This is a genomic window from Lacticaseibacillus sp. YLM2-1, assembly GCF_056583465.1.
In genome coordinates, this window is record NZ_CM152617.1 from 576067 (window position 1) to 691409 (window position 115343).

General features: G+C 45.9%; 99 protein-coding genes, 3 pseudogenes and 1 other annotated feature (2 of these 103 only partly in view). Of the genes and pseudogenes, 55 read left to right on the forward strand and 47 right to left on the reverse strand.

What is annotated here, in order from left to right; all coding sequences use genetic code 11:
* The 13 genes from AC07KQ_RS02775 to AC07KQ_RS02835 all read left to right on the forward strand — a co-directional run.
* Positions 1–86, forward strand: partial view of an ATP-binding protein gene (locus tag AC07KQ_RS02775; RefSeq protein ID WP_480156600.1) — the final stretch only. 1843 nt of this gene lie to the left of the window's left edge; the window shows 86 of its 1929 coding nt (coding positions 1844–1929); the start codon falls outside the window, past its left edge; its stop codon occupies positions 84–86.
* Position 87: 1 nt separating this feature from the next.
* Positions 88–1098 carry a C40 family peptidase gene (locus AC07KQ_RS02780; RefSeq protein ID WP_480156601.1) on the forward strand — a complete coding sequence of 337 codons (1011 nt, stop codon included), beginning with the start codon at positions 88–90 and terminating at the stop codon, positions 1096–1098.
* A 15-nt stretch (positions 1099–1113) separates the two neighbouring features.
* Positions 1114–1758 carry a hypothetical protein gene (locus AC07KQ_RS02785; RefSeq protein ID WP_480156602.1) on the forward strand — a complete coding sequence of 215 codons (645 nt, stop codon included), beginning with the start codon at positions 1114–1116 and terminating at the stop codon, positions 1756–1758.
* Complete coding sequence (locus AC07KQ_RS02790; protein ID WP_003597590.1) at positions 1755–2162, forward strand: thioredoxin family protein; 408 nt, start codon at positions 1755–1757, stop codon at positions 2160–2162. Before AC07KQ_RS02785 ends, AC07KQ_RS02790 begins: the two co-directional genes overlap by 4 nt.
* Positions 2152–2973, forward strand: a complete 822-nt coding sequence (locus AC07KQ_RS02795) for a hypothetical protein (protein ID WP_480156603.1) — start codon at positions 2152–2154, stop codon at positions 2971–2973. Before AC07KQ_RS02790 ends, AC07KQ_RS02795 begins: the two co-directional genes overlap by 11 nt.
* A 603-nt stretch (positions 2974–3576) precedes the next feature.
* Positions 3577–3777: a plasmid replication protein gene (locus AC07KQ_RS02800; RefSeq protein ID WP_480156604.1), complete on the forward strand. Its 201-nt coding sequence runs from the start codon at positions 3577–3579 to the stop codon at positions 3775–3777.
* Positions 3774–4046, forward strand: coding sequence for a hypothetical protein (locus tag AC07KQ_RS02805; protein WP_016379708.1), 273 nt, complete (start codon positions 3774–3776; stop codon positions 4044–4046). The genes AC07KQ_RS02800 and AC07KQ_RS02805 overlap by 4 nt, the downstream gene beginning before the upstream one ends.
* The gene (locus tag AC07KQ_RS02810; protein ID WP_480156605.1) at positions 4036–4473 is read left to right on the forward strand and encodes a hypothetical protein; all 438 of its coding nucleotides are present in this window, start codon (positions 4036–4038) and stop codon (positions 4471–4473) included. Before AC07KQ_RS02805 ends, AC07KQ_RS02810 begins: the two co-directional genes overlap by 11 nt.
* On the forward strand, positions 4466–5710 hold the full coding sequence (mobP2, locus tag AC07KQ_RS02815) for a MobP2 family relaxase (RefSeq protein ID WP_480156606.1): 1245 nt from the start codon (positions 4466–4468) through the stop codon (positions 5708–5710). Before AC07KQ_RS02810 ends, mobP2 begins: the two co-directional genes overlap by 8 nt.
* 41 nt (positions 5711–5751) lie before the next feature.
* Positions 5752–5997, forward strand: a complete 246-nt coding sequence (locus AC07KQ_RS02820; protein WP_003593124.1) for a hypothetical protein — start codon at positions 5752–5754, stop codon at positions 5995–5997.
* Complete coding sequence (locus tag AC07KQ_RS02825; RefSeq protein ID WP_480156607.1) at positions 5984–8524, forward strand: ArdC-like ssDNA-binding domain-containing protein; 2541 nt, start codon at positions 5984–5986, stop codon at positions 8522–8524. The genes AC07KQ_RS02820 and AC07KQ_RS02825 overlap by 14 nt, the downstream gene beginning before the upstream one ends.
* Positions 8524–8712: a hypothetical protein gene (locus AC07KQ_RS02830; protein ID WP_480156608.1), complete on the forward strand. Its 189-nt coding sequence runs from the start codon at positions 8524–8526 to the stop codon at positions 8710–8712. The genes AC07KQ_RS02825 and AC07KQ_RS02830 overlap by 1 nt, the downstream gene beginning before the upstream one ends.
* A gap of 194 nt (positions 8713–8906) precedes the next feature.
* Positions 8907–8969 carry a putative holin-like toxin gene (locus tag AC07KQ_RS02835; protein ID WP_260197480.1) on the forward strand — a complete coding sequence of 21 codons (63 nt, stop codon included), beginning with the start codon at positions 8907–8909 and terminating at the stop codon, positions 8967–8969.
* Between the two features lie 155 nt (positions 8970–9124).
* Here AC07KQ_RS02835 and AC07KQ_RS02840 read toward each other — a convergent pair.
* A pseudogene (locus AC07KQ_RS02840) lies at positions 9125–9388 on the reverse strand (hypothetical protein); the annotation flags it as partial.
* Between the two features lie 162 nt (positions 9389–9550).
* On the opposite strand from AC07KQ_RS02840, the gene AC07KQ_RS02845 reads away from it, so the two are divergent.
* The 4 genes from AC07KQ_RS02845 to dld all read left to right on the forward strand — a co-directional run bounded on the left by AC07KQ_RS02845 (position 9551) and on the right by dld (position 15527).
* Positions 9551–11905 carry a DUF262 domain-containing protein gene (locus AC07KQ_RS02845; RefSeq protein ID WP_126353748.1) on the forward strand — a complete coding sequence of 785 codons (2355 nt, stop codon included), beginning with the start codon at positions 9551–9553 and terminating at the stop codon, positions 11903–11905.
* 590 nt (positions 11906–12495) lie between these two features.
* On the forward strand, positions 12496–12747 hold the full coding sequence (locus AC07KQ_RS02850) for a transposase (protein ID WP_480156609.1): 252 nt from the start codon (positions 12496–12498) through the stop codon (positions 12745–12747).
* Between the two features lie 17 nt (positions 12748–12764).
* Positions 12765–13643 carry an IS3 family transposase gene (locus AC07KQ_RS02855; protein WP_270768833.1) on the forward strand — a complete coding sequence of 293 codons (879 nt, stop codon included), beginning with the start codon at positions 12765–12767 and terminating at the stop codon, positions 13641–13643.
* A gap of 204 nt (positions 13644–13847) precedes the next feature.
* Positions 13848–15527 (forward strand): D-lactate dehydrogenase, encoded by a 1680-nt coding sequence (gene dld, locus AC07KQ_RS02860; protein WP_003603298.1) that lies wholly within the window; start codon positions 13848–13850, stop codon positions 15525–15527.
* 69 nt (positions 15528–15596) lie between these two features.
* Here dld and AC07KQ_RS02865 read toward each other — a convergent pair whose 3' ends face one another.
* Positions 15597–16280 (reverse strand): IS6 family transposase, encoded by a 684-nt coding sequence (locus AC07KQ_RS02865; RefSeq protein ID WP_002816607.1) that lies wholly within the window; start codon positions 16278–16280, stop codon positions 15597–15599.
* 93 nt (positions 16281–16373) lie between these two features.
* On the opposite strand from AC07KQ_RS02865, the gene AC07KQ_RS02870 reads away from it, so the two are divergent.
* The 4 genes from AC07KQ_RS02870 (at position 16374) to AC07KQ_RS02885 (ending at position 19801) form a co-directional block, all read left to right on the forward strand.
* A complete protein-coding gene (locus AC07KQ_RS02870; protein WP_270777719.1) occupies positions 16374–16709 on the forward strand; it encodes a helix-turn-helix domain-containing protein in 336 nt (111 codons plus the stop codon).
* Positions 16710–16787: 78 nt separating this feature from the next.
* The gene (locus AC07KQ_RS02875; protein ID WP_270777721.1) at positions 16788–17459 is read left to right on the forward strand and encodes a class A sortase; all 672 of its coding nucleotides are present in this window, start codon (positions 16788–16790) and stop codon (positions 17457–17459) included.
* Positions 17460–17593: 134 nt separating this feature from the next.
* Positions 17594–17824: a hypothetical protein gene (locus tag AC07KQ_RS02880; protein WP_012491081.1), complete on the forward strand. Its 231-nt coding sequence runs from the start codon at positions 17594–17596 to the stop codon at positions 17822–17824.
* Positions 17825–18244: 420 nt separating this feature from the next.
* Positions 18245–19801, forward strand: a complete 1557-nt coding sequence (locus tag AC07KQ_RS02885) for a ClC family H(+)/Cl(-) exchange transporter (RefSeq protein ID WP_041168760.1) — start codon at positions 18245–18247, stop codon at positions 19799–19801.
* Between the two features lie 864 nt (positions 19802–20665).
* Here the strand turns inward: AC07KQ_RS02885 and AC07KQ_RS02890 are convergent.
* The 4 genes from AC07KQ_RS02890 to AC07KQ_RS02905 all read right to left on the reverse strand — a co-directional run bounded on the left by AC07KQ_RS02890 (position 20666) and on the right by AC07KQ_RS02905 (position 24957).
* Positions 20666–21453 (reverse strand): IS5 family transposase gene (locus AC07KQ_RS02890; RefSeq protein ID WP_095691935.1). Its coding sequence is split into 2 segments (ribosomal slippage): positions 20666–21186 and positions 21186–21453, totalling 789 coding nucleotides; the frame shifts between segments, so codons are not numbered across the junction.
* Positions 21408–21785 carry a hypothetical protein gene (locus tag AC07KQ_RS02895; protein WP_003586210.1) on the reverse strand — a complete coding sequence of 126 codons (378 nt, stop codon included), beginning with the start codon at positions 21783–21785 and terminating at the stop codon, positions 21408–21410. Before AC07KQ_RS02895 ends, AC07KQ_RS02890 begins: the two co-directional genes overlap by 46 nt.
* Before the next feature lie 35 nt (positions 21786–21820).
* A complete protein-coding gene (locus AC07KQ_RS02900) occupies positions 21821–22093 on the reverse strand; it encodes a hypothetical protein (protein ID WP_480156610.1) in 273 nt (90 codons plus the stop codon).
* 59 nt (positions 22094–22152) lie between these two features.
* Positions 22153–24957: a cation-translocating P-type ATPase gene (locus AC07KQ_RS02905; RefSeq protein WP_003582044.1), complete on the reverse strand. Its 2805-nt coding sequence runs from the start codon at positions 24955–24957 to the stop codon at positions 22153–22155.
* A 382-nt stretch (positions 24958–25339) separates the two neighbouring features.
* Here AC07KQ_RS02905 and AC07KQ_RS02910 point away from each other — a divergent pair.
* From AC07KQ_RS02910 to AC07KQ_RS02920, 3 genes and pseudogenes are all read left to right on the forward strand, one after another.
* Positions 25340–25726: pseudogene (locus AC07KQ_RS02910) on the forward strand (IS5/IS1182 family transposase); the annotation flags it as partial.
* Between the two features lie 214 nt (positions 25727–25940).
* A complete protein-coding gene (locus AC07KQ_RS02915; RefSeq protein WP_242755730.1) occupies positions 25941–26501 on the forward strand; it encodes a TetR/AcrR family transcriptional regulator in 561 nt (186 codons plus the stop codon).
* 124 nt (positions 26502–26625) lie between these two features.
* The gene (locus tag AC07KQ_RS02920; RefSeq protein ID WP_003568823.1) at positions 26626–27702 is read left to right on the forward strand and encodes a dihydrodipicolinate reductase; all 1077 of its coding nucleotides are present in this window, start codon (positions 26626–26628) and stop codon (positions 27700–27702) included.
* A gap of 286 nt (positions 27703–27988) precedes the next feature.
* Here AC07KQ_RS02920 and AC07KQ_RS02925 read toward each other — a convergent pair whose 3' ends face one another.
* Positions 27989–28909, reverse strand: a complete 921-nt coding sequence (locus AC07KQ_RS02925) for an IS30 family transposase (protein ID WP_003574021.1) — start codon at positions 28907–28909, stop codon at positions 27989–27991.
* 228 nt (positions 28910–29137) lie between these two features.
* On the opposite strand from AC07KQ_RS02925, the gene AC07KQ_RS02930 reads away from it, so the two are divergent.
* From AC07KQ_RS02930 to AC07KQ_RS02945, 4 genes are all read left to right on the forward strand, one after another.
* Complete coding sequence (locus AC07KQ_RS02930) at positions 29138–30664, forward strand: type I restriction-modification system subunit M (RefSeq protein ID WP_242755732.1); 1527 nt, start codon at positions 29138–29140, stop codon at positions 30662–30664.
* Positions 30654–31856, forward strand: a complete 1203-nt coding sequence (locus AC07KQ_RS02935; protein WP_480156611.1) for a restriction endonuclease subunit S — start codon at positions 30654–30656, stop codon at positions 31854–31856. The genes AC07KQ_RS02930 and AC07KQ_RS02935 overlap by 11 nt, the downstream gene beginning before the upstream one ends.
* Positions 31849–34992, forward strand: coding sequence for a type I restriction endonuclease subunit R (locus AC07KQ_RS02940; RefSeq protein ID WP_242755736.1), 3144 nt, complete (start codon positions 31849–31851; stop codon positions 34990–34992). The genes AC07KQ_RS02935 and AC07KQ_RS02940 overlap by 8 nt, the downstream gene beginning before the upstream one ends.
* A gap of 93 nt (positions 34993–35085) precedes the next feature.
* Entirely contained in the window at positions 35086–35781 is a 696-nt protein-coding gene (locus AC07KQ_RS02945; RefSeq protein WP_242755738.1) for a hypothetical protein, read from the forward strand.
* Here the strand turns inward: AC07KQ_RS02945 and AC07KQ_RS02950 are convergent.
* The 3 genes from AC07KQ_RS02950 to AC07KQ_RS02960 form a co-directional block, all read right to left on the reverse strand.
* Positions 35778–36548: a hypothetical protein gene (locus AC07KQ_RS02950; protein WP_242755740.1), complete on the reverse strand. Its 771-nt coding sequence runs from the start codon at positions 36546–36548 to the stop codon at positions 35778–35780. The genes AC07KQ_RS02945 and AC07KQ_RS02950 overlap by 4 nt on opposite strands.
* Before the next feature lie 898 nt (positions 36549–37446).
* Positions 37447–37815, reverse strand: a complete 369-nt coding sequence (locus tag AC07KQ_RS02955) for a YxeA family protein (protein WP_016373475.1) — start codon at positions 37813–37815, stop codon at positions 37447–37449.
* A gap of 173 nt (positions 37816–37988) precedes the next feature.
* A complete protein-coding gene (locus AC07KQ_RS02960) occupies positions 37989–38357 on the reverse strand; it encodes a YxeA family protein (protein ID WP_003590071.1) in 369 nt (122 codons plus the stop codon).
* A gap of 380 nt (positions 38358–38737) precedes the next feature.
* Between AC07KQ_RS02960 and AC07KQ_RS02965 the strand changes: the two are divergent.
* Positions 38738–39682 (forward strand): annotated as a pseudogene (locus AC07KQ_RS02965) (GH25 family lysozyme); the annotation flags it as partial.
* Positions 39683–40389: 707 nt separating this feature from the next.
* Here AC07KQ_RS02965 and AC07KQ_RS02970 read toward each other — a convergent pair.
* The 3 genes from AC07KQ_RS02970 to AC07KQ_RS02980 all read right to left on the reverse strand — a co-directional run bounded on the left by AC07KQ_RS02970 (position 40390) and on the right by AC07KQ_RS02980 (position 43185).
* A complete protein-coding gene (locus AC07KQ_RS02970; RefSeq protein WP_013245461.1) occupies positions 40390–41526 on the reverse strand; it encodes a trans-sulfuration enzyme family protein in 1137 nt (378 codons plus the stop codon).
* A gap of 101 nt (positions 41527–41627) precedes the next feature.
* The gene (locus AC07KQ_RS02975) at positions 41628–42440 is read right to left on the reverse strand and encodes a transporter substrate-binding domain-containing protein (RefSeq protein ID WP_013245462.1); all 813 of its coding nucleotides are present in this window, start codon (positions 42438–42440) and stop codon (positions 41628–41630) included.
* A 31-nt stretch (positions 42441–42471) separates the two neighbouring features.
* On the reverse strand, positions 42472–43185 hold the full coding sequence (locus tag AC07KQ_RS02980; protein WP_013245463.1) for an amino acid ABC transporter permease: 714 nt from the start codon (positions 43183–43185) through the stop codon (positions 42472–42474).
* 167 nt (positions 43186–43352) lie between these two features.
* Positions 43353–43597, reverse strand: a binding site (T-box leader).
* 293 nt (positions 43598–43890) lie between these two features.
* Here AC07KQ_RS02980 and AC07KQ_RS02985 point away from each other — a divergent pair.
* The gene (locus AC07KQ_RS02985; protein ID WP_013245464.1) at positions 43891–44802 is read left to right on the forward strand and encodes a hypothetical protein; all 912 of its coding nucleotides are present in this window, start codon (positions 43891–43893) and stop codon (positions 44800–44802) included.
* Positions 44803–45074: 272 nt separating this feature from the next.
* On the opposite strand, the gene brnQ is transcribed toward AC07KQ_RS02985, so the two are convergent.
* Complete coding sequence (brnQ, locus tag AC07KQ_RS02990; protein ID WP_003597680.1) at positions 45075–46463, reverse strand: branched-chain amino acid transport system II carrier protein; 1389 nt, start codon at positions 46461–46463, stop codon at positions 45075–45077.
* Between the two features lie 1212 nt (positions 46464–47675).
* On the opposite strand from brnQ, the gene AC07KQ_RS02995 reads away from it, so the two are divergent.
* The 8 genes from AC07KQ_RS02995 to AC07KQ_RS03030 all read left to right on the forward strand — a co-directional run bounded on the left by AC07KQ_RS02995 (position 47676) and on the right by AC07KQ_RS03030 (position 56706).
* Complete coding sequence (locus AC07KQ_RS02995) at positions 47676–48344, forward strand: WxL domain-containing protein (RefSeq protein ID WP_013245467.1); 669 nt, start codon at positions 47676–47678, stop codon at positions 48342–48344.
* A gap of 67 nt (positions 48345–48411) precedes the next feature.
* Complete coding sequence (locus AC07KQ_RS03000; RefSeq protein WP_003563532.1) at positions 48412–49431, forward strand: WxLIP family cell surface protein; 1020 nt, start codon at positions 48412–48414, stop codon at positions 49429–49431.
* Positions 49412–49789, forward strand: coding sequence for an LPXTG cell wall anchor domain-containing protein (locus AC07KQ_RS03005; RefSeq protein ID WP_003604475.1), 378 nt, complete (start codon positions 49412–49414; stop codon positions 49787–49789). The genes AC07KQ_RS03000 and AC07KQ_RS03005 overlap by 20 nt, the downstream gene beginning before the upstream one ends.
* A complete protein-coding gene (locus AC07KQ_RS03010) occupies positions 49786–51783 on the forward strand; it encodes a WxL domain-containing protein (protein WP_013245468.1) in 1998 nt (665 codons plus the stop codon). Before AC07KQ_RS03005 ends, AC07KQ_RS03010 begins: the two co-directional genes overlap by 4 nt.
* An 839-nt stretch (positions 51784–52622) precedes the next feature.
* Positions 52623–53324, forward strand: a complete 702-nt coding sequence (locus tag AC07KQ_RS03015; RefSeq protein ID WP_003583596.1) for a WxL domain-containing protein — start codon at positions 52623–52625, stop codon at positions 53322–53324.
* 151 nt (positions 53325–53475) lie between these two features.
* Entirely contained in the window at positions 53476–53835 is a 360-nt protein-coding gene (locus AC07KQ_RS03020) for an LPXTG cell wall anchor domain-containing protein (RefSeq protein WP_013245470.1), read from the forward strand.
* A complete protein-coding gene (locus AC07KQ_RS03025; protein WP_013245471.1) occupies positions 53819–54520 on the forward strand; it encodes a WxL domain-containing protein in 702 nt (233 codons plus the stop codon). Before AC07KQ_RS03020 ends, AC07KQ_RS03025 begins: the two co-directional genes overlap by 17 nt.
* Positions 54521–54684: 164 nt before the next feature.
* Complete coding sequence (locus AC07KQ_RS03030) at positions 54685–56706, forward strand: WxL domain-containing protein (protein ID WP_013245472.1); 2022 nt, start codon at positions 54685–54687, stop codon at positions 56704–56706.
* A 75-nt stretch (positions 56707–56781) separates the two neighbouring features.
* On the opposite strand, the gene AC07KQ_RS03035 is transcribed toward AC07KQ_RS03030, so the two are convergent.
* From AC07KQ_RS03035 to metE, 7 genes are all read right to left on the reverse strand, one after another.
* The gene (locus AC07KQ_RS03035) at positions 56782–57756 is read right to left on the reverse strand and encodes a DMT family transporter (RefSeq protein ID WP_003563571.1); all 975 of its coding nucleotides are present in this window, start codon (positions 57754–57756) and stop codon (positions 56782–56784) included.
* Positions 57757–57923: 167 nt separating this feature from the next.
* Positions 57924–59651, reverse strand: coding sequence for an ABC transporter permease (locus AC07KQ_RS03040; protein ID WP_274990979.1), 1728 nt, complete (start codon positions 59649–59651; stop codon positions 57924–57926).
* On the reverse strand, positions 59638–60432 hold the full coding sequence (locus AC07KQ_RS03045; protein WP_013245474.1) for an ABC transporter ATP-binding protein: 795 nt from the start codon (positions 60430–60432) through the stop codon (positions 59638–59640). The genes AC07KQ_RS03040 and AC07KQ_RS03045 overlap by 14 nt, the downstream gene beginning before the upstream one ends.
* Positions 60433–60683: 251 nt before the next feature.
* Positions 60684–61232 (reverse strand): ECF transporter S component, encoded by a 549-nt coding sequence (locus AC07KQ_RS03050; RefSeq protein WP_003563576.1) that lies wholly within the window; start codon positions 61230–61232, stop codon positions 60684–60686.
* 47 nt (positions 61233–61279) lie between these two features.
* Entirely contained in the window at positions 61280–62104 is an 825-nt protein-coding gene (locus AC07KQ_RS03055) for a PfkB family carbohydrate kinase (RefSeq protein ID WP_003563577.1), read from the reverse strand.
* 381 nt (positions 62105–62485) lie between these two features.
* On the reverse strand, positions 62486–63358 hold the full coding sequence (gene metF, locus AC07KQ_RS03060; RefSeq protein ID WP_003563579.1) for a methylenetetrahydrofolate reductase [NAD(P)H]: 873 nt from the start codon (positions 63356–63358) through the stop codon (positions 62486–62488).
* Positions 63336–65621: a 5-methyltetrahydropteroyltriglutamate--homocysteine S-methyltransferase gene (gene metE, locus AC07KQ_RS03065; protein WP_013245476.1), complete on the reverse strand. Its 2286-nt coding sequence runs from the start codon at positions 65619–65621 to the stop codon at positions 63336–63338. The genes metF and metE overlap by 23 nt, the downstream gene beginning before the upstream one ends.
* Before the next feature lie 928 nt (positions 65622–66549).
* On the opposite strand from metE, the gene AC07KQ_RS03070 reads away from it, so the two are divergent.
* The 12 genes from AC07KQ_RS03070 (at position 66550) to AC07KQ_RS03125 (ending at position 83803) form a co-directional block, all read left to right on the forward strand.
* Positions 66550–67206 (forward strand): hypothetical protein, encoded by a 657-nt coding sequence (locus AC07KQ_RS03070; protein ID WP_013245477.1) that lies wholly within the window; start codon positions 66550–66552, stop codon positions 67204–67206.
* A complete protein-coding gene (locus AC07KQ_RS03075; protein WP_225360515.1) occupies positions 67190–68356 on the forward strand; it encodes a C47 family peptidase in 1167 nt (388 codons plus the stop codon). The genes AC07KQ_RS03070 and AC07KQ_RS03075 overlap by 17 nt, the downstream gene beginning before the upstream one ends.
* A gap of 40 nt (positions 68357–68396) precedes the next feature.
* Positions 68397–69434 (forward strand): hypothetical protein, encoded by a 1038-nt coding sequence (locus AC07KQ_RS03080; RefSeq protein ID WP_013245479.1) that lies wholly within the window; start codon positions 68397–68399, stop codon positions 69432–69434.
* 27 nt (positions 69435–69461) lie between these two features.
* Positions 69462–70145: a YiiX/YebB-like N1pC/P60 family cysteine hydrolase gene (locus AC07KQ_RS03085; protein ID WP_013245480.1), complete on the forward strand. Its 684-nt coding sequence runs from the start codon at positions 69462–69464 to the stop codon at positions 70143–70145.
* 437 nt (positions 70146–70582) lie between these two features.
* Entirely contained in the window at positions 70583–72301 is a 1719-nt protein-coding gene (locus tag AC07KQ_RS03090; protein WP_003573839.1) for an ABC transporter ATP-binding protein, read from the forward strand.
* Positions 72302–72305: 4 nt separating this feature from the next.
* The gene (locus tag AC07KQ_RS03095; RefSeq protein ID WP_003662794.1) at positions 72306–74087 is read left to right on the forward strand and encodes an ABC transporter ATP-binding protein; all 1782 of its coding nucleotides are present in this window, start codon (positions 72306–72308) and stop codon (positions 74085–74087) included.
* Positions 74088–74248: 161 nt separating this feature from the next.
* Positions 74249–75493: an L-lactate MFS transporter gene (locus AC07KQ_RS03100; protein WP_003573843.1), complete on the forward strand. Its 1245-nt coding sequence runs from the start codon at positions 74249–74251 to the stop codon at positions 75491–75493.
* 286 nt (positions 75494–75779) lie between these two features.
* Complete coding sequence (gene treR / locus AC07KQ_RS03105; RefSeq protein ID WP_003587307.1) at positions 75780–76496, forward strand: trehalose operon repressor; 717 nt, start codon at positions 75780–75782, stop codon at positions 76494–76496.
* 225 nt (positions 76497–76721) lie between these two features.
* The gene (gene treC / locus AC07KQ_RS03110) at positions 76722–78368 is read left to right on the forward strand and encodes an alpha,alpha-phosphotrehalase (RefSeq protein WP_003573845.1); all 1647 of its coding nucleotides are present in this window, start codon (positions 76722–76724) and stop codon (positions 78366–78368) included.
* A gap of 90 nt (positions 78369–78458) precedes the next feature.
* Positions 78459–80462 carry a PTS sugar transporter subunit IIABC gene (locus AC07KQ_RS03115; RefSeq protein WP_013245484.1) on the forward strand — a complete coding sequence of 668 codons (2004 nt, stop codon included), beginning with the start codon at positions 78459–78461 and terminating at the stop codon, positions 80460–80462.
* A 340-nt stretch (positions 80463–80802) separates the two neighbouring features.
* Entirely contained in the window at positions 80803–82107 is a 1305-nt protein-coding gene (gene sstT / locus AC07KQ_RS03120; RefSeq protein WP_003563595.1) for a serine/threonine transporter SstT, read from the forward strand.
* A gap of 220 nt (positions 82108–82327) precedes the next feature.
* On the forward strand, positions 82328–83803 hold the full coding sequence (locus tag AC07KQ_RS03125; RefSeq protein ID WP_013245485.1) for an APC family permease: 1476 nt from the start codon (positions 82328–82330) through the stop codon (positions 83801–83803).
* A gap of 125 nt (positions 83804–83928) precedes the next feature.
* Here the strand turns inward: AC07KQ_RS03125 and AC07KQ_RS03130 are convergent, their stop codons facing one another.
* Positions 83929–84867, reverse strand: a complete 939-nt coding sequence (locus AC07KQ_RS03130; protein WP_003563599.1) for an L-lactate dehydrogenase — start codon at positions 84865–84867, stop codon at positions 83929–83931.
* A gap of 281 nt (positions 84868–85148) precedes the next feature.
* Between AC07KQ_RS03130 and gdhA the strand changes: the two genes are divergently transcribed.
* A complete protein-coding gene (gdhA, locus tag AC07KQ_RS03135; protein WP_480156612.1) occupies positions 85149–86489 on the forward strand; it encodes an NADP-specific glutamate dehydrogenase in 1341 nt (446 codons plus the stop codon).
* Positions 86490–86661: 172 nt separating this feature from the next.
* Positions 86662–86862 carry a cold-shock protein gene (locus tag AC07KQ_RS03140; RefSeq protein ID WP_003563620.1) on the forward strand — a complete coding sequence of 67 codons (201 nt, stop codon included), beginning with the start codon at positions 86662–86664 and terminating at the stop codon, positions 86860–86862.
* Positions 86863–87025: 163 nt separating this feature from the next.
* On the opposite strand, the gene AC07KQ_RS03145 is transcribed toward AC07KQ_RS03140, so the two are convergent.
* The 6 genes from AC07KQ_RS03145 to AC07KQ_RS03170 all read right to left on the reverse strand — a co-directional run bounded on the left by AC07KQ_RS03145 (position 87026) and on the right by AC07KQ_RS03170 (position 93691).
* Positions 87026–87463 carry a hypothetical protein gene (locus AC07KQ_RS03145; protein WP_013245488.1) on the reverse strand — a complete coding sequence of 146 codons (438 nt, stop codon included), beginning with the start codon at positions 87461–87463 and terminating at the stop codon, positions 87026–87028.
* 151 nt (positions 87464–87614) lie between these two features.
* Positions 87615–88055: an OsmC family protein gene (locus AC07KQ_RS03150; RefSeq protein WP_003563625.1), complete on the reverse strand. Its 441-nt coding sequence runs from the start codon at positions 88053–88055 to the stop codon at positions 87615–87617.
* A 199-nt stretch (positions 88056–88254) separates the two neighbouring features.
* Positions 88255–89736 carry a ribosomal protection-like ABC-F family protein gene (gene abc-f, locus AC07KQ_RS03155; protein WP_016386808.1) on the reverse strand — a complete coding sequence of 494 codons (1482 nt, stop codon included), beginning with the start codon at positions 89734–89736 and terminating at the stop codon, positions 88255–88257.
* A 350-nt stretch (positions 89737–90086) separates the two neighbouring features.
* Positions 90087–90710 carry an SDR family oxidoreductase gene (locus AC07KQ_RS03160; protein ID WP_003573864.1) on the reverse strand — a complete coding sequence of 208 codons (624 nt, stop codon included), beginning with the start codon at positions 90708–90710 and terminating at the stop codon, positions 90087–90089.
* Between the two features lie 574 nt (positions 90711–91284).
* Positions 91285–92130 (reverse strand): aldo/keto reductase, encoded by an 846-nt coding sequence (locus AC07KQ_RS03165; protein ID WP_013245492.1) that lies wholly within the window; start codon positions 92128–92130, stop codon positions 91285–91287.
* A gap of 178 nt (positions 92131–92308) precedes the next feature.
* Complete coding sequence (locus tag AC07KQ_RS03170) at positions 92309–93691, reverse strand: amino acid permease (protein WP_003573866.1); 1383 nt, start codon at positions 93689–93691, stop codon at positions 92309–92311.
* A gap of 210 nt (positions 93692–93901) precedes the next feature.
* On the opposite strand from AC07KQ_RS03170, the gene AC07KQ_RS03175 reads away from it, so the two are divergent.
* Entirely contained in the window at positions 93902–96133 is a 2232-nt protein-coding gene (locus tag AC07KQ_RS03175; protein WP_013245493.1) for a DUF3800 domain-containing protein, read from the forward strand.
* Positions 96134–96224: 91 nt separating this feature from the next.
* Here AC07KQ_RS03175 and AC07KQ_RS03180 read toward each other — a convergent pair whose 3' ends face one another.
* The 11 genes from AC07KQ_RS03180 to AC07KQ_RS03230 form a co-directional block, all read right to left on the reverse strand.
* Positions 96225–98207: a cation:proton antiporter gene (locus AC07KQ_RS03180; protein ID WP_013245494.1), complete on the reverse strand. Its 1983-nt coding sequence runs from the start codon at positions 98205–98207 to the stop codon at positions 96225–96227.
* 421 nt (positions 98208–98628) lie between these two features.
* Entirely contained in the window at positions 98629–99036 is a 408-nt protein-coding gene (locus AC07KQ_RS03185) for a DUF3021 domain-containing protein (RefSeq protein ID WP_003577939.1), read from the reverse strand.
* Between the two features lie 10 nt (positions 99037–99046).
* Positions 99047–99499 (reverse strand): LytTR family DNA-binding domain-containing protein, encoded by a 453-nt coding sequence (locus tag AC07KQ_RS03190; RefSeq protein ID WP_013245495.1) that lies wholly within the window; start codon positions 99497–99499, stop codon positions 99047–99049.
* A 51-nt stretch (positions 99500–99550) separates the two neighbouring features.
* On the reverse strand, positions 99551–100417 hold the full coding sequence (locus AC07KQ_RS03195; protein ID WP_003583631.1) for an ABC transporter permease: 867 nt from the start codon (positions 100415–100417) through the stop codon (positions 99551–99553).
* Positions 100417–101310 carry an ABC transporter ATP-binding protein gene (locus AC07KQ_RS03200; protein ID WP_003583633.1) on the reverse strand — a complete coding sequence of 298 codons (894 nt, stop codon included), beginning with the start codon at positions 101308–101310 and terminating at the stop codon, positions 100417–100419. The genes AC07KQ_RS03195 and AC07KQ_RS03200 overlap by 1 nt, the downstream gene beginning before the upstream one ends.
* Before the next feature lie 230 nt (positions 101311–101540).
* Positions 101541–102320, reverse strand: a complete 780-nt coding sequence (locus tag AC07KQ_RS03205; RefSeq protein ID WP_013245496.1) for an alpha/beta hydrolase — start codon at positions 102318–102320, stop codon at positions 101541–101543.
* Entirely contained in the window at positions 102313–102981 is a 669-nt protein-coding gene (locus AC07KQ_RS03210) for a carbonic anhydrase family protein (protein WP_013245497.1), read from the reverse strand. The genes AC07KQ_RS03205 and AC07KQ_RS03210 overlap by 8 nt, the downstream gene beginning before the upstream one ends.
* A gap of 210 nt (positions 102982–103191) precedes the next feature.
* A complete protein-coding gene (locus AC07KQ_RS03215) occupies positions 103192–103518 on the reverse strand; it encodes a heavy metal-binding domain-containing protein (protein ID WP_003563651.1) in 327 nt (108 codons plus the stop codon).
* Positions 103519–103667: 149 nt separating this feature from the next.
* Positions 103668–104576 (reverse strand): quinone oxidoreductase family protein, encoded by a 909-nt coding sequence (locus AC07KQ_RS03220; protein ID WP_013245498.1) that lies wholly within the window; start codon positions 104574–104576, stop codon positions 103668–103670.
* A gap of 237 nt (positions 104577–104813) precedes the next feature.
* Positions 104814–106130 (reverse strand): ammonium transporter, encoded by a 1317-nt coding sequence (locus AC07KQ_RS03225; RefSeq protein ID WP_003563654.1) that lies wholly within the window; start codon positions 106128–106130, stop codon positions 104814–104816.
* A gap of 403 nt (positions 106131–106533) precedes the next feature.
* A complete protein-coding gene (locus AC07KQ_RS03230) occupies positions 106534–107475 on the reverse strand; it encodes a Dyp-type peroxidase (protein WP_003563657.1) in 942 nt (313 codons plus the stop codon).
* Positions 107476–107604: 129 nt separating this feature from the next.
* Here AC07KQ_RS03230 and AC07KQ_RS03235 point away from each other — a divergent pair, with 129 nt between their 5' ends.
* Positions 107605–108276, forward strand: a complete 672-nt coding sequence (locus AC07KQ_RS03235; protein WP_013245499.1) for an MgtC/SapB family protein — start codon at positions 107605–107607, stop codon at positions 108274–108276.
* A 7-nt stretch (positions 108277–108283) separates the two neighbouring features.
* On the opposite strand, the gene AC07KQ_RS03240 is transcribed toward AC07KQ_RS03235, so the two are convergent.
* The 8 genes from AC07KQ_RS03240 to AC07KQ_RS03275 form a co-directional block, all read right to left on the reverse strand.
* Positions 108284–109102 carry a DNA/RNA non-specific endonuclease gene (locus tag AC07KQ_RS03240; RefSeq protein ID WP_013245500.1) on the reverse strand — a complete coding sequence of 273 codons (819 nt, stop codon included), beginning with the start codon at positions 109100–109102 and terminating at the stop codon, positions 108284–108286.
* A gap of 706 nt (positions 109103–109808) precedes the next feature.
* Positions 109809–109997, reverse strand: a complete 189-nt coding sequence (locus AC07KQ_RS03245; RefSeq protein WP_013245501.1) for a hypothetical protein — start codon at positions 109995–109997, stop codon at positions 109809–109811.
* Between the two features lie 448 nt (positions 109998–110445).
* Positions 110446–110646, reverse strand: coding sequence for a hypothetical protein (locus tag AC07KQ_RS03250; RefSeq protein ID WP_013245503.1), 201 nt, complete (start codon positions 110644–110646; stop codon positions 110446–110448).
* Between the two features lie 507 nt (positions 110647–111153).
* Positions 111154–111270, reverse strand: coding sequence for a hypothetical protein (locus AC07KQ_RS03255; protein ID WP_472367091.1), 117 nt, complete (start codon positions 111268–111270; stop codon positions 111154–111156).
* The gene (locus AC07KQ_RS03260; protein ID WP_020751485.1) at positions 111231–111431 is read right to left on the reverse strand and encodes a hypothetical protein; all 201 of its coding nucleotides are present in this window, start codon (positions 111429–111431) and stop codon (positions 111231–111233) included. Before AC07KQ_RS03260 ends, AC07KQ_RS03255 begins: the two co-directional genes overlap by 40 nt.
* A gap of 24 nt (positions 111432–111455) precedes the next feature.
* Positions 111456–111710 (reverse strand): plasmid mobilization protein, encoded by a 255-nt coding sequence (locus AC07KQ_RS03265; protein WP_396350210.1) that lies wholly within the window; start codon positions 111708–111710, stop codon positions 111456–111458.
* Positions 111711–112412: 702 nt separating this feature from the next.
* A complete protein-coding gene (locus tag AC07KQ_RS03270; RefSeq protein ID WP_274990986.1) occupies positions 112413–113117 on the reverse strand; it encodes a rhomboid family intramembrane serine protease in 705 nt (234 codons plus the stop codon).
* 525 nt (positions 113118–113642) lie between these two features.
* Complete coding sequence (locus AC07KQ_RS03275) at positions 113643–114332, reverse strand: rhomboid family intramembrane serine protease (RefSeq protein WP_012491140.1); 690 nt, start codon at positions 114330–114332, stop codon at positions 113643–113645.
* 987 nt (positions 114333–115319) lie between these two features.
* Here AC07KQ_RS03275 and AC07KQ_RS03280 point away from each other — a divergent pair.
* Positions 115320–115343: the 5' portion of an ABC-F family ATP-binding cassette domain-containing protein gene (locus AC07KQ_RS03280; protein ID WP_041168847.1), read on the forward strand. The gene runs 1626 nt beyond the window's last position; the window shows 24 of its 1650 coding nt (coding positions 1–24); the start codon lies at positions 115320–115322; the stop codon falls past the right edge of the window.

Here is a 115343-nt window from a genome sequence, read left to right on the forward strand (position 1 = left end):
CCATGTTCCTGCTAGGATCTGAAAAACTGCATATGCACTTCCAGGTGACGAAGCAAGAACTTGCCATCTTCAAAGGTGGTGCCTGATGTGAAAACACTTAGCAAACGTTGGTTGTTGCGTTTGATCTTTGGAAGCTTAAGCAGTTTCGTACTGTTTTTTGTTTTGTTCATGGTCCTCATCGCAGCCATGTTTGCTGGGTTAAACGATAAGAAAGGTGGCGGTAGTGACTGCGATATTACCGGCAGCATTTCGGCCACGGGTAATTTCAACAAAGACACCTATCAGCAAGCGTGGTCCAAATATTTTACGAGTGGCGTGCTCAAAGATGAAGCTGACTACACTATCAAAGCAGCAAACAAGGCAGGCGTTTCGCCTGCTCTTTTTGCGTCCATCATGGGACACGAAAGTGGGTGGGGAAAAAGTTCGGCCGTGCGTAATCAAAACAATCCGTCAGGCCAGATGTCAGGTAGCACCATCATTTCATATCCGACTATTGAAGCAGGCATCGACGCAACGGCGGCCACCTTGCATAACCTGGTTGTCGAGCGACAGTTATCAACGGTTGAGAAGCTTGGTTCGGTCTACTGTCCTGTGGGTGCGGCTAACGATCCCACGGGACTGAATGCCAGCTGGGTACCATCCGTCAAAAAAACAATGCTTGAATTTGGAGCAGATGCCAGTGCCACATTGGCAACGACGTGCAACTCTGGCGCTGGAAGTGTGGGTAACGGTAGTGCCATCATTACCGAAGCGAAGAAATATCTTGGCGTTCCTTATGTCTGGGGTGGCAAATCTCCAGCGACTGGCATGGACTGTTCCGGCTTTGTTGGTTACGTCTTAATGCAGGTCACGCATAAATCTTACCCACAATACACGGTGTCACTGGAAAGCAAAGGTACGATGCTATTCAACGGCGGCAAACCTGTCATGAGTGAATTACAGCCAGGCGATATGATCTTTTATGGTGACCACGGCGCGTCACATCATATTGCTTTTTACGCTGGTGATGGTCAAGTGATCGAGGAACCTGAACCCAATGACGTCTGTCACATTCGTCCCTATAAAGACTATGAACCAGACTTTGCAGTCAGACCATAGAACAAGGAGGTAAACATGAATCGTAAAACAATGCTGGTCAGTGTCATGATGATCCTCGCACTTGGTGCCGGTGCCTATGGCTGGGCGTCAGCCAATACAGCCAACAAAAACATCAGTCAGCAGAAACAAGAACTCCGTATCATGGCGTCTAAAAATGAATCATTAGAGACGCAATTAGAGGCGCTTAAAATTTCTAATCAAGTCAATCATGCGTCAAGCAACTCTGACAGCGCGAGTAAAAAAGCAAACACGACATCATCTCAATCAGACAATCTAACAGACACAACACAGAAGATCACAGCAATGATGAATGGTCTGTTGCAAGGCATGTACTCGCCTAAAACGGCCACCACAATGGGTCAGTATGAAGCCATGAAACCTTACCTAACGGGTGAGGCGATCCAAAGTTTCATGCCTGATCGTGATACACCCATTAGCGCAAATGGGTTTCAAGAATCAACGATTAACGATCTGCGCGTTTATGTCACCCCACAGGGTGACGACTACTTGTTAATGGCACGTTATGAACTTGGTAACAACAAGACCAACACAAATAAGAAAACCACGATGGTTTTTCAAGGCACGGTCAGGAAGGTTGGCAATGACTACAAATTAGCTGCCTTTGATTCTAACCGCGCACTATCGGGGGTGACACCGTGAAGCATCCGTTTAGACATTTCCTCATCAATACGGTGATAGGTATTGTCATCGCTACGGCTTCTCTATCAGCGCTCTATGTATACGCACCAAAGGCAATGATCAATGTGGCAACACCGATCACTATCAATGCACAAAAGAAGGATCAATATATTCTCTACTACAGTCCTACGTGTCCAGTGTGCCAACAAGTTTATCGCACTTACTTCTGGCGGTCAGTGACCGGACAACTCAAGTTTGCCAGCGTTGCTAATGAGCAAAACAGAGAAGCGGCAGCAGCGTTAGGCATCACGAAAGTACCGACCCTAGTTCATTATAAAAAGGGCAAAGTGGTGACGCAGTACACCGGTCATCGCGAGCAGCAAATCGACAAAGTGCTGGCTGGTGGTAAGGCAGGTGAACATTAAAATGATGAATCAAGGTATTCACTTTCAAGACAAAAACAAGTACAGTCTTCGCTACGTCAAACTGCTTGGCATTCTCCTAGCAGCTTTTTCTTTGCTCATTTTTGCGATCGTTTTATGGCCTCGTCAAACCGACAACAAACAAATCAGCCTTGGTCAGACCTTCGATCAAGGCAACAACCAATTTCAATTTGCTGGGGTCGATACGGACAAGCAAAACGCCGCCATGTACTTCTATGTTACCAAGAACACCATCGACCCACTGGCACCTTTAACGACTGTCGTCGTGACTAAAAGGACACATAGCGGCAGTGACTTCCATACCCAATTGAAACAGATTGCCGATGATTATTACGTGGTCAAGCTTAAGAAAAGTGCGATCAACAATGGCCGCTTGTTTGTCAAACTAGGTTCGAAAAAAGACCTGTCAGGGGTCACGAGTGCCATTGATTTTGTTCTCCTAGACCTTCGCCATCCAGCCAGGGTGAAGTCCCTAACCGAAAGCGTTTATCTTAAAAAGTACCTCAAGATTTTGCGCAGCAACACGACCAACCGAGTCGCTTCCTTAGAAAAGAAGCTGGTCCAATACAATCATGATCTGCAAATTTTGAAGACTAGTTTAGCCCGTCAAAAAGACACCGCCAACTTGCAAGTCGGCAAACAAAAGCGAGCAACTGAACAACGCATGACGCAAACCGAGACGAATATACAAGACAAGAAACAGGACATCAGCGACACGCAAAGTGCCATTAAGGTGGCCCAAAACAATCTTCAAAGTTACGAGAAACGCTATCAACATTACGCTCATCATTGACTGCACATGTAAACTTGCCGATAGTGCAACTTGTCGTGTGCACTTCATGTTGTCGTCAAGCTACTAGTTAGTTGTGAACGTTGCAACACCAAAACCGCGCTCGTTCGCGTGGACAGGTGCCATTTTTGGCAAATGTTGCATTTTGGAGAAATATTAAACACTGTCCTCTGTATTCCAACTCGCACAAGGGATTAGGTGCGATTGATAAATGTTGGATTTTCTCCTAAAATTCAACATCACTCTTTTTGCTCATGTTGGATTATTACCAAATATTCAACTCTGTGGCATCTAACTGCTAGCACTATAAAGCAAACCGCACTGCGGTTTCTATCAATTTTGATAGCAGTTTTACCTTATGCTCTTTCTTTATTTAGGGGCGTGTCAGATCACCTTCAAAATACGCTTGTTTCGATCGAGCCGTTTTTGAGGTCGGTTGGTTCGCAACTCAAATTTTTCTGATCGTTTGGCTGGTGAAAAACGTTGACGTTTTGACCAGAGTAGTCGCAACTGTTTACCAAAAATCGTCCGGTAACGTGACGCGATTTTAACGCCGTGTGGGTTTGCCAGGCGACAGTTTGTCATCACTATGAAGGAGGCTTTGAGATGGATAAACAAAACGAAACACGTCGAGTCATGATGACCTTGAGCGATCAGGCAATCGCAAAGTTGGATCACCTTGTAGCTGAAAAGCAACGGGAACTAAATCAAAATCCGGAGCTTGCTAAGTACAACCTAAGGCTCAACAAATCAAATATTTTGGAAGCCATGCTGTCTAAAAATAGAACAATAAAAAGAAAGGACTGATTTTTTTGGCTCATACAACCATCATTAGAAATCTTTCTGAACAAGATTTAGCTGCCTTGGATGATGCAGCAAAGCGTAGTCGTTTGTCACGTGAGGAATATCTTCGCACGCTCATTCATCATGACGCAACCGATCACTTACTCAGCGGTGATGTGTCAGATTTGCGCGAACTAACAAGACAAATGGCAATCATCATTGAGCAAAATACGAAAGCCTATCTTGATTTTGTTGATGCGGTTAGGAGGTTGAGGTTGCCTAATGAGGATTAGAAAAACAGTGACTTTGGATTCCAACCTTGAAGGCTTCGCTAATCCAGAGGACGTTCAAAAATATATGGATGAGAATGATCTTAAAACTTTAAGTGCTGCCCTCAAGTCTTTAATGGATGAGCACCATCAACTGATCCAACAAGTTACTCAGCAACAACAACTAGTTCATGAAATTGTCCAGGGAATTATGGAACAACTCAAACCCACTGCAAAGAAAGTCACGATGACTGACCGTAACTTGTTGGTCTTGCTAAAACTGTTTGATGGTGTTGTCGTCCAAAATGGCTGGGATAACTTACCCATTCCCGATGACACAATGAAGCCAACAACAGTTGCTCGTCAGATTGTCAGTGACCAGATTAAGACCGAGTACATTCGCCGCCAAACGAACCAAGTACACCATCGAGGTGGTGGTGCTGATGCCTAGTCGAGTATCACCGGGCATTGTCAATGTGACTGATTTTGTCGCAGCCCATGCCAAGAAGTTTGGCAGCTACATCAACTACATTGATCGAGACGAGGCAATTCGAATTGATCACTTTGACCAACAAAACATTCTGTCAGTTGACGGCTACAACCACTACATGGAGAATCCGAAAAAGTCTTCCGGCATCTTCACTGATCAATACGATCATCTAACATCAACACAACGCGTTCAGTTAAAAAAACAATTCACCGTGGCACAAAAACATCAGTCAGTCATGTGGCAGTCCGTCTTCAGTTTCCGAAATGACTTCCTAGCTGAAAACAATGTCTACAATCCGAAGACCAAACAGTTAGATGAAGCCAAGTTGCGGGACGCTACCCGGGTCGCCATGAACGACTTCACCGGTAAAATGGGTATGACACATTCCGCTATTTGGTCTGCTGCGATTCACCGCAACACGGACAACATTCATATCCACGTTGCTATTGTGGAGCCACAACCTACCCGTGAATGGAAACGAGTTACGGTCGAAGGTAAGCACGGTGAGACCTATCAAGAATGGCAGCGCAAAGGTTATGTACCTAAGAAGATCTTGAACCATTTCAAGGCGGCCTTTGCCAACGAAATGGTTGATCGCGATCGTTCACTTGCACGGATCAGTGACCTCATTCGTCAACGACTACAACCCGATCAGCGTTCTGTTTGGCGTCATCAGAGCAGCCTAGACTTTGCCGTTAGGTATCAAGAGCTGGTCAAAAGCTTGCCCCGTGATCGCCGTCTTTGGAAGTACAACAACAATGCCATGAAGCCCTATCGCGACCAGTTAGATGCCATGTCGAGAAACTATTTGATGCGTTGTAAGCCTGAGGAGTTGGGTGAATTTAAACAACTACTCGCACAAGAAACACGTTTTCGTGAAGCCTTGTATGGCAGTGGCACAAAAGAAGCCAACCGTGCGCAAGACTACACCGATAACAAATTACATGAACTGTATGCCCGGATGGGTAACAGTATTTTAAAAGATATATCAGCTTACCGTACCGAACAAGAAGCTGTTTCTCAAACACATCATCAACCATCAGTAACCAATCACTTGAACGGCCTACAGAAGATTTTCAACGCCGATATCAAGGCACAGCGGTTAGCCAAACGCGAATATCAAAGACGCCAGTCTGATCAGGATCGAGAACGTGAACAAGACAAGAAGAAACAGGAACAGCAAACGCGCTTTTACTAGGGCGTTTTTTGTTTGTCTTCTATATAGAAAGGAAAGTAATGATGCCAGCTATTTATGCAGATGAAATGCAAGTGCTCGGTAGTGAGCTGCCTGTGATTGACAACCTCGCCGATTATCCAACCGTCAGCTTGCAACCAACGTCCACCAAAATGAGACGAGTTGCTTGGCAGCAGGTTGCCGACAATCAGTATCGAGCGTTATACGCTTTGGAGCCGATCATCAAACCGGTTCCTGGTGCGGAAGAGAACGTCACATGGGAGGAGGATGGTGAAGATGGCGAGGACTAAAGCTGAGATCAAAGCCTGGGAACATGAGATGGCGCAGCGAGCCACAGAACAATTAAGCGCACTTGCTGACACTCAAAAGTTTAAGCAATACCTTCGGCAAAATGCTGCCTTCCATGGCTACTCTGTTCGTAATGTGCTCCTGATTAATATGCAGCACCCTAATGCAACGCGGGTAGCCGGATTTAAGCAGTGGGACAAATTAGGTCGCCACATTCGTAAGGGTGAACACGCCATCAAGATCACCATGCCAATCGTTAAGAAGCTCACGCCAGAGGAACAGGTCAAATACAAAACGACCGCTGAACGAGCAATTGTTGGTTATCGCTACGGCTCAGTATTCGATGTCAGTCAAACCAACGGCAAAGCTTTACTATCCGCAACAGATTTTATTAAGGAGCGGTTGGGTGATCACCAAAACGTGGATCGTTTATATCACGCTGTCGTTGATGCCATCAATACCGAAGGTCACGTTAAGGTCAGTGAAGCCCCTATTGATGAACCGGGTGTTCGTGGTTTCTTTCGGCCGTCCACACAAGAAATTGTGATTAGTCCACAAGAAACAGACGCGGCTATGAAACTCAAAACTTTGTTCCATGAGTACGGCCACAGTCAGTTACATGGCATTGGTCAGGCATTTGCTGATCGACCACGCGCTTGGAAAGAAGCGCAAGCCGAATCTGTTGCTTACATTGCCATGCAAAACATTGGCATCGACACTGGTGACTATTCATTAGGATATGTGGCCACTTGGGCGAAAGATCCTAAAGTGATGGCACAAGCCCTCAAAGAAATCAATGAGGCCAGTGTGCATACGATCGAGCTATCTGATCAAGCGGCGCAAGCATTAGGTTTTGATCAAGCACAGACCGCAGAAGCAACGCTTAACGATGCTCCGGAACAAACAACAAACCTCAATAGCGGTAAGCGTGAGCGTTTGACGCAAGCTGAAATCAATCGTGCGCGTAAATTGTCCTTAGTTGATATTGCGCGTAGTGCTGGCATTGATCTCAAGGAGGATTCCCGCGATTACTACCGCGGTGTCGATCACGACTCCTTAGTTATTGATGCAAAAAAGAATCTATGGAAATGGAACTCCCAGAATTTAGGTGGTGGTGCGATTGAATTCGCCACCACCTTTTTAGATCAGAAAGGCTTCTATCAGGCTGTCAAGTTTCTCAACGCTGGTCACTACGATGAAACAAAGATTCAAACCGCGCCGAAGGCAGCCTATCATAACTACTTGAAACGTGCTGATAGCTTTGATCGAGCGCGGGATTACCTCACCATCGCCAGAGGGATTAATCCTCATCTGGTTGACCGCCTGTACCAAAAAGGACTCATTTTTCAGGACTCACAAAACAGTCTGATCTTTCAATGGGCACGCAACGGTAAGGCAGTTGGCGCTAGTATTCAAGGCACGGAAATTGATTTTAAACAATACGGTAAACGTGGCACGCAAAAAAAGATTGCCGCAAACTCGCAATCTGATTTTGGCTTCAATTTTAGTTTGGGGAAACCCCAAGACTTGTATGTCTTTGAATCACCGATTGATGCGTTGAGTTATTGGACACAACACCCAGAGCTAACGAATTGCATGATTGCCTCAGTTGATGGCACTAAAGTTGAAAGTGTCGTGAATATGGCCGTCAATATGTATAAAACAAAAGGGCAATTGCCAGCCACTATTTATGTTGGCTCCGACAATGACCCTGCCGGTCATCAGCTTTATGACAAGCTGCAAGACTCCATCTTAGCTAATACCGAGGCTGAGGTAACTACCTTTAAGCCGCTCTTTCCACAGGATAATGCGATCACTCAGACAACTTACCAAGGCTTGAAACAAGCTGCAGATCAAGCGGGCATTGACTGGCGTGAATTGGCAGCAGCAGCTAAAGCAACAACCAACCTTTCAACGAACTTCCAGCAGGCTTTTCCGCTGCCACAAGCCATTGCCAAAAGCAGCGTGCTCATCAACACCGGAAAAACTAACTTTAACTCAGATGAGGCTTTACTAACCGCAGCAAAATTCATCAAAGCTAATCGCACCGATGATAACAAGCCTAATTGGGACGCCGTTACGAAAAAATTAAATCCTGGTATTGAGGATCATGACCGCGAACATTTAGCAGCAAAATCTTCTTACTACAACACACGTTACCAGGCTGACAATGGTATTCTGCCGGTGTCTAAAATTGCTAAAGACTGGAATGAGTTAGCCAAGTTGGCCCAACATCCAGCAACAATAGATCAGCAGTTAGAACAAACCTATCGTCGTCAGGATGGAAAAACGGCCCAACTAGTTGATAAGGGTCAGGATGAATTTGCGCTAGTGGATACTAAACAGCCTGATAAAGTTGTGGGCTACTTTGAAGCCAACGATCCTCAACAGTGCGCCTATCTCATTAAGCAGTATGGGTACAACGCTGTAGACAAAGAAGATGAGCAGAAGTATCAACAAACTCAGCCGGTTAAGCCCCAACATCAGCAGAAAAAACAACGTGCATCAGGACTAGAGCAAAGTATTTAATGCCCTACCTGCTGGGTTTCAGTCGAGCTGGCGACGAGAACGGCTGGGTTTTGCCGTTCCGTTGCATCATGTTGCCGAGATCGGGTCTAATCCTCGCGGCAGGCAGATGCCCGAAGCGCGTGGGCGGGGCAGGCGCCCCACGCTTCTCGGCCTTGGCCGAAGAGGCTTTTTTTTGCGGTAGCAAATAGCTGTATGCCTTGCGCCTCAAGGAACGAAGCCAATTATATGCTATACTAGACGTGGCAGAAAAGTTAAAGACGGTGGCGACTTCCGTAGATTGGAGGTGGTGCTTATGGTGTAAAAACCAACGTACCACGATACCAACGAAAGGCGAAGCCTTGTGTCCATTTCGGACGCTTTACAGCTTATGCTAGGGTTCGGCATGTTTGTCGTAGCCCTGTTAGCATTAGTTGTTGAGCTGATTAAAAATCAGCAAAAAAAATAACCGTCTTCGCTTTGGCTAGCTGACGGTTATTTAACCCAATGGTTGCCGCCGTCTTAAACGGCTCTGCTAGGGGAGCACTCTTATGGGGGTGCTCCCTGTTTGTATTCTCATTATAACAGAAAAAGCACAATCTGACTAGATTGCGCTTGCACTCTTTAAGCCTTGATAGCACCTTCAAAGGCATTCTTGATGTTTGGATTGAGTAGCGGTGCTTGGTTACCAGTAATGTTGCTAGCAATCATCTGCAGGGCGCTTAATTCCTGCGCACTGGCTTTGTCAGGCTTAACTCCTAATTCAATGCACAAGATAGCAAGTACGAACCACTCTCGATTACCTTTGTTGAATTCAGCAAGTGTTTTGTAGTAGGCATTGACCATATTCACAGCCACGCTGTCAGCCACGACCTCTTCAAGTTGCTTTGGATGTAAGCTGATTCCTGAGACAACTTTTAAGAGAGGGTATAATGAATAAATCGTCTCTCAAAAGGAAGGAATTTTTACATGCCAACTCGTTACGACAAAGAATTCAAACAAAACATTATCAACCTATATAAGCAAGGCGAATCAGGAGGGCAGGCATAAATGCAGAAAATTGACAAAACAGACACGCTCAAAACAATTCTGAGTGGTCGCAAATACACCGTCGATTATTTCCAGCGGGAATACCGGTGGGGGCAGAAGCAGATCGAGCAGATTCTCGCCGACTTCCAGAGCACATTTGAGGAATTTTATGATCCGGATGATCATGATACGCCGGAAGAAGTCATGAACTATGGCTTTTATTACATGGGATGTATCATCTGTACTGGCGGCTCGGTAAAGAAAATCATCGATGGCCAGCAGCGTCTGACCTCGCTAACACTTCTCATCATCTATCTGAACAACCTGCAAAAAGAAACTGTCAAGGATGAGGATCTTCTTGTCCCGCTGGATGACATGATCTATTCAAAGGCTTTCAGTAAGAAGAGCTTCAATATCGATGTGGCTGACCGCGAGAATTGCCTGCAGGCTATATTGCAAAAAGATGAGACCTATGTGCCAGTGAATGAGAGCTCACAGAATATGCTTGACCGGTATCAGGACATAGAGGACATCTTCCCTGACGAGCTGAAGGGAGAAGCGCTTCCTTACTTTATTAACTGGCTGATAGAGAAGGTCCTCCTTCTGGAGATCGACACACCGTCTGACGACGAAGCACATACGATTTTCCTGACAATGAATGACCGAGGACTGAGTCTGAACAGCGCCGAGATGACGAAGGCTTACATCATCCAGCAGGTTGCAGAAGCTGACCGCATTGAGGTAAATCGAAAGTGGCAGGACAACATCAACCGTATCAAGAACGCCTCTTCTTACGATACGAGCGGCATGGTGAATACGCAGGACATTGAATTCATCTCTATCTGGCTTCGCGCAAAATATGCCAATTCCATGCGAGATACCAAGCGCGGCGCTAAAGATGAGGATTACGAACTTCTCGGCGACAAGTTCCATACCTGGGTACGCAACAACGCCCGGACGGCGATGGGCCTTGTAAAGCCGAAGGACTACAAGGAATTTGTTCTCACTGAAATGACACGTGTCACTGATATCTATCTTCTGATGAAAGGCTATGGCAGCAAGCTGACCCCCGGATATGAAGAGGTCTTCTACAATGCAAACCGTGACCTGACCTACCAGACCATGCTTGCCATCGCTGCCATTAAAAATGACGACACAGACGACATCGTAAAGAAAAAAATACAGATGACCGCAAAGTTCGTGGACGACTTTGCCACCATCCGAATCCTGAATTTCAAGAAGGTTAACTGGAACACGAATAAGTATTTGCTGTTTCATTTGATGCAGGATATCCGCAATGAGGACTGTAAGACAATCGGCATGGTCTATGTCCGTACACTCCGCCGTATGGACGTGACCGTCGAGGGAATCACCAGGTTCAGTCTGAACCGGTTCTCCGGACGTTACATGCTTCACATCCTCGCGCGCTTCACTTCCTACGTGAATGTGCTGATGGGCAATCCGTCGCATTTCGAGGAGTACGTTGACCGCAAGCGTAAGGGAAACACTTACGATATTGAGCATATCCTTCCGGACAAGTACGAGGACTACGAGGGCAGCTTCACCGACTACGAGGATTTCGAATCCACCAGGAATCAGATCGGAAACCTGATCCTGCTCACCCGAGACAAAAACAGAAGCTATCAGGCAATGAAATACTCCGAGAAGGTCCAGAAGTACATGGGAGACAACATCCTTGCTCAGGCGTTGAACGTCACAGCTTACACGAACAATCCGAAATTCCTCACGGTCGTTAACGAGTACGGCTTTCGTGCGATTCCTGACTTCAGTGAGCAAAGCATCGCAGACCGGGCTGAGATCTATCTGAGAATGGCAAGTGACATCTGGAATCCGGACGCTATTAAGGAAATCGTTGGTGGATGGGCCGATGACGATGAGAAGGGCTTCTTCAAGAACGAGAAGGGCCGTGAATTTACAGTCGGCTATGCAGAAAGAAGCTGGCCTGACGCGCTGAAATACGGATTCCTGTCCGCGAACCTTGGCGGCAGCGGGAAATCTATTTATAACGTTCAGGTCGGAGATACGGTTTATTGCCATATCGCTGGATATGGCTTTGTAGGTATTGGCGAATGCACATCAACCGCTGTGCCTATGAAGAACTTCAAAGTGATGGTCGACGGCACTTCAACTCCTGTAGCAGACGCGCCGGGGGAATCCGAGGAATCCAAGGAGAAACTTGATTCCAACAAGGAAGTATTTATCGGAGTTGCATGGAAGAAATATGTGACGGATATTAATGACGGCTACTGGGAGAAGGGAATGACGACAGTCCCGCTTGTAGCCTACATGCTTAATGATAAGACGACGCATCAGAAGGTCAGAGACCATTTCGGATACACTGACAGCGCCGATTAAACTTTTCAGCGATGGCCATACTTTTTACGATTGCAGATTGAGGGGTCGCGGAGCTAGTAGCAGAATGCCAGCCGAGAATCTGCGACGGTAGAAAACCGGACATTGAAAAGCAAAACCGGACATTCAAATAGAAAACCGGACATTGGAGTCATGTCGGAACCGGTTCAAGAAGAAACGACTTGATCGCTGACCGACCAAGATAAGCGACCAAGATACCGACCAGGTTAACGGCATACCGGGTTGAGACCTTGATCATAAACTGATCGAGCAGAGGAGAGCAGGTCGAGACGATGGCCTCCCTCATGCCCGCCGTATGATAGGTAGAAATAGCATGTGGACATATTTCCGCAAACGGAGAGCACCTGTAAAAATGCCGTTTTTGGCCTTGAGCAGTTCCCGCGAACGGACGGAAATGTGTCCAGGAACCAGACTGGAGATCTCCTCGTGTGGGAGATCTTTTTTGTTGTTTTATTAGTTGCGGCGTTTAATCTGGTGTGTTGTCTGAATATTGGATGTAAGCTGATTCCTGAGACAACTTTTAAGAGAGGGTATAATGAATAAATCATCTCTCAAAAGGAAGGAATTTTTACATGCCAACTCGTTACGACAAAGAATTCAAACAAAAAATTATCAACCTATATAAGCAAGGCGAATCAGCTGCCCAACTGGCCAGAGAATATGGCATTGGCTATTCAACAGTTCATAAGTGGATCCAGGGCCAGGCCAAAACTCAATCCGGTAAATCGCCAGACGAAATCAAAGCGATGGAAAAGCGACTGGCTTGGCTGTCTGAGGAGAACGAAATCCTAAAAAAAGCCCTGGGCTTCCTTGCGCAGAAGTAACCAATATCTTTGATTACATTCACCAAGAAAGCCATCACCACCAGGTAACCAAGATGTGCCGAATCCTCGGTGTTTCCAGAGCTCAGTATTATCGTTATCGATCCCCCAAACCTTCAAAACGCCGGGCCGAAGATGCGGGCTTGAAACAACGGATTCTGCGGATCTTTGCGGAATTTAAGCAGCGATACGGTGTTATGAAGATCCACCATGAATTGAATCTGGAACTTCAACCACTGCAGCTTCGGTGCAGTCCACGACGGATTTCCCGGCTCATGAAGGAACTGGATATCCACTCCGTTACCGTCAATAAGTGGAAAGCGGCTTCGGCTTCCAAAACCAAGGTTGAACAGCGTCCCAACTTGCTTAAGCAGGATTTCTCGACCACTGGTTTAAATCAAAAATGGACCGCTGATATGACCTATATTCAAACGAAGCGTCATGGCTGGTGTTACTTATCAACCATCATGGACCTGTACTCACGACGGATTATCGGCTATTCGTTCTCAAAAAAGATGGATACTGATTTAGTCTTAAAGACCCTTGAAAGCGCGGTTAAAAATCGAACCATTACTGGGGACCTGATTATCCATACGGATTTAGGATCACAGTATACCAGCGATGATTACAATCAACGTTTAACTGAGCTACATATCCGCCACTCATACAGCCGTAAGGGTTGTCCGTATGATAATGCGCCAATGGAATCCTTTCACGCTTCCCTCAAAAAGGAATGTGTTTATCCAGTGCCGGTCTTTGAAGATTATGAAACTGCCGCTGCCGTCCTTTTTGAATATGTGCATGCTTTCTACAATAGGAAGAGAATTCATAGTTCACTGGGCTACCAGACCCCCTTACAAGTTGAAATTGCAACACTTACGAGCCAAATGGCCGCCTGATTTAATGCTTTCCAGGGTTCAAATAAGTTATTAATCGCGATTAATGATTTATTTGAGCTGTGGAAGGTAAACGCGGTTCTGAATGTCTCTTAAAATCTGTCTCAAATATTGACTTCAATCCAGATACGCATCAAAAAAAGCGTATCATTGAAAGCGTAATGATTAAAACGTTTTTTACAAACGTTATAGAGGGGAGAAGTTAATATGGACTTAGTCGAAGAACTAGTCAATGTTGTTGGTAAAAAAAATGTTATTACTAACAAAGCAAAATCTTTACGTTTTAGGAAAGGGTACCGCTCAGGTAAGGGCGATGCAGTTGCAGTCGTATTTCCAACCACTTTAATGGCAATGTGGCGTGTGCTTAATGTTTTGCATGATAACAATATTATCATTATTATGCAAGCAGCCAACACTAGTTTGACTGAGGGATCCGTACCAGCCCCAGGTTATGACCGTTCTGCAGTTGTTGTGAACGGCATGAAAATTAAAGATTTACAGTTAATCAATAATGGGGAACAAGTACTAGCATTCCCCGGTACGACACTGTTTCACTTAGAAAATGAATTGCGACCACTTAAACGTGAACCACATTCAGTCATTGGCTCATCTAATTTGGGTGCATCGGTCATTGGTGGTATTAACAACAATTCTGGTGGTGCTTTGATCAGAAGAGGTCCAGCTTATACAGAGCTATCATTGTATGTTTGGATTGATGAACATGACGAAATGCACTTAGTTAACCATTTAGGCATTGATTTGGGCAAAACGCCCGAAGAGATTATTACTAATTTGCAGAACCGCAATTTTGATTTGAATCAAGTACCAGCTACTGAACATCATGCTTCAATGTTCCATCATGAACAGGTTGTGCGTGACGTTGAATCTGATAAGCCTATTCGATACAATGCAAATCCTAAAGAATTGTATGAAGTATCTGGATCGTCCGGTCACGTTGCGGCATTGGCTGTCCGCTTAGATACATTCCCAATGGATAAAAAAACACAAATGTTTTACATTGGAACGAATAATCCCGATGAGTTGGAAGATATTCGTCGCCATATTATGACGACATTCAAAGAATTGCCTGTTTCTGGTGAATATATGCATAAAAATGCTTATAAATTGGCCAAGAAATATGGTAAAGACTCACTAATTGTGATTGAAAAAATTGGTACAGGTCATTTGCCCCAAATGTTTGCGCTAAAAGCATGGGGCGAACGCTTTTTGAAGCACATTCCGTTTTTCAAACCTTATTTCCCAGATCGTTTGCTTCAAACATTAAGTAATTTATTTCCTAATCAAATGCCAAAGCGGTTAGATGATTATTACGAAAAGTACGACCATTACCTACAATTGAAAATGGCTGGTAATGGTATTGAAGAAGCGCGAGAGTATCTCAAATCTTATTTTGACAAAGCCAGTGGCGACTACTTTGAAGCCGATGCCAATGAGACCAGTAAAGCGGCAACTCACCGCTATGTAACAGCTGGGGTTGCGATTCGATATCAAGAATTAAAACAGGATAGTATTGACATTTTGCCACTAGATATCGCGTTGGCAAGTAATGATTATAAGTGGTTCGAGCATTTGCCTAAAGAGATTGAAGACAAAATAGAACACAAAATTTATTATGGTCACTTACTTGATCACGTTATGCACCAGGATTATATTCTAAAACCTGGCGTCGATGCGCATGAACTTAAAAAAGAAATGCTTAAAATTTTGGATGAGCGTCACGCTGTTTATCCAGCCGAACACAATGTTGGGCATCTATATTTGGCAGCACCGGCCTTAATCAAGCACTATAAGAAAAATGATCCAACTAATAGTTTCAACCCTGGCGTTGGTAAACAAACAATGTCTAAATATTGGGGCGAATACTAAAGATAGAGGATCTGGTGCAAACAGTCTGAGAGATGACCATCTAACCAGCTATTGATCCTATGTTGAAGGTTATGCAGCTAACAATGCTTCTAACTCGTCCACGACTGAGAACCCGATGAGACTTAACTCTCGTCGGGTTCTTTTGCGTATTGCGTGAACAATTTCCACACCGCTCAACGTTGCACTAGCGGTTCGAATGCTTTGAAAGCTTGCTGAGCGGACACGATGACGCTTAATGAATCGGTGGTCCTGTTCAATCAAATTATTTCGATATTTGGAACATTGGTGGGCTGATTTGCTCAAATAGTCTTGCTTTATCAGGTGCTTCACTGCTTTCAGTGTTGCCCGATATTGATCAGTGACTAATCGATCAGGCCGACCATTGGTCGTCAAGAGACGCTTCAAAAAGTGATAGGATGCGGTATAATCGCGGTGTTTTCGTAGCTCAAAATCCATGGTCAAACCGTTACTGTCAATAGCGCGATACAAATAGGCCCAACGGCCTTTAACTCGAATATAGGTCTCATCGATTCGCCAACTTTTAGCGTGAGCTGTTTGATGCCGACGCCATAGAGCCTTAAAGATGGGGCCATAGTGATGAACCCAACGCATGACCGTGGTGTGATGAACAGTGATACCCCGATCCCGAAGCAATTCAACGATGTCACGATAGCTGAGACTGAATCTGAAATAGTAGCCAACGGCTACTAAGATGATGTCCTTTTGAAAGTGGCGTCCCTTAAAGTGATTCATGCGCGCAATCCCTCGTTTCTTGGCACCCAGTATACTAAAATCAAGTCAGCGAGGAAAATTTGCACCAGAACCGATCGTGATTCTGTTCGTAAAATGATTCAGAACTACGTCGATAAGAACAACCTGAGCAACCCAGAATTTGCCAGACAAGCTAAAATAAATGATCGTACTGTGCGACGTTTGCTAAACTCTGAGGAAAGCATTTCGGATTCTGCCCTTAAAAAATTGGCAGCTGCTTGTGTACAGCCTAAATTTGCAGTCGTTGGATTTAATTCTGGTAAAGTCTACTTTCGTGGTGAACATCACGCGGACTGTACTCGCTGGATCAATGAACAGGTGCGCACCGGCAACACCTTACACACAAGTCGAAAAACATATTTAGACATGAACGAACCCATGTTGATTCAGCGATTACCAGAAGCGTCATAGCAGTAGAACGCCTGGGCTAATAAAATGCTGTCTATTGAACCAATTTTCTGAACTAAAACTTAGCAGGGATATTCTATTATGCAAAATCGGAAAAACAAATACCGTTGGCTACGGTGGACGTTGTTGATTATGTTGTTAATTGTGAGTTTGGCGATGATTTTCAATGAACAACTTAAAAATCTGACTGTTCAACACATTAGCAACAGTGCTTATCACGCTTCGTTAAAAGATCCCCAAAAAAGTAAGGGGAATTTTGATTTTAAGAAAGTTAAGTCATTGGATGTTACTACGGTCGCTAAGGCTATGACTAATGATTCTAACGCCATTGCTCGGTTAGCAATCCCTTCTGTTAGTATGCGTTTGCCCGTTTTTTACGGCCTTGATAACAATAATTTGGCTCGAGGAGCTGGTACGATGAAACCTAATCAAGTCCTGGGAAAGGGTAATTATGCTTTAGCAGGCCATTATATGACCGATGCAGGCAACTTGTTTTCACCGCTTAAACGAATTCAGACAGCTGCCTATGTTTATTTGACTGATAATCAGCAAGTTTATACGTACCAAGTCACAAACAAACAGACAATTGATGAGCATCAAGTTTCCGTGATTGATGATGTTCCAGGTAAGAAGTTGTTAACCTTAGTTACCTGTGATTCAGCAACACCTAATACGCCCAAGCGTTTTATTGTACAAGCTGATCTTGTTAAAACGGCTGCAGCGACGCAATCAACGCTTCGTGTGTTCAACTAAAAAAGTCAATCAGCCTCGTTCCCTTAGATAAGGTTAAAAACGACTATAATCACCTGTTCAAGGCTCGGCTCGTATTTCAGGTGAACAAAATCAAAAATTTAGCAAGGTCATTTCAATGAAAGGAGTGTGATTGGATGATATTGAATGATTTACAGCAACAAATTAAGAACGCCATCGATAACCAATCACCAAACATTGCACGACACCTAAGCAAACAATTAGAAACTGAAATAGATGTTGTACCTGATGTATTCGAAGGTATGGTAGCTAATCAACTTTATATTGAGCTAGAGACTGTTCTATTACCAGAAATTCTTAGGTTGAGTCAGAAAAATACCGTGCAAAACACCAGTGATGATAAGTAAGCTATGGTATGCTATTTAAGCAGGAAGTTTTAAGGGGCGGTGGTTGTCTTTTCCCGATGAGGTGATGTCTATGGGAACATGGAAGAAACTTCAGAAAGATTGCACAATATATAAACATATATTTATATATTATGTTTTCTGAACTGATTGTCGTTATCAAAGATGTTAAAATGCTTGACCTAGGGCTTACTACTTCTTTCGTTGGAAACAAATATGTTTTCTTAATGTTTTAGGAATTTTTGATCGTAAATATAGGAGTGTAATAATGGTATCCAACTAATTTGCTTATTTAAAACCATCTTAAGGGATACTAGACAGTTTCTAAAAAAGACCGGAGTTTGGAACATCTTATGTTTAGTAACTTAGATTTTACAATCTCAGTTCTATATTAAGTAGAAGGTATACTGGGAGATGAGATGTCTGACACAGTTTGTAAAAGAAAAATTTAACCTTACTCGCCTACGATCTGTGCTACTCGGACTACTTGTTGGTTTAATGAGCGGCACTGTTGTCAGCGCGTTTCGCTATTGTATTGAGGTAGGGCTGCGCTATAGTCGGCTGGTATATGGGCACTTGCGAATAGCACCGTTTGTCTGGTGGCAATGGGCGTTGTTGATCGGTGTCAATCTTGGTTTGGCGTTGATCGTGGCGTGGCTTCTCAAGAAAGAGCCCTATATTTCTGGCTCTGGGATTCCGCAAGTTGAAGGCCAGTTGGCTGGTGAATTGGAGATGCACTGGTGGTCGATCCTCTGGCGAAAATTTGTCGGCGGTGTTCTGGCGCTGGGGCCTGGGTTGTTTCTCGGACGGGAAGGACCGTCGATTCAGTTAGGCGCTTCAGTCGGGCAAGGTTTAGCTGCTAGATTCAAGTTATCAGGAACTGATCGGAGATTGTTAATTGCATCCGGTTCTGCTGCTGGCTTGGCGGCAGCATTTAATGCACCCATTGCTGGGACCTTGTTTGTCTTAGAAGAGGTTTACCATAATTTCTCACCGCTTGTTTGGTTAACGGCATTGGCTGGGGCAATTGGATCGGATTTTGTTTCACTGAATGTTTTCGGACTTGTTCCGGTGCTGCATTTAAGCTATTCGCGTAGTTTACCTGTATCGAGTTATTGGCATTTAATTTTGCTAGGCATTCTTTTGGGCTTGTTTGGGTACTTATACCAGCGAATCTTGTTGGTGATGCCGCGGTGGTATCGCAACTTGACACATTTACCGCGGCCATTACAAGGCATTGTACCGTTTCTGCTGGTGATTCTGGTTGGCTATTTTGCACCAAACTTACTTGGTGGTGGCAATGGTTTGATTGTCGGTTTTGGCCAGTATGTGCCATCTTTGCTTGTATTGATCGCAATTTTTGTTGTACGTTTCGTTTTTTCAATGATTTCATATGGTTCTGGATTACCAGGTGGCATTTTTCTGCCGATTCTTTCTTTGGGTGCCGTGATTGGTGCCATTTATGGCGTCTTCATGAATCAACTCGGCTTATTGCCGCACGTTTATATCATGAACTTAATCATTTTTTCAATGGCCGGTTACTTTGCTGGCATTGGGAAAGCACCGTTTACTGCGATTCTATTGGTAACGGAGATGGTTGGTAATTTGACGCATTTGATGCCGTTAGCGGTCCTATCGTTAACTGCTTATCTCGTGGTTGATTTGCTTGGCGGTGCGCCGATCTATGAAGCGTTACTCGAGCAAATGACAATGCCGAAAACAGTTCAACAGCTTCATCGACCCGACCGACTGGAAATACCGGTTTTCTTCGGCAGTCCCTTGAATGGCAAAATGGTCCGCGATATGCCATGGCCTAAAGAAGCATTACTAATCGGAATCCGGCGTGGCGAACAGGAAGTGATTCCACACGGTGATACCTTGATTCATGAAGGTGACAGTTTAGTAATTTTAACTGACGCAACTAAACGAACATACGTAGAATATCAAATCGGGAAAATCCTAAAGGGGTTTATAAAATAATGTTATTTAAAATTTTCTTTATTGATTTTATTAGCTCAATTTGAATTATCTAGATAATGATATATATTCCAGCTTGTGTCACATTTATATATCTGGTTTGACTAGTTGAGCTGTTAATATCCGATTGGGGAGCCGCTATCTACATCTATTGAGACAAGCTTAAGTATCTCAAGTTAGAAATGCTTCCTTGTCTGACTTACCCTCGCAAGGAAAGCATCTATATATCAAGTAGAAGTAATCTTCTTATAATATGCAAAATGGAGGAGTTTAAAATCAAAAAGCAAGGAAGCATGTATAACAACAGTTGTGTGTATTGCCATAATGTAGTAAGGGGAGACACTAAATCGGATCTTTTTAATTTAGATGATACCCATTGGCAGCTGAACTTAATGCGTGATTATCCGGTACTGGACGTTTATACTGATCCCGGTTTGCAGGAAAAAGCTGAATCTATTTGGATTCATTATTGTCCTATGTGTGGAAGATTCTTGGGTTAAGAAGTTGTTTGATATCTTGGAAAATAACTTAGCTTTTAGATCAAGTCTATTAAAAAATGAATGATTTTTGTCTCATCATCCGTTCTCAGTTTGAATTAATTTACATTGATCTAGAACCATTTCGTAAGAAATTATGTCCTTGAAAAGTTAATTTACTCGGCATCTTTGATGGCCTTTTAGAGTTTCGTATTGACTCTAAATGGTATCAGCTACCTCACGATATACCGAAATGGCAAACTGTTTACACCTGTTTTCCCGTGTGATTAAAGCCACGGTTCTGGTGCAAATTTTCCTCGCTGACTTGATTTTAGTATACTGGGTGCCAAGAAACGAGGGATTGCGCGCATGAATCACTTTAAGAACCTGTCTAGTATCTTTTAAGAACTATCTTCAGGAAGGCCAATACAACCATTTGAAGACTGCTGTTAAGGGCACGTTCACAGTTTTTCCAAAGTCGCCGACATTTGTCTAGCCAACTCCATGAACGTTCAATGATCCATCGTTGCGGTAACACCGTGAACGTATGCAACTCGTTGCGTTTAGCTACCGTCGTCTTAGCATTCAAAATGAGCTTCACCTGATCCGCAAAGTCATTGCCAGTGTAGCCACCATCAACCATGACATGCTGAACCAGCTCTAAATTTTGGCTAGCCAAACTAAGCATAGCCAATGCACCTGAACGATCTGATACATTAGCTCGTGTCACGAGAATGGCTTGTGGTAAACCGTTAATATCAACCGCCATATGACGCTTAATCCCTGAAATCTTTTTGCCGCCATCGTAGCCACTATTTTTCGTTAAATCAGTGGTTTTAACACTTTGAGCATCAACAATCACAAACGACGTTCGGGCCGATCGGCCCTGTGCAAAACGATAGGAAGCGACAGTTTTTTTAAAAGCCTTTCTAATAGCGAATCAGCTGTCGGGTCTGGTTTATCTCGCCACATATCGTAATAGCGGTAGACGGTATGCCATTCCGGGAAATCGTGCGGTAATTCACGCCATTGACACCCTGTAGTAAGCGAGTAAAGGATGGCATTGAATACGTCATAAAGATCATAACGACGCGGTCTTGTATGCTTACGGAAGTTTTCTAAATCAGGTTGTATTAACGCAAATTGCGCTCGAGAAATATTGCTTGGATAATCTGGCATGACAAACTCCTCAGTCGGTTTTCCACAATTCTACCAGATTCAGCAGATACTAGACAGGTTCTAAGCGTATCGTCACCTAAATTAATTTTGACTCCTAAGGCTTGATGTTCTTTTTCGAGGTTGTTTTTAGCATTCAAAATGATGCGGATAAAGCGTCGCATTTGTTGTGGTGTTCGACACCAGAAACTGAGCAGTTGAATGGCTTCGGGTTCTAAGAAGACTTCCCAGCCACTTTCTGGATCGGTTAAAAACTCGTCAGCATGTTTTACTAAATCCCGGTTTTGGGTTTCAATTTCAGCTGGTGAAAAGTTAGTGCAAGAAATGCCCCACAATCGTTAGACTTCTTGTCTAACAATTGTAGGGCACTTCAAATCGGCTGATCGAGGACTTTTTGGTATTCGTCCAGCACGTCATTCGGCAAGGGCGTCAGTAAATGCAGGTCATCGATGACATCGCTGAAATCGCTGGCCGTGTCGGTGCTGGGCAAATCAACGGAAAGGTCGATTTTACTGAGACAATCACTTAGTAGATCAGTCAGCTGCGAAAGCGGCTTGCCGTTTTCATCGGTGATCACGACCTGGCGATGATTGAGGGTCTGGTGCTCGATCTGAATCATTTTCAGCGCATGATAAACATTCAACTGGCTCACCTCGATATGGTTACCCCGATTGTAGGCAATCTGGCCCGAAAAAACAATCTTTAATCATGCTCTGGGGCTACCGGCGGGCGATGCCAACGCAGCCACAGTTCTTTGATTCCAGACAAAATGAGGGTCGGTAGCGCCGGGATAAAGACTACCGCAGCATACAGCGTGCTAGAAAGTGGCGCGGTCCCCATCACTTCGTTGAAGAACGGCATGATGGTGACAAGTAATGAAGCCACCGCCGCGAAAGCCACTGCCAGCAGCAACTGATAGTTTTCAAACGGGTTGCGGGCGAACAAAGTGCGGGTGCTACGCGCGTCGAACACATGCCACAGCTGGCCAAACACCAGGGTCAAAAAGGCGAGGGTTTGCGCTTCTGCGCCGCTCATGCCTTGACTGGCAGCCCAGATGAAGGCGACATACACGAGCCCACCCATCACAATACCGCGCAGGAAGATGCGCCCGAGCATGCCATGCAAAATGGATTGTTTCACATTGCGCGGCGGCTGGTTCATGAGGTCGGCTTCTGGCACATCATAGCCGAGGGCAAAGCTCGGTAAAGCATCGGAAATCATGTTCACCCACAGCACCATCAGCGCCGTTAATGTTGGGGTGGTGGCCGCCACTTGGCCGACGGGTTGCGTCATCAGTAGCACGCCGAACAGCAGCGCCAACACCTCGGCGACATTGGTGGTTAACTCATGCCGCATAAAGTTTTTGATATTGCCAAAAATGGTGCGGCCGGCGCGGACACTGCGCTCGATGGTGGTGAATTTATCATCCAGTAAAATCAGATCTGCGGCGTCTTTGGTGACTTCGGTGCCATTAATGCCCATGGCAATGCCAATGTCAGCAGCGCGTAAGGCTGGCGCGTCATTGATGCCATCACCAGTCATGGCCACGGTTTCGCCATGCCGCTGCAAGGCGCGCACGATGCGCTGCTTGTGTTCCGGCGACACCCGGGCGTATACGCGGATGCTTGGCGCGAGCCGGAACAAATCTTCATCGGTCATGGCTTCCAGCTGCTTGCCTTCCACTACCCGGGCGCTAGGGTCGGTGACAATGCCCAGCTTTAAGGCAATCGCGCGGGCGGTGACTGCGTGATCGCCGGTGATCATCACGACCTGAATACCGGCTTGGTGCAAGGTGGTCACACTTTGACGCACTTCCGGCCGCGGCGGGTCAATGATGCCGGCAATGCCTAGTAAGGTCAGGTGCTGCTCAAGCTCAGCGGTGCTACCATGCAACGCCAGGTCCTCGTCGATGTCACGCAGCGTCACCGCCAGCGTCCGCAGCGCCTGTTCGGCAAAGCGGTTGACCTGCGCTTCTACCGCAGTTTGACCAGCTGGCAATGTTACGAGTTGGTCGTGGTCCAGAATGGCATCAGTTTTGGCTAAAATCACGTCTGGCGCACCTTTAGTCAGCACCTGATACTGGTCGCCATCTTTAATGACGACACTCATCATTTTACGGTCGCTGTCAAACGGCAGTTCGCGAATGATGTCGATGTCCTGCGCCTGGTCTTTGCTCAAAATCGTATCGCGATCGATACCAAATTTGTGGCCCATCACTACCAGCGCTACGTCGGTGGGGTTGCCATACGGGCGGCTGCGGCCTTCGTCGTCGGTTTGAATCGCCGCTTCGTTATTCAGGACAGCGGCCATCATGAAGCGCGAAAAGCCGGGGGTGTCGGCTTCGTCATCAGGGATGATTTCGCCTACTGGTTCATAGCCGTCGCCTTCCACCACATAACTGGCGCCATTGGCATAAAACCGGGTGACAGTCATTTCATTTTTGGTCAAGGTACCAGTTTTATCTGAGGCAATGTAGCTGGTGGCCCCTAGGGTTTCCACACTGTTCAGGGACTTGATCAGACCGTTGTTTTTGGCCAGCATCGTGGCCCCGACCGTGAGCACAATTGACAGCACCGCCGGTAGCGCATCGGGAATCGCGGCCACCGCCAAGGCAATCGCCGTAGAGAGGGATTCGGCCAGCGCAGCGAAGGAGAGACTGCCAGTTTGCTGATAGGCTTTCAAGAGCTCCACCAGCAACGTGAACGCCACAATCACCATCGCCACAATCATCAGTTTGGTAGTCAGGCGCGCAATGGTGCGTTCAATCGGGGTCTTTTTGTCCTTGACTTGATCCAGCAAGGTGGCGATTTTGCCCAGCTCGGTTTGCATGCCGGTCGCAACCACCACCCCGAGGCCGTTACCATGCGTCACTGTCGCACCAGAAAAGCCCATGTTGGTGCGGTCACCGATTTGCACGTCAGCGCCCAATGCGTGGGTTTGTTTTTGCACAGGTTCCGCTTCGCCGGTGAGGTGGGCTTCGTTGGTTTGCAGCTCGGCGACATGGAGCCAGCGAACGTCGGCTTCGATGAAGTCGCCGGTTTTGACACTGACAATATCGCCAGGCACCAGCTCGGTGGCTGGCACCGTCAGCCAGTCGCCATCGCGCAGGGCCTTGGCGTGGTGATCCGCCATCACCTTCAGGGCGTCCAGGGATTTTTGTGCGCTTTTGGCTTGCCAGAAGGAGAGGCCGGCATTAACGAAAATCAGCAGCAGAATCGCAATGCTTTCATACACTGCCGCCATACCATGGCTGGGGTCGTGGCGCACGAAGAAGTCATAGCCGGCGCTGGCCCAGGCCAATAGCACGGCGATGAATAAAATAATCACCAAAGGTTCTTTCAAGGTGGCCAAAAACTGGCGCCAGGCTGGTAGGGGCTTGCTGGCGGCCAAGGCGTTGGGGCCATGCTGGGTGAGCCGGGCCTGTGCTTCTTCACTGGTGAGGCCGCTTTGCCGGCTGGTGGCCAAGCGCTTTAGGACATCTGCTTTGTGTTCGTTGTAAGGGGTCATAAGTTTCCTCCAATAAGAAAAGGCCGCACCCAAGAATCGCTTTCCTCCCCGAGAAAGCTTTCTTGAGCACCGCCCAACCGAATTTTTTGAATTAGTTACCTTTTATTGCTAGTTTAAAGGATACCTAATGTTGCTGTCAAAAGATTTGGCCCGGGCCGCCGGTAGCGTGGGCAACGTGCACGTTTTCTAGTCGCTAAACTGTGAACAATGCTCGTGCTAAATGCAAAACTGAGCAAGGAGATGAACTATAAGCGGGGGACCCTTTGCTATTGAGGAGGAAGGCGAAGTAGAGAAAGAGCGGTGATTTGAACTCGAAACAGCGGCGCCGCAGGCTAGCAGCACTGTTAGATTAATCGCCAGCAGCAGATACTAGACAGCTTCTAAGCGTCATATGGCGGTTGATATTAATGGTTTACCACAAGCCATTCTCGTGACACGAGCTAATGTATCAGATCGTTCAGGTGCATTGGCTATGTTTAGTTTGGCTAGCCAAAATTTAGAGCTGGTTCAGCATGTCATGGTTGATGGTGGCTACACTGGCAATGACTTTGCGGATCAGGTGAAGCTCATTTTGAATGCTAAGACGACGGTAGCTAAACGCAACGAGTTGCATATGTTCACGGTGTTACCGCAACGATGGATCGTTGAACGTTCATGGAGTTGGCTAGATAAATGTCGGCGACTTTGGAAAAACTGTGAACGTGCCCTTAACAGCAGTCTTCAAATGGTTGTATTGGCCTTCCTGAAGATAGTTCTTAAAAGATACTAGACAGGTTCTGAGTATCCAAAAATACGACGGGTATTTGAATAGGATACTTATTAAGCGAGAATGGTATTGGAAATCTGTGGAAGCCACTCAGCGGAACCATACCTTTATCCCAACCCCACGCAAAAAAAACATCAAGTAATCCGTCAGATATGATGACTTAATTGTGGGACAATTCTAATATGAAGAAAACAGTTTAGATAATTGGGGTGAAAAGATGGCAACCTATTCGCAGATAGAACTAGACATAATCAAATCATTTAAAGGGCTGATGAAAGACCATGAATTCACTGAGATCTCAATTAAAATGATCGCTGAAAAAGCCGATATCACTCGACGCGGCTTTTACAATCACTTCTTAGATAAATATGATCTTGTCAGTACCATCTTTGAGCATGATCTTTTTCCAACAGTCATCAGTTTGACGAATATCAATGACTGGGATCAAGGGTCGCTGTTTATCGTGAATTATCTCCAAGACAATCGCGACTACTATAAAAAATTGTTGTCGCTTGAAGGACAAAACTGTTTACAGACAGAATTTTATAAATTGACTGAGATGCAGATTGGGATCTTGATCCCAGAAATATTGGTCGGTAGGGAAATTTCTGACGAAGATCAGGCATTTTTAAGCGATTATTATTTTCACGCTTATATGGGACTGACTACCGAATGGGTCAAAGGTAAATATGGTTTTTCAACTCAGGAGTTCGTTAAACGGTGGAAAGCCTTACTCAATAATTCAATGCATAATTATCTGGACAACTACGCTCGATGAATTACACAGATTGGATTAAATGAGAAAGATGTTACATTTGTGCCAATATGTAAATTGATAAACATTTCACAAGGAACTATTCTTTCCCTGTAAACGAAAGTTGACTTGAAAGGAGTTAGTTCTGATGAGTAAATATAAAGTTATTATTTGGGGATTAGGAAACGTTGGTCGTTCCGCAGTGAGAATGATCGCGGAAAGACAAAATATTTTTGAATTGGTTGCAGCCGTTGACGTTGATCCAAAGAAGTTAGGTAAGGATGCCGGAGAAGTCTTTGATTTTGACAAAGTCGGCGTCAAAGTTTCAGATGATATTGATGCAGCCTTGAAACTTCCAGCTGACATTGTGCTCGACTTTTGCCCAACGGAAATGGACAAACAAGGAACATTCATGCCTTCTGCTATTCGACTCGCCAAATCGCTCGATGCCGGTAAAAACGTTATTACCACGATTCCGGTATATCATGTTCAAGACAGTCAGCCAGAAGTATATGAATATCTAAATGAACATGCTAAAGCACATAATGTTGCTTTTGTACCATTTGGACTTTTGCCAGGCGATTATGCCTCATATATCCCACTAGTTTTGGCCGGGGCCATGGGCCACGTGGATAAAATTGTTGTTCAATCCGGTGAAGATGACTGGCACAACACATCAGGCTGGGTCGATGTCTTCTCATATGGCGGCGATATCAATAAATATCCAAAACCAGACTCAGACGAAGATCTCTTGGCTAAGTTCATTTATGCTTATTATTCATCCGGCGTATACGAGATGGCCGATAGGATCGGTCTGAAATATGATACCTTCAAACCAGAGCATGAAGTCTTCACTGCACCCAAAGATTTGGAAACGATCAAGGGTACAGTCAAAAAGGGCAGCATTTATGCCCACAGATTTACCATGGCACTTTACAACGGCAACGAACAAGTAGCCGCCTTAAGATATGTTCATAAAGTTGATAATAAAGAGACACCAGAATTACCGATCAATAATACGATTCATATTGAAGGCTTGCCGTCAGTCGATGCGCAGATCGATGGATTGATCCCAGAAAGAGAAGGCTACGTTTCATCAGCCGCTCCAGCAGTCAACTTGATCCCTAGCATTCTCGAGACCGACAAGACAGGTTATGTTGAAGTCTGCGACCTTCCAGTAGTGATTGCCAGACCATTGGATATTGGCGCAAAAAAATTAGTCTAGACTAGGCTTTCGAAGCTGCTTTGACCATTAAGGTTGGAGTAGCTTTTTCATTTGCAAGTAAATCATTACGGCTTGTGTATACGGTATACAAAATGGAGAAAACGCTGACTAGTTTATAAATCATTGAGACTTAACGGCCGGATAAATGCTGATCTGATTATAGAAATAACAACAAAAAGGCCACGCTAAAAATCATATTAATTATAATTGGGAAATTTATTAATAATATTCAAGAAAAATAAAAACCGTGGGTACATTATTTAAAACCTAGATTGCAATAATAAAGTTACCACCTAGAAAGAGGCTTGCTCACTGCTTGAACTGGGGTTTGCCAACGGAGACATTTTCTAGGTTTGTTATTGATAAGCGCTGTGGCTTGTTGAATATCGGTCTCTGAAACCTGATCAAACTGTGTTCCCTTCGGGAAATAGTAGCGAAGTTCTCGATTGAACCGTTCATTTGTGCCCCGTTCATTCGGGTGATAGGCGTGGCAAAAGTAAACCGGTATCCGATAGCGCTTTGTAAGCGCCTGATCGCAGGAAAACTCTTTACCGTGATCAACCGTCACTGATCGAACCGGACCCGGAAAGTCCACCATCAGTCTTGCAAATCCCTTGAGAACAGCATTTTGTGATAAGTTTTCAAGCTTAGTTGTCGCCATTAAACGTGTCACCCGATCGACAATGGTCAAAACAGCAGCCTTTGACCCGCGACCACCGCGAACTGTATCCATCTCTAAATGTCCTTTTTCGGTTCGCCGATTAGCTGACTCACTGCGAATCTCAATTGAGGTGCCTACTGCTTGGTTATAGCGCGACCGAAGGTCTTGTCTTCTTTTATGACGTTTACCGTGATCAAAGAGTTGGCTTGGCTGAAAATCGACTTGTCTTTGATAAATCCAGTGGTAAATCGTGTGTGGCGCACAGTGAACGGCATAACCGACCATTTCAGGGGACCAACCTAGGTTTAGCTTCTCAGTTACCATCCGCTTCAACTTAGGCGTTAAAATCGAGTGCCGACCACAACGATGCCGACAAGTATCGGCATGATCCTGAGCTATAATGGCGCAGTAATCACCTTCAGGGCAACGGTGAAGCTCATGCCTAATAGAAATACGAGAGCGGCCTAAGGTCGCGGCGATGTATTGAATCGTGTGGTGTTGCATCAGTTCTATCTGAGATCGTTCAATTAAGGTTATAATGGCCATGGGACCTGTCCTTCTCTCTAGATGGTATGTTATGCAAACACCATTTTAGCAAGAACGGACAGGTCTTTTTTCACATTTTCTGGGTGGTAACTTTAATTATGCAATCTAGGAAACATAAGGCGTGACAGCACTCAAATATTTGTTGAAGGAAAGATTACGCAAATAGGAATATTAACTGACCAAATCGAGTAAAATGAATCTAACAAGAACCTATTGGAGGATAAGCTGATGCCAGCCAAAAGCAATGAACTGAAGATTGAAGATAAGCTCTGGGAAGCCTGTGACAAGTTGCGGGGATCGATGGATCAGTCCACTTACCGGAATGTTGTACTAGGACTGATTTTTCTGAAGTATGTGTCCGATACATTTGAAGAACGACACGCTGAACTTGAGGCAACTGAATATCCAGAGGATGCGGAAGATCGTGATTTTTACGATGCCGAAAATATCTTCTGGTTGCCCGAGAATGCACGTTGGTCTGTCATTGCTTCGGCTGCCAAAACTCCAGATGTCGGAACCATTATTGATGCAGCCATGACCTCGATTGAAAATGAGAATGACAGTATCAAAGGTGTGCTACCAAAGAACTATGCATCTGACGACCTATCAAAGGAACGGCTGGGCGAAGTTATCGATCTCTTTACTGATGTACAGGTTGGAGATGAAGAATCACGTAAAAACGACGTGTTAGGCCGTGTCTATGAGTTCTTCTTGCGCAAGTTTGCAACCAATGGTGATGGTGAGTTTTATACACCACGCTCAATTGTTAGAACTCTGGTAGATATGATTCAGCCGTTCAGTGGTAAAATTTATGATCCATGCTGCGGTTCAGGCGGTATGTTTGTTCAGTCTGAAGAGTTTGTGAGTGAACATCAGGGCAATATCCTTGACCTTTCTGTTTATGGTCAGGAATGGAATCCAACGACTTGGCGCTTGGCAAAAATGAACTTGGCAATTCATGGTATCGACAACAATCTTGGCCCACGCAATGCTAATACGCTACTGGATGATCAGCATCGTGGGGAACGGTTTGATTACGCACTGGCAAACCCACCATTCAATGTTAAAGATTGGGGCGCGGATAAGGTTGCTGATGATGCCCGTTGGAAATGGGGCATACCGGGAAACAGTAACGCTAACTATGCATGGATTGAACATATTCTGAGTAAGCTCGCGCCTGATGGTAAGGCTGGGATTGTCCTTGCTAATGGGGCATTGTCCACGTCAAATAAAGATGAGCTTGCGATACGTAAGGCGCTACTTGAAGATCATAAGGTGGACGCAATTGTGGCAATGCCATCTCAGATGTTCTATTCGGTTTCGATTCCTGTCGCAGTTTGGATTTTTGACATGAATCAAGCAAGTGCAGATGAACGTGATCGAACTGGCGAGACGCTCTTTATTGATGCCCGAAAAATGGGTACGATGACTGATCGTACTCACCGTGAGTTCAGCCGGAAGGATATTGATAAGATTGCGGGTACTTATCATGCATATACTGGAACTTCTAATAATGAGTATAAAGATATTCCGGGATTTTGTAAGGCTGCAAAAGCAGAAGAAATTGTGTCTAATAACTATATTTTAACGCCCGGCCGATATGTCGGTTTGGCGGAAGAAGAGCAGATGAGCGATGAAGAATTTGATGCGGAAATGAGCAAATTACGTACTGAGTTGATAAATCAGTTTGAACAGAGCGATGATCTTCAGCGTCGTATTCTCGGTGCACTGAGAGGAATTGGGTATGGAAACTAAAACGGTTACGCTAGATGATTTGGTTGATGTCTATATTGATAATAGAGGAAAGACAGTTCCTACCGTGGATAGATGCGATGAATATCTACCGCTGATTGCCACCAACTGTATTACAGATGATCATCTTTACCCTCAGTTACTTAAGACTCGGTCCGTTGATAAAGATACGTATGACACATGGTTCCGAGCACATTTACAGCCTGGTGATATTTTATTTGTGAATAAGGGTACTCCGGGTAAGGTGGCTATGGTACCGAATCCTGTCAACTTTGTTGTGGCTCAGGATATGGTCGGATTGAGAATAAAACCTGAGTACGATACAAAATATGTATTTGCACTACTTAAGAGCTCGAAAACGCGCAAACGGGTTGATGATATGCACGTTGGGACGCTTATTCCACACTTCAAAAAAAGCGATTTTTCTAACCTGAAGCTTGAAGTTATCGCAGATTTAGGCTGTCAGCGGAAAATTGGTTCGTTGTACTTTGATATATTTCGCAAGCAAAATTTTAATCAGCAGATTAACGAGAACCTATTGAGACTAATGAACGTTCAATGGAAAAATATGTTCGGGTCATTGAACGCAGAAAATGGTCATTTTACAGATTTGGCAACTGTTGCCGCTGGTGGTACGCCAAGTAAGAAGCAAGCTGATTACTTTGGAGGTGATATTTCATGGATAACACCTAAGGACATGTCGCTCACTAATGACGTGTTCATAGAGCGTGGATTATTGAATATTACAGAAGCAGGGCTTAGGGGCAGTTCAGCCAAACTTTTACCAAAAGGAACATTACTATTCAGTTCCCGCGCGCCAATTGGTTATCTGGGTATTGCTGCTAATCCCGTGACAACGAACCAAGGATTTAAGTCGTTGGTTCCAAAGCGTAATGAAAATACTGAGTACCTGTATTTTCTACTGAAAAATCTAACATCTTATATTGAAGGGATTGCTGGTGGATCGACATTTAAAGAAATTTCAGGTGCCGGAATGAAGTCTGTGGAGTTTCCGTTACCAACTGACAATCAAATTGACGCATTTCATAATATAGTGACGCCGATGTTTGATATGGTAAGGAATAATGAACAGCAGAATAAAAAGCTGACAGATCTCCGTGATTTGCTCTTACCAAGGCTGCTTGCTGGTGACATCGACCTATCAAACATCGAAACGGTGATGAATAATGCCTAACATCAAATCATTTACAAACGAGCAAGATGTTGAACAAGAGGCCATCGATGCGCTGGTATCCTTGGGGTATCAGGATTACCGCAGTCAAAGCTATAAAGACCCCAACGCCGTCATTGACGCTGAGCGTGACAATGACCACAAACAGATAATCTTGCGTCAACGTTTACGTGACGCGTTGGAACGCAAGACACCAGGACTGAAGGACGCCATCTATAAAGAGGCGGTCCGTCAGTTTTATTTGGTGATGGATGGCCCCGACTTGATGGCTAATAACCATCAACTACACAAGCTAATCATTGAGGGTGCGAAGGTTAAAGTTTCTGAAGATGGGCAAGACCACACCTATGTGCTTAAACCGATCGATTTCGATAATGTGGATGCCAATGATTTTGTAGTGACCAACCAGTTTACGATGGAGCAGGGTGGCCGTAACCGGCGGCCGGATATTACGATATTCATCAACGGCCTACCACTTGTGACGTTTGAACTGAAGAATCAGGCTAATGCCAATGTAGGAATTGAAGACGCGTTTAACCAGTTGCAGACTTACAAGCAGGATATTTCTGACTACATGGCTTACAACGAAATTCTTGTCATCAGCGATGGGGTGAACGCGCAAACGGGTTCCCTGTCTGCCGGCTTTGACCGCTTCATGCAATGGCGTTCACCTGAGCAGCGTGACGACAAACAGTTGGATGTCTATGCAATGGAGACGCTAATCAATAACATGATGAAGTGTGACGTTGTATTGGACTTGATTCAAAACTTCATTATCTTTGAGACTGATGGGGCGAAGACTTTCAAGATTCTTGCTGCCTACCATCAATACTACATGGTCAACAAGGCAGTTGAAGCTGCGGCTAAAACCCTTAAAAATCCCGATAGCAATCGTATCGGGGTGGTTTGGCACACGCAAGGCTCTGGCAAATCCCTTTCAATGGTGTTTTTCTCAGGAATTGTCAGTCGTAAGCTGGGCAATCCGACGATTCTGGTTGTGAATGACCGCAATGATCTTGATGACCAATTAGGACAGACTTTTGCTGCGGCGCATGATTATCTGCGGCAGACGCCAACTCAGGCAAAATCGCGTACGGAAGTCCGAGACTTGTTGGAGCGTAAAGGTGGCGGTATTGTCTTTTCCACCATCCAGAAGTTTGCGCCAGAAGAAAACGAAGATAGAATGCCGGTTCTCAATACACGGTCTGACATTATTGTGATCTCTGACGAAGCCCACCGTTCGCAGTATGGGTTGAAGGCGAAATTCACCAAGAATGGGGTGAAGTACGGTTACGCACAGTACATGCGGGAAGCATTACCTAACGCTTCCTTCATCGGTTTTACTGGTACGCCGATTGACTTCAGCGATAAGTCGACGCGTGGTGTATTTGGTGACTACATCGACGTATACGATATGTCCGCTGCGGTGCGTGACCACGCAACCGTACGGATTTACTACGAGAACCACATCATCCCGCTAGATCTCGATCCACAGGTACAGCATAAGTACGAAATGGTGATGGAAGAAGCGGGTGTATACAATGCGGGCGAGCAAACCGAAGAACAGAAACGCCGCGCTGAATTTACCAAGCTGGAGCGACTGGCTGGTACGAAGGGTCGCTTAGAAGTCCTAGCAAAGCACTTTGTAAAGCATTTCGAGGCGCGTCAAGCGCAAGAGTTCGGCAAATCAATTATCGTTGAAATGTCGCGACGGAACGCAGTGAAGCTCTACGACGAGATTGTTAAGTTGCGACCAGATTGGCATTCTGATGATTTAATGAAAGGGAAAATCAAGGTCATCATGACCTCCGACGCTGCTTCTGATGGGCCGGAACTCGCTAAGCATCATACGAATGCTGCTGATCGTCGTAAATTGCAACAGCGAATGAAAGACGACCAAGATGAGCTTCAAGTAGTCATTGTGGTAGACATGTGGCTGACCGGCTTTGATGCGCCAGCAGTGAATACAATGTACATCGACAAGCCGATGCGCGGCCACAACCTGATGCAAGCCATCGCACGTGTCAACCGCGTCTTCAAAGATAAAGATGGGGGCTTAATCGTTGACTATATCGGTATTGCTGACAGTCTGAAGGCAGCATTGCAACAATACTCTGATTCTGACCAGGAGCAGACTGGAATCAACGTGGACAAGGCCGTCATTTTGATGAAGGAAAAATACGACATCATCACAAACGACTACTTGTACCATGTTGATTACAGCGACTTTACCAGCGATGACCGTAAAAAGAGTCAAAAGGCATTCCGTACGGCGCTAAACGCTGTCGCAATGTTGCAACCTGATCAGCAGCGCAAGTTTGCCGATACCGTTGTTCAACTTCAGAAAGCACATGCATTAGTCGTCACGACGGATCAAGCAGTCGCCATTGCCGGTGAGGTAGGCTTCTTTGTTGCAGTTAAGAATGCGTTGATTAAGCTGATGCAAACCGCCAGTGATTCGCGCCGCAAAATTGGTAACAGCCAGTTAAATCTGAAGCTCGATCAACTGGTTAATCAGTCAGTTTTGGCAGAGAAACCTATTGATCTGTACGAAGAGCTAGGATTAGAGCGACCGGAGCTAAGTTTACTATCTGAAGATTTTCTGGATAGCGTTGGGCAGATGCCCGAGAAGAGTCTAGCGATGAAGTTGCTTGAACGGTTACTCAAAGGCAAAATCAAAGCGATGACCAAGGTAAACCTAGTTCAGTCGCGTAAGTTTGGCGCTATGTTGGAGGCGTCATTGGATGCTTACAATCAGCGTGGCGTCACCACCGAATTAGTGATTCGTAAGCTCATTGAACTCGCCAAGGCCATGCAGGCTGCAGAAACGGATGGCCAAGATCTTGGTCTGTCCACTGAGGAAAAAGCATTTTATGACGCACTAGCCGATGAAAAACGTGCAGCTGAGGAGCTCGGCGCTGATAAGCTACAAGAGATTGCCAAAGCCCTAGTTAAAGAAGTGCGCGACTCTGCTCAAAGGACGGACTGGGTGCAGCGTGAATCAGCGCGGGCAAGCATGCGAATTGCTGTTAAGAGATTGCTGCGCAAATATGGATATCCGCCTGATTTTACAAAGTCTGCGGTGGAGACTGTTGTGGAGCAAGCTGAGAAGATGGCGTTCAACGAAACTAGATTATAGCAACTAACGGATTCTACGAACAGCTAGCTGTGTATAAGGAATGAAAATTACCCATGTTTGGGACTATTCTAAAACGTATTGGAGGAAAAGAAAATGCCAGCTACTTCTATTTCATTTCGTCGGGTAACACAATTTGTGATCCCAGAGGGATTAGTGCAAATAACTAAAGCTAATGTCCCTCTTGGTTCGATAAGGCAAGATCCACATACACTCACAGTAGGACGTGTAGTCTTTCAAAAGTACAGGTGCCAGTATACCAAAGACATTGTTGATGAAATCACGGTCTACGATACGAATATTGAAGACTATGTTGAGTACAACCAATACAAGAAATCATTTGATTTTAATATCTTTTATTCCGGTCAACAGCAAATCCTGTTTTCGGATGCAACAACGCCAGTAACTAAAAAATTCCTCAAACATTTAGCTGCGGAAGATAATGTTGAGTTGAATTATCAAACAATCCATCTAGACATGGAAGGTATATCCGGCAGAATGCCGCAAACGAAAGGCATTCGTTTTTCAACTGTTGATGAGGGTGTTACGCGTAAGAATTTTGCCGGAGATGAGGTTGACGTTAACGAAGAGGCTATTGGTGCGTTACAGAACGATGCAGCGATTCAGATAATAGGAACATTAGACATCGATGGCCGCGGTAGAACAGTCATGATATCACAGGCTGGTACACTAGTATCGTTTACCTCATTAGTTGACATGGAGGGTAGAGAGTATCCAATGCTAGAATTTTCTCTTGAGGTACTTCAATCGATTGGTGTTCTCAACGTCTAGAGGATTTTCGAGAGCGGCACATAGTTTTTGACTAATTTGTCGATGTCTTGTCGTTGTCCAGAAGAACCATATATTTTATGTTCTGAAGTAGTTACTGTAAGCTGACCATCTGTGAACTTAAGTGCAAAATTTTGAACCTCAGCTTTCCCAAGTCGTCTAACCGTTAGGCGATAGAATGGGTTGAAGTTTTTTGTGTTGGTCTTAATTGTCACATCGTATCTTGGCTTTGACTTTGAAGATCTAGCAAAATTATTGAATAAAAATTCTTGCAATTGGCAGAATTCTTTCCATGTTTTGTTAACATCTCTGTACGAAACCTGGTAGTAAACTTTCAAAACGAGAACCGTCAATTCTTCTTGATTTTGCACAGTCAAATCGAGATCATATGATAATCCGGTTTCTGTGATAACATCATATTGGATAAGTTCCTCAGAATACCTTTGTTGCCTTTTGGTGTTCACTCTTTGTCTGAGCATTTTCAACGAGTCGTCTAAATCATTTTTGACTTGGTCTATCGAAACTGCGCTTTCAACGGCGTATTGAAATTTCGGAGTAAAGGAAACCGTTTTTGCCGAAAAATATGAACGTACTTTGTTGGCCTGAATATAAATCCAGTCCACCTCACTATAGAGCGCAGCAAATACTGGAATCAAACTCGCTAAGGGTAATAAGTTCATAACTCCCGAATTTAGAAAAGCATTGGCAACGCTCCAGGACGTCCAGATGACGGAGACGAGGATGAGCAAAACTTTAAAAAATTTTGACATCAAGTCTGCAACTCCTTTGCATACTTCATTGGTTTCAAAGCTTCGTACAGTTAATTATACTCTCCTGATTTTTGAATGTCTTTCACATGTCAATCAGACAAGGATTGTCTTGAAGGGGAGAATCAAGCGCTACGAGTAGGTGAAGTCGGCAGCGTATTTTGTTGAAAACTTGTATGGTGAACTGCCATGTATTGTTTGGTGTGAGTATAGTCCATGGATAACATTAAAATCCTGTTACAGTTCGAGCTTTTGTTTCAAAATTCGTCCCACAAACCGTCTGTATATAGTGAGAGCAAAGTTTCTCACAGGCCTTCCGAAAGGGTCTCGAAACGTACACCACCGTGCGCGGCGTGCAGAGCGAAACCCGCTAGCGTGAGCGGCAGCGGTCGGCGTTAGCCGGCCGCCACAAGCCCCCGATCTCTAATAGTGGAGCAAATATTAGAGACAAAATACACGTAAGTAGGCCGAAAGCGCCGGTGGCAAGCCATTTTGTGCAAGCAGAAATGAACATAATATGGCCATTTAAATAAGTTTCAATAGTAAGATAAGATCCTAATAACTGCTAGAGTCCCTTTGGCGGCAAATTACTGAAGCTCATCGATTTTTTTAAAGATGGGTGGCCCACAATCAATGGTCAGCGCTACTGGTAAACGCGTTAGAAAATGTATTGATGGTTCATTAATCTTTCTAAATGAGTTTCTTCCTATTATATATGCATGTTAACCAGAAATGAAACTAATCAAATTCCAATGGCGATAAGGTCCTTAGAACCTTAAAAAGCCAAAGTCATATGTAAAGCCCAACTATTGTTTACCGAAGCCAATCTGAGAATGCTTACGGGTCACTTATATGTAACTAACAATACTCTCCGTTCGCATTAGTTACAATAGGGTACACCCTATTGTGCTCTCAGTGGTGTTTCTTTTTTAGTCACTCTTTGGTAACCAACAATTCCATATCTTTTATTAACGCTAATTTTAATTATTTGACCTGCCTTAAACGGCCCAATATCATGTTCATCTGTTTTTAACTTGAGACTCTTTGTTTTTCCCTGTGCATTCTTGGCTGTCCCTTGGTAAGTGTATCCTTGAATCGAAATTCCAACCGGTACTGCAACGCTTGAAACAGTGGGCTGAGTGTCAATTTTCATATAGTAAGAATCTCCACCATATTGATACTCAGTGATATAAACCGAGAAAGCAATTGTAGCTACAATTGCTGCAAAAAAAGATGTCACCCACAGTCGTTCCTTGTGATTTTCATTCATGCTAGCATCTCCTATGACAATCTTTATAAACGACATATAGCTTTCCTGATGTAATTAGTTTATAGATAAAAGTTCCTATGTTGTAATTATCGCACATTTCTTTTTGTTCATAACTGCAGCATAGGCGCCTTTATCAAAAAGCTTGTTATGAATTCTGCCCGAAAGATCACACCCTAACGTGCCTTGACCGGTGTTTCTTTTGTAGTTACTCTTTGATAATCAACGATGCCATATTTTCTGTTGACATTAATTTTTATAATTTGTCCTGCCTTAAATGGCCCAATATCGTGTTCATCTGTGCTTAATTTAAAACTCCTTATTTTTCCTTGCGCATCCTTAGCAGTACCTTGGTAAGTATATCCTTGAATTGATATTCCAACAGGTACTTCAACGTTTGAAATAATAGGCTGACTATCAATCTTCATGTAATATGAATGACCATCATATTGATACTTAGTGATACCAACAGAAAAAATAATTGTAGCCACAAAAGCTGCAAAAAAAGATGTCACCCATAGTCGTTCCTTGCGATCTTCATTCATACTAGCATCTCCTATGACGTTCTTTTAAACTAAAGATATATAAGACCCACATGTTGTGATTGGCTGATAGCTATCAATGCTTTATTGAATTCGTGTTTATTTTAAACCACTGGGCTACCAGACCCCCTTACAAGTTGAAATTGCAACACTTACGAGCCAAATGGCCGCCTGATTTAATGCTTTCCAGGGTTCAAATAAGTTATTAATCGCGATTAATGATTTATTTGAGCTGTGGAAGGTAAACGCGGTTCTGAATTTCTCTTAAAATCCGTCTCAAATATTGACTTCAATCCAATCTGATAATGCGTGAATTTAAGTGACAACCATACGCATTCGGCAGAACCGGACAATTTTTGTCCGGACCATTGACATTCTTGCCAATTGCCAGTGCAAAGGCAGCAAGAAAACGTGTGCATAGCTACATCTGGTATGGTGTTGGTGCAAGTAGCCAGTTGGGATTAGAAGCACTTGATCGTTATATGCCTCGTATCAAAGCGCAGACACCAAAGGGAAGCATCGTTGCTTTGGACTACGAAGATGGTGCTTCTGGCAATATGGCAGCTAATACGGATGCCATTTTAGCTGGCATGCGGCGCATTCGTTCAGAAGGCTACACGCCCATGTATTACAGTTACAAGCCATATACATTGGCACACGTCGATTATCAGCGTATTCTGAAAGAATTTCCTAACAGCCTTTGGATAGCTGCTTACCGTGATTATCTGCCAACTACCAAACCTGACTACGGTTATTTTCCAAGTATGGATGGGGTAGCTATTTGGCAGTACACGAGTGCATTTGGGTTGTCACAAGGCCTCGATGGTAACATTGATCTGCTTGGTGTCGCCGATAATGGATACTCGAAGCAGCCAGTAACACCTATCACCCCAGCACCAAGCAAACCAGCGCAATCAACCGCAGCCACTGATACCGATTATGCGCAAACTGGTGTTTTCAAGCCTTCCACGACTGTTAACATCCGCACTGGTGCCGGCACCGGCTATGCATCCGTTGGTAGCTATGCACCCGGTGAAAGTGTGATTTATGATCACGTGTATATCCGTGGCACATATGTTTGGGCGCGTTATCTCAGCTACTCAGGCAGGTATCATTATGTTGCCTTGGGCGTAAATGGTGGTGAGAGCTATGGTTCGCGCAGTTCAAATGCGCAAACCTATTCGCACACGTATTATACAGTCTGCTCTGGTGACAGCTTCTGGAGCATTGCTAACAAGTACGGCATTAGCATGTACACGTTAGCCGTCAACAATGGCAAGTCAATCTACAGCCTGATCTATCCGGGCGAGAGCCTGTACATCAGGTAACAAAAAAGTCCTCTGCTCGCTAACGCGGGTGGAGGGCTTATTTTTGTTGCTTTGAAGCACGGGCATAATGCTGTAAAATAAGATACGTAAGCAACTAAATATTTTAGTCAGCCTGTAATACCTTGTCGTTCTGCCTCCCTTGCTCAGGGAGGCTTATTTTTGTGCACAGAGTTGACAGAATCGACTCAAAAAGGCAAAAGGTTTACATATGCCGGATTAGGTAACTTACTATGAGCAAATTGTTTGCATACCCAGCATAGCCATGCGATACTGACGGTCAAGGAGCAAAACTCCAATAGCTAGGAGTAAAAAGCTCCTTAGGAGTTGGCAAGCTAAGCTGCTACCCACCCCAAGAATAATCGCGCATACGGACTGTATACTGTTAGGAACCTGCCCCCCTCGGCGGGTCTTCCAGATAAAAGCAATTCCTTGCCAACTCCGCCCCATCCTATATGGATGGGGTTTGCGTTTTGATTGCTTTTGTGCGCTAAATTATCAGCCACAGCAAGGCCGTTGAAACACGATTTAATAACTTGCTTCTGGATGCTTCTAGATTTGTCAGTCAAAGGGGACAAAAAGGGGACAAGGATACCTCAAATGTTGATACATAGCTATCAGTTATGCCCGGTGGAGGCATTCTTTAAAGAACGTCCTGACACAAAAAATCGTTGCAGCGATGATGCTTGCAACGATTTTTTGGTGTCTCATTATTTCTCCGCAGCCGTCAATGCCTGCGCCAGATCATCAATCAAATCCTGCTGATCTTCCAACCCAATCGCAATTCGGACATGTTGCGGTGTCAGGCCTGAGGTGGACCGTTTTTCTTCGGGCAGTTTGAACCATGGTAATTTGACTAAACTGGAGACGGTGCCGAGGGAGTCGGCGAAGTCGAAGACCTTGGTGCTGTTGACGAACTTGATGGGGTCAATGTTGTCGGCCAGTTTGATGGATAGGAGGCCGCTGGCACCGGTGGTTTCTTGTTGGGCTAAGGCATAGCCGGGGTCGCTTTTGAGACCGGGGTAATAAACATGCGCGACGTCGGAATGTTGTTCAAGAAATTCAGCAACCGCCTGGGCATTGCTGGTTTCGCGATCCAGCCGGACAGCGAGCGTGGCGATGCCGCGACAGACAAGACTACAGTCGAGCGGTGCAAGAATCGCGCCGATGGTATTTTGCAAGAAGCCAATCTTTTCACTGATTTCCGGACTGGCTGAGACCACTAAGCCAGCGATGAGGTCGCCGTGGCCGCCGATGTATTTCGTGGCGCTATGCAGGACGATGTCGGCACCGAGATCAAGTGGCCGTTGATAATAAGGGGTGAGGAACGTGTTATCGACAATCGTGAGCAGGTTGTGGGCTTTGGCAAGAGCGCTAATAGCTTTAACGCTGCTGACTTTGAGCAATGGATTGGAGAACGTCTCGAAGAAAATCGCTTTGGTCTCAGGCCGAACGGCTGCTTCAACTGCCGTTAGATCGCGCGGGTCAACCGGTGTGAAGGTCAGGCCATGTTGAGCAAAATACTGATTGAGCAACCGATCTGTTCCGCTGTATAGTGAATCACCGATAATAAAGTGGCTGCCATCCGGGAAAATCGCGAGAACCGTCGCAATCGCTGCAACCCCGCTGGAAAAGGCAAACCCTGCATCGCCATTCTCGAGAGTAGCGATTTGACGTTCAAGATAGTCGCGGGTTGGATTGCTGCTGCGGGCATAGTCCCAATCGCTAGTGCCACCATCAGGCGCAAAGCGGTACATGGCGCTTTGATAAACTGGCGGTACGATTGCACCAGCTTTATCTGTTTGCAATTGTGGACCATGAACTAGTTTGGTATTGAATTGGGTCATATGCCCGACCTCCTCATATGATTGGTTGACAACTTATGTCGCGTCACGGCCTACATATAGTCGCGACTTTTAGCCAATAGTTAATAGGTAACGCAAAGCGATTATTTAGTGGTTAAATCAGCGCCAAAGTATTTCTCAGACAATTTCTTTAAAGTGCCATCGCTTCTAAGTTCCTGAATGCCTTTGGATAAGGCTTTCTGCAAGTTAGGCGATTTCTTACTGATCATTCCAGCCACTTCGTCAGGCTTCACATCGCTATCTTTAAGTGTCTGGCTCTTTAAACCGGTTGTGGAATTGCTCTTAGCGTAGGCATACCAGGCGGCGGTGGCGTTGATGGTGCCATCTGCGCGATTTTCCTTAACCAGATTGAGCGAAACAGTGAAGTCGCCAGAAGGTGTAATGTTGGCACCGTATTTTTTAGCTAGGGCAGCATTTGGGGTGCCAGTGCCTTCAACAAAAGTCTTGCCTTTGATGTCGTTCAAACCCTTAATCGAGGTTTCATCGCTGCGAGTGATCAAAGCATATCGGGAGTACATGTACGGTGTGGTGAAGTTGTAAACTTTCTTACGCTGGGGTGTTTCACTGATGTTATTGAGCACGAGGTCGAACTTTTGACTTCCAAGGCCAGCGATCAGGGAATCCCATTGGGTAGGAACAAACTTGGCTTTGACGCCGACTTTCTTGGCTAGAGCCTTGCCAAGATCGACTTCGAAGCCTTGCAGCTTGCCATCTTTGCGATAAGAGAAGGGCGCATAAGTGCCTTCGAGGCCGATGGTCAACTCATTTTTATTGATAAGTTCGCTCGTGACCGTGCTTGTTTTACTGCTGTCAGCTTTACTGCTAGAGCAAGCTGCCAAAACGAACGCGGAAAGGGCAACAATTGGTAATAAGACCCACAACTTTTTCTTTAACATTAGAATCTTCCTTCCATAATGGTGTTTTTAGTTACAGCTGCGTTGTCTGCACATTGCTGGTATAGCGTGACGTGACTTTTTCAAGATAGCGCTGTCCCCAAGTTAAGACGGTGCAGACAACGGCATAAAGCAAAGCGACCAGTGAATACATCAATAATGGCTGATAGTTCTCAGCAGCGATCTGCTGACTCACCTGAAACATTTCGACGATAGTGATCGAAGCCGCCAGTGAGGTGTCCTTGACGAGACTGATAAAACTGTTTGATAGTGGCGGGACGGCCGTGCGTAGTGCTTGCGGAATGATAATTTCACGCAGAACCAAGCGCCGCGGCAAGCCGACTGAGTAGGCAGCCTCCCATTGACCGTGATCAATCGACAGCAGCGCCGCTCGAATTGTTTCAGAACAATAAGCCCCCGTGTTCAACGAAAAGGTGATGATACCGGCAACCACTGGATCGAGTTTGATACCGTGAGGAAAAATGCCCGGAATGATCAGACTTGGTAGTCCAAAGAAGACAATGAACAACTGCACCAGCAACGGGGTTGAACGGAAAAGCCAAACATAAAATGAAGCGAAGCCTTTTGCAAAGGTGATCCAAAAGCCTTTTCGTACCGAGATGCGCGTCAGTGCCGTGATCAATGCAATGATGAGGCCAATCGCGAATGAAACTAGCGCGATAGAGATCGTGTATTTGATTCCCGCCGCCGCCATTTGTGGAACGGCATCGGCAACAATTTTCCACATACTTTTTCCTCCTTGAATCGACTCACACAGGCGTGATAGGTTGATTGAAGTGGGTTGCGCGCGTCCCTGATCGTGCTCAGAAATGCGATCACAGGCGTAGAAGCCTGCCCATAAACGTGCCTGTGATCGCTCTACAAAAAAATCCGCCCAAGTCTATTGTGACAATAGACAAGGACGGATTTTCCGCGTTACCACCTTGATTAACCGATCGAAATCGATTCTCTCTAAGTACTTCGCAAGTTTGCGTTATACCCTGACTCAGTAACGGGAGTGCCCGTCAGTTGCTTGCAAGATGTGTTCGCAACTGAATGCTTCAAAAGACCATCTTCGCCAGTGCCCGATCATTGTCTTTCACCAAATGACAACTCGCTGCGGACCTTCGACTGGTTACTCATCTTTTCGTCTGTGTGATATTGACATCACATTAGGCTAAAAAACGATTGTTGTCAATAGTGAGTGTAGAAGGTTTCTAACCGCGGCTGTTTACGCTCTTTTAAACGCGTGCACAGGCGCAGAAACCTGCACATAAGGACCTCAAGCACAATGATAAAGTACGGTCATCGCACTTGAGGCCACTTATGCTCCGGTTTCTAACCGCGCCTGCTTACGCTCTCCGCCTAAAGTCCAGTGACTTTCCAAAATAAGTGCGGTATATTTAACGCGGAGTGAATAATTGAAACGCTTTAAGGCTTCAAGGAGGGCAATATGAAAAAAGCATGGGTTTACGGGTTAGCTGCCATGCTTGGCTTGGGTGTATCAGCGGTGATTGCTAATCAGACATCAGCTTCCGCAGCAACAGTGCCGATTGTGATTCAATCAGCGACATCGAAATGCGACACTGGTTCTGCGCCGGATCATGGGGCATCAAAATCAGTGATCGTACCACCGCTTGCTGACAACAAGGTTGAAGTACCAATTGTCACGGTTTCAAGCGATGATGATCAAAAGGCGGGCAATACCGGCAGCGCGGATAGTTCATCGGTTTCATCTAGTCAGCAAAATGGGGCAGCAACATCGGACACAGGTGCGGAAACTGTGGGCAGTCAAGCACCTGTCACAAACGGGAATGTTACATCGTCAGCAACCGCGCAGCAAGATGATCGTGATGCACACCCGTCAGTTTCTGAACCAATGATTAAAACGGCACAAGAAGTTAATGCGACAGAAGCAAGCTCGTCTAAAGCACCGACGAGTAAAGAGCGGGATGAACAGGCAATTGTTGCTGCAGCGCAAGCGGCAACACATGATAATGTGAAATCAGGCCGCACAATATCAGTGGTCCCAGAGAGTGTGACTTCTTTTATCGGTTCAACCCATAAGCAGCCGCAGAATGCTTTTGAGATTATTTGGCAGGCGTTGATTGAGACTGTTCAGATGCGACAGCAATGCCCAACGGATCTGATTGATGATTTGGTTTTGGGAATGCCGCAACCAAATTTTGACGTTGTGCAATCGACATTTATCGCAACGAAAAGGGAACTCAGCAAGGCGTTTTCTTCGCCTGTTTTTGGGAAGTCCCTTCAACTAGATAGCCTGTCGCCGTTCAATCAGGTTTTTGGCAAGATGATCAACTTGATCGATCAAGTGTTGTTGACACATCTTGTTTTCCCAGATTAACTTACTTAAATAGTTCCGTGATGGTGAATGAAAGGCGACTAAATTTGTCAACGGGTTCTTCTTACTCAGAGGGGAGCCCGTTTTTTGATGGCACTGACACGATTTTTGAATGGCCCCAAAACTTGATGACCGTAAAAAAAGCCTATCTCTTCAGTATTCGTTACAAACACGAAGAGGCATAGACTTTTCAGAAATAACAGCTGATCAAGCGGTATGCGCGATTGTCAGGCATTTCCGGCTTTTGGGTTGATCGGCTGTTGTTTTGGTCACTTTTAATTTTCTTCGGCATCTAATTTGGCGACAGCAACGGCTTTTCGAACTTTGACCGCGTGTGCCACGAGGCCGACAGCCAGACCAACACCAGCCGGAACTAACCAGCCAAGGCCCATGCCAGCAAACGGCAGGAAATGTAATTGGAAACTGTGCAATGCCAGACCAAGCGCACTTTGACTGACAAAGGCTGGAAAGGCAGCGAACATATCGAGAACGGCTGGGACTGCGGTGAAGCCGACGACGAACCGATACACCAGTGGATCATGATGGAATGCCTTGCCGAAAACGGAAAGGAGAATCAATACCATTGAGAAAGGATAGAGGAACATCAGCATCGGGACAGACCAAGCGATGATTTGCTCCAAACCAAAGTTCGCCGTTAAGAAGGATAGAAAACTGGTCAGTGCCAACCAGACACGATAACTGACCTTTGGAAAATGACGATGGAAATCTTGCGCAAATGCAGCAACCAAGCCAACTGCAGTGGTGAGGCAGGTCAACGTCAACAATGTTGCCAGAACCGCATGACCAGCAGCGCCGAAGTAATAGGTTACAACTTGGTTAAAAGCGGTCCCACCTTCAGGGCTAAGTTTGAAGTGAGCCAATGACATGCTGCCGAGCAGGATTAAGGCAACATAGATCAGACCAATCCAGCTAGTTGCCATCACGCCTGCTTTGGCGGTCGACTTGGCCACATCGTCATCATTTTTTAAGCCGAGACCGCGAACAGCTGTGACCACGGTAACGCCAAAGGCTAAGGCAGCCAAGGCATCCATCGTGTTGTACCCTTGTAGGAAACCATTCATGAAGCTGGCATTTTTATAAGCTGCTGTGACAGTTTGGGTTGCTGGATTTCCCATTGGATGGGAGAAACCAATAAAGAAGACGAAGAATAGCAAGACAAGGAAAACTGGATTGAGAATTTTGCCAACAGCCGTTGTGATTTTGCGTTCCTTGTAGGATAGGAAAAAGGCGGCGGCAAAGAATAAAGCCGAGAAGACCAGCAGACCAACCTGCGCCCACGCTTTTGGCAGCATCGGCAAGACGCCGGTTGTAAAGGACACGGTTGCGGTCCGCGGTGTACCGAACATCGGGCCAATGGTAGCGTGAATTAAAACCATGAAAGCAAGAGCGAAAAAGCGGCCAAGTGGACGACCAATATCATACACACCTTCTGCATGCGTAGCGGCAATCGCCAACACACCGAGCAGCGGCAATGCAACCGCTGTGACTAAGAAGCCAAGCATTGCTGGAAACCAGTTGGCACCAGCGAGTTGACCGAGGTGCAGTGGAAAAATTAAATTGCCAGCGCCGAAGAAGAGACCGAACAAAAGTGATGCAATGACGACATAATCGCGGGTTTTGAGCTTCTTTTCAGATAATTCCATTTGAGTTCCTCCAGTGTTTTTAGATGTATCATTGATTCATTAATTTGGCAGCTAATGTGGCTAATGTCAGATTCCAATTGCATCACATCCTTCAATGGTTTGAGTTACATGTTTGCTAGGCGAAAATTCAAGCTTGGGGAAGCGCTTCTGCTCGCGCTCCGCTATAACGCGTTCGTCAGCCCAGAAACCTGCGTGTAAGGGCCCTGGCCGCAATGGTCAAAGTCCGACCATCACGCCCAAGGCCGCTTACACTCCGGTTTCTAACCGGGCTGACTCACGCTCACTATAACGCGCTCGCCAGCCCAGAAACCTGCGTGTAAGGACCTTGGTCGCAATGGCCAAAGTGCGGCCATCACGCCCAAGGCCGCTTACACTCCGGTTTCTAATCGGGCTGGCTCGCGCTCACACAAAAAAAGTCGCCCTTAGATTTTTCTAAGGGCGACTTTGCGCGGTACCACCTTAATTCACCAAAGCCAGCTGCGCCTTGGTCTTCATCGCATACGGTCCAATGACGATATGCTAGCACTGTAATGGGTGCCCCCATGACACGTTACTGAAGTTCGGTGTCCTGCTTGAAAGGGATATTCGCCATATCATGAATGCTTCCTCACACCAACCGAAGCTCGCTGTATTCACAGACACGGGTACTTGTCTTTCGCGTTGCATTTATATTTGATTTTTAGTTTAGCATGGATTGTTTTCTTGTCAATAACTAATTGAAATTTAATCAAAAAAAGCTTTTATCCGATTTGCGTAAAAAATGGCACAAGAAGTTTTCTTCACAATGTTGAAGCTGATTGAATAAATAAACTTATTTGATAAATCAATATTAGCTGAAACCTGCAAGCCTATCGAGTTAATTATATTGATCATTATTGGGTCAGTTAACGAGTTTTTAAGAAAAATGATTTTTTAATTTTAAATATGACTTGAATGGAAAGCGCAGAGTGATTAAAGCAAAAATGTGAAACCGCTAACAATCACTATATAAATAACTAAGTGAATTACAAGCGCTAATGTGGTGCATAAAGAGCTATTTATATGCCATAATACTATCAGTAGGAGAAAGTTGAAGGCGAGTCATAGATAAAGCCCTATATTAAAGGGATCCGCGCCAGCTCTAATTCATTGATTCTTCTCGCTCAATCCTGTATTATGAATAGTATAGAGAGAGATAAATGAATTTCAATAACGATATGGAGGCAAAAAGTGATGAAAAAAGTTAACTATATTGCAGCCGGAATTTCCGCATTAACAATTGCTGGACTCCTGTTGCCAACTGGTCAGGTTTTCGCTGCTGATATTAACAAAACATCTGTAGCTGAAGTTAACATTCAGGGTGGATCAATTACCTTAGATCAAGTGCCAGATCTAAACTTTGGAACTATTGAGATTGATAAGTTAATTGCTGGTGAGGTTAGCCAACCGCTTGTTGATAATACCGTTCCAGTTGGTCCCGTTAAAACTGCCGCTGATCCCAAGGACGGTAATGCAACCGGTGATTTAAGCGTCACCGATAACCGCGGTACGAACGTTGGTTGGGAGCTGACAGCGCAACTTGGCGATATGAAAAATGCAGGTGGTAAGGCATTGGCGGGTTCAATGATCCTTAAAGGGACCGATATTAAGACTGATAATGTAAGCCTTAATGCGATTAACCCAGGCGCCGCTCTTCCAGAATTAGTCATTGGCGGCGCTGCAGTGTCTGTCTGGAAAGCTAATGCTGCCACTGGCACAGACGATGGTCAGGGACAGGGGAAAAACACTGCTGTCATCAAAAATGCGGGTGGCACGACCCTTAAACTGAAACAGAATTTGACACCAACAGCAGGACAATACCAAGCGGCCATCACCTGGACTTTAGCCGACGCACCTAAGTAATCTATGGCACCTAAACTAAGGGGCAGCGGTCATTCGCTGCCCTTTTCATGACTGTGGGGGCGGAACCATGAAAAAGAAAATCATTTTCAGCCTGTTGGCAATTCTGAGCTTGTTGTGGTTCGGCGGTGCCCATCAGGTTCAGGCAGCTGAAGGCGCTGGCTTTACTATCAGCCCGGCGTTGCCGCAAAATCAAATTGATCAATCAACCTATTTTAATTTGCTGGTAAAACCCGGCGAGACCCAGCGGCTGTTGATTTATGTTAAGAACACAACAAAAAGTGCTAAAAAGTTGAAGGTCAGTGCGGTCAGTGCGTTCACTCAAAGTAATGGTACGTTAGGCTATTACCCAAATAAACACACAGACAAGTCCGCTGAGTACACTTTTTCCGGGCTGACGGAAGCACCTAAAACAATTGATGTTGGTGCTGAGGCACAAGTGCCAGTCACGTTTGATGTGAAGATTCCTGAAAAGGGTTTCACCGGTCAAATTCTCGGCAGTTTATACGTTGAAGATCCCACGGTGCATAAAAGCGGCGGCAGTGGCATGGCGATTAACAACAAGTTCGCCATGCTTGTCGGAGTTGTTTTGCAGACTTCGGAGGCCAAGGTGGCACCAGAATTGAAGCTGATGGATGTCAAACCGGGCACTCAGGATAATCAGGCCAGCGTCTTAGCCACCATTCAGAATATCAAACCTCGTTTATTTGGCGAGATAACACTTGATGGCAAAGTTTATCGGCAAGGCTCAAAAGACCCTTACCTGACACGTTCGGAAAAAGGGTGGTCATTTGCCCCAAACTCGCATTTTGACTACGCCATTTTCTCCAAAGAGGCACTGGCACCGGGCACCTATACGCTTGATTTAACAGTCAAAGGTGCTGACAAAACTTGGCATTGGCGCCGGAACTTTACGATTACGCAGCAGCAGGCGGATGTCATTGAAGAAAAACTGGGACGTGCCCCACAAACCCCTTGGCTATGGATTATCATTGCGATCATACTGGCGCTTGTGATCTTGATCCTGCTGTGGTTAATTTGGCGCCAACGACGCAAAAGGAGGGAGACCGATGAGACGAAACAAGCCTAGTTTTTGGATCATGCTGCTCATGACAATGAGTCTCATGGTCGGCGTTGGCGCGAAGGCGCAGCAAGTTCAGGCAGACACTTCTGTTGCACAAGTTGAACTTGTTGGTGAACTTCCGTCAACGAACCCTGATCCTAACCCAACGCCAACACCTGATCCGACACCAAAGCCAGAACCGGTTGATCATCAAACCACTGATCAGCATGGTCAAGCCACGCCGCTAACCCATACAGGCTATCTGCCGCAAACCGGCAATGCTGTTCAACTTTGGTACGTGGTCATTGGGGTTGAACTTCTGATTATTGTCATTTTAGGCATCGTGTTACTACGCGGCCGATCACGGCAGGGAGGTAAAAAATGAAAAAGAAAACCTTTATCATGATTTGCCTCACGGTGATCTTCGGCATGGTGCTTGGTCCGCTGCAGTCAGTGGCTGCAGCGGAGGCAACTTGGCCGAGTGGCACGTATCCCGCTCCAGCAACAGGAAGTTTTACCCGATTGAATGGTCTTTTTGATCGGGTGTCGACAGATTCGAGCCCAATTAAAAGCGGCACAGATGAAGTCGGCTTTGAACTGAATGCGGATCAAGCAAGCAAGGTCGGTTCTGTTTGGAGCAAGACGCCTTTTGTTGATCTAAGCAAAGATAAATTCACATTGGACATGCAAATTTATTTAGGTAATAAAACTGGTGGTGCAGACGGGCTTGCTTTTGCGTTGGCCGGTACCAAACCCACAAAATCAGGAAATGGTGGTGCATCATTGGGGATTTGGGGTTTGCCAGAAATGTCAAGCGGTGCTAGTTCCGCTTCTGTAGCCGCAACAGGAACCCAAAACAGTTTTGCCGTTGTTGTTGACACAAAAAAAACCTTTGACTCAGTGAGAAGCGGGATGGACAAGGCCATCAATTATCCAATCTTTGGGTCAACTGATCAGTATATCGGTTCTGGTTATCCTGGTCAGGCGGGTATGTATAAGATTGGTGGTCCGTTTTGGCGGACAGAGTTGGTTTTTACGGATTCCGGAACAGGACTTAAAAACCGCGCTGATTACCTGAGCAATCGGGTCACTAATGGAAGCTGGTCTAACTTAGTTGTTAGCTGGGCAAAATCTGCTAATGGTGGCACCTTGACGTATCAGTTAAAAGGTACAAATATCAGTTACTCGATTCCTTGGACGAATGCACAAATCCAGTCAATCTTCGGCAGCACGAAACTTTTCTTGGGTTTCACGAGCGCGACGGGGGCCGCATCAGAGCCCCACGTTGTTGGCATCAAGAGCTTAGCTGACTTCAATACAGTTAGCGGAACGGTTACCTTGAAACAAGGTAATGATCCTGTCACTATTGATAAACCCTTAAACATCGGCGATAAGTTGATGTATGAGTACGCGCTTGATGTGAATAATATTGATGGTCGTCCGTGGAAGGCTACAAATATCGTCTTGCCAAAAGGAGAATATCTCGATTACTTGAATTCAGGCGGAGCTCCAGCAAAACCCGGCGATAATTTGGCAGTTAATGTGACGATCGGTTCTGAGACGAAGACAGCACATGCGATTGTTCAAAGCGACAATCTCTCGGCCGTTATTACCGATATGCCTGAATTTCCTAACAACACAGAATCGCTTGTTAAATTTAGCCTGCCTGTGCAGGTGCAAAAGCATAACGCTACCACCATTAAGTATGTGACTCATGCTGCAGGTAATCTAACAGGTGGTGCACCAAGTAATAGTTACAAATTAACAAACACGGTTGATAATTCCGACAGCGTTAAATATAGTATTGCCGCCTTTGATCCAGGCGAACTGTCCTTACTGGTTGTGCCAAACTTTTATTTTCAAAAACTTAAAGTGGGGGAACCGGAGCCAGTTGATCCGGAAGTAGCAGATGTTATTGCAGGGATTCCTGGTCAAGGCAAACTGAATTCTAGCTCAGAAATAGCACCCGATAAATGGCTCATCAATAACTCACAGAATGTCTCTGCACCTGGCAAGTACCTTGAAGTCAAAGACACACGTCCAGATAAACCAGGCTGGCGTTTGTCGATGAAACTGTCACCATTCACACATGCTGATGATTATGTTCTTGGCGATAATGGCGACAAGGGCGGTGGGAAAGCTGAGATGGTGCTGTTTGATGTCAATAGCCAAACAGATTTCGAAGTGACTAGGATTAAGGATAATAACCAAGATAGTGTTGTGAAGGTAATGCAGGCAGGGACGACCGAACCAAATTGGTCACTTGGTGATGCCGCATCCAGTACGCAAGCACTGCTGTCTGTACAGAGAACGCCTTCTGTACATGCGGGCAAGTACAGTTCCACTGCAACATGGACGTTAGCAAACGCCCCGCAGTAATAGCGAAATAAGTCAAAAAATTCAAGATCTCCTTGAAATGAAGCAACCATGAGAATATGATGTGCTTATCTCTTAGATTAAAGGCAAGTCAGTCATGAGCACAGACAAAGGGGTCTTAGGATGAAGAAGAATCGGATGGTTTCGCACACACTCATCACCATGGCGGTAGCGGTTTTGGCCGTGATTTCCGAGATGCCAATTCATGTTTTGATCGCCGGATTCAGCAGATTAGGCTGATGCCATTAGCAGGTGTCAGTTGACTGTTTAATGAGCTATACAAGGAAGTCGCTTCTTTTCGGAGAAGCGGCTTTTTGATTTGCCTAGAATAAAGTTGCGAGTGTGAAGATCGTCCAAGTAGCAAAGCAAAGGAAAATTGCTTGCCATGGTCAACCTTTCGTGGCTAGATCAAATGTTTCAGTGCAAACTAGAAGTTTTATAAGCCTGAAAAACTGTAAAAAAGTAGCATACTATCCTAAAACGCCCATGAGGTCAAAAAATCATATTATTAATTCAAATTATTGATTAAAGGCTGATAATACGGGACTTGCAATCGTGATTTATAAGTTTAATAAATGGCCATTTTTGAGATGGATACACCGTTTGAAAATTTATTATCACTGTGTAAATAACGAGTAATTATTAATTTGGATCATCTGTTATGTCGGAACGCATAGCATATCTAACGAAACGGAAATGAGAAAAATAACGTTGAATACGTTTACTTAATAGAGAATTATGGTTATATGAGGACTATATAGTTGATATATAAAAAATGTTCGTATACTATTAGTATTGTAATAAGGAATTAAAACATATTTTAAAAGCAGGAGGATAAAATAATGAAAAGAGTTAACTACATGTCTGCTGGTTTAATAGCAATGACATTTGCAGGGGTCATGCTGCCAATCACAAGTGTCTTTGCCGCAGACGAACCAATCAAGAAAACCTCTGTTGGTGAAGTTCGAGTTGGGGTTGATCCAGATAATCCTGATCCTAACAATCCGGACAATCCTGATGGGTCTAAGGATATTTTGTCATTGGTCAAGGTGCCAGATCTGAAGTTCAAGAGTGTCAGTGTTGAGCAACTGGCAACTGGGCAGCAAACATTGCCGCTCACAAGCAACACAGTTACTGACAAACCGGTTAAGAACGAACCAGCAGGAAATGCCAGCGATGGGAATAATCAAGGTTTGTTAAATATCACTGATTATCGCGGCACCGGTGCCGGTTGGAAGTTGGAAGCTCAGGCGGGCGAACTCAAGAATGCGGCTGGACAAAAACTGGCTGGTAGTCTTTTGCTAGCTGGGGTTGCGAAAACCGACGAGACTGATAATAATCCAACTGCTATTAGTCAGGCTGAGTTGGTCTTGGAAGGCAGCGGGGTGCAGGTATGGAATGCCGCAAGTGGTCAAGGCCAAGGCCGCAACACAGGTGTCTTTACTTCGGCAGATACCGTGTTGAAGCTATCGCAAAATACAGCGGCATACGGCGGCAAGTATCAAACGGCTATCACTTGGACGCTGACCAACGCACCGTCTTAATGGATCGCATATCACCAGAAAGGGGGCAGCGATCGCACGCTGACCCCTTTTTGAAGAAAAGCGCTTTGCGTCAGCTGTGGGCGATGCGATACTACTGAGTTAATCAGATGAAGTTCTCGGAATGACAAACGTAGGGAAAAGGGGGAGACCGATGACACGAAGTATATGGCGCTTTTTGATCAGTTTGATCATTGTGTTCGGCGTCCTCGGTGAAGGGATCATGGCCGCTCACCAAGTGCGAGCGGCGACCTCCATCGGTGAAGTCGTCGTGATTGACGATCGGCCAAAACCCGACAAGGATCATAATGCACCAGGAACAGAAGTATCAAAACCAAAGGAAGAGCCTTCGGTACCGCCACGCCAACAGGTTGATCGTTTGCCACAGACCAGCGAAGGCGGACAAACCTGGTATTCGCTGATCGGTTTTGCACTCCTGATGATGAGCAGTTTGCGTCTTCAACTGCGGCTTAAACGACAAGACAGGGGGGACGATGATGAAAATCGTGACTAATTTCGCCATCGCTTTTGTCACCCTGATGCTTGCAGGTTTCGTCGGGCCGCACCAGTCGGTTATGGCCGCAGATGATCTAGGCCCAAAAAAGTCCAGTGCTCAATTGACGGTTGATGCTGGCAATATCATGATTCAGCAGGTGCCGGATTTGAATTTTGGCGGTATTTCTGTTCATGAAATCGTGAGTGGGTCCTTTCAGCGGCATCCGTTGAAAAGCAATCTGGTGAATCCGGGACCGATTAAGACGGCAACGAATGCCAATGACGGCAATGCGACTGGACTATTACAAATTGCTGATTATCGGGGCACCGGGGCTGGGTGGCGACTTGAAGCAAAAATGGACGCGATGACAGATGGCAAAGGGCATTTCTTGGCGGGGTATGTTGATTTGGTTGGGTCACAGCTTACCGCGAGCAATCCCGATATCAACCCGATTAATCCTGCCGGCAGCAATGTGCCGCGGCTGAATTTTGCCAAAGACAACACCTCTGTGAGTTCAACCGTTGTTTGGCAGGCCGATGCTGAGACGGGGGCTAAGCCGGGACAAGGACAAGGCGATAATCAGGCCACAATTGGTACCGGAACGGCACTGACGTTAGTGGCGACAAACACCAACGTCACCATTGCCAAGGGCAGGTATCAAGGCGCCATTACTTGGACACTGAGCAATGCACCAAAGGGTTAGAACAAACTTTTGAGGACTAACTTTTGGGGGAGCCGGAAGTGAGATGGGTGGACCTGATTACTCGCTGAAGACTGTAGCGAAAAATGAGGTGCAATTGATTTTCAAGTGCGGTTAGGTGTCAATGCCACCTTGCAACCGGACTACTTGCGAAAGGAGGCGTTCTGATGAAAAAACGATGCTATCTGCTAGCTTGTCTCGGCATGCTGTTGTGTACCCTGCTGGCGCCTGTGACGAGTGTTGGCGTGGCCGTCACGTGGCCGACGACTTCCGGCTATCCAGCACCGCCGTCATTTGGTGACGTGGACGGCCTCTTTTCACCAACGATGGGTGACTCAAGTTTATTGACGGATCCGACCAGCGGACATGCAGTCGGGCTTGAGATTAACAAGGATCAAGCAAATCGGTCAGGAGCAATTTGGAGTAAGGCGCCGATGTTTGATTTGGATAAGGATAGTTCGTATACGATGTACTTTTATATGGGCAACAAGCCAAAAAGTGGAGAAGGCATGGCCTTTGTGCTTGCTGCGAAACCAGCGGCCCCCACAAAGGTTGATACTGGGTCGTTAGGCGTTTGGGGGGTTGACCATCTTCCGCCTAATAGTAAGCCGCAAGAAGTCGCCGATACAGCGTTACCCAATAGTTTTGCCATGGTGGTGGATACACAAAAAAATGGGACAGGGGATCCCGGCGGTTATGAACAACTGAGTGATTTTAAGTCTTACTACTTTGGTACTGGTTATCCAGGACAAGCAAATATGTACCGAATTGACTATCCTTATTGGATGACTTGGCTGTATTTTAAGATCGACAATCCATCTGAACAATACCGCTTTGGACTGGGAACACAGAAGAATTTGTATGAAACGCCTGCCAATGGTAAATGGCATAAACTGCAACTCGATTGGAAAAAAGATAACCTCGGTGGCGGCACATTAACCGCAAAAATGACGATCACTCGCACAAAAGATCCAGACTATGCCACAGAGGTGATTAAGTGGACCAAAAATGATATTCAAAAATACTTTTCACAAGGTTCAACCGATCCCGCGCCGAGAAAGTTGTATCTAGGTTTTACCGGCACGACAAGTAACGTTTTTGAACCGCATGTCGTCGCAATCGGTGCCATGCCTGAAGCCGCGACCGTAAATGGCACAGTCGCCTTGATGCGCGGAGCCGAAACGGTAGAGGCAACAACTCATCTAAAAGTGGACGATGTGCTGCACTATGATTACACCGTGAACGTGAAGGCAACCAGTCAGGCAACCTGGCCGGAAAGCGGAACAGCAACGATGAACGTGCCAAAAGGAAAATATTTTGACTATCTGAAGGCTGATGGGACGCCCGCCAAACCGGGCGATACGTTGCCCATCAAAGTCACGATAGGCAATACGGATTATCAGGCGCAGGGGAAGATTCAACCAGACGGCAATCAGATTGTTGTCACCAATATGCCTCAGGTGCCAAAAGGGACAACGGCAACGGTGAAGTTTTCGCTTCCGGCCAAAGTCAAGCATCACGGTCTGGTGCAAACGACACCGGTTCAGGATAAACCGATTGGGACGGTCACAGGGGATGGCCAGACTTATGATCTGAAGACACCTGCGGGCAAAGATTTTCTCGCTTATATTCTTGATCCCGAAACAGGTGAACTCGTGTTAGAGAAAGTGCCGAGTTTTGTCTTCGAATTGAAGAATGGTCAAACCGGTTATCGTAATCCGACCGTGATGGAGATGGTCAAGGGACTGCCAACGCCAACGGCCACTAATTGGGATCAGGCGAATGCAGATCAGTGGCTGACGAATCAGCAAGGCCGCGAACCGACCAATTCGACAGGCAAGGTGTTGAGCGTGAAAGATACGCGGCCAACCAAGCAAGGCTGGCATTTGACGATGCAACTATCGCCTTTTACATTAACTGATAATAGCTATGTGCTAGGCGATAATGGGAACAAATTAGGCGGCAAGGCAACGTTGGTTCTGACAGATCAGACAGCGCAAATTGCCGCTATCAAGGATAATAACAACGCGACACCGGTGAAAAATATGGTGGCTGGTGGGACAGATTGGTCGCTAGGCACTCAAACCGGTAATGTAGCGGCCTACCTAGGCATTGAACCAACAGCGACTGCTAAGGCTGGCCAATATCAGGCCACGGCTACTTGGCTGTTGACGAATGCGCCGAAATAGTAAGTTGCTTGAGAAACAACAAAAATGGTTCCGAAACATAAGTCAGTCTTATGTTTCAGAACCATTTTTTATTGGCTATGATTTAGTTTTCTGTGAAAATTGCCGAGTTAATCGTTGCTGAACGTGGTGAATTTTGTTAAACGGCAATGCTTGAAGGAGTGTGTTCAAAATGATTAAGATGCCGCCTAGCCACTCGGCCGGTCCGAACGCGATGTGCAAGCGGGTGACGGCTAGAGTGGTGGCAGTCAACGGTTCGAAGGCACTCAACATGCCCGTGGCGACTGGCGAGATGTAGTTGAGGCTGCCCAACACCAGCAAGTAAGCGAACATCGTGCCGAATACGATCACGAAGGCAATGGCACCAAAATCAGGTAAAGTTAGTAGCGGATTGGGATGCAGCACGTATTGCGGTAAAAATGGCAAGCTCCCCAAGAGCATGGACCAACCGGTGACCGCTCGAGCGTCATATTTGGCCAGTAACGTGCGCGGAAGCAACGTGTATAGCGCCTGACTGACACCTGCCATAATGCCCCAGAAAACAGCGGCCGGCGCAAGACTTAACCCTGTCAGATGACCGCGGGTAACCAGCAAATAGGTGCCAATTAGCGCCAAAGTGATACTGACAAAGTCAATTCGCCGCGGCATTTGGTGAGTTGCAAATGCCACATAAAGCAAGATGAAAACCGGCCCCAGGAACTGCAATATCGTTGCTGTTGCAGCATTACCTGCATTAATTGCTAAAAAGTAGGTTAGTTGTGACGGTACCATGCCCAAAAAGGCGAACACGATCATTAGTATAGCATCGTGGCGGTTTTTCCAAATTGCAAGGAACATCCGCGGTTCTTGCACGCCGCTCCAAAGCAAAAGTAGGAGACCAGCGAAAAACAAGCGAATGCCAACCAGCCACAGCGGCTTTACTCCCGCATCGGTAAATAGTGTTTGAGTGAAAATACCGCTGGCACCCCAAAAAATAGCCCCGATAACGGCGAAAGAAACACCTTTTAGTTTTTGGTTGGTATGGCGAGCGAGATGAGCTTCAGTGCGTGGCATGGTGGGATCCTTTCGAAGTAAGACTGTCCAAGCCATTCTACGCAAAAAAACTAGGGTTGGCTAGTTCGTGCAATATCGATCAAGCTTCCTGATGGCGTGTCTTGAAGTTGCGATGCAAGTGCCTAAAAAGAGGCAGCCATTCATTGAAGAATGACTGCCTCTTTGACTCATTCCTGAGTCGTCTTAATTTTTAATTCGTAGCGCAGGTTGGTGCGATAGAAATGCCCAAGCAACATGCCTAGCGTTAGTCCCAAGACAATGAGGCCGAGTGGGAAGAGCCAGCCGCCAAGGAAGCCGCCGATGCCGATGACGATCATGGCAACGATGACGCCAAAAAAGATACTGGCAAAGCCAAGCGCGCCACCGCTGAAGTTGGCATTAGCTGAATACACACTAGCAAATGGAAATTGACTGCCAACCAGCGGCCATCCCATCATTAACGTCATGCCATAGGTGAAAATGATCACGGCAATGCCGGCCAACAAGGCATCAAAGCCGCCAAGCGCAGTGGTCAAAATGGTAATGAACAATAGCGGTGGTAAGAATAATCGAGCGAACATGGCCTTGACTACCCCGCGCAGTAGCAAGCCGTGGGTCGTAAAAGGCACATACTGGAAGATTGCCATGGCTTGAGGTTGACTCGAAAACCGCAGATTAACCAAAGCGGGAGCCAACGCCACAATGACGCCGATGCCAGCGTAGGCAATAAAATGCTTCGCCGAGCTAAATGGCATGTCGCGCAGTCCACCGCCAACAAAGATCAGCGGTAGAATAATGCCATAAGCTAACTGCGGATAGACCCGCAGTTTATAATCGCGTTCGCTGCCTAGCACACGCCACCCTAAAGTGAAGTATGTCCGTTCTTCACCAGGACGAGTCAGCAGAGCACTCACGCCGCGGAACCACCAACCAAGTTTACGCGTGCGGGCATCGCCTTGGTTCAATTTTTCTAGATAGGCTTCAAACACACCAGAAAAATGTAGAAAGATAAGGGTCAAGGCGATTGGGACGACGACACTTAACGCGGTGAGCGTCAGACTTAATACCGTTACCTGTCCTGCAAACAACATGGGCAGACCAACGAACCAAGCGGGGACAGCTGGTAAGAAAAGCCAATTAAACTGACCGCTGATGGACATGCCGAAAAGCGACATGGAACGCGGCAGCAAGTTAGGCAGCTGACCACCAACGTAGATACCAATCATCAGTAAGATCTGCACTAAATTTAGCATGTTGCGCAATCGTTCGCCATCAAAAAAGCGCAAGACTAGCAAGTAAACAAAAAGCGCCATGACCAGACTTAACACGCCGCTCAGCAGCAAACCGATGAGACCGCCAAGTGCCACGACTGGGCCATAATGGATACCGGCCATGACGAGTCCAGGCCCGCCTATTGCCAGCAACGTCATGCCCAGATAGAAGCAAATATTGATCAACCGCGCAAAACTTAATGTTTGATCATTGACGCCTCGGGAGGCAAAAACACTTCGGTCGCGGGGATCAAGAATCAGGCTTGAGTAAGTGGTCAAAATAGCGAGAAAACTCGTGAGTAGTTGAATCGTCATGAAAAGGGTAAAGGTCGTGAGAATTGAGGTCGGGAGAAACATAAGCAGCCCTAAAATCAGGCCAAAGAAGAGATTCCATAAAAAGGCGGTTTTGATGCTTGCGTCTTGACCACGTTTGCGTTTATTGAACATACTGCCTAAGCCGCTAGATTCACGAGCGGCCAAGAGACCCTTAGTCGCAAGGATTAGCCGCAACTGATCAAACTGAATACCACGTTTTTCCAATAAGGGCCTAAAGCGCGCGAGCCATGCAAATGTTTTCGGCAAAGGCAACGCGGCTGTATCAGTTGGATCAGCGGTGTCTAGGGACGTCTTTTTAAATAGTTTCATGGGATTCACCGCCAGTCACGATATCCACGAAACTTTGTGCCTTTTGACCGTGTTCGGCAAAGCCGGTTAGATCGTTGAAGAGCTGTTGCAGGTTGGTGTCGGCTTCCTTGGCAATGGACTTGAAGGGGCCGTCAGCAACGACCATACCGTCATTCAGCACGATGATGCGGTCTGACAACTTCTGAACAACATCGAGAATATGGCTGGAATAAAAAATGGTTTTACCACGATCCCGCAAATCCTGTAGCACTTCTTCAATGACAAGCACGGTGTTGGCATCCAGGCCGTTTAACGGCTCGTCCCAAAAAAGAATGTCGGGATTGTGTAGCAGGCTGGCGATAATCAAAATCAGTTGGCGCATCCCCTTTGAATATGATGAAATGCGCCGATCAAAAGCCTCCCGCAAATTCACAAGATCCGCCAGTGCAAAGGCCTTTTGTTCAGCATCGGCAGCGCTGAGTCCGTAAAGTTGGCCAATCAAGCTTAAATATTCACGAGCAGTCAAGGCGTCAAACACGTCGGCACTTTCAGGCACATAGCCAATCCGCCGTTTATAACTCGGGTCGTTGGGTTTGATTGGCTGACCAAACAGCTCAATGGTGCCGCCGTCTGGTTGCATCAAACCGAGCATCATTTTAACTGTCGTGCTTTTCCCTGCACCATTAGGACCGATGTAACCAACAATGCTTCCTGGAGAAATCGTAAAGTTGAGATCTTTTAAAACCTCCTTGGATCCGAAACTTTTCTGGATGTGGCTGAGTGTTACGATTGGTTCTGCCATGATAGGCCTCCTCTTGTAGGGTTGAGTAGGTACGCGTCTAAAAAGGTGTCAGCAAGAAATGAAACGCGCTTGTCTGCATACTTCTTTGGGCCGATTATGACAGAAAAGATTATTGTTGTATAGAGAAACAACTTTTGAATAACGCTTTTTGGCGACAATAAAAAACATCACGAGAGACAATGTGATGTTAAGAGGTTCGCTAATTTAATGGACTAGGCCAAACGAGAGCCAAATAAAAAACGAAAAATCGGTCAGTTTGTGAACCGGCGAAAGAGTGGCCTAAGAATAAAATATAATACTGGCACGATAATGGCCGTTGCAATTGAATTGATCACGGTGGCAGGCAAACTCAGGAAGGCACCGACCACGGCTGCCTTGAAAACGCTACCGACCATAAGCGCCTCAACAACCCCAGTGAGATAAGAAGTGACGATTTTTGTCAGGCCTGCGAGAATACCAATTATGATGATATTGCGCGGTTGATCGTTATGCTTAAAGGCTTTGACCAAAGCGCTGACAACGATGGCCATCACAATGGCTTCAAGGGCAGTCAACCATGAGGTAGCCGCATAGCCGTTCAGCAGATCAAACCCGCCCAAACCGATGACAGCGGCCAAACCACCTAAGCGGCCACCTAGGAAAAGAATGGCAAGCACCATTAAAGGATTACCAAAGTGGATGAATGGCCGACCAACCATTGCCGGAATTGGAATCCGTAAGAGTGAAATGCCAATGAAGATAATGGCAGCAAATAGACCGGTGAAAATAATATTCTTTAACGTATTATGGGATGTTTGCATCGTAATCGCCTCCAAAATATTGATAGTAATGCACGGTATGTGGCAGTTTATGGCAGTTGTTTGCTTAGCGCAGGAATGACGCCAGCCAGATTCAGGCCGTACTTTGGATCGGCATCAGTGGCAAGCGTGGCCTTGATCGCAAGCCGGGCGGCAACCATGCCAGTTGCGGCCGCTTGCCGCAAGTTTTGGCCTTTTAACAAACCCGTTGCCAAGGCAGCAGCAAAAAGATCGCCAGTGCCAAAATAATGACCCGTTTCTTTTGGCTGAGCCAAGGCCAGCGTGGTACCGGATGCATCGATGCCGACCACCGCAATTTGTTTGTGAAAAGGCACGCCGGTGATGAGAACGGCGCTGTCAAATTGGGCATGCAGGCGTTTCGCCAAAGCCGTGACGGCAGAAGGATCGGTGAGCGTTGTCGGCTTTTCATCCAAAAGCAGCTGAGCTTCGGTGATGTTGGGCGTCAAGACAGTTGCCCGATGCGCCAACTGTTGCATGGTCGCCACATAAGCAGCATCAAATCCCTTGTAAAGTTTGCCGTTATCGGCCATGACGGGATCGATCAACACGAGCGGGGCATGAAATTTAGGCAGCCAACGATCCCATTGGTCGGCCGCCTTTTGACCAAGATAACCAAGGTAAATGCCATCAGGCTGCAGTTGCAGTTGTTGCCAGTGCTTGAGAATCCCCGGCATTTCGGCGCTAAGATCAAGATAAGTATTGGCGCCTAGTCCGCCAGTATGACTAGACAGCAGTGCGGTAGGCAAAACATACGGTGTCAACCCCAGCCCAGCCGCTAACGGCAGCGCCACGCTCATCGAGACTTGACCCACACCACAAAGATCTTGACTGATGATCAGACTTTTTGTGTTCACAGCACGAATCCTTTCTGAAAAGATAGTTGTTAATAATGAGAATGCGCAATTTTAGGTGTCTTGTCAACAAGAGCGTGAGCCAGACCGGTTAGAAACCGGAGTGTAAGTGGGCCTGAACGTGATGACCGGTTTTTGGTCATTGCGTTCAGGGTCCTTACACGTAGGTTTCTGGTCTGGCGAACGCGTTTCGGAGTCGCACAAGTAGACCGATCTTTGGCCACTTAGGATTGAGGTCCTTATACGTAGGTTTCTGGTCTGACCAAGGCGTTATGAGACCCATCACGCCCTCCTTTAAACACGAACCCAAAAGCAGTCACCTCCATAAAACAAAATGGCCTCGGCATCGTGCCGTGACCATTTAATAGAAAGAATCAAGCTGAATTAAGCATTCCGAATCGTCTGAGTCGCAGCAGCAATGCGCTTGACGACGGTTGGATTGTCCATCGTGTAGATATGGATCCCATCAACGCCATGCACCAGCAAATCGACAATTTGATCAATCGCGTAGGCAATACCAGCATCACGCATCGCTTCTTTATTGCCAGAAAAATGCTGCATCATTGCGACAAATTTTGGTGGCAAGTTGACACCGGCCATGGTGGCCATCCGTTCGATCTGGTGTTCATTGATCACTGGCATAATGCCGGCTTCGATAGGCACGTTGATCCCGGCTAATTGTGCTCGTTCGCGAAATCGATAAAAAACCTGATTGTCGAAGAAAAGTTGACTGATCAGTTGGCTTGCGCCGGAGTCGACTTTTTCTTTTAGATGGTGAATATCACTGACCACATCAGGAGATTCAGGATGCTTTTCTGGATAGCAGGCTGCTACTACGTTGAAGTCGCCGACTTGGTGAATGTGTTCGATCAGATCACAGGCATAGGGAAAATCGTTACTAACGCGGCCGCTTTTGGGTATGTCACCGCGTAAAGCAAGGATGTTGTCAATGCCAGCATCTTGAAAACCGCGCAGTTCTGCATCTACCTGTTCTCGGGTGAGTTGAGCGGCTGGCAGATGGGCCACGGGTTCCATATCAAACTCATCTTTAATCAGTTTGGCAACTTCGAGTGTCCCCATGTGAGGCTTGTTGCCATTGGCACCGAAGGTTACGGAAACGAAGTCAGGATCGGCTTCTTTGACCGCATCGAGGGTGTTGAGAATCGGAGTCAAAGCAATATTGCTCGCATTTTTGCGCGGGGGGAAAACTTCAAATGAGATGACTTGATGATCTTTAAAGCACTGGTTGATTTTCATGAGTGAGTTCCTTACGTACTTGTTTAGCCGCTGCCACCATGTTGATGAGGCTGGCCTTGGTTTCTGGGACATCACGAGTCTTGAGGCCACAGTCAGGATTGATCCAAACATGATCGGCAGGCAGACGTTTCAGAATTTCGTGGATGATGTGCACAATTTCGTCCTTTGAAGGAATCCGTGGGGAATGGATGTCATAAACACCAGGACCAACATGAGTCTGAAAATGGGTTGCCTTAAGGATGTCCAAGAGACTGAAGTCGGAACGGGCCGCTTCAAACGAGATGACATCGGCATCGAGGTCGTCAATCGCCTTGATGATATCACCGAACTGCGAATAGCACATATGGGTGTGAATCTGTGTTTCAGGCTTGACCTTGCTGCCGACTAACCGAAAAGCTGGTACTGCCCAATCGAGATACTTCGGGTACCAATCTTTCTTGCGCAACGGCAAGTTTTCTCGCAAAGCCGGTTCGTCGATTTGGATAATCTTGATGCCATGCTTTTCAAGATCAAGTACTTCATCTTCCAAAGCCAATGCAATTTGTTCAACGCTCGTCTTTTGGCTCAGATCTTCACGCGGGAAGGACCAGTTGTAGATGGTGACTGGACCGGTGAGCATCCCCTTAACGAGGTGGTCGGTTTGACTTTGGGCAAAGACAGTTTCAGCAACGGTGATCGGCTTGGTGCGATAAACATCACCCCAGATAATGGGTGGTTTCACACCGCGCGTACCATAACTTTGCACCCAGCCGTTGTCCGTGAAGCGGAAACCGCCAAAGTTTTCACCAAAATATTCAACCATGTCATTTCGTTCGAATTCACCATGAACAAGAACATCAAGTCCGATTTCCTCTTGGAATCTGATCCATTCGATTTCTTCTTTGTGATTGAAGGCGGTGTATTGTTCTTCAGTGATTTCATGCCGGCGAAGTTTTGCCCGATTGCGTCGTACTTCAGCGGTTTGCGGGAACGAGCCGATCGTTGTTGTTGGCAATAGCGGCAGCTTGAACGCCTTAGCTTGAATCGCCAACCGGGTTTTCCGTTCCGGCGTCCGCGTGTAGTCGGCCGGAGTTAAGGCAGCAATCTTTTCATTCAATGCCTTATTTTCTGCGTACCGGGGCTTGCTGAACAAAGCGACGTTGGCTTGATAGGCTTTGTGATCAGCACCGGTTTCGAAGATAGCATCCAATTCGTGCAGTTCACTGAGCTTTTCTTCAGCAAATGCGAGGTATTGTTTTTCCTCAGGCTTTAAATGAGTTTCATTGCGTAAGGTGTATGGCACATGCAACAAGGAGGTTGAGGTGCTTAACACCAGCTTATCTGTGATCTTTGCCAGCGTTTTAATGGTTGCTAAGGCATCGGCATAATGTGTGCGCCAGATGTTCTTGCCATTAATGATACCGGCAAAAAGAGTTGCGCCTGCAGGGAAGCCTTGCGTTTTCAGAAGATCAAGGTTGGCATGGCCTTCAACAAAATCAAGCCCAAAACCGTCAAATGGCAACTTACTGATGCGATCAAATGAGTCGGTCAAATCGCCAAAATACGTTTGGACTAACACTTTGGCGCTTTGCTTTTGAGCCAGAAGTGGGGTGTACAGCCGTTCGAACAAGGCGAGGTCAGCGTCCGTCTGGTCATAGACCAAGGCCGGCTCGTCCACCTGAATCCACTCAGCACCAGCAGCATGCAAGCGTCCGATAATGTCGGTGTATGCAGCAATTAAATCTGTTACAAAATCATCTGGGGTGACATCAATGAACCGTGATAACTTTAGTAACGTGTATGGACCAACCAAGGTCGGGCGCGCATTGATACCTAATGCTTTTGCTTCTTCAAACTGGTCAAATAGTTGCCAGTCTGTCACTTTAATTTGTGTGTCCTGATCGAATTCAGGAACCAGATAATGATAGTTGGTGTTGAACCATTTTTTCATTGCCAAAGCTTTGACATCACCAGCCTCGCCTTGATAACCGCGCGCCTGGGCAAAATAGGTGTCCAGCGGCGACAGACCCAGCGCTTGATATCGCTTTGGCACGATATTCAACAAGTTGGCAACATCCAAGGTGTTATCGAAGAAGGAAAAATCGCCAGTCGGAATCTGGTCAATGCCGGCCGCTTGAACAGTTTCCCAGTTATGCTGCCGCAGGGCTTTCACTTGTTCCTGTAATTCCTGTGCTGTGATTTGATGTTTGAAATACTTCTGGGTCGCAAATTTAAGCTCGCGATGTTCGCCAATGCGTGGGTAGCCGATGATTGTTGTTGTCATAAAAGAAATCCTCCTCAGTTAGTGAGCGCGAGCCAGACCGGTTGCTGGTCTGACGAACGCGTTATAGCGGAAATTTAGTTGCGGAAAGGTGCGGTGCTTGTTTGGGTTCACGAAAGGTTGTTTAGCGAGAAAATCGTGAACGTCAAAAAAGCCGCCCTCAGCGCAGACAAATTGTCTGCGCCAAGGACGGCTTACCGTGGTACCACCTTGGTTTGAAAGCCGTTCACACGACTTTCCTCAATCAGTCCGACAGCAAATAGCTGTGAGACCTAACGCAATAATGGGCGTCCCCATGACCGCCTCGCAATCGCTCAGCGTTCCTGCATCACCAAGACCATATTCGCTGCCGTTTCTTGATGTCCTTTCACCAAATGGACACTCTCTAAGCAAGAAACTAACAACTACTCATCTTTCCGCATTTCAATGTTGAGGCTAGTTTACTGACGAAGCTTGTTCTTGTCAAGAACTTTGTTTGGTGAACGGCGCTATTTTCACAAAATATTTTTAAGCATCGTCACTGAGATTCAATAATAGATACCCAATAAAAAATAAACGTAGCAAAATCAGCCATTTATGTCACTTTGTTAGTATAACACGACGAAAAAAGGCGATTTTACTACGTTTAAATTTAGATGAGCACAGAATCTTATACCTGGCATATATTGAGTATGGGGGTAGTTTAAATATTCAAAAACTCTAGGGAAAGAAGCAATGTGTTTATCCTTAAAAATTAAACATGGAGAGCAGACACATTCAATAAATACCGCATTAATAGTTAAGAAAACAATTTTTAACTCGAAGAAAAGTCGACAAACTATTGCTCTCCTCTTAATTAATGTTGATCCTTTTTGTAAAGCGGCCGACCTCACGTGTTTTATGTCTATATGTCTCTAGAAAACTTCTCTTTAAGTAAATAAAGGAGGATTTTATGAAAAAATACGGGCTAGTTTTAATCTTAGTACTAGGTTTATCTCCGTTTTTCTGCAAGGCTAATTTCGTTCATGCACAGAATTTTCAAAAACCCATCGTTGAAATAATGGCTGAATTTCAATCTAAGCCCAAAATAGTGCGCACAATCCAGTCTGTTCCGATTCATGTAGCAGCCATAAGAAACTTTATTTCAAAAAATGAAACTCCTGTTTCTAGCTTGGATGTCATGCGTTCGGTCTATCCAGGAACTCCTCTGTCTGATTTGTCTAGTCGAACAGCTTCTTTCGATGATGCTCTGACTTATTTTGATCATCAGAAGATTAAATATACCAAGACAAATGGGATTCCCAACTATCGCATTATTGTGGATGAGTTACGTGCCAAGCGTCCTATACTGTTAAAACTAAAAGCCAATACTCCTTATTGGCCTGAGTCAGAGAGTGCGATTCTATTGTACGGCATTCAAGTTTTCCCACTGCCAGATGGGAAAGCTAATATCTTGTATATTTGTCGAAGTCTCAATCATGCAGACCAAGTAACATATAGCGGCGGAGAAAACAATTTTAATTTATTAGCAAATGAAAAGCAGCAAGATCCAACTATTCAAAACATAGTCTACAGTTGGAAGGCAACGGTGTATGGATTTAAAAAATAAGGAGGAGTTTCTGTTGCAAATATTCAAACTGGTACTTAAATCGTTGACTATTGGTGGCGGGTTGCTGATGCTTGCGTTTTCTCCCCAACCAGTTTGTGCTCAAAACTTGACGGTTCGAAGTGAAACGATCTCGCTTCAGAAACAATTACTTGTTCAAGAAAAGTGGGAGAGCTATGTAAAAAATTTCTTGATCGATTCTGGGTCAAATATTCAAGACTTTTACCTAGGACAAGGGTTTACAACATCCACACCAAGCAAAACTCGATTGACAAATTTTCCCATTATAAAAAAGGACAACCAAGACATCTCATATGTATTACAAATAGATGACCAAGATCAAATAATGGTGTCCCGCCGTTTAGGCCAATCGCTCAATACTGTTAGCAAGACAGTCTCATCATCTCCACAGCAGCCTGTAAATATTTTTAATAGTGCAAACTCTATGTATTACAAAGCAGCTGGGGGAACACCACACCTGTTAATTGGGCATGATCCGTTATCATCTGATATGGCAAAGTTGAGCGAACAAAAATCGCCGCGTAGTACAGTTCAACTTACAGCACCATTAGCGCAATCACATTTACGCGCTAAGAGATCGCCTATCGTTTTTGAACATGTTCTGTTACCTTGGCGCGTTTATGAAATTCAACACGAAAAACCTTGGTGTGAATGGTATGCCATAACTGGAGTGGTTAACAATTTGGCAGGGAAAAAACTGATGACGGCCGAACAAATGTTACGCAATGTTTACCATGGAGAGTCTATTGATCAACTAATTTACAATAAGGAGCATAAGCCACGTAATTTAGCAGAAAGTTTTAATTTTCTTAAATCGAAGTACAGTATTTCAGTAATGTTAAATAATGGATTCCCCTCCTTTGATACTGTGAAAAAAGAAATTAAGGAACGGAGAGCCCCGATTATAACTGACTTAATTAGCTCACCCTCTAATGATACGCACGCATTGGTTCAAGTTGGTTATACTGCCAGTACTTCTGGCCGCCCGGATGAGCATCCCTATTACTATTACTGGAATCCTTGGTGGGAAGATATCTTTGTTGTTTCCAGCAAGGCACCTTACTTTCAACTAAATGACAAACGATGGAGCATTCAACGGTACCAATATAATTATTCTAAACCACTAGAGTAAGACAGCCTAATCTCTCATGCCCAGATTGGTGGATAAGATCATGAAACAACTACTCATTATCGTAAGTCTCTTCGTGCTCATGCTAGTTAGTGGGTGTGTGCATAAACAGCAAACGAAAATCAACTATGCTGTTGCGGTAGTGGAAACCACAGCAACGACAAAAAAGAGTCTGATAACATACTACAGTAAACAGTTGAAACCGGTAAAACAACAACCATTAAAATATGCTGCTCTTGGATCAATTTGGAACAACGAGATTTATTCGGGAGGAAAGGTTTTTTTGATTCCAACTGGACTGACAAAAATGGAGAATGAACACAAAGTATTAGGCATTGATAAAAGGAATGGCGATGCAACATCTTACAGAGTTGACCGAACTTCAATACAAGGCATCGCTGTGAGCTCATCACACATATACACAACCAGCAACCTTAATGCTGTTAATTACATCACTCAAGTTAATCGAAAATCGAATAAAGTTAAAGAAATAGAGCTTCCTTTTGATTATGTGTCATTGCTAATGTACCGAAATGGTAATTTGTTCGTATTTAGCACCAATTTTAATGATATTCAGCATAATCGTTTGTTTATTTATAATGACAAATTAGAATTGAAACGTAAAGTAGATCTGGCTGAAGTACCACAATATATTCAGAAAGCTACATTCCTAAATAATAAATTGGTATTCACTGCAACCTTTGATCCTAACGAACCGAAGCCAGCTGAGCTCGGAATTGTTAACCTTGATTCATGGCAAGTTTCAACTTTTCGGCTTAAGGAATCTGCCGCGAATGACATCATCGCTTATAAAGACAAACTAATTGTTGCCAATACTGACGTCGTTGAATCTCGGGGTAAATCAATTAGCCTAATTGATTTACACTCGAAGGAGGTGACTCTATATGACTTAAATACAGGTGTAGATCGTCTCGCCTTATCTGGTGATACGCTTTATGCACTAGGTGCTGACGAGTTAGCTTCTTTCGATGCAGCACATGGCTTCGCAATTAAAAAGCATATCAAACTTATGTTCCATGAAGGCTTGGGCAGATCCGCTCTTTTCGTTGCCAAGCCATAACCAATGCCATCAGGGAGGTTTATAAAAATGAAAAAAAGTTTACTGTTTATTTTACCATTGGCACTTGGAATTATTGCTGGACAATCTCAATTAGTTCATGCTGAAGGTAATTTGCCACAATCATATACTGACAGTACTGATCCTGCGAAAGTTTTCCCAAAAGATAAAGTAGACAAGATGATTCAAGATGCTGAACAAAAACCTGTTCTGCCTGATCCGGGTCTTCCAGAACACTCACGACAAAAACGCAATGCAGGGAACCAGTACCCTCGACGGGCTGGCGTTATCCTGGTAACTCCGGATGCCTATAAAGGAATTCCCACGGGACACGCGGCTATCATGCGCAACACTAACAGTGTTGTGGAAGCCTTGTCTGATGGCGTTAAGATTGGACACAATAACTGGGATAATAGTAGTGCTAGTGGCAAAAATCGCGTTTATGCAGTAGACGTTAATGCGACTAGTAACTATCAAGAAGGCGTTGTGGCAGAATACTGCGCTGCCTATAAAGGAAAACCTTACAACTGGAATTTTTTTAACATGGACACTCGCGATAGTTTCTACTGTTCGCAATTAATTCGCGCCGGATTTTTAGACAGTTATAAACTTGACCTTAACACATCTGAGTTTGATGCACCTTTTGGTAAGGTCATGCATCCAATCGAATTCGTTAATAGTGATAAAACGACTTTGATATACAGACGCGGATAAAATTTGAAACTGCTAATCATTAAAAAAGCAATCGCGATTAGAATGAATGGCAAAAGATAGCGAACGTGTTTGCAGTCATTTCTTTTCGCTTTTTGTCTTTAAAGCACAGATAAAATTTTGGGGGCTAATGATTTTGATGCACATGAGTTGTCTTTTTGGACTATTTCATGTGCTTTTTTAGATTAAAAGGGTGTTTGGCTGCGTAGGGCTGGATGCGGGCATAGTCGGCAAACTGGTTGAGCGGTTGCCAATCTGAGTCTTTACAAAGTCAACTCGGACAATGGAGTTTTTGCTCTTTAAGGAACAGAATTGCGTCAAATTCATACTGGCAGTAAAGGCTTTATCAGCTTTGACCACATACCGCCGAAACAATTCCCTGACTTGTTTTCCAAATTGCGGTAAGCTATTAAAACAAGTTATAGAAGGAGAAAGACATCATGAGGGTATTGTTTCCGTACATCAAAAAATATCGGTGGGACGTGATCTGGTCGGTTTTGGCGATCTTGATTGTGGCCTTTGCAACGTTGTGGCAGCCGCATTTGTTGCAGGTAATCATGAATGCCATCATGAAAAATGATAAGCAGACAGTCTGGATTAATGGTCTGTATTTGATCGGACTGGCGATCATCGGGATTATTGGCGGGATCGTCAACACGATTTACGCGGCGCGGGTTGCGCTGGGCGTGGCAACGGATTTGCGTGCAGACGAATATGCTAAGATTCAGAGTTTGGCGTACGCGGATGTTGAAAAGTTTTCGCCATCGAACTTGGTTGTTCGAATGACCAACGATATCAACCAAGTTCAGCAAATCATCATGGGCTTCTTTCAACAAGTCACGCGAATCCCGATTTTATTCGTTGGCGCGGTCATTCTCGCGATTATGACACTGCCCGAATTGTGGTGGGTTATTGCGGTGATGATGATTTTAGTTTTTGGCGTCAGCTTTTTCTCGTTCAGTCATATGGGCAAATACTTTGGCCGGATGCAACAATTAATTGAGCGCGTCAACACGTTAGCCCGAGAAAATCTGATGGGCATGCGCGTGGTGAAGTCGTTTGTTCAAGGCGCGAATCAGATCAAGACATTTGCTGAGTCCAGTGATGAAATGCGGGATGTCAGCGTCAAGATCGGAAACTTGTTCGCCCTACTAATGCCGGCGTTCTTCCTTGTGGCTAATTTAGCCATGGCTGGTAGTATTTGGCTGATCGGACAGGACATTACTAGTCATCCTAGCAATCTGGCGGCAATTACAAGCTTTATTAACTATTTGATGCAGATTCTGTTTGCCATTATCAATGGTGGCTTCATGTTGACATTTGCTTCACGTGCGTTGGTTTCACTCAAACGTATTCAAGAAGTCATGGACACAAAGCCGAGTATGACATTCGTCTCCGGCCCGCACCGTGACTTAGATGGCGCGGTTGAATTTGATGACGTGACGTTCACCTATCCTGGTGATGAAAAGCCAACCATTTCTGACATCAGTTTCAAGGTGAAATCTGGTGAAATGATCGGTATTGTTGGCGCAACTGGTAGTGGTAAAACCACATTGGCACAGTTGATTCCCAGACTGTTTGATCCAGATACCGGGATTGTCAAGGTTGGCGGTCACGATGTCCGTGCTGTCACCGAAGCCGATTTGCGGAAAACGGTTGGTTTCGTCTTGCAGCGATCAACGCTTTTTTCCGGTACAATTGCGGAAAACTTGCAGCAGGGGAATCCTAACGTCAATCTAGATGCGATGCGCTGGGCGGCAAGAATCGCTCAGTCGGCTGAATTTATTGAACGCTTGCCACGCACTTACAACGCCGAAGTTGAGGAGCGATCCTCTAACTTTTCCGGTGGTCAAAAGCAGCGTCTGTCAATTACCCGTGGCGTGATCGGCCAGCCGAAAATTTTGATTTTGGATGATGCGACCTCGGCTTTAGATGCCCATTCAGAGAAATTGGTTCAAGAGGCACTGGCACACGAGCTGGGTGATACGACGACGATTATCATTGCCGAAAAGATCAGTTCTATCATCAAGGCAGATCGTATCTTAGTGCTTGATGAAGGCCGTTTAGTTGGCAGTGGCACTCATCATGATTTAGTTCAGCATAACGATGTTTACCGCGAGATCTATGCCACCCAAAAGGCATTGGAAGAGGGGGTGTGATTAAATGAAAGACTTGAAAAATGCAGGTAAATTTTATGCGCATTATCTGAAACCTTATTGGATTGAGTTTTTGATCACGACGATTTTGGTTGGCATCTCGACCTGGGCAATTGTGGTCGCACCGACTTACATGGGACGAGCGATCGAAGAACTGGCAACCTATGTTCAGCAGTGGATGAACCCAGCAACTAGGGCACAAGCAACATTTACGACATTTAACCATACCTTGGCGATTTTCGTCTTGCTTTACATCATCGATGCCACTAGCATCCTTATCTCAAGCTTATTGTTGTCTAAAATCAGTGGCTACTCGACTGGTACCATGCGGGTCGGATTATTCCGAAAAATGCAACGGATGAAAGTGAATTATTTCGACAGTCACAGTGACGGCGATATTTTATCGCGGTTTACAAGTGATCTGGATAATATTTTCAACGCCATGAATCAGGCGTTGATTGAAATCTTCTTAAGCGGTGCCCAGTTTATCGGGATTATCTGGATGATGTTCACCCAAAATGCGACGTTGGCCTGGATCACAATGGCATCAACACCCGTTGCAGTTGGGCTGTCGGCCTTCGTCATGCATCAAGCGAGTGTCTCGGTTGATCGCCAACAAGATGATATTGGCCGCCTAAACGGTTATATCAACGAGCAGATTACAGGCCAAAAAATGTTGATCACTAATGGCTTGCAACAGGAAAGTGTCGCCGGTTTCCAGCCGTATAATGCGGCGGTGCGTAAGTCCAACCTGCGCGGCCAGATCTGGAGCGGTATTTTAAATCCATTGTTGATGGGCTTGTCATTGTTGAACACCGCGATTGTCATTTTTGCTGGTTCTTGGTTGGCACTGAATGGTTCTTTGAGTCAAGGCGCGGCGCTGGCCTTGGTAGTTGTGTTCGTCAATTATGCGCAGCAGTATTATCAGCCAATTGTCCAGTTGACCAGTCTATTCAACATGATTCAGCTGGCCATCACTGGCGCCCGACGGATTACTGAAGTGCGTGAGCAACCTGATGAAGTGGATCCGCCAGAAGGGAAAACGCTTGACGGACTCAAGCATGAGTTACTGATCGACAATGTTCATTTTAGCTATATCCCTGGCAAAGAAATTTTGCATGGCGTGACCATCAAGGTGGATAAGGGCGAAATGGTTGCCTTGGTTGGCCCAACCGGTAGCGGTAAAACAACGGTTATGAATTTGCTGAATCGCTTCTATGATGTTGACTCAGGGGCGATTACATTTGACGGCGTCGACGTTCGCGAATTCAAGCTCGCCTCATTACGACAAAATGTCGGTATTGTCTTGCAAGACCCGCAACTCTTTTCCGGCACAATTCGCGATAATATTCGCTTCGGCGATCCCGATGCTGATCAAGCGCGGGTGGAAGCAGCGGCCAAACAGGCTAACATCCACGATTTCATCGTGAGCTTGCCAGAAGGCTACGATACCTTTGTTTCAGATGAACAAAGTGTTTTCTCGGCAGGACAAAAGCAGTTGATGTCGATTGCGCGAACTATTTTGACCAATCCGCGGTTGTTAATTCTCGATGAGGCGACAAGTAATGTTGATACCGTTACGGAAGCCAAAATTCAAGCGGCAATGGATAACGTCATTCAAGGGCGAACGAGTTTTGTCATTGCCCATCGGTTAAAGACCATTTTGAATGCCGACAAAATCGTTGTCTTGCGTGATGGCAACATCATTGAGGAAGGGAGTCATGAGCAATTACTCGCGCAAAATGGCTTCTATGCCGAGCTTTACCACAATCAAATGGTGTTTGAATAACTTGTAAAAAGATTCCGAATAAAATCGGAGTCTTTTTTATTTTTATTCGTTTGTGAAACGGTTGCAATGGCTTCCTAGCCTCAATAATATATGTTATCCTTTTTATATCAGAACAATGGGTAGGACGGTTCTGATAAATATTGGGATGATGGAGGTAACGAATGAGCAAGCGTAGATATCTGGTCGCTATCGGCGGCATTTTGCTTCACCTGATGATTGGTTCCGTGTATGCATGGAGTGTTTTCACGGGACCGATTGCCAAACAAACCGGTTGGGCGTTGTCATCGGTGACAGTTGCGTTTAGTATCGCGATCTTCTTCTTGGGGATGAGCGCCGCCTTTATGGGTCGGCTGGTTGAGCGATTTGGTCCGCGACTGACAGGGACAGTTGCGGCGTTGCTATATGGCTCCGGCATTCTGTTGACAGGACTGGCAGTGCAACTTGAGTCTTTGCCGTTACTTTACATTGGGTATGGTGTTGTTGGTGGTTTGGGATTAGGTGCGGGTTACGTGACCCCGGTTTCAACCATTATTGCTTGGTTTCCAGACAAGCGCGGGCTCGCAACCGGCATGGCCATTATGGGCTTCGGTTTTGCTGCGATGCTGACCGGTCCGATTGCTCAGAACTTGATTGCTGGGATTGGACTGGTGCCAACGATGTATGTGCTCGGCACCGCATATTTACTTATTATGCTCACAGCAGCGCAGGTTATCCGGAAGCCGCGTCCGGGTGAGGTTCCGGCTGCTGATATTGCTAAAAGTGTCAGTTTGACCGGTACTGCCATGACAGCCAATCAGGCAGTCAAAACGCGTTCATTCCGCTACCTGTGGCTGATGTTTTTCATCAACATTACCTGTGGGATCGGACTGGTTGCTGTTGCGTCACCGATGGCGCAACAGCAAACCGGCATGTCTGCGGCTACGGCAGCGATGATGGTCGGGGTCGTAGGTTTGTTTAACGGTTTTGGTCGACTGGCTTGGGCAACACTCTCGGATCTGATTGGCCGTCCGCTGACGTACACACTGATTTTTACGGTGGATGTCGCTATGTTAGCTGGCATTCTGGTGTTCAGCTCACCATTGCTCTTCGGGATCGCCTTATGCCTGATCATGTCCTGCTACGGTGCAGGGTTCTCTGTCATTCCGGCCTACCTTGGCGATGTTTTTGGTACGAAACAGTTAGGTGCTATTCACGGCTATGTCTTGACGGCGTGGGCAGTTGCTGGAGTTGTTGGACCGACCCTGCTTAGCCTTAGCGATCAATACTTCCACAGCTATACTTACAGTTTGATTTTCTTCGTTGCGCTTGAATTGGTTGCTTTTATTCTCTCGATTCGCATTCGCCGGCAGTTCAGCGTTGTGGCTCGTGATGAAAAGGTGACGGATTCACTCGAAAGGCAACATTGATTGGCTAATACTGTGACAGCCTCGAAAAAGGCTGCTCGTGATCAACGAATGAATGGGGAAATTGACGGTTGTATTGGTCTATAACAATGAAGTTTATAAATGAATAAGCTATGGAAAAATCCATACAGATGTATGGATTTTTTTTGCACGCTAAAATCCCGGTATATCAACATTAATGATTCATAACGCGAAGTATTTAAAAGCGTTTAAACATTATTAGTTGACATACCTGTACGTACAGGTAAAATAAAGTTTGCAAGTGAAAGCGATTTCTGGAGGAGAAGGCATGCGGAAGTATGATGTGATCTATCAGGATTTGAAAGATAAGATCGAGGCCGAAATTTATACGACTGGTTCATTATTGCCGAGCGAGAATACGCTGCAGGATATGTATCAGGCATCGCGCGACACGGTACGTAAAGCTTTGCGGCTGCTCAAAGATGATGGCTTCATTCAATCGCAGAAAGGCAGAGGATCAATCGTGATCAATCGCCAAGAATATGTCTTCCCAGTGTCAGGTGTCGTCAGTTATGCCGAATTGGCTAAGCAGCTTCACTTGCAGACAAGAACCGTGGTGTTGGCCAATCATTTTGCCGCACTTCCGGCCAAGTCCTTTAAAGATGTTGATCCGGATGTTGAAGTCAAGCAGATGCGTTTGCTGAAGCGAGTGCGTTACTTGGAAAAAGAGCCGGATATCATTGATATCGATTATTTGGATCCAAGAGTCGTGCCGCCGATTCCGGAGTCGGTGGCAAGGGATTCGTTGTATGCGTATCTCGAAGGACAAATTGGCTTGGAAATTGCTTATGCCACAAAAGAGATTACGGTTGAAACGGCAACTGAAGAAGATCGTCGTTATCTAAATCTTCCTGAGGGCGCCATGGTTGTAGTTGTTCGCAGTTGTAGTAGTTTGGCAGACACTAGAAAATTTCAATACACAGAGTCACGGCACCGGGCAGATCGCTTCAAGTTCCACGACTTCGCCCGGCGTACAAGACCATAGAGCGTGAGCAGGCGCGTTTAGAAACCGGAATGTAAGCGGCCTTGAACGTGATGGCCTGGGTTTGGCTATTGCGTTCAAGGTCCTTACATGCAGGTTTCTGCGCCTGCGAACGCGTTTCAAGCATAGCGTGATCTGATATGTTGAGACTCAAAATTTAAGTGGTTTTGAAAGCCTTTGTGTTTAGGTCTCAAGCTCAGCAAACGCTTTTCAGGAAAGGGAGTCACCATGGGATTTCATAATAAAGTCATTTATCAGCTATACCCCAAGTCTTTTTATGACAGCAATGGCGATGGGGTTGGCGATCTGCGCGGCATTATCGACAAGATCGATTACCTCAAGTCATTACATGTCGACATGATTTGGTTTAATCCATTTTTTGTTTCACCGCAGTATGACAATGGTTATGACGTCGCAGATTATCGTCAAATTGATCCACGCTTTGGGACCATGGCCGATTTTGACGAATTGGCCAAAAAACTTAAGGCGGCAGGTATCGACATCATGCTGGACATGGTGCTGAACCATACCAGCACAGAGCATGCTTGGTTTCAAAAGGCTTTAGCAGGTGACAAACATTATCAGGCATACTATTACATTCGACCACCAAAGCCGGATGGCAGTTTGCCAACAAATTGGGAAAGCAAGTTTGGCGGCCCAGCTTGGGCACCGTTTGGCGATACAGGCAATTATTATTTGCATTTATATGAACGACGCCAAGCAGATTTGAATTGGCACAATCCAGCGGTTCGACAAGAAGCTGCTGCCATTATCAATTTTTGGCGAGCAAAAGGTGTCCATGGTTTTCGGTTCGATGTTCTCAATGTTATTGGTAAAGCCGATAAGCTTGTTGATGCACCGCCAAGTGTGGCCAGCAAAACGTTGTATACCGACACACCGATTGTTCAGGACTATTTGAAGGAGCTGGCAGCAAACAGCTTCGGTCAAGATGATAATCGTGTGACGGTTGGCGAAATGAGTTCCACCACAATTGCCAATTCGATTGCTTATACCAAACCGGACAACCATGAACTTTCAATGGTTTTTCAATTCCATCATCTTAAAACAGACTACAAGAACGGTGAAAAGTGGAGCAAGGTGCCATATGATTTCAACGCCTTGCGCGATATTCTCCACACTTGGGGTCAGGGACTTGATCAAGGTGGTGGTTGGCAGGCACTGTTTTGGAACAACCACGATCAACCGCGGGCCATCAATCGATTTGGCGATGTCGGGCAATATCGGGTTAAAAGCGCGGAATTGCTGGCAGCGGCGATTCATTTGAGCCGCGGCACACCTTATATCTATATGGGCGAGGAGATTGGGATGACTGATCCTGATTACACCAGCATGGCAGATTATGTGGATGTGGAAGCTAAGAATGCTTATGCAGCACTGCTGGGAAAAGGCATGTCTGAAAAAGAAGCATTCGGCATTATTTTGGCGAAAGCCCGAGATAATAGCCGAACGCCAATGCAATGGGATGCCTCGGACCATGCAGGCTTTACCACTGGCACGCCTTGGTTGCGACCAACAAATCAAGCTGCAATTAATGTGCAGGCTGAGCTTGCACATGGTGAAATTTTTAAATTTTATCAGCAGCTGATCGCATTGCGTAAACAGTATCCAGTGATCAGTGACGGTAGCTACACGCCGTTTGGAACTGAAATTGATCGGTTGTATGCCTATATAAGAACATATGGCACACAACAATTGCTGGTGCTGAATAATTTCAGCGACAAGACAATGACCGTACCGCTACCCGAAAAGTTTCAAACTGCAAAAGTATTAATCACGAACGAAGCTACATTGACGCCAACCGCAACCATGACATTGCCGCCATACGCGACGATTGGGTTATTGCAGAAAGCGTGATTTGGCTGGTTCGCTAGAAGAAGGCACTTAAGACAAAGTGCAGCTGGGTTTTCGTGCCAGCAAGCGTGTTGATAAAAGGGGGAACAAGAAATGGCAGATACGAAAGAGTTGCAGCTCATGGCACCGGTCTCCGGCTTGGCCATGGCAATTACCGATGTTTCTGATCCGGTTTTTTCACAGAAAATGATGGGTGACGGTTTTGGCATCGATCCGACTGATGGTCAGATTGCCGCACCAGTTGACGGTCGGATCATGATGATCGCGGACACCAAACATGCGATTGGCATCAAAGCCGATAACGGCGCAGAATTATTGGTTCATTTGGGAATCGACACAGTCGAGCTTAAAGGCGCACCATTCGAAATTGATACGGCTATGGATGCCCGTGTCAAAGCAGGTGATCTCATCGGATCGATGGATTTGGATGCGATTAAGAAAGCTGGGAAAAAGACAACCGTCATTGTTGCGATTACCAACAGCAAAGAAGTCCTCGATCATCTCGACGTCAATGCTGGTGAAGTGAACCGCGGTGAAGAAGTTGCCGTGATGACGCCGAAGCCAATGGCCGCAACAGCCGCTGCTGCGCCGAAGAACGAAAGCAAATATGCCGCAACCGCTCGGCAGATTATTGCCGATGTTGGTGGTTCGCAGAATGTGAATAGCCTGATTCATTGCATTACGCGGTTACGTTTTTATCTGAAGGATGAACAGTTACCGGATGATGACACCGTTAGAAATATTCCTGGTGTGATTGATGTTGCGCATGGCAATGGTCAGTATCAGGTCGTCATTGGGCAAGCGGTCACTGACGTTTATGATGAAGCAATTAAACAATTGGGTCCCGGTTATGCTAACGCGGAAGGAACTGCGCAAGCAATCCAGGAGACTCAGCAAGAAGTTCAAGATACCAGTGCAATGGGCCGAATCAAACACGGGTTGCAGGCACTAATTGGGACAATCACAGGCTCGATGATTCCGATTATTGGGCTTTTGGCTGCCAGCGGGATGTTAAAAGGGATTTTGCTCGGCTTAACAAAATGGGGCGGTTTATCAACGACTAATCCGACTTATGAAATTATTAACGCGATGGGCGACGCAACCTTCTACTTTCTACCGATACTTGTTGGCTTCACCGCGGCACAAAAACTTGGCTCTGATCCGGTGATTGTTGGTATTATCGGCGCGTTCCTGATCTATCCTTCTATTGCGCAAATCGCCACAGCAGGTAAAGTCAGCGGCACATTGCTAGGCATGAGTATTAATGCCAACTTCTTCGGTTTGCCAGTGCACATTGCCAATTACACGTATTCTATTTTTCCAATGATCTTTGCGGCGTGGATGGCGGCGAAGCTCGAACCGTGGATCAAGAGTTGGATGCCATTGGTGCTTAGAATGATCTTCAGTCCGTTGGTTGAAATCTTCTTGGTTGGGATGACTGTTGTTCTGGTTGTCGGACCATTACTCACTGTGGCATCAGGCGCTTTGACATCAGGGATTCAAGCATTGCTGAACTTGACGCCAATGATCTCAGGTGCCATCATTGCTGGTCTCTATCAGGTACTGGTTATCTTCGGGCTGCACTGGGCGGTCATTCCGATTATCGCCGCACAATTATCATCGGCACATCCTGAATCAATTCTGAACGGGATTGTCTCGATCTCCATGATCGCACAAGGTGCCGGTGCGTTGGCAGTTTGGGTGAAGACAAAACACAATCCAGCCCTGAAAGGTTTGTCGCTTTCAGCCTTTATCAGTGCCTGTTGCGGGATTACCGAACCAGCCATGTACGGGGTTAACCTGAAGTATGGCCGGGTCTTCATCTTTGCAAGTATCGGCGCTGCAATCGGCGGTCTGGTCAATGGGCTACTTGGGGTTAACATGTTCGGCTTCACCGGTAGCTTCATCGGGTTCTTCTCGTTTGATGCGCCGGCTTGGGCAAACAGTCCCAATAACTTAATGAATTTCTGGATTGCTTCCATTGTGACGCTTGTGGCTGCCTTCCTACTGGTTTACTTCTTTGGTTATAAAGATGCTGACGCCAATCAAGCAAAAACGGCGCCAAAGAAAAAGCGTTTAGGCAAAACAGTTGAATAATGGCGTGTTCACCAACACTTACGGTTTCCATGTGTGCGTGAGCGGCAACAATTGATTAAAAAAGCACGATGTCAGCGGACATCGTGCTTTTTTCGATTTCAAGGCATGCCGAAGAGCAAGGTGCTCGTATGACGATACATGGTACTAACGCTTAGTTAAAAATGAGCAAATCATGGCAATGGTGGATAAGCACTTTTAATTAAGCGTGTTATTCAATCTTCCTGTCTTTGCTTTAAAAAGTGATCCTATTTGAATTAAATTGCTTGCAGTTGTTGTAAAAATAAGGCAAACTAAGAAGTGCTCTCATGGAAAGTTAATTTTAGATGAAGGAGGGGCCAAGATGTATAAACGGTACAAAGATGTTTCGTTGATCTTAAAAATTGTCATTGGGATCATTGTTGGGGCAGTGTTAGGGGTAATGGTGCCCTCCTGGTCCTTTATTGATGTTCTCGGTAAATTATTCGTTGGCGCTTTAAAAGCGATTGCGCCACTACTGGTCTTTCTATTAATTATGTCGGCGATCTCTAAGTATCGCTCAGGTGCGAAGAACCACTTTGGCACCGTCATTGTGCTTTATCTCAGTGCCACATTGTTTTCATCAATTGCTGCCGTGGCGGTTTCGTATCTTTTTCCGATCAAATTGGTGTTGCCCGGTGCGATGAAGATCGCCGAAAGTGCACCGAAAGATCTGGGGACTGTTGTGACGAGCTTACTAACCAATGCCGTTGCCAATCCAATCTCTGCATTGGTTGAAGGTAATTACCTAGCTATTCTTTTCTGGTCCTTACTGATCGGTTCCGGTTTACGATTGACCAGTGCTGTGACCAAAAAGGTGGTCACGGAATTGGCCGATACTGTCAGCGCTGTCGCTCAAAATGTCATTCAGTTCGCACCGTTTGGGATTGTCGGGTTGTTACATGAGTCCTTGAGCAAAACTGGTGTCAAAGGGGTCATGGCATATGGTCAGCTGCTCATGCTGCTGGTTGCCACGATGGTATTTGTTTACTTAGTCGTGTACCCATTCATGGTTTGGTTGATGACCCGGCAAAATCCGTATCCGTTGACTTTTTGGACGCTGAAAGTCAGTGGCATTCCGGCATTCTTTACAAGAAGCGGCGCTGTCAATATTCCCATCAACTTGAAGGCATCAAAAGATCTCGGATTAAATGAAGAAAGTTATGCGATCTCAATTCCGCTTGGTGGCTCGGCAAATTCTGGTGGTGCAGCGATTACGGTGTCGATCATGACATTGGCAACCGCCAATACCATGGGTGTACATGTCAGCATTTTCCTGGCCTTGCTGCTATGTTTCTTGTCTGCCATCTCGGCTACCGGGGTTTCCGGGATCGCAGGTGGCTCACTGTTGTTAATTCCAATGGCGGCTTCATTGTTTGGCATTTCAAATGATATTGCCATGCAGGTTGTCGGTATCGGTTTTATCATCGGCGTGGTTCAAGATTCAGTTGAAACGGCTGTTAACTCCGCGTCTGACTTGCTGTTCACCGCGACTGCCGAGTATGCCGACGATCGCCGTGAAGGACATCCGGTTGATATTCGAGCTAAGGTCAAAGCGGCAGGCAAGGGAACGGCAGAAGTTGTCACACCTGAAAAGGCCAATGAAGCTGAAGAAAGTGAACAAGTTTAGTTCAGTCAAAAGAATCGCGAATTTTCGCGATTCTTTTTATGTCCAGCTAATTTGAGACAAAATGATAACGAGTGTTTTTGAATTCACATCAGACAATAACGAATGTCTTTAAACTCACAGCGCTTTCCAGCCAAGCTGAAATGTGCTAACCTATTTCTCATACGTTTTTTAAATATGTGAGAGACTGACTGCTTGATGAGCAGTGCCATGGAGGTTACCGATGGGGCAAGTTTGGCAACGATTGATTAGAAAAGAAGATCCAAGTGTTTATGAAGATAAGGATTCACATTTACCGCGCGTTTTACGCGTCCGCGATTTTCTTGCGTTAGGGGTCGGGACGATTGTGTCGGCTTCGATTTTTACATTACCAGGGGTGGTGGCGGCAAAACATGCTGGTCCCGCTGTGTCGATTTCTTTCTTAGTAGCCGCGATAGTCGCAGGGCTGGTTGCGTTTGCCTACGCGGAAATGTCAGCGGCGATGCCATTTGCCGGTTCGGCTTATTCTTGGATCAATGTTGTTTTCGGCGAATTTTTTGGCTGGATTGCCGGCTGGGCTTTATTGGCGGAATACTTTATCGCAGTGGCGTTTGTGGCGTCAGGACTTTCAGCTAATTTCCGCGGGCTGCTGGCAACCATTGGCGTGAATTTTCCTAAAGCCTTGGCGAATCCGATTGGGACCGATGGTGGCATGGTCGATCTCGTTGCAGTGGTCGTCATGGTGCTGGTCGGCTTGTTACTGTCGCGGGGGGTATCAAGTGCTGCGCGCGTTGAAAACATCTTGGTTGTCATGAAGGTGCTGGCAATCCTGCTTTTCTTGGTGGTCGGCTTGACTGCGATTCACCCTGAAAACTTCCATCCATTCTTTCCTGCTTATCATCTCAATGCTGACGGTACACCATTTGGTGGTTGGCAGGGGATCTATGCCGGAGTTTCAATGATTTTCCTTGCTTATATTGGCTTTGATTCCATCGCTGCTAATTCTGCGGAAGCCATTGACCCAGAGAAAACGATGCCGCGCGGTATTCTGGGTTCGTTACTGATTGCAGTGTTCTTGTTCGTTTCGGTTGGTCTTGTGTTGTTAGGTATGTTCCCATATCAGGATTATGCCAATAACGCGGAGCCCGTTGGCTGGGCATTGCGTCATTCTGGCCATGCAGTCATTGCCGTTGTGGTTGAAAGCATTGCGGTCTTAGGAATGTTCACGGCTTTGATCGGGATGTCCATGGCTGGGTCGCGCTTGCTTTACAGTTTTGGCCGTGATGGCATGCTGCCGCAAAAACTGGGTAAGCTGAACAGTCGTAAGCTGCCTAATCATGCCTTGGCTGTTTTGATTACCATCGGCGTTTTGATCGGCGCTTTCTTCCCGTTTGCCTTTTTGGCCCAACTGATTTCGGCTGGCACCTTGATAGCCTTTATGTTCGTGACACTGGGAATCTATCGATTGCGTCCGCGTGAAGGCCAAGATATCGCCAAACCGCGCTTCCGGATGCCACTGTATCCAGTTTTGCCAGCAGTTGCCTTTCTGGGATCACTTATCGTTTTCCTTGGGCTCGACATTCAAGCCAAACTGTATTCCGGTGTCTGGTTCCTGATCGGCTGTGCCATTTACTTCCTGTACGGCATGCGTCACTCGGCTCTGACAAAGGGATCAGCGGTTGAGCAAGAAACTGCAGCGTTAGGACAAGAAAAAGATTAAAAAAGCCGCTGCCTGAGATTGCCCGCGTTGTGACGCGCGGTCTCGGACAGCGGTTTTTTGGTACGGTGGCTTAGTGATACTCGTCTGGAGAGACACCGTTAAGCTGAGCGCTTAACCTGACGAGCCTAAGCTTCTTGAGCCTTCTTCAGATTTTCTTTCAAAATAGCTGCAGAATCGGCTAAACGCTTATGATCTTCTGGGTTCAAATCCAGCTCAATGATGCGTTCCAAGCCATTAGCGCCGAGGATTACCGGTACACCGATGGAAACACCTGACAAGCCGTATTCGCCTTCCAAATGGACGGACATTGCGAATGCTGCGCGATCATCATTCAAGAAGGCGCTGGTTAAACGGGTTAATGAGGCGGCAATGCCGTAGAAAGTGGCACCTTTTTTCTCAATGATGCCATAAGCAGCCGTTTTGACGCGCTCGCTAATATCAGGCAGATCTTTATCCTGGCGATCTTTAGGAATCCAATCAAGAATCGGTTTGCCGCCAATGTTGGTGTAGTCCCAAACTGGAAATTCAGAATCGCCGTGTTCACCCATGATGTAGCCGTGCACAATCCGGGCGTCCACGTTATAACGCAGGCCGATCTCAGACCGTAAGCGAGCTGAATCAAGCGCCGTCCCTGATCCCAGCACCTGATTACGTGGCAAGCCGGATTCTTGCAAGACTAATTCGGCAAGGACATCGACTGGATTGGATGCGACTAGAATAAACCCATTGAACCCGCTTGCCATAATGTTATGTGTGATTTCTTTCATGATCTTTGCGTTGATGGCCAAAAGTTGTAGGCGTGTCTGACCTGGCTTTTGGGCAATTCCGGCTGTGATGACGATAATATCGGCATATTTGCAATCTTCATAGCTGGCCGCATAAATATTCTTCTGTGACGTGTAAGGTAGGGCATCAGAAAGATCTTCGACGTCACCTTGCACGCGTTTTTCGTTAACATCAATAATACCAAGACTCTGGCCGACGCCGGTGGTGAGACAGTTGAACGCATAACTTGATCCAATCGCGCCATCACCAATTAAAATAATATTGCCGTTGTTCCGCATCTCAAATTCCTCCTCATGAAGATCTTGACGACAGGTACCCAAAACTGCGACAAACGACTATGAGTGAGCAGTCATGAAGCCGATTACGACGCGCCATAAAATCGATTGCCGCCAAAGCTGTTGCATGTATCCGATTTCATTGTAACAGAGGTCTGCATGCGGGGCTTGATAAACGACTGGGAATATTTTTAATATCAAGATAACTTTCTTATCAAACTGCCATCTTTCTGTTAGTCTTGAAACAACGCTTGTCACATTTTCTTCCAGAAAGGTGGTTCCTCATGTCAGCAGCATCTTACGTACAGTCCATTCTCACAACCCTCAAACAACGCGATCCGAACCAACCAGAATTTTTTGAAGCAGCATCAGCTTTTTTAAAAACCATCACACCGGTTCTCGAAAAACATCCTGAATATATGAAAGCTAATATTCTCGGACGCATCGTTGAACCAGAACGAGCGATTCAATTTGCCATACCGTGGCAGGACGATAAAGGCCAAATCCAGATCAATCGCGGCTTCCGCGTCCAATTTAATTCGGCAATCGGACCATACAAAGGCGGTTTGCGCCTGCATCCTTCCGTGAATTTGAGCATCGTCAAGTTCTTGGGCTTTGAACAAATCTTTAAAAACAGTCTGACGACATTGCCGATCGGTGGGGCGAAAGGCGGCGCCGATTTTGATCCGAAAGGTAAGTCAGATGCTGAAGTGATGCGTTTTTGCCAAAGCTTTATGACGGAACTCAGCAAGTATATTGGACCGGATCTAGATGTGCCGGCGGGCGATATTGGCGTGGGTGCGCGCGAGATCGGTTATCTTTATGGTCAGTACAAGCGGCTTAAAGGCGCGCAACGCGGCGTTCTGACTGGCAAGGGGTTGAGTTATGGCGGATCGCTGGCGCGGACAGAGGCGACCGGCTATGGCTTGATTTACTATACAGACGAGTTATTGAAGGCCAACGGTGAATCTTTGGCTGGCAAGCGGGCGGTGATTTCAGGCGCCGGGAATGTCGCCATTTACGCGACGCAGAAAGCTGAGGAGCTTGGGGTCAAGGTGATCACGGTTTCTGACTCAAACGGCTATATCGTAGACGAAAATGGTATTGATGTCGCGGTCGTTAAGCAGATTAAGGAAGTGGAACGTGGGCGCATAAAAGCTTACGCAGATCGGGTTGCTGACTCCCATTATTATGAAGGCTCGGTTTGGGACGCGGATCTTCAGTATGATTTAGCTCTGCCTTGCGCTACCCAAAATGAGATTGATGGCACTCAGGCTGCGCGTTTTAAGGCTGCTGGCGTCATCGCGGTGGCAGAAGGTGCAAATATGCCAAGCGACCCAGAGGCGATTGCTGCCTACACCGATGCCGGTATTTTGTACGGCCCGGCAAAAGCGGCCAATGCTGGCGGGGTAGCCGTTTCCGCACTCGAGATGAGTCAAAATTCGCGGCGCCTCAGTGACAGTTTTGAAAAAGTCGATGGCCAACTGCATGACATCATGCAGCATATTTTTAAAGCTAGCGCGGATGCTGCCGCTGAATATGGTATGGCCGGTGATTATGAGGCCGGCGCCAATATTGCCGGCTTTCTGAAAGTGGCTGAAGCGATGTATTATCAAGGCATGTAGGTATATTTAGACATTAATTAGAAAAAAACACGAAATAATTAGGTGTTTTTTTCCGAACGTGTTATACTCTGTACATGGTAATACTTGAACGGGAAACATCATGTTACGTGAATTTCCTTTTTAGGATTACGGTTGTCTGTTGTTGTTAGTTTTGAAAAGGAGATTCATTTTCATGCAAAAAGGTACAGTTAAATGGTTCAACGCTGATAAGGGTTACGGCTTCATCACTGGTGAAGACGGCCAAGACGTCTTTGTACATTTCAGCGCCATCAATGGCGAAGGCTACAAGAGTCTTGACGAAGGTCAGGCTGTTTCCTACGATGTAGAACAATCTGATCGTGGCCCTCAGGCTGCTAACGTTACCAAGCTTTAATTCTTGGTTCGTTAAAGGAGATCCAATCGGGAAACCGATTGGGTCTTTTTTTATGAGCGCAAACAGGAGCGCCTATATTCAGGCTTTTGCGACTGCGACAGCATTATTGCGGCGCTGGTCCTTGTAGTAGTCCAAGCCACCTGATTTCATTCTAGGCAGGCTCTCACGCTTGCTGCTTCAAGGTTAATTGCCACACACTAACAAGCACCCAACAAGCAAACGGCATCGCAGCGACAAACAAGCCTATGAAGATTAATCCTGGTGCATCGCCGCTTTCAGCCCATAGATAGCTGAAGGTTAAGCTGATGATCGCAATGATGATGGTTATGCCGCCTAGGAGCCATTGCAAGCAACGAACGCCGTTGGTGACCTGCTGCGGTGAACGGATGATTTGCCACAAGGTGATGGCGCTGGCGGCGATCCCGACAAGTACAAGCCAGCCGCCAAGCAGGACGAGAATTAATGAAACAGTTGGTTGGACGGTTAACAGCAGTAAAATCGTTGCCCATAAACCGATAGCAAGGAAAACCACACTGCCCAGTAGCAGGCTAAGTGCCAAAACAAGATGATGTTTGCGGACCCACAAAGATGATTTTGACATTTTAATAACCTCCAATTAGTCCATACGCTAGCGCATTGTTGCGTTCAATAGTCGAGTGACCGCGCTTCTTGACGAAAAAACAAAAAAGGTATCAGCCTAAACGCCGGTACCTTCTTTATTATCTTTGAGAAAAAGTTGTGGCGCTGATGACTTACTCGCCTAGTGTCGGCTCGTCTGTGAAATCATCAACGATGCGGAAGCTGACATTTTCATTTTCTTTCAAAAGTTTGGCAACTGGGCATTCGTCCAGTGCCTGGGTGACAATCTTTTGTGCTTCTTCGCGGGTGTGGCTCGGCATCAAGATTTGTGCGTCTACGATGAATTTGTAGCCAATCTTGTCACGGGTGATGTCCACACGAGTACGGAGCTGGGAATCTTCAGCAGTGCCTTCGCGATGCTGCACGATGCGGATGGTCGCATTAAAACAGGTAGACAAGGCAAAAGCAATGAACTGCTCCGGGTTGGTCCCAGGGGCATCAATCAAGGAGCTAGAAACACCCAACGCTAAGCCTTGATTACCTTCAACATAACTTTCACCGACTAAACCATTTTCGTTGCGGACATAGGTATGATACAAAGAACGTTCTGCCATGCTATTCATCCTTTCTTATAGCTATCACCGTGAGTATAACATGGAACCGCTTTACATGGGGGCATTGTGTCTCGGTTGCAACGCCTGAATCGCTACGTACCAAGGCGTTTTGGAACGGATAACAAACATTTTCAATGGGTTTTGTTTTGTCAAAAAAACTAAGCAGTTATCGCTAGTGTCGCCATAAAAGTTCAGTCAGTCATGGTTGCAGGCGAATGATTTTTGTCGCAACTTGCTCGATAAAATGCTCATCGTGCTCGACAAAAAGCATCGTCGGTTGATAATGCTTGATGGCGGCGACCAGCTGGTCTTGGTTGTAAGTGTCCAAATAATTGAGCGGCTCGTCCCAAATGTACAAAGCTCCCGGGGTGGCTAGTGATCGCGCTAGTTCGACTTTTTTCTGTTGGCCCATGCTCAGATGCTCAATCGGCGTGTTAAAGTCGGCTCGCGGCATGCCGAGTTTGCGCAAGTTGTTAAGCAAGGTTTCACGGCTAAGTTGATGCTGTTTGGCAAAGTCGACTAATGTACCGCGGTTATCGGTGTATTGTTGACGAACAAGGCTAAGACTGACGGGGGCCAAGGTGAGATGGCCTGACTGCATGCCGGTAAACTGCTGCAGCAAGGCGCGGATCAAGGTCGACTTGCCGCTGCCATTGTCACCAACAATGGCAATCCGATCGCCGCGGGTCAAAGCAAAAGAGATCGGCTGGAAAAGCGGTTGATCGAACCCGACTTGGACCTTTTCAGCGACCACAAGTTGATGGTGATGGGTCGATACCGGCAGCATGGTGAGTGGATCAACCTTTTCTAGGTTCTTTAGAAGACTTTCCTTCTCATCGATTTCTTTGGTCATCCGGTGTTCGAGATTTTTACTTTTTTTCATCGTCCGTGCAGCTCGAGCGCTAATAAACCCGCGACCAGCATTATGACCGCTGTCCTTGATGTGCGGATTACCATAGATACTCTTTTCTTTATTTTCCGCCCAAACTTTTTTATCATGAGCCGTTCGTTTAAGTCGGGTAATTTCAGTTTTAAGTTGACCATTTTTGGCCAGTTCGGTTTGATCTTGCCGCTCTTTTTCGGTCATGAAGGTGGAGAAATTGCCTTGATAAAGGGTGATTTGCTGCCGCTGGATTGCTAGCGTGTGGTCGGTGATGCTGTCCAAAAAATCACGATCATGGCTGACGACAATAAAGCCGGGTTTTTGTTGGAGATAGGCGGCGACTTGTCGGCGGCTGCGCAGGTCGAGGTGATTGGTTGGCTCGTCAATGAGTGCGAAACCATTGTCTTGAATGAACAGTAAGGCGAGACGCACTTTTGTTTGCTCACCACCAGATAAATCGACAAATGGGCGCCAGAGAATGTTAGGATCAGCGTGGAGCAGATTTAGTTCACGTTCGAGTTGCCATTGCGCAACATCGGTGATGGCTTGTGCGGCAGTCAGCGTCAGTTGGGTTTCATCCAGCGTTTGAGGAAAATATTGCAACTGCAAGGGAACAGTCACCGTGCCACTGTAGGGTAGTGCTTGTTGTAAAATTCGCAACAAAGTGGTTTTGCCTCGGCCGTTGCGACCGACCAATCCGAGATGCCAGTTGGTATCAAGGTCAAAGGTTGTGTTCGTAAAAAGCGGTGCTTGACCATCATAAGCAAAATTGAGCTGTTTAATTTGAATCGTAGACATACAGCCACGTCCTTTCGGGGATGTGCCTGCGTGATCAGAACGTGAATCGGTATGACTTTTTGTGGCTGAAAAGTGTTGAAAGTTTGCGGCATCAGCCTTGCTATTGGGTTATTTGGCAGCATAACTGCGCTGGCTTGTATGCAACAAAAAAGCCAGTCCAATAACACTTTGGGACTGACCAAAATAAACGGGGGTGCCGTCCTTGATCAAGCCCAATTGTCAAAAAGTCCGTACTAATCCCGTTGATGATGACAGGACTTGGACATTTTCAACAATTGGCTTACTTCAATGGACGAAACCTCACTTTCGAATTTAACTTAGCTTTAAATTACCACGTGAAGCTACTGTCGTCAAACATGTAATGCTTTCACAATCGCTTCATTACCGCTTGCAATCTTCACTGTGTCTCGATGGCGATTGCTGTCTAAGGCTGCTACTAGGACGTCAGCAACATCTGCGCGTGGAATGGTTGATGGTCGTTGCGGTTGCAAGGTGATACTGCCTTGTGCAGGATCGTTGGTGAGTGCAGTTGGCTGGACGATGACGTAATCCAGATCTGTGTTGTGAATGAGCCATTCGTCAGCGTAGTACTTGGCGATGTAATAATCGTGCAACTGGTCTGGCCACTTGTCCGGATCTTCAGCATCAAGGGCGCTGAGCATGATGAATCGACTAATATCAGCGCGTTCAGCAGCTTTCATCGTTTTGACAGCCCCATCTAGATCAACGCCGAGAAGATCTTGCCCGCGGGAGCCTGCTGCGAAGACAATCGCGTCATGACCGGCGTAAAGGTCGGCTAAGCGATCGACTGGCCATGAAAGATCAAGTTCGACAGCGCGAAAGTTTTTCTCGGGATCAGGTGTCTGAGCGATTGGATCACGATAACCGCCTGTAACTGTATCGCCACGATCAAGCAGTTTGTGAACCAGCAATTGGCCGATTTGGCCGTGGGCACCGACAACAAAGATTTTCAAAACAAATATCCTTTCATGGAAAATGATTGCTATTAGTATAACGTTTTTTATGACAGCAAGAAAGCAGTTGCAGGCAGGAATGCTAAAAAGTTTAGTGCGGTGAGCTTTTCAGATAATCTGTTTGTGGTCACAGAACGCCTTCCGTCAGGGCCTTGAAGTAGTTCGGTCTGCGGCCATAAAAAAGGAACGGGGTGAAACGTAATTATCAGCTAGTTAAAAAAGAACAGTTTTTTGCATTTTGCAGGAGAATTGGTCTTTTTGCCTGCTCATGGATTGTTGATTGCGATTTTTAAGACCGTAGTGCCAAGGCGGAGCAATCGTAGGCCAGATGGGGCTCAGCCGTGCAAACAACACAGCGACCGGGCTTTGGAGCTGATGTTGTTAGGCGACTTCGAGACCGCGGGTTTTGCGGGCTCGAAGCGCCGTCACAGCGTTCCAGTCCCAGCTGGCCGGAGATTGCGGAGTTTGGCACGGCAAGAAGATTTTAGCCCAGCACCTCCTACGATTATTCGGAATCTAATCAATTACAAGTCGTACGAAGAAATTACGACTAACCTTCTTCATGCTTTTATCGTTAAATCATTTCAAGTGGGATATGATGCCGCGGGGCTGGGAAGGCTTGTTCGAACAATGTCAATTCATCTGGTGAAAAAGTAACGTCGGCAGCAGCAATATTTTCCGCCATATGGCTTGCTTCACCTGAACGAGGGATCGTGAGCACATCGCCATGACGCAGCACCCATGCGAGCATCAGTTGATGGGTTGAAATGTTTTTCTCTTTGGCCAAAGTTCTTAGTTCCGGTGGCAGTTTAATTGACTTGCCACTGCCTGACCCAAATGGCGAGTAACCAATCGTGGTAATGTTGGCCTGCTTTTGCTGTGGTAGAAGATCATATTCAATACCGCGCGATTGTAAGTTATAAAGCACTTCATTAGCCGCAATTTGGTCGCCGCCCGGTTCGAGCGTTAATTGATCCATGTCATCAACGTCAAAGTTCGACACACCATATTGCTTAATTAAACCTTCTTTTTGCAAATCCTGCAGGCCTTCGAGAGTTTCTGCTAACGGGGTTGACCCGCGCCAGTGAAGCAGATATAGGTCGAGATAATCAGTTCTCAATCGTTTAAGACTATTTTTTAGGGCTGTTCGCATCTGTCGCTTGTCTGCGTGTGACGGATAGAACTTTGAGATCAGATAGATGTTGGCGCGATCATAATCACCAAGAAAACTGCCAATCAGTGACTCAGCCGCCCCGTTGCCATACATCTCCGCGGTATCAATCACGGTCAAACCATGATTCAGTCCATACTTTAAGGCAGCAGCTTCCTGTTCACTTTCTGCCGCATTGCCTTCGCCTAAGTACCAAGTACCCATACCCATGATCGGGACATTGACGCCACCAATCTTGATTGTTTTCATGATCCGACTCCTTTCTTTCAACACATCTATTATACAAGTTGTGAAAAAAATGACCGCTTTAAATAGAGCCTGTGAAAGAAGATAAAAAAAGCGTGTTACCTACGCATGAACGTGCATTTTTTTGCAGGTCACGAGACAGTTTTCACGCTTCTCCATATCAATTAGTTGCTGAAATTTGCTATTGCCGATTAGCTTTAACAGGTTGCGTCGCAGGCTTTCGACGTTGATACAACAAGTAATGCAGCACGACCAAACCAAGAAAGACGACACCTACTAATAATGAAACACTTGTTTCTGGGTTTAGTAGCATGAAAAATAAAGTGAACGCGAGGAAAATAAGTGTGAGATAATTGCTGTAAGGCGCGAATGGCATTTTGAAAGGATGGTTGGCCATCTGATCAGCGTGGACTTTGCGAAAGCGAATTTCGCTGACTAAGATGACGATCCACGGCACCATACCAGGCAAGACGCTGGAACTGTAAACGAGCACGAAAACATTTTTCGCGGCTGGTGCAATGTAAGGCAGTAAGGCATTCAAAATGACGCCCAGTAAAATCCCGCCGCCCACGGCGATGACCGGATAAAAAGGTACCCCATGACGATTTAGTTTGGTGAAAATTCGTGGCAGTTGTTTGGCATCAGCTAAGGTGTATAACATTCGGCTGGCTGAGTAAATGCCAGAGTTGGAGCCAGATAAGGCAGCGGTAATCACCACAAAATTAATGAGTGAAGCGGCAAATGTGATGCCGATTTTGGCAAATGTCTGAACAAACGGCGACCCTAACGTGCTGAGCTGATTCCAAGGGTAAATGGCGACGATCACGAAAATCGCACCAACGTAGAAAATCAGAATTCGACCAATCGTGTCTTTCACTGCTTTAACGATGGTCGGTCGCGGATTCTCAGCTTCACCTGCTGTGATACCAAGCAGCTCAACGCCTTGGTAGGAGCCGAGGACGATTGACAAGGCAAAACAGAAGCCTTTAAACCCGCCGGTGAAAAACCCGCCGTGGGTCCAGAGATTGCTGATACCAACCGGATGGCCGCCATTACCAATCCCAAATAAAATGACGCCAAGGCCAGCAATGATCATCAAAACGATCGTCACGACTTTAATCAAGGCAAACCAGAATTCCAATTCGCCAAACATTCGCACCGAAATTAGATTTGCTAGTACAAGGAAGGTGATGGCCACTAACCCCGGCAGCCAACCCGGCAACCCGGGCCACCAGAATTTGAAATATTCGCCAATTGCGATCATTTCGGACATACCAACAACAACAAATTGGAAAATGTTGCTCCAAGCAGTGAGATAGCCAAAAATCGGATGCATGTATTCACTGGCAAACTTGGCAAATGAACCAGTTGCCGGATCAATATAAAGCATCTCGCCCAATGCACGCATGATCATGTAAAGGAATAGGCCGGCAATGATGTAGGCGATCAGAACAGATGGCCCTGTCCATTTAATCGTGGCGCCTGCTCCCATGAAAAGGCCAACGCCGATGGTACCGCCAAGCGCAATCATTTGCATGTGACGGCTGCTGAGTTTTCGTTGCATGGTTATTTTCGCTTCTTTCGTCTTGAGAAATACAAGTAATGACTATACAAGAAAAGTCTAACCGGCGCAAACAGGTGGCTATGAAACGTAGACATGAAATAGGCATCACCGTTAACACGCTTCTTGACATTCAAGTCACTATGTCCGTTATCGGCTTTTGCGGTAAACTAGTGACGGATCATTCAATAAAGTAGGATATGAGGAAATATTTTGGATAACAAAAACAAATTCACTGCATCATTAAATGCCTATATGGCAAAACACAAGTTGAACACCAATGCGACATCCGCAGCGATGGGTGTTTCCGTGCCGACTTTGCGTAAAGCACTGCGCGGCCAAAGCGTGAGCCGCAAGACCGCGGCTAAGATTGAAAGCATCATTAAGTCTGGCAAGGTGCCAGCAGAAGCTCACAAAACCGCTACGAAGGCGCCAGCTAAGAAGACGGCGCCTAAGAAACCAGCTGCAAGTAAACAGGTTAAACCAGCCGCGACAGCGAAGCAGCCAGCGGCAAAAGCCAAACAAACTAAATCGGCTGAACAAGTGTCAGCAAGTAAATCAGCGACAACACCAAAAGCCTCGCGTCTTCAAACTAAGCGGGCAGCCAATCAGCAGTCGCAAGCAACTAGCCAAACGCCGACTGCACCACAAACTGAAGCAGCAGCAAGTTCAAAACCGGCACGGCGCACTGCTAAACGGGTGACGCGTTCAACTGTCACGTCACGGCAAAACCAGCGCCCCAACAATCAGCAAGAGCACAACAACAACGAGCAAACACCGAAACAGACGCCTGTTCAGGAAAAAATTCCGACGCGGCAGCATCGCTTCACGATTCGCCAGCAGCCGGATGTTGCGACACAGGAAGCAGAAGCTGAGGCTAAGAAACGTCAGACTGAAGCTAATCGGTCATCTGTATCGGCTAGCTCATCTTCAAGTCAGCAATCGACTGAGCAGCGTCACGACAATCAGACAGAGCGTCACATCAAGAAGCGGACAGTAACGGCCCCACGGCGCAATGTGAATAAAACCGATCACGAACCTGCCCGGCGTGATAATGGCTATACGCGCAACAATCGCAATAAGCCAAATGGTAATCGCCAGCCTAACCGCACGCGCCAAAATCGATTCGCAGCCAACGCTGATCCTCAAAACTGGCAGCCAATGACTCAGCCGGCGGCATCAAGTGCCTCACAGTCAATGACAGCCAAAGCGTCGACCGACAATCGCCATGTGCCAGCAGTGGTTAATCACGTTAAAACGCATACACCAAGTGTGATTCGGTCAACTTCAAATGACCGTAACGGAAAATACAATTCAGCTAATACTGCAAGCAGCAGTACCAGCGATACGACCAGTCAACAGGCAACGACCGGTACCAACATGCATACTAATTATGGTACTCATGATGAAGCACCGTTGGTAGCTGGCAAACAGTTGCAACTCTTTATTGATGAAAGTTTTGAAGAGCACCGTCCAGATCCGCGTACCATGCACATGGGGATCGCGGCTATTTTCCCAGAAGGCGACGACGACAGTCTCATTGGTTTCCGTAATGCGCTCTATCCCTATGGCTGGGAACCAGGGGATGAAGTTAAAGCCCGCGGTAAACAGGTTGATGCCTTAACACAGCTGATCAAAGCAGCCGACCATGAAAACATGGGGATGTATACCGTCTTTTCACAGAAAACGACGTATCCTGATTTCGCCCCGTCAATGGAATATCTGTATCCATACATCGGCGCCACGATTCACGTGTTGCGTGATGTTGACACTACTTTTGATAGTATTGTGATCATGATCGATCATCGGAATGAATTGGAAGGTAATCAGCTGGTGATGGGCGCTGATATTGTGAGTCGCTACTTGACGCTTTCCTTGGAACGACCAATCAAGGTTCGGTTTGAGTTTGCAGATTCTCGCGAGCATCTCGGCTTGCAACTGTCAGACTTTGTTGCCAATGCTGCTCTGCGGCTTAGTAATGACGAACTGAGCCTCATTGGGATCACGCCAATGCCTGAGTTGGGCGTTTCGCAACACGATCAATTAGTCCGATTGACGTTACTTGGCTTGCAGCAGGTTGTGATGGGTGTGCGCGCCGAACGAGCTGCAACACCATCAAAACATTCACAACCTGATCGCTTCATGCAGCTGATCTTTGATGCCACTTACGCCGATTCCGATCAGGTACGCGGTGCGTTGCCGGTTGTCAAAAATGCAGTCGAGCAACTCATCGATGTTTTGCCAAATGCCCGGGTCGGTCAAATCTCCGGTATGCCAAACCAAAGCTGGTATGACATGACAGCGCGGATGGCAGGACTATTACGGTATATCAACAAGGATCCAAAACCATATGGCCGGGTGCTTGCAAAGATCGAAAGCGTGACGAAGACTGCCGCTGACGAACTGGAAATGGCACTTGATTCTGACGATAAAGCCAAGCATTAATTGGGTTTTAAATGACAAAAAGGGTACTGCAATTTAACCGTTGCAGTACCCTTTTTTAGATTATCAAGCGTTGTTACTTAGTGTGTTCTTTTTAAGCAATGAAACTATTCTGGTTTTGTAGGTACGTAATTTCGTCAAAAGTAATGCGTGTCTGCAACCGTTGCATGATCTCCCGGTTGAGTTTGCCTTCAGCAAAAGCACCTTGAATGAACTCAAATTCAGCATGGAATGCCTTTAGGAACATGGCATATAGCACATCACCATCGAACGAATCCGTATGAACCCGGCGATGCCGATCACGATAGAAGCGGCGAACGATGTTGATGGCACTGCGATTTTGACTATTTTCGGCACTCGCCAAGTACTTCATCACCGCATCATAGCCGGCCTGCTCGATAGGTAATAGATCTTCACCGTGCTCAGTAAATTGCCGTTTCCAAAAAATCGGCTCAAGGTTAAGCGGTGTGGTTAAAAAAGCATTTTGCGCTTCGTCTAGACCTTTATACATACGTCCCATATTAAAGGTGAATCGTAGGCGGAGAAAAAGATTTTTCCACGTTCGCTGATCTGCTGTGAAATCATTTAAATCAATAAAGCGATTGTAATAGTGCGCTTCGTCATGCGTGATGGTCCCATTGACCCGTAAAGCTTCAATGGTTCTTTTCTCAACTTTTATGGTGGTATCAAAGATATCCCGTTGCATTCTTCGCGAAGGTTTATCGTTCAGAATCATTTCCTGCGACAACGCGTCTGCAACGATTTGGGCTTCGCTATGATGAACGGATTCATCCCGCATGGCATCAATGCCAGCTGATAACATTCGGCGCAACCAAACATATTGGCGATTGCGTTTTGGCTGCTTAGGCACGCAGAATGGTAGAACCAGTACCGGCACAATCAGACTGAGTAAAATGACAGTTGCCGCGATTAGAATCAAGCCTTGCCGGAGCGGAAAACTGTGGCCATTAACAATTTGTGGCATTGAAAACGCCAAAGATAAGGTGATGGTCCCATTCGCACCACCCAGCATCATAATGACGGCGTTGCGCCAGCGGTGTTTTTTACCAGTTCGCAACAAGGTTCGACTCCATAGTAGGCGAACCAGTGACTTGGCTGCGTAAATGAAAATGCCAATACCCACAAGCAAACTGAACAAGCCAGCTTGTCCGCGCAAGGCGCTGACGATGACATTGGGCAGCGAGAGGCCGAGCAAAACGAAGACGAGTCCGGAAAGAATGGCCGCTACCATTTCCCAGACATTGGCGCTGACGATTTGCATGCGGGCACTGGTTAGTCGCAAACGATCGCGCTCTACACCTTGCGCAATCCCCGAAGCAACAACCGCCAGAATCCCAGACAGGCCAAGTTCTTCGGCTAGAAAATAAACCAACAATGGCGTCAGTAACTGAATACCGACCATGATCAACGGCTCATCGTCGCCGATATGAATCAGCCAGGCCCGCAAATTCACGATCAGCATACCTAAGACTGCCCCGACCAGGATACCGCCGAAGAAGACGAAGAGAAAATCGAGCAAGGCGTCTGTTGGTGAAAATTGTCCGGAAACATAGGCAGTCAGTGCCAGATCGAATGCGACAATGCCGGCTGCATCGTTGAACAGACTTTCATTGGACAATAGTTGCATTTGGCTGTCGCTCAAAGGATTGGTTTGGGCAACGGCGCTGACCGCTGATGCATCTGTTGGCGTGACGATAGCAATGAGCGCGAAGGCAAGACTTAGTGGAATGATTGGAAACAGCGCATGAACGCCAAAGCCTAAAATAATGACTGAAACCAGCACGAGGCCGACTGCCAACGACACGATATTGGTTAAAGAGCGGCCAATTTGAATACGTGAAGCATTTTGACCTTCGTTAAACAACAGTGGGGCAATGATCGCAAAGGAGAAGAACGATGGATCAAGTGTGAAATTACGAAGAGAAGGCATAACGGCTAATGCCGCCCCAAGGCCGATCAAGAAGAATGGCAACGGAATCTTAGGAACGTGCCGTGCCAAGATGTTGCCTAAAATGACGATTGCCAACATGATGCCAAAGATAACAACCTGGTTCAAAAATGATCACTTCCTTGATTGACCTTATTTGACCTTTCTATTTTAGCACCAATGCAAAAAAATAACCGCTCATTGGTCTGAGAGCGCGAGCAGGAGCGCTTAGAAACTGTAGTGTAAGTGGCCTTGAAGTGAAAGGGCCGGTTTTTGGTCCTTTTGCTTCAAGGTCCTTACACGGAAGTTTCTGCGACTGTGAGCGCGTTTTCTACAACGGCGGGTATGCTGACAATAAGGATGGCTTGTAAGTATTCTTTTTCATTGAGTTGAGCATCTTTATTGCTATGCTAATGATGTTGGTTCCGATAGCCTGAGCTGGCTACGCGGTGATTCGGGGGTGGCGACCGCGGAACTACCGGGAACAACCTAACCAGAATAGAATAACCGACACTTTAAACAGATTATGCGTTAGTGACACAACGACAACTCACTTCTTCAACCGCTTTTTTAAAATGCGGGTCATTTTTCTAGCCGTCACGCGCCAAGAGAGGTATAGGGCGATCCAAATGAAGGCGTAGATGACGATGAACGAAATGATGAAGCTGGTTAAGGCGGAGCCAATCAAGAATTGCCAGCCCATCAGGTAGTTCGTTGCAAGGACGACCAGAAAGGTGCTGATGAAATGGGTGCCATATGCAACTGGTAAACTGAGCCAGTCAAGATCGAAAATCGAAGATAGGATGCCAATGACGGCACTCATGATGAACAGTCCCGCGATAGAACGCGGTGTTGGATTAATCGTGTCTAAATGCAACATCAAAGTGGTCAGATAAACGGTTGCGCCGATCATGATACCAATGACGGCCTCGGTCAATAACTGCTTTGCGATTCTCATAAGGGCCACCTCACAATCCTAATAAACGTTTCAAGTCAGGAAGAAACTTACGACTGACCGTCAATTTTTGCTGATTACTCATGAAGGCGGTCATATTACCGGAAAAAGAAGCTTCCAGTGATGTCAAATAATTGATATTCAGAATGGTACTTTTGGCTACCTGAATAAAAAGCTGAGGATCAAGCTTAGCGCGAATGGCTTTTAGCTGGCCACGCGAAGTATAGACCTTGGTCATCGTGTGGACCGTGAGCTCGTCACCGTAGACTTCGATTGCCACGATGTCATTAACGGCCAGTACCACGACGCGTTCACCAACAGTTAGCGGAAGGGTTGGTCGATTGTCGGATAATTGTTGAATTTGTTGCAAGAGCTGCAACACAGCCGGTGAAAGCCGCGCAGCCTTGATGAGCACCTCAATATCATCCGGATTCAAGTCAGGATCTTGATCAAATGAAACTTTCATAGGCTCAGTCTCCTTCCGCATGACGCCAGCGTATCGCACGATTACGTTTCATTATACGCGGGCGAGGGCGGCCTTTCGACTGAATCTGGCAAGAAGGAAAATAAGGATGCTCACACCAAGCGTAAAACCAATCAGAATCAGGTAAGTGTGGCTGCTAGAAAGCAAGCCGTTGACGTCAATGCGAACACCCAACATTTTTTCAAAACTGGCCCTTGCAGCCTCTTGCTTGCCAGTGAAGGTCGTGGCTAACGGCTGTTGCAACAGAATCTGGCGATAAGCAGCGGCGTTATATGGGAAGGGAGTCATTTTCATCAAGGCTTGTGCGCCGCTGGGAACTGCCCCGATTGGCATGTAAACCCCAGCGAAGAAGCCTGCTGCAGTACCGACAATGGTTGCAATGCCGCTCATGGTGGTCACGCGGGAAACAAAGCTCAAAATAAGTAAATTAAAACTTGTCCAAACCACACTGCTGAACAATGCGAGAGCAATGATTTTGCCAGTTAGTTGCCATGGAATAACGACATGATCAAGCAGGGCGAAGGCGCCTGACATGGCACCGAACATGAGCAGCTGCATGATGGTGCCGATGATAACGGCACTGGCCAGATAGCCAAATTGAATGCGCAGATAAGAAGCTTCGGTCAACAGGTAGTCGCTTAAATTACCATTCTCACGATCAACAATCATTCTTGCTAAGCCATCTTGCGTGGTCGTAACTGCCGTGATGGTAAGCGTGCCGCCGATTAGCCAGGGATCAAGCAGCTTTTCAGGATGACTGATGGGCCACAGTCCGGTCATATTCTTTTTGAGAAAAACCAAATAGAGAACGAAGGCAATCAGTGCGCCCAAAACTGAAAAGAAAACGCCGGCGCGATTGCGAAAAAACAACAATAGATTACGTTTAATAAAAGCTAGCATTAGCGAATCTCCTTTCCGGTTAACGTGACGAAGATCGTATTCATATCAGCTGGATGGAACTCAAAGTCGGTAATCGTATCGGTGAGTTCCGTCAGCAAAGCAATAGCCTGTTGCGGATGATGGATATTGACGTGCACCTCGTTGGCAACGATATTGGCCCGCAATCCGGCTTGATTGGCGACTGTTTTGACTCGATCGGCAGCTGTTGTTTGAATTGTCAGTTGATGAGCAGCATAGCGATTTTTCAGGTCAACAACGGTATCTGCTGCAATGATTTCGCCACGATCAATGACGTAAACGAAGTCAGCATTTTCCGTTTCCTCCAAATAATGGGTTGTTAAAATGACGGTCAATTGCGTTTGGACGCGTAAAGCAGCCAGCGCTGACCAAATCGTTTGGCGCGTCTGAATATCTAATCCGGTTGACGGTTCGTCTAAAAATAAAATTTGGGGATGATTCAAAAGGGCGCGGGCAATATCGGTTCGGCGTCGCTGACCACCTGACAATGTCCCATATGTCTGATTCAAAATAGGTGCCAGGTCAAATTGCTTAATCAGTTGATCGAACCAAGCAGTATCTGGGTGTTGATACATGCGCGCCCGCAATCGTAGATTTTCATTAACTGTTAGTTGGCGATCAAGGACACTATCCTGAAAGACAACCCCAATCTGTTGACGATAGGCCACTTGCCCAGGTGTGTGATCGGCGACGGTAATGGTGCCACTGGTCGGTTGAATCAAGCCTGTCAGCATGCCGATTGTCGTCGATTTACCTGCGCCGTTAGGACCTAAGAAGGCCACGAATTGCCCACGGTCAACCGTCAAATTAATGCCGTTCACTGCTACTTTCGGACCAAATGTTTTGGTCAGACCCTTTGCTTCAAGAATGGCCATTGATGTCACCTGCTTTCGATTTGTTGGCCTTAGCATAACGACGATTGCGCCAAGTGTCTCGAGAAAGGCGTTAAGTGGTGCAAAATGCTTGGCAAGTGGTTGAAAATAGCAAATGAAAAATAGAATTTTTTCTTGGCAATTTACAAATGAGTTGGGAATGCGATTTTATCGAGGCAACAAAAAACAGCTTGTGAGAATCAAGCCACAAGCTGCAGATAGTTTTTAGCTACTCAGGTAAATAAAAAGTGCAAGATTTCAGCATCCACATAAGGATTTTGGTGCAGCGTCGAGTGATAAGCGCCAACTGGTGTGCCAGTATAAACAAAGAGGGTGGTGGATAAGCCAGCCGCCTTAAATTTGGCGGCTAAACGTTTGACACCAGCAAGGCTGACGGCCCAGTCACCTTTTGCCCCGAAGACCTGTCCGCCAATCACTAAGATATGCAATGTTTTCGGTAACGCCCGAATCTGGGTCGTTGGATCACGATAGAACTCGCTCGCAAACGAGACATAATTGATCACTTGCGGCTGAAGATTGGCATGCGGTGTCGTCATGTAATTAAAGCTCAGATTGCTGCCCATTGAATGACCTACCAGATTCACACGAGTCACATGACGCTGGACGCGAAGCCAGTGCAGCAAGTCGGTGAGTTGCCGGACTTCCTTTTGTGGTGACTTAGCATCGGCAAAAACAACGTTGATGAGCGGATTTTTGCCATTGTAGCGGTCGGCTCCAGTGATCGTGCGTTTGCCGTCAGCACTGACATGAATCGTAGTGACTTGATCGGATGCCTTATCCTGCTTGAAGCGTTGAACCATTGGCCCGAAGGTGAGGCTGTTACTGCCATAACCAGGGACAAAAACTGTGACGATACCCGTATGACGATAGGTTTGCTGGTGAATTGCGCGGCTGCCCAGTTGCCACCAAAGCCAATAGCCGCCGCTAGCGAGAAGCAAAATTACCAGTACCGATATGCTTACTCGTCGCCAGCGTTTTGCTGATTTAGCCATGAAGAGGGTCATCTCCTGCTGGACGCTTCAGTTGCTTGAAAACGCCTCGGAAAATTGGTCGCCGATTGATCGCTTGCACATGGCGATTATTCGGTTCAAAAAACTGCTGATAGCGGGCGAGCTGATTCGAACTCATTGTGATCTCGGTTTGCTCAATGACATACCAAGTCACGCCTTCGGTTAACGGCGGGGTGGTGAGTGAGCCGAGGTAGTGATAAACCGTGCCTTGTTTTGGCAGTAGGCGAGTCAGGTCAAAGTTGATTGGCTGCGTGACATGTGGTTGAAAATGATCGAGCACATCGGCCATGATCGGGTTAGCTTGACCAACTGGCACTAAAACCGCCACGACACAAAGCGCACCAATGGCTGATTGATGGACAAAATGGAGCTCCGCCACCGTTTTCTCAGCAACGATATGCTCCGCTGGCACGTGAAAATGGGCCTGCACAAAAGTCCAAGTGGTTTCATTAATCCGAGTTGTTCCTTTGCCAGCGAGCCGAATGGTGACCTGGTCATCAATTTCTTGATCGGTCATCCATGGTGTGAGAATCGTCATGTCAGTGTCGACAGTGGTTGTCGCTTGACGAAGATCAATCGGTGATTGCTGGAAGCCGAAACCATTTGGCCACGAAGACTGCTTGGCATAATTCAAAATTGACATCGTGACAATCCTTTCAAAAAATGAATTGGCGGTGGGCAGTCGAAACTCCTGCTGTTAAAAACGAAATGCACCAGAAGTCATTTAGCAGACAGAGACTAAGAAAATCAAAACTAGAGATGAACTTTTCTCTAGAGCCAATTTTGCTCAGCAAATCCTACTGACTTCTGGCGCACATGATGGGCAGTTATTCGGCTGAAGAAGGGATGCTTTTTAGTTGAGAAATTTCACAGCCGTGCCATATGCAACAACACTTTGCATGTCACCGCCAATTGATCCGGAGTCAAACCGCATCATGACAACTGCATCGCCACCAGCTTTTTGGGCTTCGTCGCGTAACCGCTCGATCGCCTTTTCCCGTGATTCATGCAGCATATCACTGTAGGCTTTGATTTCACCGCCGACAATGTTCTTCAAGCCTGCACCAATGTTGCTGATAACATTTTTTGACTGTGTTGTTAAGCCGAAAACTTCGCCGATCACTTCATATTTTTTGCCGGGAATGTTTTCGGTGGTTGTGATTAAGATTTCTTGTGCCATGAGAGAATCTCCTTCATAAAAGTTGACGAAACAAATCAGTGGCGAGCTATCTTGCTGCTTATCAGACTACCACCGGCTTATGGTGACAACAAGCTAAAACGCTTAGCGTGACAAAACCGTTAGCTGCCCGTGCTAGAAAACAGACGCGATCAGGGCGTTACTTGAATCACAATTCGGCCTTCATGCGGCTCATCCAGCAATTGGTGGCCTTTTACAAAGCCTTCGCGGGTAAAAGGCAATACATAGCCGACTTTGACGGTTAATTTGCCTTGGGACATAAGATTAATCAAGACTTTAAGTGCTTGGCCGACTTCGGAGCCGCCAAGCGGTCGGGTATGAATGAAACGGATGCCGCGGTTGAGGAGCGGTTCGTGATGACTGACAGATACGATCAGCCCATTGTCCTTGGCCATGGCGACATCATCATCACCACCGATCCCGTCCATGGCGGCATTAATCACGACGTCGGCGGTTTTGGCAAGTTCCTTGACAGGATTCCCGCGGTCATAAGCGACAAAATGTTCAACCCCGAGTTGATTCACATCAACTTCATGGCGGCTGGCGGCGATACCAATCACCGAAGCACCGCGGGCAACGGCTAATTGGATGGCTGCGGAACCGACACCGCCAGAGGCGCCTTTCACGATGACGGTGTCGCCATCGTGAATATGCCCAAGTTCGACCATTCGATAACCGGTCACGCCGGGGGTGATCAGAGCCACACCGTTTTCAGGCGTGATGGACTCAGGCAGTAACACACTCATGTCAGCTGCGGCCGTCACAATTTCTGCGTAAGCACTGGTGGTGCGCGCAACGACGCGATCACCAAGTGCAAATTGCGTTACCTGATCGCCGACAGCACTGACAATGCCAGCAACATCATAACCCGGCACCGTTAAGCCACTGCCACCCATTTGACGAGCAATGCGATCACGATTATTCAGACCGATCGCTTGGGACTTGATTTGAATTTCCTGTGGTCCTGGCGCTGGTGTGGCCAAGTCGATCGCATCAATCACTTCTGGCCCGCCAGCATGACTAAAACCATATCCAAGCATCTTGTTCCCTCCTCATTAAAGTGCTCACCAGCGCAGTTGCCTGCACCTGAGGCAGCTTACACGCCGGTTTCTTTTGCGTTGGTTCACGTTAAGCCTCTATATATCGGCATTTTACCCATGGTAAGAAAGAAAAAACAATTAAAACGACCTAGCCGCTTAGGGGTGGAAACCTCTTACGCAGCTAGGTCGCTATGAAGGTGACACATGGTGGAAATGAACGAACCGGCCATCAGTAGATTACCGATTTTCTCTTCGCGGTTGGGGATCAAAACCATGTAACTGGCCTTTAAATTCATCAGGATTTTGACTGACATAAGTACCGCGGGCCCAACTGGCAGCGACAGTTTCATCAACTGGTTCATCGTGTTCGCTGTAATCCAGCCCCATTTTTTCAGCAGCAGGGGAGACCCGAATGCTGACGAATTGTTTGAGAACTACAGTGATTAGACTGACCATAGCACCAACTAAGACGATCACGATGGCGGTGCCGACAAGCTGGATTAGGAGCAGCTGCCATCCACCGCCATAAGCCAAGCCAGCGTGCGCAATGTCGGGGGCGACCTGTTTGCTGGCGAACACACCAGTCAAAATACTGCCGACAATCCCAGCGACCCCATGGCAGCCAAAGGCGTCTAAAGTATCATCAATGCCTAGCCGTGGCTTGATTTTGCTGATAAACCAGTAGCTTGTCAACGTTGCCGCAACGCCAATGCATGCTGCCCCAAAACTCGTGACATAGCCAGTGGCCGGAGTGATTCCGACAAGCCCACACAAGGCACCGGTACAAGTTCCGATCAGCGTTGGATGGCCGGTTTGCCAGATGTCCAGACACATCCATGTGACCAATGCCGCGGCGGCGCCAACCGAAGTCGTTAATGCTGCCGTCATCGCCGCTTGATTAACACCGAGTGCAGAGCCAGCGTTGAATCCATACCAGCCGATCCATAAAATGGCCGTGCCTAGAAGCACCCAAGGCCGATTATAAGGTGTGATATGTTCATCCGTGCGGCGGCCTAGAAAGGCGGATAGCGTCAAAGCGGTAATGCCAGCATTGATGTGGATCACCGTGCCGCCTGCAAAATCAAGCACACCCAGACCGGCCAATAAACCGTGCGGACTCCAGATCAAGTGGACAAGCGGGTAATAAACCAGCAATGACCACAAGACGATAAAACAAGTTAGAAACTTAAAATGCATCCGACCAACGACAGCGCCGACAAACAAGGCCGGCGTGATGATGGCAAACATCATTTGGAACAGCACATACACACCGGTTGGAATTTTCGCCGTGGTCACCGCGCCAAGCGAAAGATCACTCAAAAAGAAATGATGAACCTGACCGATGACACCGAAAAGATCGCCATTAAAACTGAGCTCATAGCCGACAGCGACCCAAAGTAGGATCGCAATCCCGGTGATGTAGAAAACCGACAGCATCGTATTAATCACGTTGCGTTTGGAAACCAGTCCACCATAGAAAAAAGCCAGTCCCGGCGTCATAAACCAGACTAATGTACTCGCAATAATTACAAACCCAGTATCAGCTAAATTCATCTCTGCCACCTCATTACCATTGATGGCGGTATTGTAGCATGGCATTTTCAATAGCATAGCGATTCGGTCGATCTATTGGCCTAGAGCAAATCTGGTGCTGAAAGGAGAAAGACTGCTATCAAAGGATTTTCGAAGCGGTAAAAAAACTGAAGCCGCGTTAGCTTATGTGACATGAAAACTTGACGATTTTATGGCAAACAGAAAAGTTGGCCATTGGTCTATGCGATAAAAATTGGTTTTTAAATGAATATAAGTGAAGGCAAGGTTTGAAAACTGGCGCAGTCGCCATACAAAAACACAGGGAAAAGCGGCTACTGATTGCGACCATGTCAAACCCAAGATGGTGGTGTTTGGTAGCCCTCAGTGTAACTGTTTTCCCTGTGTTCCTAAACAAACACGTTCATTAAAGTTCGCCGTCTGCGATTTGACCGAGCACAGATTTGGACGGAATGAAGAACAATTCGCCAGTTTCTGGCGTCGAAAAATCAAGCAACCGATCAGAATTGTCAAACATGCCTTGCAACATACGCTTGGTGACCGTCCAATGACGGGCATAGCCGATGAAGTAGGTTCCGTTTTCGTTTTTGGCCGGATTACTGAACGGGACATTCATGCGCACAATTTTATGTTCAACGCCGCCGTCATTATCCTGAGAAACCACATTGTGGGCATTTGGCAGCTTCTTTTCGTCAGCTAACTCAATATCGTTGAACTTCTTTCGACCGATGGCTTTTTCTTGGTCCTCCGTCGTCAAATCGTTCCATGCTTTCATATTGTGTTGGTATTTTTGCGCAAAAGCATAGGAGCCGTTTTCAAATGTGGGATCTTCATCGCCGATCACCGCATACTCTGGCGTGTCGAGTGCGCTTGGATTTTCCGTGCCGTCGACAAAGCCAATGATCGCTCGGCCTTCGAAATAGCGGAAGCCATGGGTTTCATCGAGTGTCACAGTCTGATCGTCAATGATGGTCATGATCTCTGACATGAGTTCGAACGGAACGGCTGAATTCTGCGAGCGAATGTGGAAGAACAGATCAGCTGGGGTTGCCACTGCGGTATATTTTGGCCCGACAACTGGTTGGAATTCCTCCAACTCTTTAGGCACCGGTGCTGCTGGGAAAAGATAATCCCAAGCTTTTCGCGACAAGCCAAATGCAACCGCCAATTTTGCATCTGGGTAGCGAATGTTCATGCTATTGATGAATGCTGGTAAGTGCTCTGCTAAGTCGGCAATCATGGCTTTGTCGGCTGCGGCATCTTCGCGCTTAAGGTCAAGCGTAGCAAAAATAATGTCAGACCCGGCATCCTTATAGACATCCTGTACATCACGTAAATTTATGGTCATCGTTACGCCTCCAAATTAGAATCATTCTAACCTACTATAGTCTACCATAGCGGTGGCTGATTGCAACGATTTCGCGATGTTTTTAACCTAGGCATTCGGTGGTAAAGTAAGAACAAAGGTTGTGATTGTTTGATAATTTCAGTAGCAGATCAAGCCGAACTTGTCATTCGACTGGTGGTGGCTGCACTTTGCGGCTTTGCCATTGGTTATGAACGCAAGAATCGCTTCAAAAATGCCGGTATCCGCACACATATGATTGTGGCGTTGGGTGCGGCCTTGATTATGATTGTCTCAAAATACGGTTTTTTTGATATTTTAGATTTGAAAAATATGGCATTGGATCCTTCACGTGTCGCGGCTCAGATTGTTAGTGGCGTCAGCTTTTTAGGCGCTGGCGCCATTTTGGTTCGCCACAATAACGTGAATGGTTTAACGACAGCTGCCGGGGTTTGGACGACAGCGGCTGTGGGGATGGCAATTGGGGCGAAGCTGTACCTCATCGGCTTGGCCGCAACTGTCCTAGTGCTCTGCATTCAAGTCCTGCTCCATCATCACTATCGCTGGCTGCCCAGCGGTGATAACGGCATTTTGACAATTCGGGTCCGCAGCGAAGGCTTTGACATGGTACATTTACGCGAAACATTAGGCAAGTACCATATCAAGGTCCTGAATGTGTCCATTAAACATGAAGGCGACGAAGTTAAAATGACCCTGCATGTGGAGAGCAAAGCCAATGAAGACATGCGGCGCCTGCTGACGTTTTATGCCGACAATCCGAATATTATTTCGATTGAATTCTAGGCAATCGCTAATTAAGTTGGCTAGTACCGTCTGCATAGTTGAGGGTCACACCAGGCTGAATGTTGAAGATGTAGACATTAAAATGAATCGTGTTGTCGCCGATACTTTGCGCACGCATCGCCACACCGCGTGGTAACAGTTCATCACCGCGAAAGATCGGGGTGACTTCATAACGAATAAAATGTTGGCGTGACTGTTTCAAATAATGTGCCATATCATCTTCATGGGCCTGCATCAACGGCGAATTTAACTGCCGCGTTCCAGTCATCAAATTTTTCGGATTATTATTTTCACCGGAAAGCTGAAAACCAATTAAATGACTGCGGTTGTACAGCCATTCGCCATGCACTTTCTTGTTGTGCCACCCAGTTGGATTCCAAGTCAGCGGCTCGCGCTTGGCAGTTGGCATGATAGCTTGATTCAGTAAAGCATTGGCAGTACCAGCACGGTTGAGACTATCGAGATTGCTAAATGTTGTCCACGGGCCTTTATCAGTGGCAAGTTCTGCTTTCGTAAAACCAGGCTCGTTATTGTTGACGGTAATCTCGGCAGTGTTGTTGTAATTGAGCTGCGCCAGTTGCGTGACCGGCTGGCGCGAGGTGGCATCCGTTGCCGGCACACTGTTGCTAACTGAACTTGATTGCAGCGGTGTCCCCAGCAGTGAAGTGTGTTGCTGCGTGTAGGTGTAACCGCCGCTGGCTAAGCCAAACAACAGCAACGTCGCCGCCAATCGCCGATTCGCCCGCCGTTGCCGCTTTGTGCCTTTTCGCAGCAAAAGTAGCAGCATGCCAGCGAGAATGAGAATGAATGTGATCAGGTTATTCAAAGTGTCCTCCAAGTGACTGATGTATGTATTGGGCGAGAAAAAGTTTAGTCCACTGATGCTATGAAAAGTATAATGCTCAGTGCTAACGTAGTATTTTCAAAGGGTAGAGTCAGAGCGGCTAGAAACCGGTACATTTGGTGAGCAGGATTGGATGTATCAGGAAAAATTAATATGCTCTGAGATCTGATAAGGTGAACGTATTTTTCAACTAAATCATTCAGGTGACAGATACAGTCCTTGCGAGCCTTTAATAACAGAATACGCCAATGATAGAGAAATATTTTTTTGAACCGACTACTTTTAAGATAGCCACCGCTCCAGTGAATGATGTTTTGTCCTTTATCAATGAATACTAAACAAACGGGCAAAATATGAACTGTTTCAGAAACTATACATTAATTAGCTTTACGTATTTTTATAACTTGTATGAACGACGAGGATTGTTCTTTTACCGTGTCAATTCTAACGTCATCTCGTATGTAATGCATCCATTCAGTCAGGCTAATTACGGGGTCGTCGAGACATTTCTTCATTACAGTAAAAAGTAATTTCATACGCGGATGAGTTCGGGCATCATTAAAAAATAGGCCTACACTTTCTGTTGTTGAGGATTAATCAACACTGAAGGTATAGGCCTGTTTTTGATAGCATAGAAAGACACCTACTCAGTGTCCATGCTATGTTTGTTAACATTGAAACCAAGTAATTATATTAGCGTGACGTATTCTTTAACCAGCTCTAATCTCTCCGCATCTGTTCGGTAGAATTCTGTTTGTTGTGCCAATGCGATTGCTAAGAACTCATAGCCATTGTGCTTTAATTGCTCAATAGTGGTTTTAATTAGCTCATCAATGCTTTTCCCTGACGAAATCACCTTTATATTCGTCTTAGTCATGATTGTCCCCCCTCGGCGGTAGTGCCTGTTGTTTGAGAGCACTTATGGCTCAGTCTCATGAAAACCGGCCGATTCTGCTTTGCAAACATGGAAGGCAGCTGTACAAAGCCCAGACAGAAATATTAGAGAATTATTTTAACATATATGGCTTAATGCATGAATTCGGCGTACCGCCAGAACCGTAGCGACTGCATGTGTGCGGCGGGGTGGGATTACAGTCTCCATTATGACATCTATACCGCCACTCCATCAATTACCGCCGCAGGTCACTTTTTGAAGTTCAGATGCAGTTGGTTCTTTAAATTCATTTAAACTCCGTACCTGCATGTAAGTTGCGCTGGAGCTCTCAAGAAAGTGGAACAAAGTATTTTTATTTCCTGTAGATTTCAAACACTTCCTTAAGACTTATCAGATTAGTGCAAATAATCGTGCGCCAAATCAATCTAGGTTATTTTTTTAAGAACGCAAGTACGTTCTTCTTATCTGTTTTCATGCTTCCCGCCAAGAACGCAACTATGACTGCAATAACAGAAAGCACAAATTCCAATAATGACCACTTAAAAACTAATGTTAAAACTAACGGTACAAGGACTGCAACTAACAAAACTCCATCTCTGGGGCCTAAATTAAGATAAGGATACATCATCATGGGGTATCACTTCTTTCGTTACCTAGCTTAGGTAATGCTAATTTTATCATCAGTTTTAATCGCCATTGCGTCCACCTCCAATAATCTGGGTGAGCTCTTTGGTGAACCAATAATGTTTGCAAAAGTCTACGTATTGGCGAGATAGGCATCAATTGGAGGCGGAATTGTATCCGGATCAGAATTTAATCGCGGCTCGGAAACAGGGACAAAAGGAGAAGAGGCGCCTTCTGATATCGTCACTAAATCAGTGGGTGTTGATGATTGTCCATAGTTCAACAGCATCATGCTTATCTCCTCGTAGCTTTGCAAAAGGAATATGTTAAACAATGACTTTTACAGAAGAGAAAACACTGATATCACATATGGCAAGCGCTTACTAAGTTATCCAAATAAAGTACTACGCACTTGTCCTCTCTCTGTCAAGAAAAGACACTTTGAACGTCAGGGTGGACACTGATACTACTGATTAAGCAAGCAATGGTTGGCTGCTCTTTAAGATTGCTGTAGTTACGATTTATTTAACAGTTGATTTTTCAGGAAGTTCCAGTAAGTCTTCTTGCCAGTGATAATGGAGACTTCCCCAGCTAAGCCATAACGTAAGGTGCGGGCTTGTTTTGACGTGATGTTGACTTGTGCCGGACGATTTTAAAGACATTCGTGTCTTTCGTCACAGCCGGGCCGCTATCAATTTGGGTGATCTTGCCATTGAAAACGAGAGGAACTGGAGCGTGACGGGCAATCTTTAATCGAACGTTCTGCCCCTTTTTAAAAACTGGAAATGTCATTAGTTAACATCAAGAGGGTCAACGCTACCTTCTTTTGAGGATGGGCAAATCGTTGAGGTTGACCCTGAGATCGCTGGCTTTGGCGTAATAAGGCAATTGCTTCAAGTTGTTGCTCGGTCGGTGGAAGGCAAGATTGATCGTTTCTTCATGACTAAATTGGAACTCGCGTAGCTTCGCTTTGACGGCCAATGATTTGGTGTAAGCACTCACGGACATGCCCAAGGGCGCAACCGATTTTCGAAGCTTCTCGTATTGGTCAGGGGTAAGCCGAAAATTAATTTGAGGACGCTGGGGATCATGAAAACCAGCTCACCTCTCTGTGAGGACGCATTCCTCCATATGCGGCCGACTTCCAGCCGGAAAAGTGTAGAATTGAAGGTTCGATTTGCTGCCACCAGTCTAAGACTCTCATTTTGGGTGGTATTGGTTCATTTGCTAGACAAATCGGGTATCGCTGCGCTCCCCAATTGTCAGTAAATGGCTTGTAAGAAGGGAGCTGCGCTCCCCTCTTAACTCCCCACAAAAATAGCCGATTACCTATTCGGTAACGGCTATGAAAACCGGTCAATTCTGTTTTGCAAAACGACCATAAGAGATGTTCCTTATCGTAGCAAAGAAATTAAAAGCCAAATCTGTATTTAACAAAGCAGACATGGAGTGGGTTTAACTGTCTTTTGCCGGAACATCAATTGGATATGGTAAAAGGTGGAAAAAGGAACTGGGTTCACCTTCCTCAGCCGGAACGAAAGAAGTACCTCAGATAATATTTGCAAGCTCAGCAGATGCTAGTGGTAAAAATTGACTTAGGAACATGGTATTACATCCCTTGAATATTCGAACATGACAGGTTAATTGAAGAATGAACTGACAAATTATAAGACGAGAAGAAAATGGATGTGCTGTACGCGGTCTAAGAAACCGCTCTCTTATCTGTTGAACAAAGTTTACTCACATAAGTCTTCCTGTCAAGAAACGACCACTTTACTTAAGTGGATTAACATCATGAGTTTTTAAACCAAGCTTTTTATGCTGTCTATAAAGAAATATAAATGCTAGTATGCCACCAACTAATCCCCCAAAAAAATGAACATAGGCCGTTATTGTGAACCATTGGCCCCAAATGAAATTTAAGATTAAAGATAGAATTCCGATAAAGGATACAAATATGAGAGCGCTTAGTCTAAATTTTTTCTGAGGTAGGTTTTTGGAAGCTTTGAATACGAAAATAATGAGAGCGAAGATGTACAAACCCGTTATGGATGTTGAAAGCCCAACAATTCCATGAGAGTATCCAAATGTAGTTAAAAAGGACCAATAGTTGCCGTCAGAGTTTACTAAAGAAACAATCAAAACGTCTGCTAACAGATTTCCTAATACGCCCGATAAAAGTAGGAGTGATAAATATAAGGCCTTGCTAATTATAGGAGAAACAACCCAAGTCAATATAATCAACAAAAACATATTAGAAACTAAGTGAGTGATTCCTGTGTGAGGAAATAAAGATGTTAGCAGTCTATAATATTGACCAGACAGTGATAGTGAAGGAAAGTTTGTGGCAAAGTCACTTATTAAAAAATAATTGGATAAGTCGCTATTTTCTAGAAAAAAGATGCTGGAACAAATAGTAATAATCCAGAACAATGGGCTTAGAGCTATGCGTTTCATTAACCTTATTACTTGATTCATTCTAGCTCTCCTCCAACAAGTCTCTGAAATGCTGTTGTAAATGAAAAGCAGAATTATCGTATTCTGCTCACATAGATGATAATTTTGCTTTAGTTTATTTCACAATCTATGGAATAAGCGGGTAGCGTAAGCTTCCTCCGACAAATGGCAGGTGATGAAGGATGTTATCGAGCCAACCACCACGTCCCGTCCCAAAATTGTGCGGGTTGAATATCATCGGAAATACGTTGAGCATCGGAAGTATTCAGATTAGAAAATTCATTAATACTCTTCATATTTTTTATCAAAGCTTAATTATTCGCCAGATGGTTGTTACTTAATTTAAAACGACTTATCCGTCATGTCAAATGTTTTCTTTTGCTATTTGAAATTTTTTTAATTTCAAATTTTAATCAAAATGCAATTTTAAAAAAGGAAATTTATTACTAATAAATCAGTTAAATTCCACGAAGCGGAGCTTTTGAAAAGGTTTAAAAGATCTTACATAGAAGAAAACGAAAAGCGCCAAATACTTTAACGTGGCAATTATTCTCTGATGAGCGACTCATTTCTTTGATGACGTCTGTATAAAAAGATCAAAGCTAATAGAATGCCAATTAGGCCGCCACCGATATGAGAGTACGATGGTATGGATAACCATGGATTTGTCGAAAGGTTTTGGTATGTGTATAAAATCTGCGAGCATACGGCAAACACAAGCAGGCCTGATTTGAACTTAACTTTCGTGAAGCGCCTAGCGTTAGCGAACAAGAAGACGATTATTGTAAAGGAAAATAAGCCCATTATAGCCGTAGAAAAACCAATAGCCCCATATGTGTATCCAATTGTTGTCAAAAATGACCAAACGTGGCCATCTAGTTTGTACAGATAAGTAATGAAAGTATCAGCCAATAAGTTTCCAAAAACGCCAGAAAACAGAAGTACCATTAAATATTGAAATCTAGTAATGTTGGCGGATATGATCCAAGTTAGAAGTGCTAGGAAAAGCATGTTGCCACTAAGATGGAAAATATCTAGGTGTAGAAAAAGCGCGGTAAATAAGCGGTAGTACTGGCCTGAAAAAACTTCAACAGGAGAGTTCCAACAATATCGAGTTAGGAAAAATGATATTGAAGATGTGAAAAATTCTAAATATGTAATCCCGAAACAGACGATGACGATCCAAAATAAAGGACTCGTGAATGTAAGCTTCACTTTACTTGATAACTTTCTCATGGTTTGTCCTCCCCCACATTTCACCACCAGATATTGTGAATACGAATAAAAGTAGTCGGTTATCTCATCGGTATAGATAACTACCTTATACTTATGGGAATGGATCTACGCGATTATTACCGCCCTCCATGAGTGCCGCCTTCAAAGAGTTCCCTCAGCCACTCACTGAAGGGGCAGTTGCTAGAGCCGGCGTCGCCATCACCATAATTATCATCGAGGTGAGCAAGTTGAATACCACCGGAGATATATTAAGCATCGGACGTGCTCAGCTCGGAAAATTCATTAATGTATTTCATAATGTTTTCCACTAAGCTTAACAACTTGCATACGATTAGTTGTTAACTTAAAACGGTCTTTTTACGATGTCAAGCGTTTTCTTAGTAATATTGCTTGCTTTTTTCAAACGTTTCTAATCGGATTGCAATTTGTAGAAAGTGACCTTTTTACTAATAAATTGTTATATTACAAAATTCAGAAAATACGTAGAGGCTCTTATATTTGTGAAAGCATTCATATCTGAAAATTTTATTTACAAAATTCGAAAATAATCATGGCATATTCAGCAACTGATTTTTTAGAAAATTCAATAAAGCTTTTTCCCTGTGATGAGCGAGGTTTTCCAAGCTAAGCCACACTGTAGACTGCGGTCTCGGTATGGCGTGATTATGATCTGATCAGTGTTGTTGTCTTTGATAACGGGTGCCTGCTATCAATCTGAGCGATGTGGCCATTGAGAACAAGAGCTACTGGGACACGACGGTCAATTTTTAGCCGAACGTATCCTCTTATGAGAAGCCGTCCTAGTTAGTTGTCAGATCTTTTTTTATTGATTAAGGACGGTCAGCTGATCCTGATATTGCTGAGCTGCGGCTGATAGATTTTAGCCTCTTCTGGGTTAGCAGCAGCATGATAGGTCTGACTGACGTATTTGTGAAACCCCCAAATATCTGCTAATATATGTAGAAATCTTTTAAGCGAGGTATAAAATTGCTCACAGTAAACAATGTATCA

What these genes read in the sequence shown, in the direction of transcription:
- AC07KQ_RS02995 (WP_013245467.1), top strand. Translation starts at nt 47,676, where the DNA reads ATGAAAAAAGTTAACTATATTGCAGCCGGAATTTCCGCATTAACAATT.
- AC07KQ_RS02980 (WP_013245463.1), bottom strand. Translation starts at nt 43,185, where the DNA reads ATGTGGAAAATTGTTGCCGATGCCGTTCCACAAATGGCGGCGGCGGGA.
- AC07KQ_RS03015 (WP_003583596.1), top strand. Translation starts at nt 52,623, where the DNA reads ATGAAAAGAGTTAACTACATGTCTGCTGGTTTAATAGCAATGACATTT.
- AC07KQ_RS03140 (WP_003563620.1), top strand. Translation starts at nt 86,662, where the DNA reads ATGCAAAAAGGTACAGTTAAATGGTTCAACGCTGATAAGGGTTACGGC.
- AC07KQ_RS02920 (WP_003568823.1), top strand. Translation starts at nt 26,626, where the DNA reads ATGAGTAAATATAAAGTTATTATTTGGGGATTAGGAAACGTTGGTCGT.
- AC07KQ_RS03025 (WP_013245471.1), top strand. Translation starts at nt 53,819, where the DNA reads ATGAAAATCGTGACTAATTTCGCCATCGCTTTTGTCACCCTGATGCTT.
- AC07KQ_RS03005 (WP_003604475.1), top strand. Translation starts at nt 49,412, where the DNA reads ATGAGACGAAACAAGCCTAGTTTTTGGATCATGCTGCTCATGACAATG.
- AC07KQ_RS03085 (WP_013245480.1), top strand. Translation starts at nt 69,462, where the DNA reads ATGAAAAAAAGTTTACTGTTTATTTTACCATTGGCACTTGGAATTATT.
- dld (WP_003603298.1), top strand. Translation starts at nt 13,848, where the DNA reads ATGGACTTAGTCGAAGAACTAGTCAATGTTGTTGGTAAAAAAAATGTT.
- AC07KQ_RS03250 (WP_013245503.1), bottom strand. Translation starts at nt 110,646, where the DNA reads ATGATGATGTATCCTTATCTTAATTTAGGCCCCAGAGATGGAGTTTTG.
- AC07KQ_RS03070 (WP_013245477.1), top strand. Translation starts at nt 66,550, where the DNA reads ATGAAAAAATACGGGCTAGTTTTAATCTTAGTACTAGGTTTATCTCCG.
- AC07KQ_RS02810 (WP_480156605.1), top strand. Translation starts at nt 4,036, where the DNA reads ATGAGGATTAGAAAAACAGTGACTTTGGATTCCAACCTTGAAGGCTTC.
- AC07KQ_RS03190 (WP_013245495.1), bottom strand. Translation starts at nt 99,499, where the DNA reads ATGAAAGTTTCATTTGATCAAGATCCTGACTTGAATCCGGATGATATT.
- AC07KQ_RS02925 (WP_003574021.1), bottom strand. Translation starts at nt 28,909, where the DNA reads ATGGCCATTATAACCTTAATTGAACGATCTCAGATAGAACTGATGCAA.
- abc-f (WP_016386808.1), bottom strand. Translation starts at nt 89,736, where the DNA reads ATGTCTACGATTCAAATTAAACAGCTCAATTTTGCTTATGATGGTCAA.
- AC07KQ_RS03040 (WP_274990979.1), bottom strand. Translation starts at nt 59,651, where the DNA reads ATGAAACTATTTAAAAAGACGTCCCTAGACACCGCTGATCCAACTGAT.
- metE (WP_013245476.1), bottom strand. Translation starts at nt 65,621, where the DNA reads ATGACAACAACAATCATCGGCTACCCACGCATTGGCGAACATCGCGAG.
- metF (WP_003563579.1), bottom strand. Translation starts at nt 63,358, where the DNA reads ATGAAAATCAACCAGTGCTTTAAAGATCATCAAGTCATCTCATTTGAA.
- AC07KQ_RS02915 (WP_242755730.1), top strand. Translation starts at nt 25,941, where the DNA reads ATGGCAACCTATTCGCAGATAGAACTAGACATAATCAAATCATTTAAA.
- AC07KQ_RS02930 (WP_242755732.1), top strand. Translation starts at nt 29,138, where the DNA reads ATGCCAGCCAAAAGCAATGAACTGAAGATTGAAGATAAGCTCTGGGAA.
- AC07KQ_RS03230 (WP_003563657.1), bottom strand. Translation starts at nt 107,475, where the DNA reads ATGACCATAAATTTACGTGATGTACAGGATGTCTATAAGGATGCCGGG.
- AC07KQ_RS02935 (WP_480156611.1), top strand. Translation starts at nt 30,654, where the DNA reads ATGGAAACTAAAACGGTTACGCTAGATGATTTGGTTGATGTCTATATT.
- AC07KQ_RS03080 (WP_013245479.1), top strand. Translation starts at nt 68,397, where the DNA reads ATGAAACAACTACTCATTATCGTAAGTCTCTTCGTGCTCATGCTAGTT.
- AC07KQ_RS03100 (WP_003573843.1), top strand. Translation starts at nt 74,249, where the DNA reads ATGAGCAAGCGTAGATATCTGGTCGCTATCGGCGGCATTTTGCTTCAC.
- AC07KQ_RS02820 (WP_003593124.1), top strand. Translation starts at nt 5,752, where the DNA reads ATGCCAGCTATTTATGCAGATGAAATGCAAGTGCTCGGTAGTGAGCTG.
- AC07KQ_RS03245 (WP_013245501.1), bottom strand. Translation starts at nt 109,997, where the DNA reads ATGACTAAGACGAATATAAAGGTGATTTCGTCAGGGAAAAGCATTGAT.
- AC07KQ_RS03165 (WP_013245492.1), bottom strand. Translation starts at nt 92,130, where the DNA reads ATGAAAACAATCAAGATTGGTGGCGTCAATGTCCCGATCATGGGTATG.
- AC07KQ_RS02970 (WP_013245461.1), bottom strand. Translation starts at nt 41,526, where the DNA reads ATGACCCAATTCAATACCAAACTAGTTCATGGTCCACAATTGCAAACA.
- AC07KQ_RS02975 (WP_013245462.1), bottom strand. Translation starts at nt 42,440, where the DNA reads ATGTTAAAGAAAAAGTTGTGGGTCTTATTACCAATTGTTGCCCTTTCC.
- treC (WP_003573845.1), top strand. Translation starts at nt 76,722, where the DNA reads ATGGGATTTCATAATAAAGTCATTTATCAGCTATACCCCAAGTCTTTT.
- AC07KQ_RS03095 (WP_003662794.1), top strand. Translation starts at nt 72,306, where the DNA reads ATGAAAGACTTGAAAAATGCAGGTAAATTTTATGCGCATTATCTGAAA.
- AC07KQ_RS03000 (WP_003563532.1), top strand. Translation starts at nt 48,412, where the DNA reads ATGAAAAAGAAAATCATTTTCAGCCTGTTGGCAATTCTGAGCTTGTTG.
- AC07KQ_RS02845 (WP_126353748.1), top strand. Translation starts at nt 9,551, where the DNA reads ATGCAGAAAATTGACAAAACAGACACGCTCAAAACAATTCTGAGTGGT.
- AC07KQ_RS03145 (WP_013245488.1), bottom strand. Translation starts at nt 87,463, where the DNA reads ATGTCAAAATCATCTTTGTGGGTCCGCAAACATCATCTTGTTTTGGCA.
- AC07KQ_RS03225 (WP_003563654.1), bottom strand. Translation starts at nt 106,130, where the DNA reads ATGAATTTAGCTGATACTGGGTTTGTAATTATTGCGAGTACATTAGTC.
- AC07KQ_RS02800 (WP_480156604.1), top strand. Translation starts at nt 3,577, where the DNA reads ATGGATAAACAAAACGAAACACGTCGAGTCATGATGACCTTGAGCGAT.
- AC07KQ_RS03035 (WP_003563571.1), bottom strand. Translation starts at nt 57,756, where the DNA reads ATGCCACGCACTGAAGCTCATCTCGCTCGCCATACCAACCAAAAACTA.
- AC07KQ_RS02905 (WP_003582044.1), bottom strand. Translation starts at nt 24,957, where the DNA reads ATGACCCCTTACAACGAACACAAAGCAGATGTCCTAAAGCGCTTGGCC.
- AC07KQ_RS02865 (WP_002816607.1), bottom strand. Translation starts at nt 16,280, where the DNA reads ATGAATCACTTTAAGGGACGCCACTTTCAAAAGGACATCATCTTAGTA.
- AC07KQ_RS03130 (WP_003563599.1), bottom strand. Translation starts at nt 84,867, where the DNA reads ATGCGGAACAACGGCAATATTATTTTAATTGGTGATGGCGCGATTGGA.
- AC07KQ_RS03195 (WP_003583631.1), bottom strand. Translation starts at nt 100,417, where the DNA reads ATGCTAGCTTTTATTAAACGTAATCTATTGTTGTTTTTTCGCAATCGC.
- AC07KQ_RS02830 (WP_480156608.1), top strand. Translation starts at nt 8,524, where the DNA reads ATGCCCTACCTGCTGGGTTTCAGTCGAGCTGGCGACGAGAACGGCTGG.
- treR (WP_003587307.1), top strand. Translation starts at nt 75,780, where the DNA reads ATGCGGAAGTATGATGTGATCTATCAGGATTTGAAAGATAAGATCGAG.
- AC07KQ_RS02870 (WP_270777719.1), top strand. Translation starts at nt 16,374, where the DNA reads ATGATTCAGAACTACGTCGATAAGAACAACCTGAGCAACCCAGAATTT.
- AC07KQ_RS03205 (WP_013245496.1), bottom strand. Translation starts at nt 102,320, where the DNA reads ATGGCTAAATCAGCAAAACGCTGGCGACGAGTAAGCATATCGGTACTG.
- AC07KQ_RS02875 (WP_270777721.1), top strand. Translation starts at nt 16,788, where the DNA reads ATGCAAAATCGGAAAAACAAATACCGTTGGCTACGGTGGACGTTGTTG.
- AC07KQ_RS02985 (WP_013245464.1), top strand. Translation starts at nt 43,891, where the DNA reads ATGAAAAAAGCATGGGTTTACGGGTTAGCTGCCATGCTTGGCTTGGGT.
- AC07KQ_RS03075 (WP_225360515.1), top strand. Translation starts at nt 67,190, where the DNA reads ATGGATTTAAAAAATAAGGAGGAGTTTCTGTTGCAAATATTCAAACTG.
- AC07KQ_RS03170 (WP_003573866.1), bottom strand. Translation starts at nt 93,691, where the DNA reads ATGCAACGAAAACTCAGCAGCCGTCACATGCAAATGATTGCGCTTGGC.
- AC07KQ_RS02825 (WP_480156607.1), top strand. Translation starts at nt 5,984, where the DNA reads ATGGCGAGGACTAAAGCTGAGATCAAAGCCTGGGAACATGAGATGGCG.
- AC07KQ_RS03185 (WP_003577939.1), bottom strand. Translation starts at nt 99,036, where the DNA reads ATGAGAATCGCAAAGCAGTTATTGACCGAGGCCGTCATTGGTATCATG.
- AC07KQ_RS02955 (WP_016373475.1), bottom strand. Translation starts at nt 37,815, where the DNA reads ATGAATGAAAATCACAAGGAACGACTGTGGGTGACATCTTTTTTTGCA.
- AC07KQ_RS02850 (WP_480156609.1), top strand. Translation starts at nt 12,496, where the DNA reads ATGCCAACTCGTTACGACAAAGAATTCAAACAAAAAATTATCAACCTA.
- AC07KQ_RS02945 (WP_242755738.1), top strand. Translation starts at nt 35,086, where the DNA reads ATGCCAGCTACTTCTATTTCATTTCGTCGGGTAACACAATTTGTGATC.
- mobP2 (WP_480156606.1), top strand. Translation starts at nt 4,466, where the DNA reads ATGCCTAGTCGAGTATCACCGGGCATTGTCAATGTGACTGATTTTGTC.
- AC07KQ_RS03275 (WP_012491140.1), bottom strand. Translation starts at nt 114,332, where the DNA reads ATGAGAAAGTTATCAAGTAAAGTGAAGCTTACATTCACGAGTCCTTTA.
- brnQ (WP_003597680.1), bottom strand. Translation starts at nt 46,463, where the DNA reads ATGGAATTATCTGAAAAGAAGCTCAAAACCCGCGATTATGTCGTCATT.
- AC07KQ_RS02785 (WP_480156602.1), top strand. Translation starts at nt 1,114, where the DNA reads ATGAATCGTAAAACAATGCTGGTCAGTGTCATGATGATCCTCGCACTT.
- AC07KQ_RS02960 (WP_003590071.1), bottom strand. Translation starts at nt 38,357, where the DNA reads ATGAATGAAGATCGCAAGGAACGACTATGGGTGACATCTTTTTTTGCA.
- AC07KQ_RS03270 (WP_274990986.1), bottom strand. Translation starts at nt 113,117, where the DNA reads ATGAATCAAGTAATAAGGTTAATGAAACGCATAGCTCTAAGCCCATTG.
- AC07KQ_RS03125 (WP_013245485.1), top strand. Translation starts at nt 82,328, where the DNA reads ATGGGGCAAGTTTGGCAACGATTGATTAGAAAAGAAGATCCAAGTGTT.
- AC07KQ_RS03200 (WP_003583633.1), bottom strand. Translation starts at nt 101,310, where the DNA reads ATGGCCATTCTTGAAGCAAAGGGTCTGACCAAAACATTTGGTCCGAAA.
- AC07KQ_RS03215 (WP_003563651.1), bottom strand. Translation starts at nt 103,518, where the DNA reads ATGGCACAAGAAATCTTAATCACAACCACCGAAAACATTCCCGGCAAA.
- AC07KQ_RS03220 (WP_013245498.1), bottom strand. Translation starts at nt 104,576, where the DNA reads ATGCTTGGATATGGTTTTAGTCATGCTGGCGGGCCAGAAGTGATTGAT.
- AC07KQ_RS03260 (WP_020751485.1), bottom strand. Translation starts at nt 111,431, where the DNA reads ATGACATTTCCAGTTTTTAAAAAGGGGCAGAACGTTCGATTAAAGATT.
- AC07KQ_RS03045 (WP_013245474.1), bottom strand. Translation starts at nt 60,432, where the DNA reads ATGGCAGAACCAATCGTAACACTCAGCCACATCCAGAAAAGTTTCGGA.
- AC07KQ_RS02940 (WP_242755736.1), top strand. Translation starts at nt 31,849, where the DNA reads ATGCCTAACATCAAATCATTTACAAACGAGCAAGATGTTGAACAAGAG.
- sstT (WP_003563595.1), top strand. Translation starts at nt 80,803, where the DNA reads ATGTATAAACGGTACAAAGATGTTTCGTTGATCTTAAAAATTGTCATT.
- AC07KQ_RS03020 (WP_013245470.1), top strand. Translation starts at nt 53,476, where the DNA reads ATGACACGAAGTATATGGCGCTTTTTGATCAGTTTGATCATTGTGTTC.
- AC07KQ_RS03210 (WP_013245497.1), bottom strand. Translation starts at nt 102,981, where the DNA reads ATGTCAATTTTGAATTATGCCAAGCAGTCTTCGTGGCCAAATGGTTTC.
- AC07KQ_RS03010 (WP_013245468.1), top strand. Translation starts at nt 49,786, where the DNA reads ATGAAAAAGAAAACCTTTATCATGATTTGCCTCACGGTGATCTTCGGC.
- AC07KQ_RS03150 (WP_003563625.1), bottom strand. Translation starts at nt 88,055, where the DNA reads ATGGCAGAACGTTCTTTGTATCATACCTATGTCCGCAACGAAAATGGT.
- AC07KQ_RS03030 (WP_013245472.1), top strand. Translation starts at nt 54,685, where the DNA reads ATGAAAAAACGATGCTATCTGCTAGCTTGTCTCGGCATGCTGTTGTGT.
- AC07KQ_RS02950 (WP_242755740.1), bottom strand. Translation starts at nt 36,548, where the DNA reads ATGTCAAAATTTTTTAAAGTTTTGCTCATCCTCGTCTCCGTCATCTGG.
- AC07KQ_RS02880 (WP_012491081.1), top strand. Translation starts at nt 17,594, where the DNA reads ATGATATTGAATGATTTACAGCAACAAATTAAGAACGCCATCGATAAC.
- AC07KQ_RS03050 (WP_003563576.1), bottom strand. Translation starts at nt 61,232, where the DNA reads ATGCAAACATCCCATAATACGTTAAAGAATATTATTTTCACCGGTCTA.
- gdhA (WP_480156612.1), top strand. Translation starts at nt 85,149, where the DNA reads ATGTCAGCAGCATCTTACGTACAGTCCATTCTCACAACCCTCAAACAA.
- AC07KQ_RS03090 (WP_003573839.1), top strand. Translation starts at nt 70,583, where the DNA reads ATGAGGGTATTGTTTCCGTACATCAAAAAATATCGGTGGGACGTGATC.
- AC07KQ_RS03115 (WP_013245484.1), top strand. Translation starts at nt 78,459, where the DNA reads ATGGCAGATACGAAAGAGTTGCAGCTCATGGCACCGGTCTCCGGCTTG.